Raw genomic sequence first — 114,117 nt, forward strand, 5'->3', positions numbered from 1 at the left:
ATGACGTCGCTGCTGGTGCGCCACAGGTCGCCGTAGCCGGTGGCCCAGTTCCACGGCAGTCCGCTGCCCCACTCGCAGAACGACAGCACCAGCCGGCGTCCGGTGACGGCGGTGGCGGCCTCGTTGGCGGCGGCGATCTGCTTGTACGTGGTTTCCGGGTTGAGGCCCTCCACCCGGCCGCCGCACCAGTCGATCTTGACGTAGTCGAAGCCCCAGCGCTGGAAGGTCTCCAGGTCTTGCTGGTAGTGGCCCTCCATGCCGGTGTTCGGGGCCGCGGGGCGGGTGGTGGGGTAGTAGTAGCCGCAGCCCTGCCTGCCGGCGTCCGTGTAGATGCCGGCCTTCAGCCCCTTGCTGTGGATGTAGTCGGCGATGTCCTTCATGCCGCCCGGCCACAGTTCGGCGTCGACGGCGATGGACCCGTCGGCGTTGCGGTCGCCCTGCCACCAGCCGTCGTCGAGGTTGACGTACTGGTACCCGGCCGCCGCCATGCCGGAGGAGACCAGAGCGTCCGTCTGGTCCTTGATGACATCGGAGTCGATGCTGCTGGCGAAGCTGTTCCAGGACGCCCAGCCCATCGACGGCGGGGCGACGGCGGCCTGCGTGGTGCTGACCGCCGCCGGCTCGGCGGGCAGAGGTACCGATGGATCGTGTCCGGCCAGGGCCGTCAGGCCGGACACGGCCAGCGCGAGGGCGAGGACGCGCACGGTGACGCGTCTGGCCCAGCCGGGTGCGGAGGTGTTCGGCGCGTGGGTGTCTGCCATGTCAGTAGCCGACGCGGAAGGTCGCGTCCTGGCGCTCCGTGGTGGTGGAGATGGGGTCGATGCGCAGGACGTAGTTCGCGTGGCGGATGTAGCGCGTCGGGTTGTTGTACGACCGGAAGGAGGCCCAACTCGCGTCCGCGAAGCCCGCCGTGCGGTAGAAGGTCGCGTCCGCGGCGAACGTCGAGGTGCCGTCGTTCGCGTCCAGCTGGAGCGCGTAGTTGTAGTGCCTCAGGTAGCGGGTGGGGTAGTTGACCGACCGGAAGGAGACCCCGGAGCTGTCGGCGAGCCCCGGGACCAGGGTCCACAGGGAGTCCTTGTACGGCTCGATCGGGTACTCGTCGATCCGGCCCACGTTGTTGGCGTGGCGGATGTAACGGGCCGGGAAGTTGTACGACTTGAGCCGGTTCCAGGCCGGAGCGCCCCACTTGGCGAGCAGGTTGTTGTACTCGGTCGTGGTGATCGTGGTGATGCCGCAGTGCTTGGAGTTGACCGGCTGGGTGTAGGTCTTCTGGTCCAGGGCGGTCCAGGTGCCGGAGGCGAGGCTGCTCGACTGCCAGGCGTAGAAGACGCCGTTGGGCGTGTAGGTGTCGCCCCACAGCCACCAGGTGCCGGAGGACAGGGACTTGACCACCGTGGGGGCCTCGGTGCCGCCGTGTGCGACACCGGCGCTGTACTCGGTGAAGCTGCCCGGGTTCAGGGAGGTGGACCGGGCGCTCACCAGCGTCTGGTTCTTCTTGAAGTAGAGGTAGTTGTAGCCGTCCACGCCGACCGCCATGTCGCCGTCGATGACGTCGTAGCCGGGGTCGAAGAACACCTGCGGGGCCGAGGCGGTGACGAAGTCGCTGGTGTAGTTGACCATGATGACGTTGTGGCCGCTGCTGTTCACGGAGGAGTAGATGACCGCGTACTGACCGCGGCCGGCGTCCCAGAACGCCTCGGGCGCCCAGCTGTGGGTGGCCATGTCGTGCAGCTTCAGGCGCCGGTAGCCGGTGAGGGTGCGCAGGTCGGCGGAGTCCCAGACGTGGATGTACTGGCTGTTGTAGCTCCAGTCGGTGCCCTTGAGGTCGGTGGCGAGCACCACGAACGTGCCGTCCTGCTTGCGCATCAGGAACGGGTCGCGCAGGCCCAGGGCGCCGGCGGTGGGGGTGGCCAGGGGGTTGTTCTGGTTGAGCGGCGTCCAGTTGAGCCCGTCGGGGCTGACGGCCAGGTGCAGGCCGTAGTCGGTGCCGTCGCCGAGGTTCGTCGACTCGGTGAAGTAGACCATCGCGTAGGCCGAGTCGGCGGCGTGGGCGGTGCCGGTGCCGAGGGTCAGGGCGACGGGGACGGCGGCTGTCATGCCGAGCAGTGCGCGACGGGACAGGTGGGGGTTCTTGCTCACGTGGGCTCCAGGGTGGCGTGCGGGGGCACCTGAAATGGCCGGGATTTCGAACGCGGTTCGGAAAATCGATCAGAACGTAGGGGTTGAGCATGCGCCCGTCAATCGTCCTGACGTGCCTTTGTGATTCTTGTGTGCCCCGGGGCGGGAGCGAGGCGCCCCGGGGCGGGAAGAGGATCAGCGCTGGGTGTAGAGGAAACCGACCTTGTCGACCTCGTCACCGGCCCGGCCGTGGAAGCCGGCGATCTGCCAACCGGAGGGCGCGGTGCGCGTCACGCAGTCGGAGGTGGTGGTGCCACCGGCCAGGGTGCGGCCGAGGTTGGTCGTGAACTTGGCGTAGAAGATCCGCGTGCGGTCGTCCTTCTGACCCTGGCACAGGTACGCCGTCGTCACGTACTCCCCGCTGCCGAGCGTCAGGGAGGACGCGGTGCCGCCGGTGCCGCCGTGGGTGAGTGTGGTGCCGTTCGCCAGGGTGAGGCTCACCTGGTCGACCCGGGACCCGGCACGCAGGGCGACGGTGGTGGCACGGGCCCCGGCGGGCACGCTGGCGATGTCGTTGTAGTAGTCGCCGTGCGGGCCGCCGAACTGGTCGCTGAGCTGGAACGCGGTGTTGCGCGACCAGCTGAAGCCGGCGGTGATCGGGTCGTGGTCGGAGAGCATCAGGCCGTCGGCCGTGAGGAACTTGGAGTGCTCGTTGTTGTACGACGTGGCGTTGAGCGAGACCAGCTTGCTGCCCCGGTAGAGGATCTTGTCGACGACCTCGCAGGTGTTGGGGACGGTGGTCCCGGTCTGGTCGCAGACCAGCGCGTCGCTGCCCTTGGCGGGTGCGCTGCCGCCGCGGATCAGCTGGACCCAGGTGTCGGTGAGACCGTTGGCGGCGGCGAACTCGGCGATGGTGTCACCGGAGCGGGTGTAGCGGGTGTTGGTGTCGCCCATGACCACGACCGCGTTGCCGGCGGAGTGGGTGGCGATGAAGCCGGTGAGCTGGCTGAGGTTGGAGGCGCGGGCGGCCAGGTCGTCCGCGTTGGTGCCCGCGTTGGTGTGCAGGTTGTAGAAGTCGACGTACACCCCCTCGGCGAGCCGCTCGCGCATGAAGGTGAAGCCCTTGGGGGTCAGGCAGTCGCCCGAGCCGTAGGTGCAGGTGTTCCAGCGCACCCGCTCGAAGTCGTCCTCGTCGTAGGGGATCTTCGAAAGGCTGTTGAGGCCGCTGCCGATGGCGGCGCCGCCGCTGGTGGCGGTGCGGTGGGCGTGAGCGGTGTCGGCCGCGTAGAGGGCGGCGTGGTAGTTGAAGTCCTCCTGGGCGTGGACGACGTCGTACGGCGCTATCCGCCCGCCGATCGCCGTGGTGGCCGACTCGCGGGGCGTCGGGGCGCTGGAGACGGCCTCGGGCAGGCCGGCCACGTTGTAGCTGAGGACGCTGAAGGTGCCGGAGTCGGCGGCCGCCGCGGAGGGGGCGGCCGCGGTGAGTCCGCCGAGGACGGCGGCCGCCGTCGTCAGACAGGCGAGGAGTCTGCGCATGAGGGGGTGGCTCCTGGGGAGAGAAAGCGATTGCGGTGAGGACGGGGCTGAAGTTACCCCCGGTTACCCGGGGTCTGTCGAGACTTCGGGCGTTCTTTCACAGGAGTTGCCGCCCGTACATGGGCGGTTCGGATCCCCGCCGGGGGTCATTCACCCACGGATTCACGCGATACCGTCGCCCCCTGTCCTATCGCCCCCTCCAACCATGCTTCTACGTATGGGACTTGGGGGCGGCGTCGGCATCCGTGGCCTCGAGCGCCCAGCGTTGGCCGTCGGATGCGTCGCGGTCGGCCACGACCACCTCGGAGAGCTTGCCGTTCCGGTCCGGCGCCAGAGCCAGATCCTGATGGTGGCGCAGCAGGAGCTCCCCGTGGCTCGTGAGGACGTACGTCACCTCGCCGGTGGGCGCGACGCACAGCGCGAGTCGGACGTCGCGGGTCCGAGGGTCGGCGGTCATGCAGAGGGAGGGGTCGGCGCCGCTGCGCAGCAGACCGTCGAACTCGTAGGACCACCGCTCGGACCCGGCCGACGAACACGCCGCCAGCCCGATGGCCGCGCCGACCGAGGCCCGGTTGTCGACGGCCAGGCACTCTCCGGTGGCCAGGTTGTGCAGCCTGCCCTCGGCGGACGTGCCGGAGGTGCCCGGTGAGGTGGAGGAGGCGGCGCCGGTCCGTCCGGTGGAGCCGGGGCTCGGGATGCCGTTGGCGGGAGCTCCCCAGGCCGGTGTGTCCGACGCGGGCGTGTCGTTGTCGTCGGACCAGTTCTGAGCCGCCAGCACGGCCGCGAGGAGGGCGAGCGTGGCCACGGCCGCGGCGGCGAACGCGCGGTACCTCCGCTCGGCCGTGGTGCGACGGCGTCCGACGGCGACCGGAGGTGCCTGCTCGCGCTCCGGTGCGGACTGCCACGCTCCGGGAGCGCTGCGGCCGGGACGCGTGGCAAGGTAACGCCGCCCTCCCCAGCCGAGCACGGAATCGGCCAGCAGAAGCCCCAACCGGCCTTCGAAGTATTCGAGTTGCTCGGCGGTGGATTGGCAATGCGGACACTGCGTCAGATGCTGTTGGACATCCGGGAGCAGTGTGGCGCCCCGTCGAATGGGGACGTCGATAAGGCTGCTGTAGAACCGGCACTCCTCGGACGGGGCGAATTGCGTGTGAGCGCGCACCAGACCGGTCCGGAATTGTTCACGGGCCTTGCTCAAGGCAGTTTTCGCGGCAACGGTTTCCATACCCAGCAGGCCGGCGGGTATCTCGATGGGCTCCGCCTCGACCTCCGTGTGCCACAGAAGGCATTGGGAGAAATCCGACAACGCCACGAAGGCGCGTTCGGCGAGTTTCCGGTTGGCGGGGGCTTCCGGCCTGGCGGTGTGCAGACCACGGCCGCCGGTCGGTTTGCGCAGTTCTGGCAGGGCCGCGCAGGTCTTGTCGTTCGCGGCCCAGGCGCGGACGGTCTCGCGGACCGTCACCAGCAGTTGCGGGCGCAGCGCCCCGGCGGGAGCGCCGCCCGCGAGTCGGTCCAGCAGTCGCTGGAAGGCGCTGGCGGCCACGAACTGGGCGGTGGGGGTGGCGGAGGCCAGGCACAGGAGTGCGTAGTCGCGCGCGGCGAGCCAGTGGCGGGCCAGCAACACGGCTGTCGCGTGGTGTCGTTCGTCGACGTCGCCGCCCAGTTGGGCGACGAGGTCCGGATCCGGCTCCCCGAGGGGCAGTCCGGGACGGGGCGGGTACGGCGGGCGTGGGGGGATGGAAACCTGCACGGAACCCTTTCCTTTTCGTGGCAGGACGGCATACGAAATGACGTTCCGTCGGAAAGCGCTGGGTGATTGGTTCATACCTTGAGGATGCCTTTTTGCCTGGTCAGGGCCGGGACTCTCTCAAGCGAGGCTCACCTTCGCATACACGAGTCGGGCGAGACAAGCGCTCTCTCTGACCGATTTTCAAAACCGTGCGGGCGATAGAATGTTACCGGCGGTAGTCGCACCTGTATTCGAAGGTTGGGATGTGAAACTATCGGACGCTCTGGTGAGTCTCGCGGCATTTCTCCGGCAGGACGACAAAGTCCCGTACGTCATTTGTGCCAGGTCGTGTCCCTGACCCAGGGCAGTGTGAACCGTTCCAACAACACCAAGGCAAAGTAGAGAAGGATGCTCATCAACCCGATCAGGATGATCGCGGCCCAGGCGGTGGCGGTGTCGCCCACCCCGCCGGCTTGCACGATCAGATAGCCCAGCCCCGCCTCACCGGCCTGGAACTCGCCGATGACCGCACCGATCGCGGCGAGCGGCATGGCCACCTTCAACCCGACGAAGATCTGCGGCAGCGCGGCGGGAAACCGGACCTTCCGGAATGCCTGCCAGCGAGAGGCGTCCAGCGAGCGCGCCAACTCGGCCAGGTCCGCCGGGGTCGAGGTCAGGCCGGTCGCGGTGGACAGCACGATCGGGAAGAAGCAGAGCAGGAAGACCATGGTCAGGACCGGCTTCTGCCCCCATCCGAGCGCCCCCACCAGCAGGGGCCCGAGCGCGATCTTCGGAACCGCGTTGACGGCGACCAGCAGTGGCGTGAACATGCGCTCCAGTACCCGCGAGGCGGCCAGCGACAGTCCGATCAGAACTCCGCAGGCGCTGGACAGAACGAACCCGACCACCGTCTCCACCGTGGTGTCGCCGGTGTGTTCCAGAAACCGGACCGGGGTGGCGGTGAACGCCGAGAGCACAGCTCCCGGCGGAGGCAGTACCGCCGGGTGGACTACCCCCAGCGCCGATGTGAGAAGCCACCACACGCCGAGCGCGACCAGCAGCCCGGCCATGGGCAGAAGTACGACGCCGACGCCCGTCCCGCGACGTGGACCGACTCGTGGCACGGGCTCAGGCCTTCGGCACCAGGCCGAAGTCGATGATCTGCTCAGGGGTCATCCCCTTCGGCAGCGCGTCCGCCTCCTCCAGAATCTTGATGCTCCTCGCCACCCGCCCGGAGTCCAGCGTTCCGAGCGTCGTGCCGGAACCGTCCTTCGGGGTGACGTACGCGGCCATCAACTCCAACTCGGCTGCCGCGGCGGCCGGATTCGTGGTGTCCACGTTCCGCTTCAGGATCTCGGAGGCTTCCTTCGAGTGGGCGAGGCTGTACTCCAGGCCCTTGAGCAGCGCGGCGGTGAACCGCCGCACCATCTCCGGATCCTGCTCGGCGATCTTCTTGGACGTGATCAGCACGTTTCCGTACAGGTCGGGGATCACGTCGCTGTACGGCAGCAGCACGGCCTTCTTCTTCGTCACCGCCTCGATGGTCGGCTTGCCCACCACGAACTGGCCGATACCGTCCACCGAGCCGCCGGCGAGCGTGCCCATCAGGGTCTGCGCCTCGCCGTTGACCCAGGTCACCTTGTCGGCGTCCACACCGGCCAGCCGGGCGTACGTCGGGAACAGGTTGCGTACGACAGAGCCGGGCGTGTCAGCGAGCCGTTTGCCCTCCAGGTCCTTCGGCCTGGCGATGCCGTTGCCCTCGGTGGTGGCGATCGCGGCCATGGTGCGCTGCTGGATGGCGGCCACCGCGACGAAGTCCTTCGCCTGACCGTTGCCCATGTGCAGCAGACCCCCCGTCAGGTCGATCGGGCCGAACTGCGCCTGGCCGCTCACAACGGCCGGAATCACACCGCCGGTGCCCTGCCCCGGCCTGATCCTCACGTCGAAGCCGGCCTCTTCGAAGAACCCCTTGTCCTTCGCGACCCACGCGTACGCGTCCCGGCCGAAGCTGCCGAAGGAGGTCAGGTAGGTCACCTTCTTCAGTGCCTTGCCGTCCTGACCGGCGTCCGCGTCGGAATCCGAGCCACCGCACCCCGCCATCAGCGCCAGCGCGGTGGTCAGGGCTGCCGCGGTGACCGTACGGGCGAACCGGATCATGCGCACAGTGTTGTCCTTTCCGGCCGCCGAACGCGCCGGCGGAGGGGCGTCGAGACAGACGAGACGGAACGGCGGCACGGAGCTGCCGGGGGCATGACACTTGGTGCAGGCAACAGCGTACGAGGGATGGGTAGTTGTGGGCCAGGTGTAGGTCATTGGGGCATGCATCGACCGGACGCCAGGTACCGCCGATCGGCCTGCTGCGGGTAGCCTGATCGGGCGACAGGACCCGGCCGGCACGACGATTGCCCGTGGATGGGGAGACCGCCGGATGATCAGACTCACCGGTGTGTCCCGGAGCTTCACCAGCCGGTCCGGTTCGACGGCGGCGCTTAAGGACATCGGCCTTCACATCGCCGAGAGCGAGTTCGTGGCGGTGGTGGGCCGGTCCGGGTGCGGCAAGTCCACGCTGCTCCGGCTGATCGCCGGTCTTCTGCCGGTCACCGAGGGCGAGATCACCATCGGCGGCGAGCGGGTCACCGGAGCCCGGCGGGACGTTGCCATGCTGTTCCAGCGGCCGGCCCTGCTGCCCTGGCGGTCCGTCCTCGACAACGTCCTGCTGCCCGTGGAGATCTTCGGCTGGAACAAGGCGAAGCACCGTGAACGGGCGTACCGGCTGCTGGAGACGGCCGGACTGAACGGCTTCGAGAAGCACCGGCCGCACGAACTGTCCGGCGGCATGCAGCAGCGTGTCGCGCTGTGCCGCTCGCTCATGGGCGAGCCACGGGTGCTGCTCATGGACGAGCCGTTCTCCGCACTCGACGCACTCACCCGCGCGGACCTCGCCGTGGAGCTGCAACGCATCCACCTCGAGAACTCCTCCACCGTCGTCTTCGTCACCCACTCGATAGACGAGGCCGTGCTGCTCGCCGACCGGGTGGTGGTGCTCACCCCGCGGCCGGGCCGGATCCGCAAGATCGTCGACATCGCCATACCCCGGCCGAGGACGCTGGGCCGGACCGCGCACCTGGCCGAAGTGGCCCGGTGCAGCGCCGATCTGCACGAACTGTTGATGGAACGGGACCTGTCCGGGACGGCCGAAACGGAGCGGCGATGAGCCTGCGGATCTGCGTCTTCACCGAGCCGCACCGCGGCGCCGACTACGAGGATCAGCGGCGCTTCGCACAACTCGTCGAGGCCGCCGGATTCGAGGGCTTCTTCCGGGCCGATCACTATCAGACGATGGGTGCCGATCCCGGCCTGCCCGGCCCGACCGACGCCTGGCTGACGCTCGGCGCGCTCGCCCGGGAGACCTCCCGGATCCGGCTGGGCACCCTGGTCACCTCGGCCACCTTCCGGCTGCCGGGACCGCTCGCCGTGATGGTGGCGCAGGTGGACCGGATGAGCGGGGGGCGGGTCGAACTGGGCCTCGGCGCGGGCTGGTACGAACGGGAACACACCTCGTACGGCATCCCGTTCCCGCCCGCCCCGGAGCGCTTCGATCGGCTGGAGGAGCAGCTGGCGGTGATCACCGGCCTGTGGCGGACACCGGTCGGCGAGAGCTTCAGCTATCGCGGCGACCACTACCAGCTCGTCGACGCGCCCGCTCTCCCGAAGCCCGTGCAGGTGCCGGGTCCGCCCATCATCGTGGGGGGCCGCGGCCCCAAGCGCACCCCGGAACTGGCGGCCCGGTACGCCGACGAGTTCAACATGCCCTTCAAGTCGGTGGCCGAGACGGCCCGGGCGTACCGACGGGTTGCCGAGGCGTGTGACCGGACCGGGCGGGCCGGCGCCGGCCGGCCACCACTGGCGCTCTCGGCCGGTGTCGTCGCGGCCATCGGTCGCACGGACGCGGAAGTGCGACGGAGGGCCGCCCCGCTCCACGCCAAGAGCGCGTTGCCGCCGGAGGACGCGGTGGTCGGATCCCCGGCTCAACTCGTGGAACGGCTCGGTGAGTTCGCCGCGATCGGCACGACCCGTATCCATCTGCGGCTGATCGACTTCGATGACCTCGACCACCTGGAACTCATCGCGAGTGAGGTGCTCCCGCAGCTGTAGGGCGCGAAAGCCACGGCACGCTGCCGTGCCGAGGTGGAAAGGGGTTTCACATCGTGGCGCGCAGGTGGCTGACCGTGACGAAGTGGTAGCCGCGGGCGCCGAGGGTGCGCAGGATCTCGGGGACCGCGGCCACCGACGTGGCGTGGATGTCGTGCATGAGGACGACGTCATTGCGCCGCACCTTGCCGATGACGCTCTGCGCCACCTTCGCGGCGTCGGGGTACTTCCAGTCCTCGGTGTCCAGGGTCCACAGCACGGGTGAGAGCTTGGTGGCGCCGCGGACGGTGCTGTTGACCGCGCCGTAGGGCGGCCGGAAAAGGGTGGGTTCCTTGCCGGTCGCGGTCTTGATGGCCGCGCTGGTGCGGTTCAGCTGGTAGGCGACCTGCTCGGAGGTGAGCTTGGTGAGGTCGGGATGGCTCCAGGAGTGGTTGCCCACCTCGTTGCCGGCGCGTGCCTCGGCGCGGACCAGGTCGGGGTGGGCGACGACATTCTGGCCGACCGTGAAGAAGGTGGCCCGGGCGTCGTACTGCGCCAGGTAGGTCAGCAGGGTCGCCGTCTCCGGGACGGCGGGCCCGTCGTCGAAGGTCAGGGCGACGCACTTCACCTTCTCGCAGTCGGTGTCGTCGTCGCCGGAGGCCGTGTGCGTGGGTACGGCCGGAGTGGGGGTGGCCGCCGCCCCGAGGTCGAGCGCGCCGGACGGCCGTACGGTCTGCTGCTGGGCGCGCTTGCCGAAGGCGGACAGCCAGGGGGTGACCGTCGCCCTGGGAAAGGTCACGACGTAGGTGCCGGCGGCGGGGGCGCCGACCTCGCCCCGGTCGAAGGTCACCCGCAGTCCGCCGTCGGCGGTGTAGACCATGTCGTCCAGGATGGTGGTCCGGTTCGAGGGGTCGGCGAACGCCTCGTCCACCGTGCCCGCGTCGGTGCCCTCGCGTCCCTCGAGCTGCTTCTTCAGGGCGGAGACGAAGGCGTCCCGGGACCCGTCGGCGATGAGCCCGAGCGCGGTGCGGTACGCGCCCGCCCGACCGTCGTACCAGTAGGTGCGCACACTCAGCCCGCTGCCTGCCGCAGAGTGGTCCTGGGTGGTGAGCCGGACGCCGAGGACGTCCCCGGAGGCGACCAGGAACTGGTGGCTGATGTTGAGCTCGCCGACAGCGCCGGCCCCGCCGCCGTCGTCGCACGCCGTGCGGAAGGTGGCCAGGCGTCCGTCCACGTCCTTCTTCATCGCGGCTGTCATGGCCTCGGCGCCGGGCACGTCCGGGTAGCCGGCCGCGAAGGGGCAGGACGTGTCCTCGCTGCTGTCGTTGACGATCCGCAGACCCTTGATCTTCGAGGGGTCCACCGTCCGCACCGGCGCCGTGCCGGAGGTCGATCCGGGCCGCGCTCCGGCGGGCGACGGATCCGGCGTCCCGGAGGACCCGGGCGCACAGGCAGCCGTCAGGGAGAGCGAGCCGAGCAGCAGGAGGGAGGGAAACAGGAGGTGCGTACGCATGAGACCAGAACCTGAACTAGAGGGCTTGTCGGAGTCCGATCGTCCAGGTCAGAGGCATTTTTCAGCGACCGTCACCGTCACTGTGAACAAAAGAATCCCGCTCAGCGCGCCGCCGCGCACACCTGCCGGTACGGCAGGCCGGGCACGTACGTTTCCCACTGGGCCTCGGTGAGTCCTCCGCCCACCCGGTCGCACAGGATGCGGGCGACGTCGTCCGCGCCGACCGGGTGCCGCTGGAGCAGCACATCCGGACCACCGGCGTACAGGGTCGAGCCGTCGCGGGTGAAGGCGAGGGTGTCGATCTCGTCGCCGGGCGTGGGCAGGTCGCTGCCGAGGAGCCGTTGCCCGGCGCTGTCCCACAGGCGCAGGGTGCCGTTGCGGCCGCCCACGGCGAGCGTGTCCCCGTCGGGGGAGAAGGCGAGCGCGCCCACGGCTTCGGGCTCGCCCACGGAGACGGTGTCGGAGGTGCCGGTCAGGATGCCCGTACGGGTGCGCAGGTCGCCGTCCCACAGGGTGACGTGCCCGGTGGAGTCGCCGACGGCGAGCCGGGTGCCGTCGGGACTGAAGGCCAGGGCGGTGACCTGCCGGCCGTCTGCCAGGGCGCGTCCGCGCACGTGACCGGACGGCAGCTCGGCGTACCGGTCGGCGGAGCCGGCGAGCAGCCGGCCGTCGGGCCGCAGGGCGAGCCTGTCCGCGTTGAGGGCGCTCAGGCCGGCCGTGCGGCGGTGGGCTGCGGTGTCCCAGACCTCGGTCGTGCCGTCGCCGCTGGGTGAGCGCGCGGCCAGCAGCGTCCGGCCGCCGGTGCCGAGAGCGAGAGCGGAGACGATGCGGTCCGCCGCGCCGGACGTCTGGAACGACGTACGGATCCGGTGGGCGGGGACGTCCCAGATGGTGAAGCGCTGTCGGAGGGAGCCGTGCGAGGACACGGTGTCGGCGACGGCCAGTGCCCGGCCGTCCGGACTGAAGGCCAGCGGTGGGACACCGTCGGCACCGTCGCCCGGCAGGGCACCGAGCGTGGTGCGGGCGAGGACGGCGCCCGTACGTGCAGCGCGCAGTTCGAAGCGGTAGCCGGAGCCGGAACGGGTGGCCGTGGCCAGGACGGTGCCGTCCGGGCTGAGCGCGGTCACGTCGGCCGGGGTGCTCTGCCAGTGAGCGTCCAGGCGGTCGCTCAGGTCGTATGTGCGCACTGTGGCGCCGTCGAGATGGCGCAGCGTCCGGCCCTTGCCCGGGGCCCAGGTCAGGCCGCTCACCTCGGCGCCGGCCAACGGAGTGTGGAAGACCTGCCCGCCGCCCAGGCTCAGCGACCACACGGCGATCTCCTGGTCGTCGGCCGTGGCCAGGAACCGCCCGTCCGGGGAGAGGACGGCCTGGGTGAAACCGCTGGTGCCCCCGCTCTGGAAGTCGGCGACCTGCTGTCCGCCGGAGACCTCCCAGACCGTGGCGGTGTTACCGGAGAGCACGGCCAGGCGTCGCCCGTCCCCGCTGAACCGCAGCTGACGGGAGCCGTGGTCCGCCCCCGAGCCGGTGCCGCAGAGGGTGCCGCCCGCCTTATCCCAGGACCCCGGCAGCCTCTTGCCTTGGACGGTGTCCCACACCTGGGGCGCGCCGTCGGCGGGACACAGCGCGAGGAGGCGGCCGCCCGGGCCGACCGCGGCGGCGGTGAGGGCGCGCGGGGTCCGCGTGCTGAACAGAACCTTGCCGTCCCCGCCCCGGCGCACCGTGACCGGACCGGGACTGTCCACCGGCCCGGTGCCGAAGGCGCTGCCGTCGGACGCCGCCCAGTAGGCCGCGTCACCCAGCTCGGCGACAGGTCTGTGAGCGGCGAGGTTCCACAGTTCGCCACCGTCCTGGCCGATCAGGACGACAGAGCGGGCGTCGAGGCCGGCGTCGGAGATCTCCGCGCCCGCCGGCAGTCGGTAGGTCGCGGTGACACGGTGGTCGGCCACGTCCCGGACGGTCACTTCGGAGCCGGTGACGGTGATGAGGGCGCGGCCCTCATCGGTGAGGAAGCGCCGGGAGTTCTCACCCGTCTGCGGGTCGGTGAACGCGTCCCGCTCCGGTCGGGCCTGGGCGTCGAGCAGGGCCGAGCGGGACTCGGTCAGCGGAGCGAGCCGCCAGGCCGCGACGGAGAGCAGGGCCGCGGTGCGGGGGTCGGCGGAGCGCAGACTGTCGGCCACCGTCGCCAGTCGGCGGGCGGCCGCCTTGGCCGCCTCTTCGTCACTCGCCCGGTCGCGCTGCCAGGCCAGCAGGCCCGCGGCCAGAGCCAGGACGAGGAACGCGGAGAGACCCACGGCGAGCAGACGGGTACGGCGGGCGGCTCGCGTCCCTGCCTCCCGCTCGGCATCGCGCGCGGCGCGGGAGGCGTTGAGGAATGACCGCTCCAGCTCGGCGAGGTCGTCCTGGGGCTGCCCGGCGAAGAGCTCCTCGGCCTGGGTCAGTCGCGTGCCCCGGTACAGCGCTCCCGGGTCCCGGTCCAGTTGCTGCCAGGCACGGGCCGACTCCCCGAGCAGCCGCTGTGCTCGCAGCCGCCCCCGGCCCTCCTCGATCCAGCCGGCCAGCCGGGGCCAGCCGGTGATCAGTACCTCGTGGGCCAGCTCGACCGTGTCACCGTCCAGGGTGACCAGCCGGGCGGCGACGAGGCGTTCCAGCACGTCCCGCGCGTCGGACCCCAGCTCGGCCCGGGACGCCGGGCGGCGCGTGTCGGGGGCGCCGTCGCCGGGGGTGATGAGCCGCAGCAGGATACGGCGGGCGGTACGGGCCTGCTCCGGCGCGAGGTCGCCGTAGACCTGCTCGGCGGTCGCGGCGATCGCCCCGCGCACGCCACCGGCCTCCTCGTACGCGGCCAGCGTGAGAGTACGGCCGCGGCGACGGCGCCAGGTCTCCAGCAGGGCGTGCGAGAGCATCGGCAGGGCGCCGGGCTGGTCGGAGACCTCGTCGACGACGCGGGCGGTCAGCGCGCGCTCCACGTTCAGGCCCTCGGCGATCGCGGGCTGTGTGATCACGTCCCGCAGTTCCTCGCGGCCCATCGGTCCGATCAGCAGAGTCGCTCGACCGACCGCCTCCGCGAGCTGTGGATGGGTGCCGCAGTGGCCGTAGAAGTCACCCCGCACGGCGATGGCCACGCGCAACCGGCTCGTGGGTTCGCGGGCGGCCAGCAGCAGATCCAGGAAACGGTCACGCTCCGCGCGGTCCTGGCAGAGGGTGAACAGCTCCTCGAACTGGTCGACGATCACCCAGGTGTCCAGGCCACCGTCCTCGCCTTCCCCGTTCCCGTCCCCGTCCCCGTCGGACTTCGGGACGAGCGCGCGCTCGTGGGTGCGCGCGGGCTGTTCACCAGGGGTGAGTACCCGGATCACCGCCGGGCGGTCGGCGCCCTGCGCCTGCCGCAGAGTGGGGATCAGCCCGGCCCGCAGCAGCGACGACTTGCCGCTGCCGGAGGGGCCGGACACAACCGCGAACCGGTGCGTGCGCAGCAGCTCCAGCAGCTGGCCGACCTGCTTGTCCCGGCCGAAGAAGAGAGCACTGTCACCCGGTTCGAAACGGGCCAGGCCCCGATAGGGCGCCCGCTCCTCGGCCGAGGCCGCCCGCACGTCCGCATCCGCCTCCCGCCAGCGCCGCTCCCATTCCTCGGGATCGGCGTCCAGTACCTGGACGTACGCCCGCAGCAACGCGAGCGAGGGCAACTGGTCGCCGGCCGCCGCCTGCGACAACGCGGTCGTCGAGTATCCCGCCCGCTCGGCCATCTCCCGGTACGGCGGCTTTCCCGCCTTCTCGCGCAGCAGGCGCAGTTCGTGCGCGAGCCGCTGCACGGGCCCGGCCTCGGGGTCCACCGGCTTCTCTCGTCGTCCCACCGGGCCGTACCTTTCGCCCTGCAAACACACCATTGACCGGCGCCCAACCTACGTTCGGCCGCGGAGCCGAGCCAATTCCGGCCCAGTCCGCGGACGCGGGACGGACACGGCCGTGCCTCCGGCCGATACGGGGGAGACACGGCGCCCGAGGCCTGCACGAGGGGGGGGGCGGGCGGGCCCCGCGCGGGAGCTCGGCCGTTCGGCCGGGGTGCGCGGCACTCTGTGTCGCCGAAGGTGGCCTTTCGGTCGGGTCGCGCCGTGGATCTCCTGAGCAGCGTGCGCGTCCTCGGCGTGTCTCCCGGACCGGAAGGTCGTCGGCGGGGCCCTCCTGAGGGTGTCCGGCATCGTCCTTCTGCTGTCGGCCACAGGCGTGGGCCTGCTGGTCGCCGGTCTGGACGGCACTGCGCTGTGGCCTCAGCTGGTGGTCCGGCCGATCGGTCTGGCCGCGGTCCTGCGGCCCACCGCCTGGCGGCCGAGGTGGCTCCCCACGGCACACGTGTCCGAGCAACTGGTCACCGGTTGCTGGACGTTCACGCAGGGGGACGCCCGGGAGAACCTGGAGAAGATCCCGGACACCGCGGACTCCTCCGACACAGCGCGGGCGTCCAGGCAGGCCAGGGAGTCAGACCGCGACGCTCGCGCTCCCGTCCGCAGGTCGCTGTTCCCAGAGCGTCTCGCCTTGGACCTCCATGACGACGGTTCCGGAGTCGTTGGTGAGGGTGCCCCGGCTGCGGACCACGGCTGTGCCGTCGGCGCGGGGGCGGACCTCCATGATCTCCATGGAGCCGTGCAGTACGTCCCCGGGCCTGACCGGCGCCCGCATGCGCACGGGTCCGAGTTCGCGGCCGGCGATGAGGGCGGCGCGCGACAACACCGCGTCCACCACGAGGCGTTGGAGAAGTGCGACGGTGTGGAAGCCGCTGGCGATGAGGCCCCCGAAACGGCTCGCGGCCGCGGCGTCCTCGTCCGTGTGCAGGGGGAGAGGATCGAAGCGGCGGCCGAAGTCGAGGATCTCCTCCCTGGACACCTCGGTGCTGCCCAGCTCGAACACGGTCCCGGCGTGAAGGTCCTCGGCGTAGAGCACGGCGCTCACCGCCGTTCCGGCGTCGGCGCGGACCTTGCAGGATCCTGTTGTCGGGCGGACCGGTCGATGTGCACGCCGTGTCGCATGCGGTCTCCGTTCGTGTCCTTGTCGCGGTGGCTGATGGCGGTCGGGCCCAGGCGTCAGTCGAGTTCCGTGACGAACCGCCAGAGCAGACGGCCGAAGGTCTCGACGTCCTCGTCGGGCCATCGGCCGAGCCGCTCCTCGAGGCCCTGGCGCTGGTGTTGCCTGACGCGGGTCAGGCAGGCGAGACCGGTGTCGGTGAGTTCCAGCAACTTGGTCCTGGGCCGCGACGGGTGGGCCACCCGTCGCAGCAGGCCGTCGTCCTCGAGCGCGGACAACTGACGGCTGACGGTGGACTTCTCCAGGCCGTATCGCTCCGCCAGATCGGAGGCGGTCGGCTGGGGGAAGGACCCCACGTACGACAGCATCGTGTAGGCGACGAAGGACAGTTCGTCGTACATCCTGTTCTCGCGCACCTTGGCGTTGCGGGAGAACAGGATGATCGCCTCGTGGATCACGTCGAGGGGCTCGTCCCGTGTCGGCATGGCGACATCATTGAGTTGCGCGAAGCAACTGTCAAGGTTGTGTCGTGCAACTCTCGTCCCACTGGTGGGCCGCGACCCCGAAGGGGACACCCGAAGGGGGTGTCCCGACATCCAGCGCGAGCCTGTTCGCGCAACGGATCGTCGCCCCGCATCACCGTCCATGGCACGGTCACGGTCTCCGGCGCGGGCGGCCGAACGGTGGTGATCAGGCCGACGAACGCGTCGACCTGGCAGGCCGTGAACCTGTAGTGGGCCGACCTGAAGCCGGCCCAGTAACCAGGTCATCGTCTCCCGCGGGACCTCACCCATCCGGACTTTGTCCTGAGTGTGGAAAAAGACGCGTCGAACTCCGACCTAAGTACTTCCCAGTCTGGAAAATCGTTGTTACGTTCCTCTTCAACAGCCTGACGGCGCAGTCGGTGCGGACAGGCGCCTGGATCCTCGGCCATGGGTGAGGGGAGGGGAGGGATCGTGCGACGGATGACTGCTCGACCTGAGAACGCGCATCAGGCGCGGCTGCTTCATCTGCTGCGTGACAACGGCTCCAACTCTCGTGCCCAGCTCGGTGATCTGGTGGATCTGTCCCGCTCGAAGCTGGCCGTCGAAGTGGACCGGCTGCTGGAGACGGGGCTGGTCGTCGCGGACGGGCTGGCCCCCTCGCGGGGCGGGCGGCGGTCGCACAACATCCGGCTCGCACCGACGCTGCGTTTCCTCGGTGTCGATATCGGTGCCACGTCCATCGACGTCGCTGTGACGAATGCGGAGTTGGAGGTCCTGGGGCATCTGAACCAACCGATGGACGTGCGCGAGGGCCCGGTCGCGGTCTTCGAGCAAGTCCTGTCCATGGCCGCGAAGTTGAGGGCGACGGGGCTCGCGGAGGGGTTCGACGGTGCCGGCATCGGCGTGCCGGGGCCGGTCCGGTTCCCCGAGGGTGTTCCGGTGGCTCCGCCGATCATGCCGGGCTGGGACGGGTTCCCGGTCCGGGAGGCGCTGAGCCAGGAGCTGGGCTGCCCGGTCATGGTCGACAACGACGTGAACCTGATGGCGATGGGGGAGCAGCACGCAGGCGTCGCGCGTTCCGTGGGTGACTTCCTCTGCGTCAAGATCGGTACCGGTATCGGGTGCGGCATCGTCGTCGGCGGTGAGGTCTACCGCGGGGCGACGGGCAGCGCGGGCGACATCGGGCACATCCAGGCCGTGCCCGGTGGCCGCCCCTGCGCCTGCGGCAACCAGGGCTGTCTGGAAGCTCACTTCAGCGGGGCCGCGTTGGCAGGTGACGCTGAGCAGGCCGCACGCGAGGGCCGGTCGGCGCAGCTTGCCGCCCGGCTGGAGACGGCCGGGCGTCTGACGGCCGAGGACGTGTCGGCTGCCGCGGCGGCGGGGGACGCGGTGTCCCTGGAGCTGATTCGGGAGGGCGGTAAGCGTCTGGGCCAGGTCATCGCCGGGCTTGTCAGTTTCTTCAATCCGGGGCTGGTGGTGATCGGCGGCGGTGTGACCGGGCTCGGGCACACGTTGCTGGCCAGCGTTCGGACCCAGGTGTACCGGCAGTCGTTGCCGCTCGCCACGCGCAATCTGCCGATTGTGCTGGGGGAGTTGGGGCCGGCGGCCGGAGCGATCGGCGCGGCGCGGCTCATCAGCGACCACGTCTTCTCGCCCGCCTGACCGCTGCCCGACCCGGTCGGCAACGGATCACCACTCGGCCACCGCACCCCCGTGGCCTCGCCACGACGTCACTGCAAACCCACTGGCGTCGCCCGACAACGCGCCTCGGTGACCCCGAGGCGCCATCACGACACCCGTAGCACCACGGCAAGACCACCGCTCCACCACAGTCCTGCCGTATCCAGCGCTTGAAGCGCCAGCGGCCGACCGGCTCCCAACACCCCACAGTTCTCAGGCCATTGGGCCTGCCCTGCTCAGCCCCTTCGCCCCGGCGGCACGCCGCCCCGGGCTTCCCAGAGCTGTCCACGTACCCGAACCACCCTGTCCGGCTCCGCTCGTTCACGGCCCGTACCCGCCGAGGGGATTCCTCATGGCACCACCAGCACCCCTGCTCACCATGTCCGGTATCACCAAGTCGTTCCCGGGTGTTCGCGCCCTGGACGGTGTGGATCTCGAGGTCCAGGCCGGTGAAGTCCACTGCCTGCTCGGCCAGAACGGAGCCGGCAAGTCCACTTTGATCAAAGTGCTCGCCGGAGCGCACCAGCCCGACAGCGGTGAGATCACCTGGCGGGGCGAGGCCGTGACCCTGGGGTCGCCGATCGCCGCCATGCGCCTTGGCATCGCCACCATCTACCAGGAACTCGATCTGATCGAGGGGCTGTCCGTCGCGGAGAACGTCTTCCTCGGGCACGAGCCGACCTCCGCCGGGTTCGTCGTGCGCGGCTCCGCCGCCCGTACGGCGACCGCGGAGTTGCTGGAACGCTTGGGGCACTCGGAGATCGCCCCCTCGCGACTCGTGGGTGACCTCTCCGCGGCGCAGCAGCAGATCGTCTCCATGGCCCGCGCGCTGTCCCACGAGGTCCGGTTGATCGTGATGGACGAGCCGTCGGCGGCGCTCGACCCCGAGGAGGTGGACAACCTCTTTCGGATCGTGGGTGATCTGACGGCTGAGGGGGTCGCCGTCATCTACATCTCCCACCGCCTCGAGGAGATCCGGCGCATCGGGGACCGGGTCACGGTCCTGAAGGAGGGCCGGTCGGTCGCGGGCGGGCTGCCCGCCGAGTCGACGCCGACCCAGGAGGTCGTGTCCCTGATGACCGGGCGGAATGTGGAGTACGTCTTCCCCGAGCGCCCCCACACCGGGTTCGCCGCGGGTAAGGATCCGGTGCTGACGGTCGAGGGGCTCACCCGGCGAGGGGAGTTCGCGCCAGTCGATCTGGAACTGCGGCCCGGTGAGATCGTCGGTCTGGCCGGGCTCGTCGGATCCGGGCGCAGCGAGATCCTGGAGACGATCTACGGGGCTCGCAGGCCTGACGGCGGCCGGGTCCTCGTCGAGGGCACACCTCTGCGCCCGGGAAGCGTCCGCGCCGCCGTCCGCGCCGGCATCGGCCTGGCGCCCGAGGAGCGCAAGGCGCAGGCCCTGCTGATGCTGGAGTCCGTCAGCAGCAACGTCTCGGTCTCCACCCTGTCCAGGTTCGCCCGCGCGGGCTGGATCGACCGGCGGACCGAGCGGGCCGCGACCCACCAGGCGGTTCGGGAACTGTCCCTGCGCCCGGACAATCCCGATGCCGCGATCAGGACCCTGTCCGGCGGCAACCAGCAGAAGGCGGTACTCGCACGCTGGCTGCTGCGGGGCTGCAAGGTGCTGCTGCTGGACGAGCCGACCAGGGGTGTCGACATCGGCGCCCGGGCGGAGCTCTACGCCGTGATCCGCCGGCTGGCCGACGAGGGCCTGGCCGTACTGCTCGTGTCCAGTGAGGTGCCCGAGGTCCTGGGTCTCGCCGACCGGGTGCTGGTGCTGCGTGAAGGCAGCGTCGTGCATACCGCGGACGCCCGGGAGCTCGACGAGCACCGTGTACTCGATCTTGTGATGGAAGGGAGCCCGACGCCATGACGCAACCGGCCACCGCGGCGCAGAAGCAAACACCGTCCGACGCCAAGTCCGCGGAGGATCAGGGCAGTTCACGTCGGCCCGGGCTGCGGTTCGACGTGCGTACGCTGTCCCTGCTCGGAGTCCTCGCCGTCCTCGTCGCGGTCGGCGGGATCACCGCACCGGACGAGTTCCTGGCGACGAGCAATCTGCAGCTCGTCCTCACCCAGGCATCCGTGATCGGCGTCGTCACCGTCGGCATGACCTTCGTCATCACCAGCGGCGGGATCGACCTGTCGGTCGGCGCGATGGTGGCTCTCGCCTCGGTGTGGGCGACGACCGTGGCGACCCAGGAGTTCGGGTTCGCCGGCATCCTCTTCACCGCGGTGATCGTCGGTGTGGGCTGCGGCCTCGTGAACGGTCTGCTGATCGCCTACGGCAGGATGGTGCCGTTCATCGCGACGCTGGCCATGCTCGCCTCGGCCCGTGGCCTGGCGTTGCAGATCACGGACGGCAGCACCCAGGTCGTGAGCGTGGACTCGGTGCTCGATCTCGGCGGCAGGGATTCCTACGTCCTTGGCATCCCGCCTCTGGTCCTGATCTTCGGCGCGGTCACCGTCATCGGCTGGCTGCTGCTCAACCGCACCACCTTCGGCCGCCGCACGATCGCGGTCGGCGGCAACGCGGAGGCCGCCCGCCTCGCCGGCATCGACGTCCGCCGCCAGCGTCTGTACCTGTACCTGCTCTCCGGGCTGTGCTGCGGTATCGCCGCGTTCATGCTGATCGTGCTCGCCGGTTCGGGCCAGAACACCAACGGCAACCTCTACGAGCTGGACGCCATCGCCGCGGCGATCATCGGCGGCACCCTGCTCAGCGGCGGCCGCGGCACCATCATCGGCTCCGTCCTCGGTGTCCTGATCTTCACCACGATCACCAACATCTTCGCCCTGAACAACCTCGAGACCGCTGTCCAGCAGATCGCGAAGGGCGCCATCATCGTCGCCGCCGTCCTGGTCCAGCGCCGCTCGCTGCACGGCGACACCTGACGCCGTACCGCACACCGCCGGACGGCGGCCCCTGACCCCGCCGTCCGGCAACCCCGCCTTCCCCAACCGACGTACACCGCCCAGTCGAAGGGTCGATCCGCCATGGCAAGAACCCCCGCCACCAGCCGCAGAGCGCTGCTGTTCGGCACCGCAGCCGTTTCCGCCGGCGCGTTGTTGACGGCCTGCACCAGCAATGAGCCCAAGGACCAGGAACCGGCCGCGGACAACGCCGCCCCGGTCGCCGACGACAAGCCGGGCAAGGCCGTCACCATCGGCTTCGCCGGCCCGCAGGCCGACCACGGCTGGCTCAACGCCATCAACGACAACGCCAAGTCGCGTGCGAAGAAGTACTCCGACGTCACGCTGGAGATCACCGAGGGGTCCAACGACACCGCCCAGCAGATCGGCCAGATCCAGACCCTGATCAACAAGAAGGTCGACGTGCTGGTGATCCTGCCGGCCGACGGCAAGGCACTCACCCAGGTCGGCCTGCAGGCCATGAGGGCGGGCATCCCCGTCATCAACCTGGACCGCGTCTTCGCCTCGCCGCAGGCCTACCGGTGCTGGATCGGCGGCGACAACTACGGCATGGGCCTCAACGCCGGCCACTACATCGGCGAACAGCTCAAGGACACGAAGAACGCCAGGGTCGTCGAACTCGCCGGCCTGGACAACCTGGAGCTGACCCAGCAGCGCACCAAGGGCTTCGACGACGCCCTCAAGAACTACCCCAACATCAAGAAGGTGGCCCGCCAGGCGGCCGACTTCACGGTGGAGTCCGGGCAGGCCAAGATGGCCCAACTCCTCCAGGCCCAGTCGAAGTTCGACGCGCTGTGGAACCACGACGACGACCAGGGGGTCGGCGCGCTGCGCGCCATCGAGCAGGCCGGTCGGGACGACTTCCTGATGGTCGGCGGCGCGGGTGCCAAGTCCGCGATGGACGCCATCAAGGCCGGCGACAGCGTGCTCAAGGCGACCGTCCTGTACCCGCCGACGATGGCCGCCTCCGCCATCGATCTCGCCCGGGCGCTCGGACAGGGCAAGGGCGTCGGCGGCCTCGCCGAGTTCGAGATCCCGTCCTCGCTGACCCTCTACTCGGCCGTGGTCACCAAGGACAACGTCGACCAGTACCTGCCGACCGGCTTCATCTGACCGGGCCGGGCCGTGCGCCGCGCGAACACAGTGATGAGTCAGTGACACTCCGACGAGGAGGAATCCGTATGGAACAGAGGGACAGTCGGACCGCACCGCCGGCACTCGGCGTGGGCATGGTCGGCTACGCGTTCATGGGCGCCGCGCACTCACAAGGGTGGCGCACCGTGGGGCGCGTGTTCGACCTGCCGCTGCGGCCGGTCATGGCCGCGATCGCCGGCCGCGACGCGCACGCCGTGCGGGCGGCGGCCGACAAGCACGGCTGGGCCGCGGCGGAGACCGACTGGCGTGCCCTCATCGCCCGCGATGACGTACAGCTCGTCGACATCTGCACACCGGGTGACAGCCATGCGGAGATCGCGATCGCGGCGCTGGCGGCGGGCAAGCACGTGCTGTGCGAGAAGCCGCTGGCCAATTCGGTCGCGGAGGCGGAGGCCATGGCGGCGGCCGCCGAAGAGGCCCGCGGGCGCGGGCAGTTGGCCATGGTGGGCTTCAACTACCGGCGGGTGCCCGCCCTCACCTTCGCCCGCCGGCTCATCGCCGACGGCAGGCTCGGCACGCTGCGCCACGTACGGGTCAGCTACCTCCAGGACTGGCTGGTCGACCCCGACTTCCCGCTGACCTGGCGGCTGCAGCGGGAGCACGCGGGGTCGGGGGCGCTCGGTGACCTCGGCGCGCACATCGTCGACCTCGCGCAGTACCTGGTGGGTGAGCCGCTGGTCGGCGTCTCCGCCCAGATGGAGACCTTCGTCAAGGAGCGCCCCCGCCTCGACGGCGCCTCCTCGGGCCTGTCCGCATCCGGCGGCGCCCAGCGCGCTCCGGTGACGGTCGACGACGCGGCCGTGTTCACCGGGCGGCTCGCCTCCGGGGCGCTCGCCACGTTCGAGGCGTCCCGGATGGCCTCGGGGCGCAAGAACGCCCTGCGGCTGGAGATCAACGGCGAGTCCGGTTCGCTCGCCTTCGACCTGGAGCGCCTCAACGAACTGTCCTTCCACGACCACCGGGAGCCCGCCGCCACGGCGGGGTTCCGCAGGATCGTCGTCACCGAGGCCGAGCACCCCTACCTGGAGGGCTGGTGGCCGCCGGGCCATGCGCTCGGCTACGAGCACACCTTCGTCCACCAGGCCCGGGACCTGGTCGAGGCGATCGCGTCGGGCACGGACCCGGTGCCGTCGTTCGCCGACGGGTTGCAGGTGCAGCGGGTGCTCGCCGCGGTGGAGGAGAGCGCGCAGAAGAACTCCGTCTACACCCCCGTCCAGGCCGTCGAGGCCGAAGTCCGCTAGAGAGCCGTCAGGATCCCCGCTCGGAGGCACCATGCCACGCCCGTTCACCCTGTTCACCGGTCAGTGGGCCGATCTGCCGCTGGAGGAAGTGTGCCGACTGGCCGCCGAGTTCGGCTACGACGGGCTCGAACTCGCCTGCTGGGGAGACCACTTCGAGGTCGACAAGGCGCTTGCCGATCCGTCCTACCTGGCTGGGCGGCACGCCCTGCTGGAGAAGTACGGCCTCAAGTGCTGGGCGATCTCCAACCATCTCGTCGGCCAAGCCGTGTGTGACCACCCCATCGACGAACGGCACCAGGGCATCCTGCCCGCCCGGATCTGGGGCGACGGGGAGCCTGAGGGGGTACGCCGGCGGGCCGCGGCCGAGATCAAGGACACGGTGCGGGCCGCGGCCGCCTTCGGCGTCGACACGGTCGTCGGGTTCACCGGATCGTCGATCTGGCATCTGGTGGCGATGTTCCCGCCGGTGCCGGAGCGGATGATCGAGCGCGGTTACGAGGACTTCGCCGAGCGCTGGAACCCGATCCTGGACGTGTGCGACAGCGAGGGTGTCCGCTTCGCCCATGAGGTCCATCCGAGCGAGATCGCCTACGACTACTGGACCACGCAACGGGCGTTGGAGGCGGTGGACCACCGCCCGGCCTTCGGCCTCAACTTCGACCCCAGCCACTTCGTCTGGCAGGACCTGGACCCGGTCGGCTTCCTCTACGACTTCCGGGACCGGATCTACCACGTCGACTGCAAGGAGGCTCGCAGGCGTCTGGACGGGCGCAACGGCCGGCTCGGCTCCCATCTGCCCTGGGGAGACCCGCGCCGCGGCTGGGACTTCGTCTCCGCCGGACACGGTGACGTGCCGTGGGAGGACGTGTTCCGGATGCTGCGTTCGATCGGTTACGGCGGGCCGGTCTCCGTGGAGTGGGAGGACGCAGGCATGGACCGCCTCGTCGGCGCGCCGCGTGCGCTCGCCCATCTGAAGCGGTTCGACTTCGACCCGCCTTCGGCATCCTTCGACGCCGCCTTCGCGGGCGGCGACAACTAGCCTTCTCGGCGCATATCGGTTCCGCCCACGCGTAGTTGGGGCGTCGGCGGACCGTGGCCGCCTCCCGTGACCTGGTGAGAGCCGGCCGGTCGGTGCCCGGTGGCGGGCGAGCCACTGGGCCGATCCGGGCTGCCTCGACCTCACTTTGTCCTGATCAAGGAAAAAGTTCGTCGCTTCGGTGCGCAAAGGGTTCCGGTCGAGGACGAACGGGGCTACGGTCCCTTCGTGCACAAGCGCCACACAGTGGTTCGAAACTGACGCCGCATTAGGTCGCACGGCGCACGGTTCGTGCGACCGGCTCCGGAGGACGTCCCTGCACGGCGCAGGGTGACGAATCCTCAGGTATCCCGTATCTCTCGCCCGCGGCCGAAGCCGCCCCAATGCCGGCGGTGGACGGGCAGGCCCCCCGGCCCCCGGCCCACCGTCCTCCACACCACATCGGTACCTCGACATGGCAGGGAGGCAGCCCGTGAACAACGACGGGACAGCATCGGAGCCCCAGACCGGCGGGCCGACCGCACGCACCGGCGTCTGGTTCGTCGGAGCCCGCGGATCGGTCGCCACCACCGCCGTCGCCGGATGCGCGGCGGTCGCCGCCACACTGCATCCGCCGACCGGCATGGTCACCGAGACGCCGCCGTTCGACGGCACCGGCCTGCCGCCCCTGACCTCACTCGTCTTCGGCGGCCACGACACCACCCACTGCCCGCTGCCCAAGCGGGCCGAACAGCTCACCGAGGCGGGCGTCCTCCCGCACGGCCTCGCCCCCGCCGTGCGGGCCGAACTCCAGGCCGCGGACAAGGAGATACGGCCGGGCGGCCCGCTCCCGAACGACCCGCGCGGCGACGAGGAACTCATCACGGACTTCGCCGCCGACCTCACCTCCTTCCGCGAACGCAACGCACTGACACGGGTGGTCGTCGTCAACGTCTCCTCCACGGAGCCGCTGCCCGCACCCGACGCCGTACGACTGCCGCCCAGCTCCCTCTACGCGTCCGCCGCCGTGCGGGCCGGCTGCCCCTACGTCAACTTCACACCGTCCACGGGGCTGCGCACCCCGGCCCTCACACAAGCCGCCGCGGCAGGCGGACTTCCGCACGCGGGTCGCGACGGCAAGACAGGCCAGACACTGCTGCGGGCCGTGCTCGCCCCGATGTTCGTCCAGCGCGCCCTGCCCGTGCGGGCCTGGTCCGGCACCAACCTGCTGGGCGGCGGCGACGGCGCGGCGCTCGCCGACCCGGGCGCGGCCGCGGCGAAGAACGCCGGCAAGGAACGCGTCCTCGCCGAAACCCTCGGCCACACCCCGCAGGGTGAGGTGCACATCGACGACGTGCCGGTGCTCGGCGACTGGAAGACCGCCTGGGACCACATCGCCTTCGAGGGCTTCCTCGGCTCGCGCATGATCCTCCAGACCATCTGGCAGGGCTGCGACTCGGCCCTGGCCGCACCGCTGGTGCTGGACCTGGCCCGCCTGGTCGCCCGCGCCCACGAGGCGGGCCTGTCCGGACCGCTGCCGGAACTGGGCTTCTACTTCAAGGACCCCGACGCGGGCCCGGCCGGGCTCTCCGAACAGTTCACCGCACTGCTGTCCTTCGCCGACCGCCTGCGGGAGGCCCAGTGATCCGCTCCCTTCCAGCCCACGGCGCATCGGCGCGCCGTCGTCCCCCGTGACCTTTCACGCCCAAGCGGCAGCCACGGCCGCCTCCCTCGAGCGACGACGACAGTCCGCTCGTCCTTGTCCCCACCCCCCGCACAGTGTCCGGCCGCGTCGCGGCCACCGAAGTGAAGTCCCTTCTCCTGCGGCCCGCCGGCTTCGCCCGGGACGGCGATGTCAGGCATCCGCAGCACCGCGACAACGAAAGTGAGAACCCCTGTGACCGCGTTCAACGACGAAGCCGTCACCAGCGACGCCCTGCGCCGCACCCTCGGCGTCAGCCGCCGCCGTTTCCTCACCACCTGCACGGCCGTCACCGGCGCGGCGATCGCCGCCCCGGTCTTCGGCGCCGCACCCGCCCTGGCACAGGACAGATCCGCGGCCGCCGACGCCGACCGGGGCCGTTCCGCTCTGGTCCCGCCGCACAAGCGCGGCATCATCCTCTACACCGTCCGTGACGCGGTGGGCCGCGACCCGCTGGCCTCCGATCTGCCCTCCGGTTTCCGTGAGGTGTTCAAGCAGCTGTCGCGCTTCGGCTACCGCCAGGTGGAGTTCGCCGGATACGGCCAGCACGCCAACGCGCCCGGCGGCGCCGATCTGGGCACCGTCCAGGGCGCGAAGCTGCTGCGCTCCTGGCTCGACGAGTACGGGCTGCGGGCGCAGGGCAGCCACGGCTTCATCCCGCCGTCCTGGCCTTTGACGACGGCCGACCTGGACACCTTCAAGCGCTGGCTGGAGATATCCAACATCCTCGGCATGGAGCACATGGGCACCGGCGCCGACCCCGTCAACACCCCCTACCGGGCCGACTGGGACGCCGCCGCGCAGAAGTGGAACACCCTGGGCTCCATCGCCCGCCGCGAGGGCATCAAGCTCTACACCCACAACCACGACAGCGCCTACGACTTCCTGCTCGACGGCGGCCCCCTCGACGCCCAGGGCCGGCCGACGCGCAGCTCCGGCATCCGCAAGCTGGAGTACTTCCTGAAGACGACGGACCGCAAGAGCGTCTATCTGGAGCTGGACGTCTTCTGGGCACACGTGGCCCAGTACAAGTTCCACACGTACACCGCCCACGACGGTTCGCAGCGCGAGGACGTCTTCGACCCGGCCGCACTCGTGGTCCGCAACACCCAGCGCTTCCCGCTCTTCCACGCCAAGGACGGGGTCGTCAACCTCCAGAACGGTATGGGCTACGACATGGTGCCGTTCGGCACGGGCGACATCGACTACCGGAAGTTCTTCACCCGGGTCGGGGCGAAGAACTACCACAACCCGATGGTCGAGCAGGACAACGCACCGAGCGCGACGGTTCCCGGCCAGTCCCTGGAGTTCGCCCGCATCGGCTACGGCAACCTCGCGGCCCTGCGCCCCTGCAACTGACACAGCGTCACCCGTGGCGCCCGCCCCGCGCCTTGGCGTCGGGCGGGCCCCCGGGCCTGCCCGAAACGACCCGGAACCCAAGGCGAACTTTCCTCGAAACGGTTGAAACTTTGTCCTTGACGAGTTGAAAGTGTGCGCCCTAGCGTCCAACTCACGCATTTCGCCTGGCTTTTCACCCGCCGGCCAGACCAAAGGAGTTCTGAGTGCGCAACAGACGGATCGTCACCCTCGTGGGGGCGGCTGCGCTGGCCGGAGCCGTCGGGCTCCTGCCCCTCACCCCGGCACAGGCCGCCAAACCGGACCCCGCACCGCCGGCTTCGTCGGACTTCCAGAAGGTCACCCTCAACGACCGCCCGGGCGAGCCCATGGCCCTGGCCGTCCTGCCCGACCGGCGGGTGCTGCACACCGCGCGCACCGGAGAGGTCCGCATCCACGACCCCAAGAGCGGCGTGAACTTCCTCGCCGCCGACATGAAGAAGAGCCCCGCCGGGCTCTACCAGCACGACGAGGAAGGCGTGCAGGGCATCGCCGTCGACCCCGGCTTCGCCAAGAACCACTGGGTCTACCTCTACTACTCGCCCCGCCTGGACACCCCCATGGACGACCCGGCCACCCCGGGCGTCAACGAAGGCGACGCCCCGCAGTTCGGCACGGCCCAGGAGTTCGCCAAGTACAAGGGCGTCACCCGGCTGTCACGGTTCAAGCTCGTGGGCAACAAGCTCGTCTACGCCAGCGAGCAGAAGATCCTCGACGTGCCCGCCGACCGCGGCATCTGCTGCCACGTCGGCGGCAAGATCGACTTCGACAACAAGGGCAACCTCTTCCTGTCCACCGGCGACGACTCCAACCCGTTCTCCTCCGACGGCTACGCCCCGCTCGACGACCGCGCCGACCGCAACCCCGCCTACGACGCGCGGCGCACCGCGGGCAACACCAACGACCTGCGCGGCAAGGTCCTGCGCATCAAGACCAAGCCCAACGGCGGCTACGCCATACCGAAGGGCAACCTCTTCGCGCCCGGCACCGCGAAGACCCGCCCCGAGATCTACGCCATGGGCCTGCGCAACCCGTTCCGCTTCGCAGTGGACGACAAGACCGGCGAGGTCTACGTCGGCGACTACTCGCCCGACGCCAACACCGCCAACCCGGGCCGCGGCCCCGCCGGTCAGGGACGCTGGATGGTCATCGACCGCCCCGCCAACTACGGCTGGCCGTTCTGCGTGACCCAGGACATGCCGTACCAGGACTACGACTTCGCCACCCAGACCTCCAGCGGCGCCTTCAACTGCGCCAAGCCGGTCAACGACTCGCGCCACAACACCGGCCGCAGCGAGCTGCCCCCGGTCACCGACGCGGAGATCGTCTACGGCTACGGAGCCTCCGCGGAGTTCCCCGAGCTCGGCACGGGCGGCATCGGCCCCATGGGCGGCCCGGTGTACAGCTATGACAAGCACAACAAGGCCCAGAACCGCTGGCCCCAGTACTTCGACGGCAAGCCGCTCTTCTACGAGTGGACCCGCGACCAGATGAAGGCCATCACCCTCGGCAAGAAGAACGAGGTCCTGAAGATCGAGGACGCGATCCCCTCGATCACGACGGACGGCCCGATCGACGCCGAGTTCGGCCCCGACGGCGCGCTGTACGTCCTGGAGTACGGCACCGGCTACTTCGCGGAACTGCCCGAGGCCCAGCTCTCCCGCATCGACTTCACGCGGGGCAACCGCACCCCGGAGCCCAAGGTCGCCGCGGACGTGGTCAACGGCACCAGCCCGCTGACCGTCCAGTTCTCCAGCGCCGGCACCAAGGACGCCGACGGTGACGCCCTGCGCTACGCCTGGGACTTCGACGCCAACGGCACCGTGGACTCCAGGGAGGCCAACCCGAAGCACACCTTCACCGACAACGCCGTCTACGACGCCACGCTGAAGGTCACCGACAGCACCGGGCGTTCGGCCTCCGCCTCCGTCTCCGTCGTGGTCGGCAACAAGGCGCCCACCGTCTCGCTCACCACCGACCCGGCCCCGCACGGCGGCACGCCGTTCCACTGGGGCGACACGGTCACCTGGCAGGTCACCGTCACCGACGACCAGCCGGTGGACTGCTCCAGGGTGAGCGTCTCGTTCATCCTCGGCCACGACTCGCACGGCCACCCGCTCTCCACGAGCAACGGCTGCTCCGGATCGTTCGTGACCTTCGTGGACGGCGGTCACTCCGGCTCGGACAACCTCAAGGCGGTCTTCAACGCCACGTACACGGACTCGCCCCCGGACGGCCTGCCGTCCCTCTCGGGCAGCGCCGAGGTCGCGCTGACACCGGCCGACTGATCCAACGCGACGACACCGCAGCGGGGCGCCACTATCGGCGCCCCGCTGCCGTTCAGGCAGTCCAGAGACGGGCCACACCGTCGTCGAGCCGCAGGAACTGCCGGGCACCCGGGTGGTAGTGCGTGGGGGAGAAGCCGGGAACGGTGCCCAGGAGCTTCCCCTCGGCCGGATCCCATATCGACAGATCGACGTCGCCACTGCTGAACAGGTGCGTGCCGTCGCTGAACAAGCGGCCGGTCGGGCCCTCGAACGCAAGCAGTTCCACGGCCAGCGGGTCGCGCGGTCCACTCCGAACGGCTCGACTCGTATCGAAGATCCGTGCCCCGGACGGCACGCCCTCGTAGACATCACTGATACCCACGACGGCGACCCGGGCCGAATCGATCCAGGTCATGCCTTGGTTCCAGGCGTCGCCCCGGTCGCAGACATCGAGTCGGCTCGGACCGTCCTCGGACTCCCAGAAATTGCCTTCGACCCAGGTGTCGAAATCCCACACCACAGGGATCCCGACTGGATGCCACATCCAGCCGTCGTCCAGGATCCGCTTGCCATCAGGGCTCATGTACAGCGCGCCGTGGAAGTAGTCGAGATCGTGTTCCGGCGCCGGGATCGAGCGGTCGGTCAGCAACGTCCCCGTTTGCGCGTCCGACACGTCCAGGCGGTTCCAGCCCGTGCGGTGGATCACCACACAACGCCCGCGACTCCGCGCGAACTCCAGTGAGAACGGCACGGTGTCCTCGTTGTCGCCCTGGTTGTCACCATGGTTGTCCAGTTCCAGGGTCCAGTCGCCGGTCTGGAGGTCGACCACCTCGCCATAGCGGCCGAAGTCGTTGACCACCGCGGCGAACATGCCGTCGTGGGAGGCGTGCAGGTGCCTGCGGAGCACCCAGTCGCCCCATTCCTCGCGATCTTCCTCCGGAACCTCGGTGGCCGCGAGGGTCTCGTGATCGCCGCTGGCCACATCCCACCGGCTGACCGTGCCGTCCTCGCTCAACGTCAGCCAGACGGGCCGATCGCTGCCCCGCACGGGCGCCACATCGACGACAGCCCCCAAACGCGGTGGCACCGGGATCTGCCTGACGTCGTCACTGCTACCGCTCATGGTTTCCCCCCCGCTCCCCCCAACCGGAGCGACAGCATATCCGGGCCGGACTCACCGCCGGATAAAGGGAGTTGCGGCCTTCTCGCGTATCCGATGAGCGGCACGGGCAATACCCTGAGCCCGTCCGCACGATCGGGGAGAGGCATGACAAGCAGGTTCACCGAGTTGGTCGTTGACTGCCACGATCCGGAGCGCCTCGCGGCCTTCTGGTGCGAGGTCCTGGACTTCAAGGTGATTGACCGGGGCGAGGGCAAGGTGGAGATCGGCTCCTGGGAGCCGACCGTCGAGGAGGTCCGGGCCCGCCAGATGCCGCCCACCTTGGTGTTCATCCAGGTGCCCAAGAGCAGGACCGTGAAGAACCGGCTTCACCTCGACGTCAGTCCGATCGACGGCAGCACCGAGGACGAGGTGACCCGATTGCTCGGCCTCGGCGCCACCAAGACGGATGTGGGCCAGGGCCCGGACCGGAACTGGGTGGTCATGGCCGACCCCGAGGGCAACGAGTTCTGCGTCCTGCGCACCCTGGCCCCGCAGACGTAGACCGCGAGCGGCATCCTGGGCGCCGAAGGTCTCGCACGGCAGGCACCTACTAGGTACCATCGGGTGTATGCCATCCCTGAACGTGTCGTTCACCGACGAGGAGCTCGAAGGAGTCCGCGCGGCCGCGGCCGCGGACGGCAAGAGCCTCAAGCAGTACCTGCACGACCTCGGTGTCCGTGAGATGCAGCGCAGGCAGTTCATCACGGGCGCGAGCCACTGGGCCGACCGGCTGCGCGGGGAGTTCGACGACGCCTTCCCCGACGACGTGCCGCCCGCCGAGCGCCCGGGCGGAGCCACGGCCGCCTGATGCACCTGCACATCGACGTCTCCTGGCTCCTCGACGTCCAGGAGGCCGCCCTCGGCAACGACGAGGACATGTCCGTCGCGGACTACTCCGCCCTGGTCGCCGCCGTCGCCCGGCACAAGACCAAGCTGCCCACGCTTCAGGCCGCCGACCCGGACGCCGCCTGGCGCGCCGCGGCGCTCATGCACACCATCGTCCGCCTCGAGCCCCTCCCGTACCGCAACGGCCTGTTCGCCGCGTTCGTCACCGCCCAGTACATGAGTCAGTCCGGCGAGGGCATCGACCCGCCGTACGGCGCCCTGTCCGATCTCGTGCGCAAGATCCGCGATTCCCGTCTGCGCGTTCCCGAGGTCGCGGACCAGCTGCGCTCCTGGAAGATCTGACCGGGGCGCAGGGCCGGCCGGGGGAGTGGCGACGCAGCCGGCGTGTGCGCTACGACTTCAGCTGGGCGTACATCGCCTCCAGGTCGGCGGACAGCTGGGACTTGACCCAGCGGGTGGTGTCGTCGGCCAGCACCTCGTGGGCCCCTGCCTCGATGCCGTCGAGTGCGGCTACGGCGATGTCGCGGGGGTCGGCCTTGGGCGCGTCGACGCCCGAGGTCATGTCGGTGTCGACGTAGGCCATGTGGAGCCCGGTCACCGCGATGCCGCGCGGCTGCAACTCCAGGCGCAGGGAGTTGCTCTGCGACCACAGGGCGGCCTTGGAGGCGCCGTAGGGCGTGCCGTCGGCCAACCAGGACAGGGCGGAGTGGGCGTTGAGGATGTGGCCGCCGCCGTTGCGCTCGATGATCGGCACGAAGGCCCGGGTCACCAGCAGCGGCCCGTAGAAGTTCGTCTCCAGATCCCGGCGCACGTCCTCCATCGGGGAGTCGAGGTATGAGGCGCCTACGGAGGCACCGGCGTTGTTGATCAGGATCGTGACGTCCTGGGCCTGCTCGGCGGCGGCCGCCACGGAGGCCGGGTCGGTGGCCTCGAGTGCCAGCGGAACGGCATCGGGGTGGGTCACCGAGCGCGGGTCACGGGCCGTGGCGTAGACCTTCCCGGCTCCGCGAGCGTAGAGCTCCTCGACGAGCATCTTGCCGATGCCGCGACTGCCCCCGGTGACGAAGACGCTGGCGCCCTTGATCGCTGTCATGACTGCCTCCATGAAGAAGAGAAACCGATCGGTTTCCCCTACCGTAAACCGATCGGTTTCCCAGTGCAAGCCGACTGGGTGGCGGAGGAGTATGGGAGGGGCACAGGGGGGTGCGGCGCTTCCTGTGAAGCCGCACCCACTATTCGGGGTCTGCTCGCCGTGTGGCAGCCGCGTCAGCATCTGTGCCGGGACGCCGGACCCTCCTTCGTCCTGCGGGGTCTTGGGTGTCGGCAGGCGTCAGCTGGCCAGCTGGTTCATCTTGCGGATCTGCTTGTCGAAGACCTGGGCGGGAGCGACGCGGCGCAGTATGCGTGCGCGTCCGGCCATGGGGCCGGCGGTGTAGCGCAGTTTCGGTTTGGCGTCGGTCGCCGCCGCGACGATCGCCTTGGCGACGACGCTGGGGGCGTCACCGTCCCTGACCGCGTCCGCCATCACGCGGTCGACGGCGAGGCGCTGCTTCGCGTAGGCGTGCAGCGGGATGTCGGGCTTCGCGCTGTTGGCCTCGAACCCGGTCCTGGTGTAGGCGGGCTGGACGATGAGCGCCCGGATGCCGTGGTCTCGGACCTCGTGGTCCAGGGACTCGGTGTAGCCCTCGATGGCGTGCTTGGAGGCGGCGTAGGCGGCCATGTAGGGCTGGGGCAGGAACCCGAGGACGGACGAGACGTTGATGATGCGACCGCGTCGCTGCGCGCGCATGTGCGGCAGGACCTCGTTCACCATGCGCATGACCCCGAAGACGTTGGTGTCGAAGACGGCCCGGGCTTGATCGAGGGAGGTCTCCTCGGCCGCGCCCATCGAGCCGACGCCGGCGTTGTTGACCAGGACGTCGATCCGTCCGAACCGCTCGCTCACTTCCTGGACCGCGGCGGTGACCGAGGTGTCCTCGGCCACGTCGAGGCCGACGAATGTCACGCCGTCGAGCGGGGCGACGCGTGAGGTGTCACGGCTCGTGCCCACCACGGTGAAGCCCGATGCGGCCAGCGCGAGCGCGGTTTCCTTGCCGATGCCGGAGGAGGCGCCGGTCACGAGTGCCACTGGCCGGTTCGTCGTCATGATGAATTCCTGACTGGTGCGAAACTGATCGGTTTCCCGTCACCGTAAACCGGTCGGTTTCCATGTGCAAGCCCGTCATCATCAGGCTTTCCGCCGAGGATCGGCAAGCGGGGCGCCTCAGCGCATGTCTGCCGCGTCGAGCAGGGTGGTCACGGTGGGGGCGATGAGCCCGGTCAGGTCGTCGGCCTGGATTCCCGCGCGAGCGCTGGCGCCGTCGAAGACGAGGATGAGCTGGCGGGCCAGCAGGTCGGGATCGCTCGCGCCGCCCTTTTCGGCCTCGGAACGGAAGAAGGCCGTCAGGTTCGCCTTGATCTGGTGGGCCACCTGGCTCGCGGGGTGGGCCTGGTTCTTGAGCTCGACCTGAACGGCCAGGTACCGGCAGCCCCGGAAGTCGGGCTTGCCCGCCTGCGCCTCCATCCGGCCGAAGACGTGCAGAATCCGCTCGCGGGGTGAGCGGTCGTCGTCCGCCGTCGGCAGCAGCTCGGCGACGAAGGCGGAGGCGCGCTCCTTCAGGCTCGCTGCCAGCAGTTCGTCCTTGCTCTCGAACAGCTGGTACATGGAGCGCTTCGACACTCCCGCCGCCTTGCACAGCGCCTCGACGCCGATGCCGACGCCGTCTCGGTAGGTGAGCGTGGCCGCTGCTTCCAGCAGCCGTTCTCTGGGGCTTGGCTTCACTTCGGTGGTCATGCCACGAGGTTAACTCGAATCGACGGGATTTGAGACCGATCGGTTTACTAGGGGTGTCGGTCAACGAGAGGCGGCTCGGCGACGGCCCTGGGGGAAGAGCCGTCGCCGAGCCTCGAGGATGCGCGGCCCGTGCCTACGGGGCGACGCGCATCGGTACCGTCCCGAGCAGGGGCCGCGTCCTCGGTGCGTCGCGTCGGCTACGCGGGGACGGCGGCCTTCTCGGGCTTCTTGTCGGCCGGGATGCGGTGCAGCCCCTTACGGTCGTACCACCCCAGCACGCCGAAGCCGAACAGGGCGGCCGTCACGAGGCCGGCGGCCATCATCACCCAGCCCCGCGTCAGACCCGCGTCGCCCTGGGCGTCGTAATAGAGGATCGAACGGATGCCACCGGTGATCTGCCGCAGCGGCTCGAACTCCGCGAGGAAGCGGTAGAAGCCGGGCAGCGCCTGGAGCGGAGTGGTGGCGCCTGCCGTGGGCACCGCCATCCCGATGAAGACCAGCGTGACCACCAGCATGCCCGGCGTACCGAAGACCGCCAGGAGCGTGAGCGCGCCGATCCCGGAGACCGCGATGGCGCACACCGAGTACAGCCACAGCAGCGGCAGATGGGCGGCGTCCATCCCCATGAGGCCGATCGCACCCACCATGACCAGCGTGGCCATCAGCAGGGACAGAGCGGCCATGAGGGTGCTGCTGATCGCGAGGGTCTGCACCCGGGTCGCCCGGATCAGCGGGCGGTGCAGGCGCAGCGGACCCATGTCGTTGTGGGTGTAGCCGAGGGCGTGGTCGACCTGGCCGCTGATGACATTGGCCGAGAGCATGCCGCAGACCACCAGGACGAGCGCGTAATAGAACGCCGTCAGGCCCAGGCCGCTGTGCGAGTCGAGCGGATGGCCGTCCTTGACGGTGACGGCGGCCGGGTCGGCAAGGAGGAGTTGTGCCGCCGCGGGCAGTTTCGCCTGCCCGGTCCCGCTCTGGGCGGTCAGTTCCCTGCCCACCTGGAGCGAGGCGTTCTCGGCCGCCTGCGTCGTCGCCGCCCGGGCCAGGCTCGATCCCACGCTGCCGGCGGACTGGTTGGTCAGCACTGTCAGCGTCGGACGGACGAGGGTCCCGGCGGCCCCGGCGCCGGTCAACGCGGTGGCGGAAGAGGTGAAGTCGGCCGGGACGACGAGCGCGCCGTAGAGCTTGCCCTCGCCGAGTTCGTCCTTCATCTCCTTCTCGTCCGTCACCTTCCAGTCGATCTTGTCTCCGCTCGCGGTCGACTTCTTGATCGACTCGATGATCCGGTCCCCGAGGCTGACCTGCTTGCCGCCGACGACGGCTCCCTTGTCGGCGTTGACCAGGCCGACGGGCAACTTGGTCATGTGATCGACCGGGTCGATGTTCGCACCGACGTAGAACACGGCGAACAGCAGGGCGAGTACGCCCGTGATGACGCCGTTCGCGATCCACAGAGGCTTGGCGCGCAGGACGCGGAAGGGATGAATGCCACTCATGACGTACGTGTCTCTCGGTCGGTGGACGCTGAAGGCTCGGTGGACGCGGAAGGCTTCGCCGGGGGCTGCCAGCCGCCGGTCACTTCCTTGACGGGCTTGTGGGGGAAGCGGCGCCGGGCGTACTCCTGCGCGTGAGAGCCCGGCAGGACGTACAGGGTTTCCTGCTTGTCCTGGAGCGGTCGCAGCACGGTGTCCATGAACGACTTGCGGTCGTCCAGGTAGGGGCCCAGCACGTCCTCGCCGGCGGGGCAGACGGCGAGGCAGTAGCCGGACTTGTAGCCAGGGGGTGAGGACAGGCTCTGCCACATGGATGCGCTCTCGGAGTCGGTGACCCGGGAGCGGTAGTCGGCGGCGTCCTCGCTGTCGGCCACCGTCTGCGCCCAGTCGGTGAACCCGCTCATGAACTCCCGGTAGTTGTGCGTGGTGCAGGCCAGCGCGTCGAAGGCGCCGTCCTTGGCGATGGCGCCGACCGGGCAGGCGGCGACACACAACTTGCAGTCGATGCACGGGTTGTAGTCCAGCTGCTGTCCGTACGCGCTCACCTCGGCGTCCACCAGGACGGTGGCCAGCAGGACGAAGCTGCCGAACTTCGGGTGGATGACATTGCGATGCAGGCCCATCACACCGAGCCCGGCGGCCACCGCGACCGTCTTGTGCGCCACCACCCAGATGCGCCCGGGAAAGCGGTCCATCTCCTGGGGGAAGCCGACCGAGGGATTGAGGGCCCGGTAGCCGGCGTCCTGGAGTGCCTGGGTGACACCGCGGGCGGCGTGGTTGGCCTTCTCGTCGCTCTGGTGGAACTCCTGGTTGGCCACGCTCCGGGCGGGGGAGCGGCAGTTGTCGCGGTTCATTCGGATCGCCATCGCGATCAGGGTGCGCGTGCCCGGCAGCGCGGACTCTACGTGCTCGCGTTCACCGGCCAGGTCGGGGTGGTCGAGGCTGACCGCGGCCGCGTCGTCCGCACCGGCCGCCAGACACAGCTCGCGCAGCCATTCCGCGTCGATCACCGCCGGCGGACTCACCGCGGCACCGGCCCTGCGCCGGGCCAGTACCGCCTGTACCGAAGGGTGGGCGGCCAACTTCGCCGGAAGCCGGGGAGCCGGGGCCGTCGGTTGCCCCTCGGCGTCGCGCGCGGCAGTCATCCGTACTCCTGGGGGATTGGAGGTCGAGACTCGCCCTCACAGCGAGAAACCGATCAGTTTCACCACCGTAAACTGATCGGTTTCCGCACGCAAGCCCGAGCTGTGAGCCGTCCTGGCCCGCGTCGGTCGGGGGTGCGCTACCGCCGGGCGCGTCAACGTCGGCTCGGCGTCAGGGAGTTGCCGGTCGGGGGCGATCGGAGGGGGCGGTCCGCGAGCTTGGCGTGGCCGGTCGCGCAGTGCATGTGGCGGGCGCTCGGGGTTCCGGGATCATTCCGGAGCTCGCGCGGGCGCTCTCTGCCAGTCGGTGCGCACGTCGGCGGCGCGGTGTCCGGCTCGGATGCCCGCTCCCTTGGGGGCTGCTTCAGCCGGGCGCCGGTCCCTGCGTGCCGAGGGCGTGACGCCGGGCGCGTTCTGGGGAGCCGGGGATGCGCGCGGTGTGTCCGTCTATGTGCTCGCGGGGCGAATGCCACTCGCACCGACGCCTGGGGCGCGAGAGCCCGAATCCGCGACCCCGGCAACCGGCTCCTCGCTGTCCCGCCACCCCGTCACCAACGCCCGCAGCGCCAGCTCGTAGCAGTCGGCGACCGCGAGCTCCGGCGGCTCGTTCCCGGACAGCACCAGGGACACCAGGCCGTGGGCCGTTCCCCAGACCGACAGTGCGATGGCCTCGGGGTCGGACGCGGGCCCGAACTGCCCGGTGAGCTGTCCGCGGCGTACGGCGTCGACGAGGGGGCGGTACGTCTCGACGACCTCGCGCGGTCTGTCCGCGTCGGACGGGCACTGGACGCTGCGGTCGGAGAAGAGGATCGCGTAGAGGTGCGGGTTGGCGACGGCGTACTCGCGATAGGCCAGACCGATCCGGATCACGTCACCGGCCGGGTCGTCCGATGGGCGGACGGTGGCCAGGCGCTCGACGAAGAGCCGCACGGCTTCCTGGTACAGGCTGCTGAGCAGTCCGGCCTTGCTGCCGAAGAGTGAGTAGACCGCCGTGGTCGAGGTCTTCGCGTCGGCGGCGAGCTGTCGCAGGCTCAGCGCGGCCGTGCCCCGCTCGAAGACCGTGGCGGCCGCGCGGTGCAGGAGCTTGAGCCGGAGCGCTTCGTCATGTGTCTTGGGCTTGGCCATGACGCCAGCGTATTACAACACCGTTATGAATGCTCTCCGCTGTGTGGCGTCGATGCGCCTGCCAGGCTTGAGGTGAGCAATCAAAACACTGTTATGGTTCCTTGGGCGGACATCGAAAGCGCACCTGACGTGAGGGCTGCGCACGAAGTCCCACGCGGCCTGAACTTGTGCCTGGCTGGAGAGCGGCCGGGTCTCGCGGACATCGCCCTCAACCGGACCGCCCCTGTGCTCAGCCATACGGAGGCAGCGGCCCGACCTGCTGGTCGCGGGCCGTCCCCAGCCTCGGCTGACAGCAACTTCCCACTTATCCAGGAGTCTCCATGTTTGAACGATTCGGGCGTCTGCTCCACCGCAGGCGAAAGCCCCTGCTGATGCTGACCGTGCTGTTCGCCGTCCTGTCCGGGGCCTACGGCGCCGGAGTCTTCGGCTCCCTGACGCCGCTCGGCTTCCAGGACCCCGGCTCGGACAGCGTGCGGGCGGCGCACATCGCCGAGAAGGCGTTCCCGCAGCGGACACCCGACGCGGTGATCGTCTACCAAGACAAGGACCGCACCGTCGACGACCCGTCCTTCCGGCAGGCGGTCGTGCGGCAGTTGGAGTCGCTGCCGACGTCGGAGGTGACCGGCTACCTGGACTTCTGGACCACCAAGATGCCGGCGCAGGTCAGTCACGACCGGCACGCCACCTACGTCGCCCTGAACCTCCACGGCAGCACCGAAAAGGCCAAGGAGGACGCGTACGAGGCGGTCAAGGACAAGATCCCGGCACCTGGTCTGCAGACCCTCCAGGGCGGAACGGTGCCCACCGGCCACCAGGCCGGCGAGAAGATCGAACATGACCTGAGAACCGCGGAAATCATCTCGGCCCCTGTGCTCTTCCTGCTCCTGCTGGTCGTCTTCGGCGGTCTGGCCGCGGCCTTCCTTCCGCTGATCGTCGGCGTGCTCTCCATCCTCGGTTCGATGGCCGTCCTGCGGACCATCGCCAACATCACCGACGTGTCCGTGTTCTCCATGAGCCTGGTCACGATCCTGGGTCTCGCGGTCGCCATCGACTACGGCCTGCTGATCGTGAGCCGCTACCGCGAGGAACTGGCGGCCGGCCACACCGGCGAAGAGGCGATCGGCCGCACCCTCGCCACGGCCGGGCGCACCGTGATGGTCTCCGGCACCACGGTCGCGGCGGCGCTGGCCGGCCTGACCCTCTTCCCGTCGACCTTCCTGAAGTCGATGTCGTACGGCGGTGTGGCAGCGGTCCTCCTGGCGGTGCTCTTCTCTCTGGTCGCGCTGCCCGCCCTGCTCTCCGTCATGGGACCGAAGGTCAACGCCTTCCCGCTGCGCCGCAAGAAGGCCGCGCGTCCGACGACAGCGGGTGAGGGCGCCTGGTACCGGTTCGGGCACGGCCTGATGCGGCGGCGGTGGTTCGTGGTGGCGGGCGCGGTGGGCCTGTTGCTGACACTCGCCCTGCCGTTCTCCAGGATCGAGTTCGGTTCCATCAACGCGCAGCAGCTGCCGAGCACTTCCGAGGGCCGCCAGGTCTTCGACGCCATGGAGCACGACTTCGACGGCGACGCGGTGAAGTCCATCGACTCGCTGCTCGTCCTGAAGTCCGACGGGACCTCGAAGGAACAGGGTGCGGCACTGAAGGCGTACGCCGAGCGGCTCGATGCCACCGACGGCGCCACGGGCGCCCGGATCACCGGCATGGAGGGAACCACGGCCCGGGTGTCGGTCACCTACGACGGCAATCCCGTCTCGACCCACGCGCGCGACCTGGTGAACCGGCTCAAGGACGTCCCCGAACCGCCGGGCGCCCGGGCGTACTTCGGTGGCGAGTCGGCGGTGTACGACGACACCCTGGACGCACTCGGCGAGACTCTTCCGTGGATGCTGCTCTACATCGCGGTGATGACGTACCTCCTGCTGTTCCTCGCGTTCGGCTCGGTGCTGCTGCCGCTGAAGGCGATCGCGATGAACATGTTGTCGCTGACCGCGACCTTCGGTGTCCTGGTCTGGATCTTCCAGGACGGCCATCTGCATCACCTGCTCGGCTTCGACCCGACGGGCAACATCGAGCCCAACATGCCGATCATGCTGTTCGCCCTGATCTTCGGACTCTCCATGGACTACGAGGTGTTCCTGGTGTCCCGGATGCGGGAGCAGTACGACAAGCAGGGCGACAGCACGGAGGCCGTGGCGACCGGGCTGCAGTCCATCGGCCGTCTGGTCGTGAGCGCCGCGGTGCTGATGTGCGTGCCGCTCGCGGCGATCGGGATGAGCGATGTGCTGACCATCAAGCTCTTCGGCGTCGGCATGGTGTTCGCGGTCCTGGCGGATGTGCTGGTGGTGCGGGTCCTGCTGGGAACAGCCGTCATGAGGCTGCTGGGCAGGGCGGCCTGGTGGGCTCCGGGCCCGCTCGCCCGCTTCTACGACCGGTTCGGCATCAAGGAGGGCGACCTCCCGGCAGAGGCCGACAAGCCGGTCCCCGTCGGGGTCTGAACCCGGCGAGGGGCCGAAGTGCCTTCCCTCGGAGGCACTTCGGCCCCTATTGCGTCTTCATGGCGCGAGCGCAAGTACGCGGCGGCCTCCTGCCGTGTTCTGGTCACCCCACCGGGGGTTCACTCCGTCGGCTGCTCACCCCGCCCGCACGCCCGGCGCTGGTGGCGACGGTGGTTCGCGTCCTCCTGGGCCAGCCGTCGCAGCAGCCTGACGACCGGCTCGAACAGCACGGTGAGGACCACCGCTCGCTCGGCGAGGGCGATGCGGTCCTCGATCCCGTCGAACTGCGCGAAGTCCAGGTCCGCGGTGGAGGTGGCGAGCCGTGCGTAGGGGACGAGGTCGTCGGCCGTGTAGTCGGTGCCGAGGCGGCTGAGTGCCGCGAGGCTCTCGGCGAGTGCCGGGCGGTGCGGCGACGCGTCGGAGATCTGCCAGCCCATGTTCTCGATGAGAGCCTCGACCCTCGCGGCGGCTCCGCCCGGTGCCACGTCGCCGGCGGCGCTGTCCGGACCGGCGCCGTCCTCGTCGTCCGCGCCATGCTTCCCGCTCGGGTCCTCAGTCTCCGCGGACGGAACGGGCAGCGCGTGATGGACGACGCCCAGAGTCTCGAACGCGTCCAGCGGGCGGTCGACGGCTTCGAGCACTTCACGGGTCCGGGCGACGGAGAGCCCGCCGAGCTGGATGAGGGAACGGATCAGGCGGAGCCGCTGGAGGTGCTCCTCGTCGTATTCGACCGTCGTGGGGTTCAGCGCGCGGCCCTCGGGGAGCAGCCCTTCCCGGCGGTAGTACTTGATGGTCGCCGCCGGTACCCCGGACCGTCGGCTGAGCTCTGAAATCCTCATGCGCTCCCTCACGCTCAACTGTCCCACCAGTATCGCGTTACCGGGGGTTGCCCCACCTGGCTCGATAGTGCCACTATCAGGCACTCGGTAGCGACACTATCGAGTGCCTCTCCGGTGTGCCCGCTGCTCCGTGCGCATGGACCAACATGCTCCCGCGGAAGCCGCCCGCACCCACGCGGTCGCACCCGGCCGCAGTTCCTCCCCCCTGCCCCGGGCCCGCCCAGCCAGTTCTGGGCCCGGTCGTCCCGTACGTCTCGACAACGGAGAACCCCACCATGTCCCAGCGAATCGGCAAGACCCACTGGAAGCGCTTCGTCATCGGAGCGGTGCCGACGGTGGCCGCCACGGCCGCGGTCGCCGTCTCCATGGCCCAGGGCGCGCTGGCCGCTTCGTTCAGCATCTCCGGTTCCGACTTCCAGGTCTCGGCCGGCAAGTTGAGCGGCACCGGATTCGGCAACTACGCCACAGTCGACGTCGCCAAGAACGGCAAGCACGTGCCCGTCTCCGTCTCGTCCATCAAGGACGCGACGGTCACCGACATGTGCCAGTCCGTGCCGGTGGACATTCCCGTACTGGGCACCTACACGATGACGCTCAAGGCGGGTGGGTCGGGTACGCCGGTCAAGGCCAAGGACCTGTACATCGACATGACCGACCTCCAGGCCAAGAAGGGCACCTTCACCAACGTCGACATCGGCGTCGCCACCGGCTCCATGACCAAGGGTCAGGTCAACCCGAAGGACAAGGTCGACCCCAACGGCTACGCCCAGCAGGCGGACAAGGTCGAGATCATCGACGCCCACCAGAAGGTCTGGGCCACGACCGCCGGAACGTTCGAACTGTCGGGCCTGCACATGAACATCGCGCCCGGCCGGCACGACTGCTTCTGACCTCGGCCGGCCCCGTCGTCCTCATCCCCCCACGGACCCATGACCCGCTCAAGACTTGGGAGCTGCCACATGGCGAGTGCCGGCGCACCCGCTCACCCCTACCGTGTCAGCGGCTTCACCCGCGCCCGCCAGGACTTCCGGGCCTGGCGGCGCACCCGCCCCTTCTGGGCGGGGCTGTTGGTGCTCCTTGCCGCTGCGCCCATCATCTACTTCCCCTATTTCAACCTGTCCCTGGGCGCCTTGTCCGTGGCGATGTCCACCACCGCGGGGGCCGGGTCCCTGGTCATCGGCCTGACACTGATCGTCCTGGGCGGCCTCCTCTGGTTCCAGCCGATCATCAGGTTCTTCGCCGGCTGCGTCGCGGTGTTCCTCGGCGTGCTGTCGCTTCCCATCTCCAATTTCGGCGGGTTCCTCGTCGGCACGTTGCTCGCGGCGACGGGAGGACTCCTGGCTCTGGCGTGGGGCCCGGTGGACCAGGGCCCGGAGTCCGTACCCGACGGCGCTGAGGGACCGTCAGCCGCCGTCGGCCGGGCGGGAGGAGAGGAGGAGTGAGCGACCAGTCACCCGACACTCGCGGCGAGGTCGCGGAAGCCCGCCTCGTTCGACTGCCGAGAGGCCGACACGCCGGCCCGCGTACGTCCGCACTGACGCGCCTGCGTCTGCCGGTCGGGAGGGCCCTCGCGCTGACCGCGTTGCCGACCGCCCTCATCCTGGGCAGTCAACGTCTGCCCGAGTCCGTCGACACGAGCGCCACCGCGGCGCTCTCCGTTTCCGAAGAGGGGCCGGGCGGACCGGGAAGCCGCGGTGTCGACTGTGCCCGTCCCGACGGCACATCACCTTCGGCGACGAGCGCTCCCGCAAGCCCCACCTCGTCCGCTGATCCCCGCACGTCCAGCCCTCACCCGGGCGGAGCGCACGCCAAGCCGTCGCAGCACCCGGACGCCGAGGGAGCGGGTCCGCCCCCGGCACCACCTGCCACTCCCACCCCCTCACCCAGCGCCACCTCCGCCGCAACAAGCCTTACGGACATCCTCGGTTCGCTCCTCCGCGACGACGCCGAGCAGCAAAGCCCGTCACCTGACGCGAGCCCCTCACCCCACGCAAGTCCCTCACTCCTCGCGAGCCCCTCACCAAGCCCGGTCGCATCGACGCCAGAGGCCACAGCACCGTCCGAGCCCCGGCTCCCCACTGCGCCCCCATCACCCGCCCCCGACCCCCCGACCGCCCACCCGTCGCCCCGACCGGAGCCCGCCCGGGAAACCGCTCGCACCTGCGACATCAGTGACCTGAAAGCCCCCGAGGAGCATCAGGCCGGCCGCTTCTCCGCCGAGGCATGGAACATGCGGGGGAGCCGCCTCGACCTGCATGACCTCGTCTTCCAGGGAGTGGTGACCGTGAACACGGCCGCCGGACCGAAGCGGGTACTCAAGTTCTCCGCGGCGGCTGTCACGATCCGCAACCTGAAGATGGCGGTGCCCGTCGGCCCGCAGATCCAGCACATCGACGGAGCGCCCGGTTCCACGTCCACCCTCGAGGGCGACGAGATCACCATGTACGTCGAAAGCCTGACAGGCACCGTCTCCGGCGTCGAAAACCTTCCCGCACCGCCCGTCCTCCGCGTGCATCTCACCCCGGACACCGTTCCGGAGTGGCTCTACGACACGATCGGCGAACTCGGTCTCAAGCTTCAACTCAGCCTGGACGACGCCGACATCGACCAGGCAGGACAGACGGGCGGACAACTCGCCATCCCGGGGATTCACGGGTACGGCACGCCTCGCTGAAAGCGGGCCGCAAGCGGCTACGGCTCGGCAGAGGCGCCGAAAGCACCCCGGCTTTCCACTTCCGCTTGCGTGTGGAAACCGGCCGGTTTACAGTGAGGCGATGTGAGACCGATCGGTTTCCTCTCGAGTCCGGGAGTGCACGATGGCGACAAATCGGCCGATGGCACTGGTGACGGGCGCCTCCTCCGGCATCGGCAAGGAAACCGCGCTCGCGCTGGTCGCGGCGGGTTTCGAGGTGGCCGGCACAGGCCGGGACACCTCACGCGTCACCCCGCTCCCGGGCGTGACGTTCTTCGACCTCGACGTGGTCAGTGACAAGTCGGTGACCGCCCTGGTCCAGCAGGTGATCGACCGGTTCGGGCGGATCGACGTCCTGGTCAACAACGCCGGCATCGGCTCGATCGGCGCGGCCGAGGAAACCTCCCTCGCGCAGGCCCAGGGCGTCTTCGACACCAACGTCTTCGGAGTCATGCGCATGGTGAAGGAGGTCCTGCCGCACATGCGCGCCCGGGGACGTGGGCGCATCATCAACCTCTCGTCCGTACAGGGGTTCATCCCTGCTCCCTACATGGCGGTCTACGGCGCCTCCAAGCACGCGATCGAGGGCTATTCCCAGTCGCTGGACCACGAGGTACGGCAGTACGGCGTCCGGTCGCTCCTCGTCGAACCCGCCTACACCAGGACCGGGTTCGAGGCCAACAGCGCGAAGCCCGACACGCCTCTGCAGGTCTACGCGGACCAGCGGGACGTCTTCGACCGTCTGATGACGGAGGCGATCAAGGGTGGTGACGACCCCGCCGTGGTCGCCAAGGCGATCGTCGCGGCAGCGACCGACGCGAAGCCGAAACTGCGCTACGCCGCCGGCCCCATGGCAGGACGCGCGCGCCTGCTCCGCTTCGTTCCTGCCCGGGTCCTGGACAAGCAGATCCGCACGATGAACAAGCTGACCGGCTGACTCCCACGCCACCGTCGAAGAACTGATCGACCTGTGCCACACCCTGTACATCGCGGCCTACCGAGCCATCAGCGATCAACCCTGACCACGTCCCGGTCGCCTGCTCGCGGGGCGGTCATCCGGCCGTAGCCGACCGCCCCGACCTGGCGGACCGGCCCCGCGACTGGCTCGCACCCCGCGTGTGGAATGCTCAGCGGTCACCGGCGCTGTCCACGACCAGGACGCGCGCCCGCTGGAGGGAGTGCAAGGAGCGTCATGAACACCGCAGCACGACTGCGCGGCCAGGTCACCGCCATGCGCCCACGCGACCCCAAGCCCGCCCTCAGCTCCACAGCGCGCCATGTCGCCCACCCCTGAGCGAGGCGTCGACGCCGAGACTGTCAGGCGAGAGATCCTCGACGAGGGCTCGGGGTCGGAGCCGTATGTCCTGCGCGAGGCCCGGGTCACGGGGATGCTACGGCTCGACGGAGCCGAGATCCGGCGAGCGGTGCGGTTCGAAGCCTGCCTGTTCGACGAGGCCGTCAGCCTGGAGGGCGCGACGACGCTCGCCGTGTCCCTGGTCGGCTGCACACTGCCCGGACTGAGGGCGTCGACCACCCGGTTTGGTGGGCGGCTTGACCTGCGCCGATCGGTCATCGGCGAGCGCGACGGGACCGAGAGCGCCGTGGACCTGGTGCACGCCGACATCGCGGGCGGGGTCCGGCTCGACGGTGCCCATCTGGTCGCGCCGGGGCGGGTCGCCCTGGAAGGGGGTGGGCTCATCGCCCGTGGCGGCGTCTTCTGCGAGGACGGCTTCCACGCGGAGGGCGAAGTCGGCGTCCCCGGAGCCGAGTTGCCGGGCGGGCTGTGGATGCGCGGGGCGCGGATCAGTGTCGGGGCGCCGGACGCGTTGGCCTTTCACGGAGACGCCGTGAAGACATCGAACGTGCGGCTCCAGGGCCTGCGGGCCGACGGCCGGATACGCCTGCGCGGCGCACAAGTGGATGACCTGGTCTCTCTGCGGGATGCCGAACTCACGGGGTCGGGCTCTTCGTTGATGTGCGTGGGCATGCGGACCGAGGCGCTCGACCTGCTGTTCGCCCAACCGCCCACGGGCGGCGTGAACCTGCGCAACGCACACGCGGGCCGACTCCAGGACGACCCCCGCACCTGGCCCACAACGCTCGGCCTCGACGGATTCACCTACGACTGGCTCGGCGAGACCGCGGGCACACGCCGCGAGGACGTTGCGAACCGGCTCGCGTGGCTGCGCCACCAGCCGGTCTACGCGCCGCAGCCCTACGAGCAACTCGCCTCGCACTACCGGCGCTCCGGGCACGAGGACGAGGCCCGCCGCGTCCTCCTGGTACGGGAGCGACAGCGCCGGGCGACGCTCGGCTCGGCCGGCCGGGTCTGGGGCTGGCTGCTCGACGCGACCGTGGGCTACGGGTACCGGCCATGGATCGCCGGGATCTGGCTGGCGGTGCTCACACTGCTCGGCTCGGTCGTCTTCGCCGCGCACACGCCCGTACCGAACAAGAAGGGCGAGGGCGCACCGTTCAACCCCGTCGCGTACGCCCTCGATCTGATGATGCCGTTCGGCGGGCTCGGCCAGCGCGACGGATGGCACTGGGATGAGGGGGCCGTGCAAGGGCTCGCGTACGGGCTGATCGCGGTCGGCTGGATCCTGACAACGACGGTCGTGGCGGGCGTGACGCGGACGCTGAGCCGCAACTGACCCGGCTTCGGCGCCGGTTCGCTCTTGTGGCAACTCAACCGCCGTGTGCGCCACCCTCATTGAGGACGGCACACATGGCGGCACCTCCGTGACCACCTGCGGCTCGGGGTCTACCTCCCGGCTGCGGCAAGCAGCACATCGACCAGGCGCTCGGCGGCATCGGGGCGACCGTGCGCACGGGCCCGCTCCGCCATGGCCGCGCGTTGTGCCGGGTCCGTCAATAGCGGTGCCACGGCGTCCCGTAGCCGCTGGGCGGACACGTCGTCGATCAGTGCGACGGCGGCTCCGTTGTCGGCCAAGTGGCGTGCGTTGTGGGCCTGTTCGTTGCCGGCCGAAGTGGCGAGCGGGACGAACACGGCCGGTTTACCCAGGGCGGTCAGCTCGGCGATCGTCCCCGCGCCGCTGCGGGAGATCACCACGTCCGCCAGCGCCAGGACGTCGGGCAGCTCCGCCCCCACGTACCCGGTCAGGTGATAGCGCGCCGCACCCCACGCGGGCAGATGCCCGGTCTGCCGGCGCAGCTCCTCGACGTTGTCCCGCCCGCACTGGTGGATCACGTTGGCGTGCTCCACCAGCCACGGCAGCACGTCCCGCACCAGAGAGTTGACCTGCTGGGACCCCTGCGCGCCGCCGGTCACATAGACGGTGGGCAGACGCGGGTCGAACCCCTGCAACCCCAGGGCGTCGACCGCCTTCTGGGCCTGTCCGGTGAACACCTCCGGTCGTACCGGGTTGCCTGTCACCACCGCGGCGGCGCGCACGCTCTCGGGCAGGAGCGGCAGTGTGGAGGGTGAGGACACCGCGACCCGCGTCGCCGCCGCGGCCAGGGTCCGGTTGGCCAGCCCCAGTCGCACGGTCTGCTCGTGCACGACCAGCGGGACGCGGCACAAACGGGTCGCGGCCACCCCGACCGGGACCGCCACGTAGCCGCCCGTCGCCAGCACCACATCCGGACCGAAGCGGTTGATCGCTTTGCGGGCCTGGAGCACACCGAGCGGAACGCGGCTCATGTCCGCGATGTTCGCCGGGGACACCATCTTGATCGGGTTCTTCGACCGGCGGATCTTGCCCACCGCCACCGACTCGAAGCCGATGCCCTCGGCCGCCGCAACCCGTGACTCCAGGCTGTCCGCCTCTCCCACCCACAGGACATCCAACCGGCCGCCCTGCGCCGCAAGTCGGGCCTGAAGCGTCCGCACCGCGGTAAGGGCCGGATACGTGTGACCGCCGGTCCCACCACCCGTGACGAGCAGACGGAAGGGACGGTGATCGCTGTTCATGCTGATGGCTCCAGTTGCTGCGATGCGGGCCGGGACGGAACCCCCGGACGGATCCGCGGGCTTGCCCCAGAGCCTGCCACAGCAAGGCCGCACCGGCGGCGTCGCGGGTCGTTGGTGACGGTCAGTCGTCTCCCGAAGTCCGCCACCGGGGAAGAACATCCGCGGCGATCTGGTCGTCCACCGACCGCGGTGCGGAGAAGGGACCCTGCGCACGTGGCCACGGGGCGACGACATCGGTGAACCCCAGCTCGTCGGCCCGGCCCAGGAAGTCGTCGAAGCAGTCGGCCGACTGGACACCGAGCACCGGTGCGGCATCGGTCTGCAGCATCCGCCGGAACTCCGGGTCGGCCTCGCGTCCGTGCGCCGCAAGGGCAGCCGTCATCCGGTCGCTCGCCTCCGCGACCAGACGCCACCACGCGTCGAGACCCTCCGCCGTCCCGCCGATCGTCACCCACCCCTGCCCGTACCGCGCCGCGACGGACGCCGCCCCGGGACCGTTGGCCGCCACGATGAACGGCAGCCGCGGCCGCTGCCGGCACCCGGGCACCGTACGAGCGTCGACGGCGGAGTAGTAGTCACCCTGGAAGGAGACATGGTCCTCGCACAGAAGCCGGTCGAGCAGCTCGACGAACTCGCCGAATCTGCGAACCCGGCTCTTCGGCGCCCCCGTCCCGAAAACATCGACGTCGTACCCGCTCTCCGCGCCGGCACCGACGCCGAGAGTGAGACGCCCCTCGCTGATCTCGTCGAGACCGATCAGACCGCGCGAAAAGGCCACCGGATGGCGGAAGTTCGGGCTTGCCACCAGCGTGCCGATTTCCAACCGCGACGTGACCAGTGCGGCGAGGGTCAGCGTCGGCACCGTGCCGTACCACGGGCCGTCGAGCAGTCCGTCCCAGCCGAGATGGTCGAACGTCCAGCCGTGATCGAAACCGTACTCTTCGACGCTTGCCCAGATCTTCCGGGCGGATTCCCCGGAGTACTCCGGCAGCACCGTCATCCCCACGCGCATGCGCGCCTCCTCGTCCTGTCCGCGCAGTCTGCCGCCGTCTGGCGCGAAGCCCATGCGCAAGGCATGAGGCCCCGGGCGACTTGAGCGACGAGCATTCGAGTCTTCCGCATCGGTGATCGACTCGCAGCTCGATTTCTCCGTGGACGTCGCGGACCTTCACCGATTGTCCGGGCAGTCCCCGCAGGGCTCAGATGCGTACGACGGCGAAGTCGGGCAGGTCGGGGTAGAGCTGTTGCCTTGTCTCCGTCACGCACTCCACGACGACCGGCTCGTCGCGGGCGGTGACGGCGAAGTCCGTGGCGTTCTGCTCGGTGCCGGCGACGCGCACCCCACGGCCCTCGAGGCACTCGCCGACGGCTCGTCTCAGCGACTGGTCCATGACCTTGCGGTGCTGTTCGACGTATGTGGGCTCGATCATCGACAGATGGCCGAGGTTGCAGCGTTGGACCCGGTCGTTGTACGTCGCGGGGTCTCCCGACGGTGTGATGTCGTACAGCAGACTCAGTCCGTCGATCGGGCTGGTCACCGGCGCACCGGTGCGGTAGCCGCTGTCCTCGACGCAGCCGAGGAAGCGTGTGATCGCGGTGCGGTACTCGCCCGCTGTCACCCGGTCGTCCCGTAGTGCCCACTGCTGGCCCGGAAGGGGCACGTCCTCGTTCGCCCCTTGCGCACCGCTGTCGGTGCCGGAGGCGCAGCCCGCCACCGCGGCTGCCGTCAGCAGCGCGGTGGCGAGGAAGCGGAAGCGCACCTGCTAGCTCCTGGTCACGTTGCAAGAGTCGCAGCCCCAGTGCAGCCCGTTGGCGGCTCTGGTGGTGGAGGTGTGCGAGGTGTAGGCGTTCTCGCTCGACCCGTAGGCGCGAGGTGTCCACCAGCCGGTGCCGTACTCGATGGCCGAGCTCAGCCGACCGCTGCAGTCGCCGCTCTGCCTGCGGGTCTGGGCCCAGTTGTAGCTGCCGGTGAACCCGCTGGAGACGTAGTTCGTCCCGCAGGAGCGGCTCACCGCCCGGTTGTTGCCGAGCGCCTGCGCTGACGGCGTCGCGAGAGTCGAGACCAGCACGGCGAGGACACCCGTCGCCGCCACCTTCGACAGCCGTCTGCCCGCGAGAATTCGTCCCATCACTTCTCCTCCTAGATGGAAGCCAGAGCCGGACGTGAGCCCTGCGGCGCACGTCCCGGTTGGCGCGAACTCATGTTCCCGGGCCGTGACCGCTGCTGTCATGCTCATGCGACCCTGCTGAAACATCGCAGATGAGGGACCTGAGCACTGGGGGAACACCTTGCTCCGCTTTCATTTCACACCTGAGGACCTGACCAGACTCAGGATCGCCACCGCACCGCACCCGCTGTGGGAGATCGCAGCGAGCCTGCACCGCTTCCAGACCCTCGAAGGGCGGTGGGCCTATGCGCCCTGGTACCGCACCGCGCGCTCCGCGTTGTGCAACACCGGACTCGACCGCGCGGTACGGACCGTGCTGCTGCCACTCTTCCCGCGGGCGAGCTACTTCCCGGACTTCCTCACCCCGGCAGACGGCGCCGCGGGCCTCGACGCCGGGCTCGAATCCATCCTGGCCGCACCGGACCGCCAGGTCGCCCGGGAAGTCACCGAGCTCCGCGAGATCGTCGGCGCTCCTGCCTGGACCCGCAAACTCACCGACGGCGCGATGCGAGAGCAGCTTGTCCGTGCGTTACGCGCCTACCACCACGTCGTGATCTCTCCGGTCGAGGAGCGCATCCATGAACGTCTGCACGCCGAGCGCACCCGCCAGACCCGCACGCTGTGCGGTACGGGAATCGAAGGCGTGCTGAACACCCTGGCGCCCTCGATCCGGTGGCGCCCGCCCGTCCTGGAACTCGCCAAATACCCGACCGAGTGCGACATCCACCTCAACGGCCGCGGGCTGCTCCTCATCCCCTCGTACTTCTGCTGGAACACCCCGGTCTCCCTGGCCGACCCCGACCTGCCACCCGTACTGCTCTACCCCCTCCACCACTCGCCCGCCGCCCCCCAGGGCGCCGACGGCCACCTACCGCTGCACGCCCTGCTCGGCACCACCCGCACCGGCATCCTGCGCGCCGCGGCCACCGGCGCCACCACCACCGAGGCCGCCCGGCACGCCGGTGTCACCCCCACGACCGCGAGCCACCACACGACGGTCCTGCGCGACGCCGGCCTGATCACCAGCCACCGCCACGCCAACACCATGCTGCACGCCCTGACGCCCTTGGGGGCGTCCCTGCTGCAACAGAACGAATGGCATCGCGTCCACTGACCGCGTGGGATGGCGTCCCGCCGAGGACATGGGGCGCCATCGCTGCGGTGAGTCTCGCCCGCACCGCCGGGAACCACCACGCACGGCCTGATGACAGCGGCGTCATCGCGGCCGGGCCGGCGCCGGCTGTGACGGCCCTGTGGCCGGAGGAGTGGCTTCCGTCATACTCCGGTTGCCCCCGCCCTGGTGAGGTGACCGGATGCGTACCGCACTTTCCGCCCTGCGCGGCCGTCTGGCGCCACTGCTGGTCCACCTCCTGATAGGTGTCCCCGCGGCCCTCGCCATCCTCTGCACGCGCTGGTACATCGCCTACGGCCACTGCGAGTACGACGACCTGGACCGCCCGGACCTGGACGGCTGCACCTACGACCAGATCGAGGACGGCGGCTTCGCGCTGATCGCCATGATCCTGTTCGGCACTCTGGTCCTCCTCCTGCTCCTCCTCTTCGACGTCCTCCGCCCCCTGTATCGCGGCCGCCCCCTCACACCGCGCCTGTGGACCCTGCCGGCACTCCTGATTCCGTACGTGGTGTACGTGACGAACGGGGGATGGTGAGCACTTGCCGACGCGCACTGGCACGCGCGAAGGCAACGATGCGTTCCATGACGCGATACTCACCCGCGCGGGACGCACGGTCCACGGAATCGCAGGCCACCGAGAGGAGCCGCCAACGGCGTGGCCCGCATCTGGCGTTGGCGGTTAGGCTGCGGCCGAGATGAGTAGGGAAGACAGGACCGAGACCGCCTGCCGGATCTGCGGATACGACGATGGCGACGCGGTGTTCAACGAATATGGAGTGCCGCAGTACGTCATCTGTCCTTGCTGCTACAACGAGTCCGGTATCGGCGACGACAACGTGTCACAGGTCCGTGAGCTGCGCGGATAGTGGGTTGCCAGCGGCCTCTTGTGGCACGACCCGAAGTTCCGGCCGGCCGACTGGGACCTGGTGAAGCAGCTCGGCAACATTCCGCCCGAGTGGCGTTGACCGGGAACGTCGAGTAGAGCTGTCTGGTGGGCCGCCGGCGGTAGCAGATGAGGGTTGCGGCGATGCGGGTGGCGGAAGCCGCTCAGGGGGCTCGCGGTTCGCTTCCGGGTGTCTCGCTCGTGTGTGTGGCCGGCAGACTGTCAGGCGCGGTCGTCGTGCTGATCCCCTTCGAGGCTTCGGCACTGCGAAGATCAGCCGGTGGCTCACCGCCGGTCGACAGCCACACGGAGCCCGCGGATCACATAGCCCCCTATCTCGTCCTGGAACGTGACGCGGGGCGGAGTGAGCATGCGGATGCCCTCAAGGGCGAAAAGGTGACCGAGGAAGACGTTGGCCTCCATCAACGCGATGTCGGCGCCGGGGCAGCGGTGCGGTCCGTCGCCGAAGGACAGGGCGGCCGCGTATCGGCCGGTCGTCGTCGGCCTGCCTGGCCGGACCGCTGTGGGGGTGTCGCCCACGGCCGCCGGGTCGGTGTTCGCCTCGTCCACGAAGATCTCGACGAGCGCGTCACCGGGCACGGTGACCGGCCCGTCGGTGCTCGGCAGACGCAGGGCGCCGGTGGTCCTCCGCTTGAGGCGGGCGACCGCGGGCTCCAGGCGCAGGAGTTCGTGAATCACCGCCAGGCGTTCGCTCTCGCTCCCGGTCATGTAGCGCTCGCGCAGCGCGGCATCCGTGAACAGATGCCATGCGGCGACGCTGATGAACTCCCGCGTGGTGACCATGCCGGCGGCGGCGTAGGTGAGGCACTCGCCGAGGATCTCGGCAGAGGAACAGCCCTCGGCGATCAGGTGCGAGATCAGGTTGTCCGCGGGCCGTTTGCGGTGGGCGCGGACGGCTGGGCGGACGTCGGCGAGGTAGATCCGCAGCCAGTTGCTGTTCTGGCGGAACAACCAGTAGATCCCGTGCCAACTGGTCAGCCCGGGCCTGCCGAATTCCTCGGGGAAGAAACGCTCCAGCCGACGCTGGATCCCGCGTCTGCCACGGGTCAGGCCGATCACCTCGCACGCCACATCGATCGAGACGCCGAAGGTGAGGTCCTCCAGCCACGCCTCACCCGCGCTCTGCAGGGTGTCGAGGTGCCGGCGCGCGATGCGCTCGGTCAGTTCCCGGTAGTGCTCGTCCACGCGGCGGGGTGTGAAGTAGCGGGCGGTCTGCCGGCGGTGTTCGCGGTGCTCAAGCCCGTCGCGGTACAGCACGGGCCGCCGGATCCGAGCGGGCAGCTTCTCCACGGTCTCGATCCCGAGGCCCGCCTGCACGGTGTCGGTGCTGCGCAGAACGGCACGTGCCGCGTGATAGCCGCGTACCTGCCACGTGCCGTCGTCCCCGCGGTCGATCGGGCAGACGGGCTCGGTGCGATCCCTGCGAATCTTGCGTGCGTCGTCGGCTCGGTCCATCGACTGCTGCCTCCGTCGTCGTGTCGACACCCTGGTGGGAGGAGCCCGCTGTCAGGCATGTGCGGCCAGACTTCACGATGGCCTGCCCGTGACGCCAGTGCCTCGTCCGCCAGGGACCGTGGCTCGTCCTCGACGCCCGGGCCGTGCTCCCGCCGGAAGCCCGGAGCTAAGGAGCGGTGGGCTGCTGCGGGGAGCGGAGTACGAGCAGGGTGATCTCGCTGGGGGCGAAGATGCGGAACGGCGGGCCCCAGAAGCCGGTGCCGCGGCTGGTGTAGAGGAGGGTGCGCGTGCCGTGGTGGCTGAGGCCGGCGACGACGGGCTGGTCGATACGGACCAGGTGGTGGAAGGGCCAGATCTGGCCGCCGTGGGTGTGGCCGGAGAGTTGCAGGTCGATGCCCGCGTCTGCCGCCCGGTCGACGAACTTCGGCTGGTGAGCCAGGAGCAGAACGGGGAGATCGGGATCGGCGCCGTCCAGGGCTCCGGCGAGGTGGGCGCGATGGCCGGCCAGGCCGGAGGATTCGGCGGTGACGTCGTCCACGCCGGCGACCACGAGGGTGTCGCCGCCACGTTCGAGCAGCAGATGGCGGTTGCGTAGCGGTTCCCAGCCCAGCTCGTCCATCAGGTCGACCCAGCCCTGTGCCTCGCTGTAGTACTCGTGGTTGCCGGTGACGTAGACCCGGGCCCGGGTGGCCTGCACGGTGGCGAGCGGAGCAGCCTGGGCGCGGCGGCGCTCGGCCGTGCCGTCCGCGATGTCGCCGGTGTGGCAGACGAGGTCGGCCTCCAGTGTGTTCACGACCTCGCAGACCCGTGCCGACCAGCGGGCGCGGTCGAGGGGGCCGTAGTGCGTGTCGGTGATGAGAGCGACACGGGTGCCGTCCAGCCCGGCTCCCAGGCGCGGAAGCCGCAGGTCCAGTTCACGTACGCGGGGTACGCGACGGGCCTCGGCGTACCCCCAGGCAAGGAGTACGACGGCCACAGCGAGGACGGTCCACGTCACGATGCGGGCCCGATCCTGTCCGTCCCCGACACCGGCCACGGTCAGGGCCGGCCGCAGCAGGACGCCGAGCAGAACGGACCAGGTGAACAGGACCCAGCTGCTGCCCAGCAGGGTGTCACCTATGATCGCCGCCCAGTCCTGTTGGCGCCGGCCATGGCCGCGCATCATCGCGAGAGGCATACCGATCAGGCCGATGACGAACAGGGCGGTGCCGACCAGAGTGACGGGCAGTGGCCAGTGCTGCCCGGAGTACAGCAGCACCCAGCAGGGCACAGCCCACAGCAGGACGGGTGCGACCAGGGGGATGTAGCGCATCAGCCGGTGCAGTCGGCTCGGTCGAGCCGCTTGCGCTTCATCGTCTGCCGGGCGGGTGTCGCTGGTGTTGGTCACGCTGCTCCTCCTGATGCTCCGTCCCTTGAATCATGCCTCTTGCGGTGCCGGATGGCGGACGGAGCGGTCGTCGTACCGGAGGCCAGGCCCTGGCTTTGGCGTGATCCGTCGCTCATGCCCCGATTCTGGTGTGGCCTCAATTGCGAGAGGTCCCCGCGAACTCACCGAGTCGGCGGGGCTGTTGGAAAGTTGCGCGCGCGGTTCACGCAGAGGGGCCAAACCGAGCCCATCGCGCGGGGGAAGAAGGCGCAACGCATCCCGGGATCCGCCCCGAAGCGCATCCACCTACGTGAGAGCGGCCAGCCCTACGAGATAGCCAGGACCACACCCCGCACCCCACGCGCGCCCTCACGGACCTGCCGCACGCGGTGAAGACCGGAGACCTCAGTCGCCGAGTTCCGTTCCGCACAGCGTGGGCACGACGGTCTCCGGGTCGCCGCTGAGGGCCGTGGCCGTGACCCAGCCCGTCTCGCCGCTCTGGAGGGCCAGTTGGACCCAGACCGCGCTCGTCCTGCCATGGGCGGTGACCTCTTCGCCCTGACGCGAGCAGAGCGCCGGGTAGTCACCGCCGACTGCAATCGTACTGAGCACGGTGCCGGCGGTGTTCGGCTCGGAGCGGACCGGGGCGGAGGCCTCGCCGTGGACGGTGGTGGTGCCTGTGGGTGAGGGATCCGTCGGTGACGGGGAGGGCTCCTGGTCCTCGGACGGGGACGGGCTGGTCTCCGTCGGGGAAGCCCCATCGGCGGGGGCCGCGACGTAGATCGTTGCCGCTTGCCGCCCGCTCGCGGTGACCTTGTCGCCCGGCCCGGGAGACCCGTCCCCGGCCGGAGGCAGCTGCACCGAACCGTCCGGGACAGTCGTGGGGACGACAACGCGGGTGACCGTACCCTCCGACACGTCCGCCGCCTCGGAGGCGTACTGCACCTGCAGGCAGGCGGATGACAGCTTGGCCACGGTGTCCGTCACGGAGTCCCCGGCGGACACCTCCGGCAGGACGAGAGCGACGTCACCGGAGTCCGCGCAGGAGGACGCCGACGCGCTCGGTACCGGCTCGTCCTGCGGTATGTCGGAGATCGTCAGCCTGCTGCCCGGCTCGGCATCCGTCATGTCGATCCGGAGCTCGCCGCCCCGTGCCACCGCGAGTTCCTGGCCGTCGAGCGCCGGTTCGACCCGGCGGTCCGTCCGCACCAGATAAGCGGCTTCGACAAGGCCCTGTTTCGAACTGACGTACCGGAAGATCGCGGTGAGATAGCCTTCGGGGCTGACTGCGAACTGGTGTTCAACTCCCGTGTCCACCGAGAAGACCCCGATAGGAGTGACAAAGGATCGACCTACGCTAAAGGTGATCTTCCCTGATGAATCCAGTGTGAATGTCACCGGCGAGAATGTTGGAGTGAAGGAGACCGACGCATCGGAATCCTCCTCACACCCCGCCGCTCCCAACAGGCACAGCAACATCACACCAACTATGGGCAGGCAGAGCAGCTTTGATCGCACCGCACGCATGATTCCCCCGATTCCCCCGTGCACGCATATCGGCTCACGCATCGTAGCGTCGCGAATCTAGATCCCACCATGAATGTTACTGATTCTCGACCGACCGTTTAAATCTTTCGAATTCGAGATCGAGACAACAAGAAAGGGAATCTTGATCCCTGGCTGGAGGGCGCGCGGAGCGGTTCACGCGGGGCCGAACCGAGGCCATCGCGCGGGCAGCGGACGACTCGATTCCCCAACAGCCCTACGCCGGACCCTGTCATGCTGAGCAGGTTCGAATCGATCCGCAGCACACCGTGGAGGTTCTGATGCGTGCAGGCGTCGTCATCGCCGCGCAGCCCGGTGTGGAGGATCTGGCCGTGCGGGCCGAGGAGTTGGGCTTGCACAGTTTCTGGGTCAACGACACCCCGCTGGTCCAGGGCGACGCCTTCGTCGCCTTGAGCCTGTGCGCGAAGGCAACCAGCCGCATCAGGCTCGGCATCGGCGTGACCTCACCGGCGCTGCGTTCGGCCCCGGCCGCCGCGAGCGGGCTCGCAGCCTCAACGCCCTGGCACCGGGCCGGATCATCTGCGGAGTCGGCACCGGAAACGCTGCCCGGCGCGCCCTGGGCATGCGGCCGACCACGGCGGCTCAGCTGGAGAACTTCACTGCCGCACTGCAGGACCTGTGCGCCGGACGTTCGACCGAGTACCGCGAAGGTGACCGGGTGCGCGACATCCGGTTCTTGCACGCCGGGGCGCACGTGAACGCCGCCGACCCGATCGAGTTCGTCGTGGCCGCGCTCGGGCCGCAGGCCGCCGGCCTCGCCGGCCGTCGCGGCACCGGCCTCATCTCCTTCGGACTGCTGGACCCCGCCGCTTGGCAGGCACTGCGTGATACCCGCCGCCACGCCGCCCAGGGCGCACCTCGCGGCCCCGACTACGTGGTCACCTCGCTCCACCTGCTCGACGAGAACGAGGACCCCCACGGCGACGCGGCCCGGGATGCCACGGGCCACCTCGTCCTGTCGCTGCTGGCCTACGCCGCGGACACGGCCGCCGACACACCCGCCTTCGCCGACCAACTCGGCCCCGGCGAACGCGAGGCCGTGCGGCTCCTCCTCGACCGGCGCGGCACCACCGCCCCCGCGCCGGACCGGCACACCAAGCTCTACGCCATACCTCGGACGCATCGCACCACAGGACCGGGACCTCGTCCTGCCCTCGCTCATGAACGCCCTGGCCCTGGTCGGCACCCGCGACGACCTCCTCGCCCGTATCGCCGCCCTGGAACACGCCGGAATCGACGAACTCCTCATCCAGCCCGTGATCGACCCACCCGCCGAGATGGCCCAGCTCGCGAAACTCCTCACGTCCGACGCGGCCCGAACCGAATGACGGCAATCGCCGCCGCTGTCCTCACCCGGGAGACCAGCCCTAAGCCAGCGAGATTCACCTCTGGGATCTCGCCGGCGAAACGAACGGTAAATACGCGTACAGCGAGCGTCACTTGCTCTATGAAGAGTGCCGCCCGGATCCCGCTGTGCACAGTTCCCTCAGCCCCAACCCCGGCCAGGTAGGAAAAGTATCCTCGCGCTACGACGAGATAGATGGTGATGTCGTCGCCGCTGACCCTTGGCCCGTAAATCTTCTGCATGGCCGTGCAGTGAGTCGTGGAAACTGCGACCACGTCATGCGGAGCTTCTTCTCCCCACTCGCGACACCAATTCTTGACCACTCAAATAATCTGCGGAAGATGTCCGGTTTGTAAGTCGCTGCTCGCCACGAGGGGGACCATAGCCCCATCTGTCTTCAGGTGCTCCGAGCCGGGTTCCATCACGTGGGGCCAGAGAGCCGGAGCCCGACAGTGGGGACCGGCAGGAGATCGTGGAGGTCTCGTCAAGACGCTGCCCCCGCAGTTCCAGGACCTCGAGCAGCGCAAGACCTGGGAGGCCGCCGGAGCCGTCGGCCAGACGCCCGAGAAATCCTCCGACAGCGCACCGGCCACGACACCCCAGCCAGTTCCGCATGCCCTCGGGTGTGGAGGGTGGTTCGCCGGCCACAGGCCTTCCCTCTGACCAGCGTCTTCGGTGGGCTCCCCAACAAGCGGACGCTGGTGTTCGCCCCGTCCACTGGTTCGCTCCTCGCCTACGAGGAAGAGCTGACCGGCGATCCGGGCGCCCTCAATGTGAAGACGCCGGCAGTCATCGACTATGCGACATTCTTGACGGCCGAGCGCACGCCGTAAAACGGAGTGCGGTACTCGATTTCGCGGGGCCACGGAGATCGCGCGAGTCCTCACGCGTACCGATGCGGAGCTCAGCGGCCTCTATGCCGGGGCTGTTGCCCGCCTCGTCTGAGTCACCGTGGGCCGCACTCGGTCAGCGTGGAGGCGAGGGCCTCGGTCGCGTCCACGAGTTCGTTGTCCTGCTCGGCCAGGAGACGCGGGATGATGCCGCGCTGGGCGTGCACGGCCCGGCGGGCGGCCGACTCCCACTCGACGTGGTCGCCGTGGCGGCGTCGGAGCTTGGGGAAGGCGGCGGCAGTGGTTTCCCATTGCCGGGCGCCGGCGATGTTCCGCAGCAGGCCCAGGATCTGCACGCGGCACGACGTCTGCGGGCGCTGGGCCAGGTCCCACAGGAAGGGGACCGTGATGGCCGTTGCCTGTCCGACGACGAAGCCGTGCCGGCAGATCCGGTGCCGCAATCGGTCCAGCGCGTTCTGCGAGGCGGACTTGTCGCCCGAGGCGATGGCGGCGAGCAGGTAGGGGATAGCGGCGGCGGATCCCGACGAGTCCTCGATGTCGCCCCAGGAGACGAGACCGACGTCGCGGAGTGTGGTGGTCTGCTGCGGTTGAGGCGCGGTTCTCTGACCGTTTCGGGGCTCGGTACGCGGCTTCATGCCAGGCGCGCCCCTGTGGGCAGCATGGCCCAGACGGTCTTGTACCGGGGTGTGTGGCGGGTCCAGCCCCAGTGCTGCGCGAGGGCCTCCACGATGAACAGGCCACGGCCGTGTTCGCTGAGCGCGTTCGGCGCCTGCGTCGTGTGCGGAAGTCCGTCGCCCTGGTCGGTCACGGCACACACCAGGTGGGCCGTGCGGCGCGTGAGACGCAGCCACACCTCCGACTCGGCGTCGTCGAGGGTGTCGCACCTCCGGCCATGCAGAACGGCATTGGCGGCGAGTTCGGAGACGACGGTCAGCGCGTCGTCCCGGCACTGACCCAACCCCCAGTCGCCCAGGACGCGTTCGGTGAACTCGCGGGCCTGTGCGCATCCCTCGCTGCTGCCGGGCAGGCGCAGGGTGGCGCTTCTGCCGGTGGGGCGCGAGACAGGGGCGAGGGCCGCGGCCCGCTGTGCCGGGAGCACGGCCGGGCCAGACCAGGGTGCTGGGCGCGCGGGTTGCGACACGGCATCTCCTGAGGTGGCGTCAGGACGTCAGATCGGGGCGCCAGCACGGATGTTGGCGACGGGGTTATTATCCACGTCGACAGCCAGTCCGTGCAATTTCACGAGAAATTGCACGCTTGGATCGAGCCAGTCATGCGCGAGGAGACCGCAGTGTCATCAGTTCCGAATGGGGTGCAAGCGAGTTCACTGGAGGTCCGCTGGACCAAGAGCCGCCACAGCAACGCCGAAGGCAACTGCGTCGAGGTGGCGTCCCTGACCGGGGGAGGCGTGGCGATGCGCAACTCCCGTGATCCGCACGGACCCGCGCTCATCTACACGTCCGCCGAGATCGCGGCCTTCCTGGCCGGTGTGAAGGACGGTGAGTTCGACGACCTGGTGTGACAGGTGATGCGCGCCGTCCGTACCCGGCGCGGGCCCGGACATGCGCACAGCGGCCAACCGGTGCGATAATGCAGGCTGTTGCCTTCTGCCCACCGGGAGTCAGGATGCCCTCCGAGTCGCCTCGCGTCTCCCGTCTCGAGCCGTACCTGCAGCGCACCGAGCCCGCACCGACCTTGCTGAAGATGCTGGTCGGCGTGCAGTTGGCGGGCCTGCGCGAGGATGCGGGCATGGCGCAGGAGCAGGCGGCGCGGGCCGTGGGGTTCAGCCCGGCGAAGCTGTCCCGCATCGAGGCGGGCAAGGGCCGCCGTCCACCTACCGAGGACGATGTCCGCGCGCTGCTGGACTTCTACAAGACGGAGGAGTACGAGGCGTCCGTCCTGCTGCAACTGCTGCGGCGGGCCGGTGAGCCCGGGTGGTGGCAGCGTTTCGACAAACGGTTGATGCCGGAATGGTTCGACCGGCTCGTCGGGCTGCAAGAAGCGGCCGATTTCATCCGTACGTTCGAGATTCAGTACGTTCCCGGACTGCTGCAGACGCCGGCCTACACGCGCGCCGTCGTGGAGCGCGGTCTGCCCGGAGCCCCGAGCCGCGAGGTGAACCGCCGCGTGGAGCTGCGTACGAAGCGGGCGGAACTGCTGGGGCGGCCGGACGCGCCGCAGTTGTGGGCGATCGTCGACGAGTCGGTGCTGCTGCGGGTCCTGGGCAGCCGCGAGATCATGCGCGAACAGCTGGAACACCTCATCACCATGGCCGAGCAGAGGCATGTCGTCGTGCAGGTCGTCCCCCTGGACGCGACCAACGCGTCCGCACCGGCCATCCCGGTCACGTACCTGCGCTTCGGCGGCCTCGATCTCCCGGACATCGTCTACCTGGAGCACATCAGGAGCGCCACGTTCCTGGAGGACCGTGACGAGACCGAGCAGTACCGCGTGGCGCTCGACCAGCTGGCCGACGACGCGCTCAGCCCCCGAGACTCCCTGGACCGTCTGCGCGAGACCGTCAAACAGCGCTACGGGGGCCAGTGAGCCGGTGCCGCTCCGTCACAGGATGCGACCGCACCCGCCGAACTCGACCCATTCCTGGGTCAGCTGACGCGGCGCCACCTCGGTGTCGGGCCGCCAGGTGGACACCTCCACCAGGCCGGGCTCAAGGATCTCCAGCCCCTCGAACCACTGCGCGACGTCCTTCTCCTCGCGCACCCGACCCCAGTGCCCCTGCGTGGCCTTGTCCATGAAGTCGGTGACGAACTCCCGCACCTTGGGGTCCTCGCTGACCAGTTGGCACATCACCAGGCAACTGCCGGGCACGAGCCGCTCGGTCACCCGCTTCACCACCGCGAGCGGACCTTCCGTGTCGCTGTCCGGAATGCAGTGGAACACCGAGTTGAACAGCACGCCCACCGGCTGCGAGAAGTCGATCAGCCGCTGGGTGTCGGGGTGGGAGAAGATCCCGTCGGTGTCGCGCAGGTCGGCCTGGATCACGGCCGTGCGGTCGTTCTGGTCCAGCAGGGCCCGGCCGTGCACCAGAACCATCGGATCGTTGTCCGCGTACACCACGCGTGAGGTGGGATCGATGCGCTGGGCCACCTGGTGCACGTTGTTCTGCGTGGGCAGGCCGGACCCGTGGTCCAGGAACTGCCGGATGCCGTACTCCTGCGCCAGCGTCCCCACCACCCGCTGCAGGAAGCTCCGGTTGTTCAGCGCCAGTGCCCGGGTGCTGGGCACCACCTTGTCCAGTTCCTCGCAGGCGGCACGGTCGACCGCGTAGTTGTCCTTGCCGCCCAGGTAGTAGTCGTACATGCGCGCGGCCGTCGGAACCGTGGCGTCGATCTTGGTGGACAACCGCTTCCCGGACTCCATTGTCTCCCCAGTTGTGTCCCGCACCGAGCTGACCGGTGCATCAGGCAATACATCCTAGGGACAAGGCACTTGGCGCATCCACAGTCTCTACAAAGTCCCGTCCGCCGCGGCCGGTACCGCAGCCGATCTGTCCGTCGCAGGCCGCGTCTGGGATGCTGAAGGCCAGGCTGGACAGGGGGGTGGACGGTGTTTACGGAACCTATGGCGCGAGCTGTTGTAGAACCTGCGGTACTCCAGCTGCTACGGCGGTACCCCCGTGGCAGGTCGCACGCCACGACGGTCTCGTTCGGCGGGGACGACTTCAGCATGTGCGCCCACGTTCGGGCGCAGTGGGCGGCACCCGGACAGGTGAAGATCGCACTGGCCTGTTGGGTCGTCAACATGGACACCGCGCGCTATATCGGTGGCAACCCACCTGCCGAGAAGGAGATGTTCCTGCCGCCGGAAGGCACGGCGCAGTGGGACGAGGACCTGACCAGCCGCGTGATCGGCCACCTCGCAACTCGTATGAACGCTCTTGCCGCCGCTCGGCCGACCACCGACGAGCACCTCACCATCACCGTGCCTCTCGTCCTGACGTAGTCCGTCGGCGGCGGCTGTTTCGAGCGCGCGGCACCGTGCCGTCCGCGCCGCTCGGGCTTCTTGACCGGACATCCTGCGTCAGGACGGCTGGTTGTCCCACGTGTCGTTGGTGTGCGGGGCATCCTTGGTGAAGGGACTGTCCACGAACGCGACCAGGGCCATGGTGTCGGCGTCGGGTTCCTCCTTCGCCGGCCGATGGGTGATCGTTTGGGGCAGCATCACCAGCGCCGTGGTCCCCTGTTCCTCGTGGGAGGGGCGTAGCTGAACGCGGATGCCGTGTCGGTCGGCCAGTCGGCCCACCACGAAAAGGCCCATGCGCTGGGAGAGCGCGGCGTCGACGGTGGGCGGGTCGGCGAGGATGCGGTTGATGTCCGCGAGTTCGTCGTGGGGCAGGCCTATGCCCTGGTCGTGAATCTCGAGGATGGTCCGGCCGTCGGGCAGCCGTGCGGCGGTGATGTGGACCGGGACGTGCGGGGAGGAGAAGGCCGCGGCGTTCTCCAGGAGTTCGGCGAGCAGGTGGACCAGGTCGTTGATGGCGCGGCCGTCGATCTGGGCTTCCGGGATGCCGGAGAACTGGATGCGCTCGTACTGCTCCACTTCCGAGACCGCGGCACGGACGACGTCGACGAGAGGCATGGGCTGGTCCCACTGCTGCGCGGGGCTCTCGCCGCTGAGCACCAGGAGGTTCTCGCCGTTGCGGCGCACTCGTGTGGCGAGGTGGTCGAGGCGGAAGAGGTTCTCCAGCTGGTCGGGGTCGGCTTCCCGGCCCTCCAGGTCGGAGATCATGGCGAGTTGGCGCTCGATGAGGGGCTGGCTGCGGCGCGCCAGGTTGCCGAGGATGGTGTTGATGTTGGCGCGCAGCAGGGCCTGTTGAGCGGCGAGCCGGACGGCTTCGCGGTGGACGTGGTCGAAGGCGCGGGCGACTTCGCCGATCTCGTCCGTGGTGGTGATGGGGATGGGTTCGACGTCGGAGTCGACCCGGCCCGGGATGGCGCGGGTGAGCTGGGTCAGCCGGTCCGGCAGCCGCTGTGCGGCGATGGCGTGGGCGGAGGCGCTGAGGCGGCGCATGCTGGTGCTCATCGTGCGGGCCACCCAGTTCGCGAGGAGAAAGGCGAGGAGGATGGAGGCGAGCACGAGCGCTGCGTTGACGATGGCGTCGTCGCGGGCGTCGTCGGCGATGTCATGGGCTTCGGACAGTGCGGTGCCGGTGAGGTACACCTCGACGCTGCGATAGGCGTCGAAGCTGAGGGTGGAGGCGGCGAAGAACGTCGCGGGCGTGATGCCGCGCTCGGTGAGTTGTGTGGCTGTCGCGCCGGAGGCGATGGCGCTGGTCATCGAGTCCAGACTCGGCGGGGGGACGAAGGTCCGCCCGGCTGCCTCGGCCTGCGTCCGGGCCGCTGCGATCTGCTGCCGCCCCTTCACCTCCGCGTTCGCGAGCGCCTTGCGCAACCGGGCCACGTCGTCGGTGCCGGCGAAGCCGGCGTACTCCTGCAACGCGACCTGCTCGAGGTAGACGTAGGAGCTGAACGAGGCGAGCTGGGACTGGAGTTCACCCTGGGCGAGCTTGCTGCGGTCCTCGACGAGGAGGTGCGTGCCAATGGCGCGGATCAGCGACTCGGCCGCCTGGGTGAGTGAGATGGCGTACAGGGTGCGGCCGAAGGTGGCCTGGCTGCTGATGCCGAAGCCCAGTTCGTTGGAGATCTCCATCAGCGGGTGCTGGACGGCGTGGTAGCTCTCCTCGGTCTGCACGCCGGTCACGCTGGCGGTGAAGGCGTTGGCGCGTACCGCGGCGAGGCGCTTCTCGCCTGCGCGGACGAGTTGGACCCGGCGCTCGAGGCTGGCGGTTCTCGGCATGCGGGCGACCGCCTCGTCGAACCTTTCTGCGTCCTGGTCGGTGATCTTCCGGGCCTTGGCGACGGTGTCCGAGTCGCGCTCGCCTTTCACCAACGGGATGACGGAGACGTCGCGTTCGTTGATGGCGTCGCTGGCGTAGGTGTTCGCCGCCTGGACCAGTTCCGCCACGCGGACCGCGTCCTTGGCGGTCTGCCAGGTGTCGACGGAGCGCTTGACGCGCACGCCGCCGAGGACGAGGGCGACGAGGACCGGGATCAGCAGGATGGCCTGCAGCTTTTGGGCCACACGCAAGTTGCGGGCATTGAATCTTCGGCCCGTGGCAGTGGGGGTGTGCGACACGGTCGTCCTATCGGCTCGGATCCGCCTCGTGTTCGACACTCTCCACAACGAGACGGTCACAGTGCGTTGTTCAGATCGGATCGTTCCGATGTGTAGCACTCTGCTTCCGCTGTTGAACTGGATTTCACTGAAGCGGTACGCAGTTGAGCTTTCAAATGACAGATAGGGGGCGGCTTCTGGAGTGCACCCTGCTCGGGGGCTTGGCCGGCTCGACTGCGTCAACGGTGGACCGGGCGGACGTCCGGCCGCTGTTGTCAGCGTCCTCGCGGACTGCCAGCGGCCGGACACCCCGACGGTTTGATGGTGTCCCGCCGCCGTTCGCGTCCCGATGCGGCTCGCCACCGCCTGGCGCACGAGCGCCAGGATCCGCTCCCGTGGCTGCTCTCGGCGGGCGACGCCGATCTGCAACAACGCTTCGTGGACACCGAGGCCATGACCCGCGGTGGCGCCTGGCGGGACTGCTTGAGCGATACGGATCGGAAGCCACGCGCCCTCGCAGCTTCCGTCCCGGGCGGCGCTGGCGAAGGCGACGGACTCAGTCGATGCGGCACCAGCCGGCCGCGCGACTCTGCTCGGGCCAGGAACTACCGCCGCCAGCGCACCGAGAGCCCTGTTGCCGTACCGCAGGGGGAGCGTTTCCCTTCGGCCCCAGCGGCGGGTGTGCGGGTGGGAGACCCGCCCGCGTCAGGGGGTGAAGATCTGCTCGAGGCTGTCGATGGCTCCGTCCGCGCCGAGGTGGTACTGGAAAACCAGGCCGCTGTCGGGGTGCGCTTCCAGCCAGTCCAGGAACTCCTGGACACCGATGGGCTGGTTCTCGGTGCTCGTCACGATGGGGTTGGTGACGGTGATGTACGCCGCCTGATCCAGGGGCAGATAGGTTTCCTTGCCGACTGTCTCGAACGGCGCACCGTCGGAATCCGGTGTGCCACAGCCCCAGTTGCCGTGCCGGATGATCAGGCTCAGGGACCCGCCTTCGGGCGTATAGCGGTATACGGCGATCTCGTCGGGCGAGATGGGCATCTTGTGGTCGCAGCCGTCGTCCTCGCCACCGGTCCCGGCAGCGATCGGCGAGCCCACGGCCGATGCCGTCGGTGATGCCGCGGATGCCGGGGAAGAGGGCACCTTGCCGTCGGGCGACGACGAGACCTTCCCGGCGGGCAGCGCTTCGGCGGACGGGGTCGCCTTGGCGCTGCTCTTCCCCTTGGCCGGTGAGGGAGTGGCAGCCGCCGCCGTACCCTCCGCATCCGAGGAGGTGGGGGAGCAGGCGGCGAGCGCCAGGACGCCAACTGCCCATGCGCTCAGGGCGAGCGTCCGGAACGCGGTCCGTCTGCGGCGATGCGTGATCATCATGATGTGTCCCCCATGGTGGTGGCAGCGGCTGCCTGCGGAGCCGCGTGAGCTGGAGAGACCATATTCAGCCACGCTGTGGCGCTTTCGATCACCCTGACGCGGTCCGTTGCGAACCGGTGACCAGACCCGCGCAATATGCGAGACCGACTGCTCCAGGACCTCTCCCGGGCGCCGCGGCCAAGCGAGGTGGTTGAGCTCTTGGTCGCAGGCGGGGAGCGAGACTGCGGCGGGGGAGCGATCGTGCAGGGCGAGAACCGTGTCCCGTCGGGCTCCATGACGGTCAGGGCAAGCGGCACAGACGCCGCTCTGGCCGGATCTCTGTCCGCCCGGCCGCGCCGGATCACTGCCGCTGCACCCGGGGGAGAAGCCGCCCTTCTTGATCCCCGCAGGCCCCGCGCCCTTCAGACGCATCCACCCTGGGAGCTACCATCCTCACGGCGTTGGCAACCGTCCACGCCCAGGCGTCCGTCCGGAGCGAGTATGTCGTCCCAAGGCCCCGGCAAGACAGCGATGTGGGCGAAGGTCTTCGCCGCGTTCGTCCTCGCCCTCCTGCCCTTGGTGATCTACTTCATGGCTTCCTTCCAGGGGTCGGGCGCGTTCCCCTGGTGAGTGTGGGCTTCTTATGTCCGGGCGCTGTTGCCAGAGGTGGCTCTCGCACCAGTCGGCTCTGACGAAGCGCGACACATCGGTGACGGCCAATAGGCGTCCATGCCAGACGTTTTGACGGTCTTCAAAAAGTTGGCACCTCACTCCGGCCGCGTTCTACGTTGAGGCCCTCCACCACACCCCCTGCCCCCGTCGCATGCCGTCGGAGCTGTCACACCGAGCACCATGCCGTCCTGACAGGGAAGGAACCCACTGTGCGCAAGCGCGCCATGAGCACACTGGCCGGAGCCGCCGCCTTCGCGGCCGTCATCGTCGCCGCGCCCACGGCCACCGCCGAGCCCAACCCGCCGGGTTGCCCGAAGGGGTACTTCTGCGCCTACTCGGAGCCGGACCAGCGCGGCACCCTGCTGCTGGCGACAGACGGCGACTGGAAGGGCGAGATCCACAGCGTCGGCTCCGTGTTCAACAACGGGTACGTGGCCCCAGGCTTCGACCACATCCAACTCCTCTACGGCTACACCACGTCGGTCCGCAGGATCTGCCTGCACTACAACCCCGGCCCGGGCCAGTACAAGGCGAACATCATCTACGCGACGATCGGGGAGGCCACGTGGCGGGGCGAATGCTGAGCCGCCACGACGACCACCCAAGGCCCCGCCCTGCGTGATGAGGCGGCGCGGATCGGCCGGCGGAGGACGGACAGAGAGCCGCCGTACGCCATTCATAGGCCGCAACCAAGCGTGAACACGGAATTCTCGAAAGGCGAAGCATGTCCTTGCAGAGAGTCGAAAATCGGAAGACGACGACACATCGGACTCGGCTGACCCTGCGCGCGCTGCTGGGCGTCGCCCTCGCGTTCGGCCTGGCGGCGCTGACGCCGCTCCAGGCCCAGGCGGCTTCCAAGGAGAGTGCGTCGTACGGGACATTGCCCAACGAGGGCCTGTACCCCGAGCAGACCTCCTGCTCGGGACGTTACTACCAGCCCAACGTGCCTGGCGGCGCGACGAAGACCGTGGTCTACGCCGGGCGGACCATCACCCTGAAGTACTTCTACAGCCCTGGCTGCGGCTCGTTCGCCCGTATAGAGAACGCGCCCGAGGGTTGTGCCGCGCACAGCAACCGCGACGGTTCCACGATCGTGTGGGTACTCGAGACGGTCGACCCGGGAATCGACTACGCCTATACCAAGGTGATCAACAACCTGGACGGCCGGCTGAGCAAGGCGGTGCTGTTCTGCAACGACCAGCGGCTGGCCGAGACCGCCTGGTATTAGATCGCCTGCTGCGCGCAGCCGCACCGCCGAACCGTTCAGTGCGCGCTGAATCATTGCCCGACGGCATGGACCACAACAGGTCCATGCCGTCGGCTCCGTTGTACGTCCTCGCCCTGGCCTTGGTGGCGTGATCCAGGTCTACGACAACCTCGTCGTCGGGATCGCAAGCGACGGGCCCGGTTCAGGCCCCTCGCCGCCATAGAGCCGGATCCCGCGGTCACATCCTCAAAGGCGCAACCCGCGAGGAAGCACTCCACCTCTACGGCGACGGGGTCAGCCGGCCGTGGCCCCGTTCTGGGAGGCGGTCCAGGAGGAGAGGAGGCGCAGGGCTTCTTCGGAGGGGGAGCCGGGTTCGGCGGTGTAGATGAGGAGGGTGAGGCCGGGTTCGTCGTCCGCGGCCGAGCCGTGCCAGGCCAGGGTGAGCTCGCCGACGACCGCGTGATGGAAGCGTTTGACACCGGTGCCGTGACGGCGCACGTTGTGGGAGCCCCAGCGGGTGCGGAAGGCGTCGCTGCGGGTGGACAGCTCGCCCACCAGGTCGTGAAGGTCCTTGTCGTGCGGGTTGCGGCCGGCTTCGGTGCGGAGCACGTCCACGGTCATGTCGGCGATGAGGTCCCAGTCCGGATAGAAGCGCCGGGCCGCCGGGTCGAGGAACTGGAAGCGGGCCATGTTCGGCGCCTGGCCGCCACTGTCGTAAAGGTCGGCGAAGAACGCGCGGGCCAGCGGGTTGGCGGCGAGCAGGTCCAGGCGACCGTTCGTCACGAACGCGGGCCCGGCGGTGACGGCGTCCAGGGTCCACTGCAGGCTCTTGGGCAGGGCCCGCTGTCGGCTGGAGCGTGACCGGGGGCGGGCAAGCGTGTCGGAGCCTTCCTGGGCCTGGGCCAGGTGAAGCAGGTGGGCCCGTTCGACCTCGTCCAACTGGAGTGCGCGGGCGATCGATTCGAGCACGGCGGGGGAGACACCGGTGAGGTTGCCGCGCTCCAGTTTGCCGTAGTAGTCGACGCTGACGTCGGCCAGCGTGGCGACCTCGCTGCGCCGCAGCCCGGGCACCCGGCGCCGACTGCCGGCCGGCAGCCCGGCCTGCTCCGGCGTGATCTTGGCTCTCCGCGAGGTGAGGAACTCGCGGACTTCGTCACGGTTGTCCACACCCCTGACCGTACGACGTCCGCGCGGCCGTAGGGATGTACTGCCAGTACATGGTTCAACAGCAACTGGTTGCCCGCGCGAAACGGGGGTTCCCTGAATGACGTGGGCTTTCAGCCCGCCCGGCCGTCCGACGCGGTCGGTCCCTCATACGCAAGGAGCAACACCTCATGCGCGGTGTCGTGATGCATGCCCCCGGAGACTTCCGGGTCGAGGAGCGCGAGGACCCGAAGATCCTGAAGCCCACGGACGCGGTCATCCGGGTGGCGGCGGCCTGTGTGTGCGGCTCGGATCTGTGGCCGTACCGCGGGGCCGAGCCCTTCGAGGAGCGCTCCCCGATCGGCCACGAGTACGTGGGCGTGGTGGAGGAGATCGGCAGTGAGGTGAGGACCGTCAGGCCCGGCCAGTTCGTGGTCGGCGGCTTCTCCACCTCCGACAACACCTGCGAGAACTGCCGGGCCGGCTACCAGACGTCCTGCGTCCAGCGCGAGTGGATGAACGAGATGGGCGCCCAGGCGGAGCGGCTGCGTGTCCCGCTCGCCGACGGCACCCTCGTCGCCACCCCGGGCACCCCGGACGAGGACCTGATCCCGAGCTTGCTGACCGCCTCCGACGTGCTCGGCACCGGCTGGTTCGCCGCCGTCGCCGCGCAGGCCGGACCCGGTAGGACGGTCGCTGTGGTCGGGGACGGCGCGGTCGGTCTGCTCGGCGTGCTGGCCGCCCGGCAGCTCGGCGCGGAGCGGGTCATCGCCATGAGCCGGCACGCCTCCCGGCAGCGGCTGGCCCTGGAGTTCGGCGCGACCGACATCGTCACCGAGCGCGGCGACGCAGGCGTGGCGAAGATCAAGGAACTGACCGGCGGCTACGGCGCACACTCCGTCATCGAGGCGGTCGGCACCCAGGAGTCGATGCTCCAGGCGATCCGCTCCACCCGCCCCGGCGGCCATGTGGGCTACGTCGGCGTCTCCCACGACGTCACCCTCGACGGCCAGGAGCTGTTCTTCTCCCACGCACATTTGCACGGCGGCCCGGCCCCGGTCCGTGAGTTCCTGCCGCAGCTGATCGAGCTGATCTGGACGAGGCAGATCGACCCGGGCAAGGTCTTCGACCTCACCCTGCCCCTCGACCAGGCCGCCGACGCCTACCGGGCGATGGATGAACGCCGCGCCATCAAGGTCCTGCTCAAGCCCTGATAGGCCACGCCTGACGAACGGACGGTGCGTGCATGAGTGACGAGATGAGATACGGGCACCTGGGCCGTTCCGGTCTGCTGGTCAGCCGGATCGGCCTCGGGACGATGGACTTCGGCTTCACCGTGGACGAACCGACCAGTTTCGCGGTCATGGACACGGCCGTCGAAGCGGGTGTCAACTTCTTCGACACCGCCGATGTCTACGGCGGCCCGCAGTCGCCGGACATGCGCAAGGGGTACGGCGTCTCGGAGCAGACCATCGGCCGGTGGCTCAGGCGCAGCGGGCGCCGCGACGAGATCGTCCTGGCCACGAAGGTGTACCAGCCGATGGGACTGGGGCCGAACGACCGCGGGCTGTCCGCCTATCACATCCGGCGGGCGTGTGAGGCGAGCCTGCGACGGCTCCAGACGGACCACATCGACCTCTATCAGATGCACCACATCGACCGGGCCACGCCCTGGGAGGAAATCTGGCAGGCGATGGAACAGCTCGTACGCGACGGCAAGATCAGTTACGTCGGCAGCAGCAACTTCGCCGGCTGGGACGTCGCCCTCGCCCAATCGGCCGCCACCGCACGGCACTTCATGGGCCTGACCTGCGAACAGAGCCTGTACAACCTCGCCGTGCGAGCCGTGGAACGCGAACTCGTCCCCGCGCTGCGCCACCTCGGAATCGGCCTGATCCCCTACAGTCCGTTGCACGCCGGCCTGCTCACCGGCGTCCTCGACTCCGCCGCAGAGGGACACCTCCAGGATGCTTCGATGCTGGAGCGCGTCGACGCGCATCGCCACCAACTCGAAGCGTACGAAGAGCTGTGCCGGGAGCTGGGCGCCAGGCCGGCACATGTGGCGCTGGCCTGGGTGCTGCACAACCCTGCCGTCTCCACCACGGTCACCGGAGCGGCGACGAGCGAGCAACTGCGGTCCAACCTCGGCGCGTTGTCCGTGTATTTGGACGACAACGCCCTTGAACGCCTCGACCGTATCTGGCCTGGGCCAGGGGAAGCCCCGCAGGCGTATGCCTGGTGAGACCGGCCCCGGGCCGACCGAGAATCCGGGCGGCATTGCTGCCGCATCGCCGAGCTCTTCCGGGTGGCGATCCGCCAAGGGCGCGCATCGCCGCGACCCGGGCCCCGACCACCATGCCGCCAACCGCGCCGACATCCGGGGCTTCCTCACCAGCCGACGGGCCAGGATCACCCCGGAGCAGGTTGGACTGCCCACCAGCGGACCACGCCGAGTGCCCGGCCTGCGGCGCGAGGAGGTCGCGCAGCTGGCTTCCATCAGCACGGACTACTACACCCGCGTCGAACAGGGGCGCATGCAGGCATCCGTCCCCGTCCTGGAAGCGATCGCCCGTGCCCTGCACCTGGACGAGGACGAGCGCAGGTACCTGTTCGACCTGGCCCGAGCAGTCGGCACCACCCGGCGTGCACCTCGCTGCCGCAGGGATGTCGAGGTGCCGCCCTCCGTCCAGTGGATGCTCGACTCCATGACGAGGTCGTCGGCCTTCGTACGCAACGGCCGCATGGAGGTCGTCGCTCACAACGCACTGTTCCGTGCTCTGCACGCGCCGATGTTCGACAGCGACACCATCGACCGGCGCGGACGGCCGAACATCGCCCGCTACCTCTTCCTGGATCCGGGCTCAGCCGGTCTCTTCGTCGACTGGCAGGCCGCCGCCGTGACCACCGTCGCGCTGATGCGCGCCGAAGCCGGGCGCGAACCCCGCGACCGGGCCCTGCGCGACCTCATCGGCGAACTGTCCACGCTCAGCCCCCAGTTCCGCACCCAGTGGGCCGCCCACCACGTCCGCATCCACCACCACGGCACCAAGCGGCTCCAACACCCCGACGTCGGCCGCTTGGAACTGGTGTACCGATCCATGGACCTGCCTGTGTCCGACCGTGCGGTCTACGACCTGACCGTCTACACCGCCGAGCCCGGCACCTGTTCCGAAGACCGGCTCAGGCTCCTTGCCAGTTGGGCAGCGACACGGCCGTCAGCCGTAGAGCCCACGAAGGGCACGCCATAGAGGCCCCGTGGAAGAAGGAGCGGCGCCTTCAAATTGGTTGACATGCACGGGTGGAATGTCGGACGTTTCGGCCGTGACCTATCGATGCGTCAGGGCCGGCCAGATGGCACGCAGATGACTTTCAAAGACAGGAATCCGAGGCCGGTGCGCGGGGGGAGCCCGGCGGCGCTTGCCGCGGTGGACGCGGGCTCGTGGTACGAGCTGATCAACCGGGGCAGCGGCAAGGCGCTGGACATATCTGGCGCGAGTACTGCTGAGGGAGCCGCCGTTCAGCAGTGGGCCCGCAATGGCGGTGCCCATCAGCGGTTCCAGTTCGTCGACTCGGGCGACGGCTACTACCGACTGAAGGCCCAGCACTCGGGCAAGGTCCTCGACGTCCACGGCTGGTCCGGCGCCGACCGCGCGGACATCGTGCAGTGGGGAGACACAGGCGGCTCGAACCAGCAGTTCCGGCTGCAGGACTCGGCGGACGGTTACGTCCGTCTGATCAACCGCTACAGCGGCAAGGCCGTCGAGGTCCGGAACGCTGTCACTACGGACGGCGCCAAGGTTGTGCAGTTCACCGACCGCGGCGGCGCCAATCAGCAGTGGCAGCTGGTACCCGTCAAGAGCGTGTTGGAGCAGGTGCACACCGCAGGTCGGGTCAAGGACCTGGGGAAGACGGTGCAGTTCAGCTGGCCCGGGGTGTACTTCGAGGGCCGCTTCCGCGGGGTCGGCCTCGGGGTGGTGCTCGACTGCGCGGCCGCCGACTACGACGTCCAGATCGACGGGGCCACCGTCGCCACCCTGGTCACACCCGGCGACACCACGCACTGGATCAACGGCTTGCGGGACGGCGAGCACACGGTCCGGGTCGTCAAACGCAACGACACCCCGGGGGACACCAGCACGTTCGGAGGCTTCGTCGCCGCGCCCGGGGGCGCCGTACTGAGCAAGCCGACGCCCCGGGACCGCCAGATCGAGTTCATCGGGGACTCCCTCACGGTGGGCTACGGCAATGTCTCGGGCACCCGCGATTGCGATCCGGAGCAGCTCAAGCGGAACACCAACACCGACGTGAGCCACGGCGCCCTCACTGCCCGGCAGTTGGACGCCGACTACCAGATCAACGGCTTGTCCGGCCTCGGCATGGTGCGCAACGTCGCCGGCATCTGCCCGGACCTCACGTACCGGACCTACTACGACCGTGCCCTGCTGAACGTGGACGGCGACGTCTGGCAGAACCCGGGGACGTGGCGCCCCCAGATCGTGGTGGTCAACCTCGGCTCCAACGACTTCTCCGACCTCACCCCCGGCGAACCGTGGACGCCCGACAGTCTCGCGGCCGCCTACCGCACCGCCTACGGTGAGTTCCTCCGGAAACTGCGGACGCGCTACGGCGTGGGTACCGCCCTCGTGGCCGTCGGCTTCGACAAGAACGCCGAGCATGTGCGGCAGGTGGTCGAGGCGTGCAACGACGCCGGCGACAGCGGGGTCCACTACTGGTTCCTCGATCAGTCGGGCCTGGACTTCCTCGGATGTGACGGTCACACCTCGGCCCACGACGACCGGGTGATCGCCGACCGGCTTGCCCCGTTCCTCAGCAGCCTGCCGTCGGGATGGTGAGGGACGTGACCTTCCAGTTGTGCCCGCCGCCCCTGGTATCGCATTGGTAGGAGCTAAGCGGTCGACCACAACAAGGCCACCTTCCTGCTGGGCGGCCTCACGAAGGAACCCATCTCTCAGCCTGAGCTCGGCCTGATCGTCAAGGTGATCGGCCCCGTCGTGGGCTGAGAACCCGGCCCTGGGCGTGCCCGCGCGAGCTGCTCAGGACCCCGCATCCATGAATACTTGGCTAGCCACACGATTGCTGCTACGTTATTCATGTGGCCAGCCACACGTTCTCTGGAACTGTCGTATTGCCTTGGAGGAGTGACCCCATGTCCCACAAGAACTCTCAAGTGAAGCCCCCGATCAACCAACGCGTGCTGGCCCTCGGCATCGCCCCTGCCGCGCTTTCGGCGGATGACTTTCCGCCGGGGGTGGCCACGCTCGAGGAGCTGGTCGCCATGAGGAAGCGCAACTGGGCTGCGATCCAGGCCGCCGGCGTCGACGGCGAGGAAGGCTATGTCAGCCTGGACCCCGACGAGGCTGAGGCCGAGCTGCGCCGGCTGTTCGACGGGGATGCGTTCGGCGTGGCGCTGATCGGTGGCGGCATCAAGAATGTCCCCGAGTACACCGTTCTGTTCGAGCGGATCGTCAACGTGCTCATCGACCTCCAACCCAACATCCGGTTGAGCTTCAGCTCGCATCCGACGAACGTGCCCGAGGCGCTGCAACGCTGGCTCAAGAGGTCCTGACAATCCGTGGTCGTCGGTAAGCCGCGCAGCCATCGATTGTGAGTTCCGTCGGTCCGCGGCGCCGCGAGCAGATGCCCGCCCTATTTCCACTGCCGTCCGTGGGAACGGGCGTGTAGGTAGTTGATGCATCAACGGATCTCGATGGTGCCCATCCCGCGTGCGCCACCGCATGCATGAGCTCCCACCGCAGAAATGATCAGTCCGAGCCCCGAGTAGGAGCCACACATGCTTGAAGGATTCGAAGACCGCTATGCCGACGTGAACGGCACCCGGCTCCACTACGTCATCGGCGGCGAAGGCGAGCCGCTGGTCCTCATGGACGGGTTTCCGCGCACCTGGCACGGCCTCCACAAGATCATGACCCCTTTGGCCGCACACTTCCGCGTCATCGCCGTGGACTACCGAGGTCAGGGAGACTCGGACAAGCCCGGGGGCGGCTACGACAAGAAGACCATGGCAAAGGACGTCTACGAACTGGTCCGCGTCCTGGGCTACGAGCGGGTGAACATCGCCGGTGCCGACATCGGTGCGATGGTCGCCTACAGCTTCGCCGCCAACTATCCGCAGGCCACCAAGAAGCTCGCACTCTGGGAAGGCGCACCCTTCTCGCCGATGTTCCAGAACTTCGCCAAGCCGTTCCCCGGGCCCGGTGATCTGAACCTGTGGATATACCCGTTGAGCCAGGTCGAGGGTCTGCCCGCCAAGCTCCTCGCAGGCCGGTTCCGGCACGTGATCGACTGGTCGGCCGAACACCTCGCGCTCCACCCGGAACGGATCAGCGAGGAGAGCCGGGCCATCTACGCCCAGGCGTACGACACACCCGAGGCGCTGACCGCGGGGTTCGGCGTATTCAAGACCTTCCACCAGGATGTGGCCGACAACGACTCGTATCGCCCCCTGGAGATGCCCGTGTTGGCCATTGCCAATCAGGGCGCCGACTTCATGCGGCCGATGATGGAAGACAAGGCCAACGACATCCGCTACAGCGGCATCGAGGACAGCGGCCACTTCATCGCGGAGGAACAGCCGGAAGCCCTGGTGGCCGAACTGGAAAAGTTCTTCGACTGACTCCCCGTAGAGCGAGCGCCTCGCGTTACGCAGGTCGGTACGGGCTCAAAAGGCGGAGTCCTTCGTCCGTACGGCCTACAGCGCTGCAGCGCACTCAGCTGCACGAAGGCCCGTCCCGGTCGTCGGCCAGGCTACACATCGAGGACGGCCGCAGCACCCGCGTCCGGTTCACCGTGGACTCCACAAGCCCCCACAGGCCGACAGCACTCATGTCGGCGGCCACCACTGGCCCACCCCCCATCCCCCCACCACTGACCTGATGGAAAGTGAGACCCCCATGACCACCACCCTCCCCGTCCTCGTCGTCGGCGCGACCGGCTCCCTCGGCGGCAAGGTCGTCGACGAACTGCTCAAGCGCGGCAAGAACGTCCGCGCCCTGGTCCGGCCGACCACCGACGCGAGCAGGCTCGAAAGCCGGGGTGTCGAGATCGCCCGCGGCGACATGCTGGACCTCGACTCGCTCGTCGCCGCCATGAACGGCGCCGACGCCGTGATCACCACCGCCGCCGGCTACACCCGCGGCGGCAAGAACGCGCACGACATCGACACCGTCGGCAACGCCAACCTCGCCGAGGCCGCCCACCGCGCCGGTATCCGGCGGTTCGTTCTGACCAGCATCCTCACCAGCGACCAGACGCCCCAGGTCCCGCACTTCTGGCACAAGAAGATCGCCGAGGACAAGCTCGAACAGCTCGGCGTCCCGTTCGTCGCGCTGCGTCCGGGGGCCTTCCTCGACCAGATCGGGACCATGGCGGGCAACCCCATCGACAAGGGCCGCCTGACGTGGATCGGCAAGAGCCGCGTCCCGCTGACCTTCGTCCACACCTCCGACCTCGCGGCCTATCTCGCGGCCGCCGTCGACGCCGAGGCGGACGACGGTGAGCGCATCGACATCGGCTGGGACCGTCCGATCAGCATGCGCGAGATGGCCGACCTCATGGGCGCCCGGGCCGGCAAGAAGATCAAGGTGTGGGCCGTCCCCTCCGTCGTGGCCCGGGCCGTAGGAGCCGTCGCCGGCCGCTTCATGCCTCTGGTCAAGGACATGACCGCGATGTTCGCCTGGTTCGACACGGGTCGCTACGTCGCCGACCCCCGCCGCCAGGAGAAGCTGTTCGGCCCCGTCCCCACGGCTGAGGACGCCCTCGCCCGGTACACCGACGAGCTGGGCACGACACGGCACCGATGAAGGGCCCGTGTCCCATCCCTCTCCCGCCGACGGCCTGACCGGGACGCCTTGAGCCTGTCCCTCCGGAACGAGGGGCCCTAAGCCCTGCGACGCCGACTTCACCGGGTGTCCTCCATTGACGATCAGATGTCCGCAACTGACGGAGCGATTCGCCGAATGCCGACAGAAGATCGAGAGGTGCCGCGGCGACCACCCCACCGAGGGCCGGGCCGCAACGTGGCGATGGCGACCCCGCGGGTCGTACTCGATAGGTAAGGAACTGGCATGGACAAGCGTGCAGCGTCTGCGGACGTCGGCTCCGCGACGATGCGAGCGGTCGTCGTCACTCGGCCCGGCGGCCTGGACGCCCTTCAGGTCACCACGGTGCCGATGCCCGAGCCGCAGCCCGGATGGGTGCGCATCAAGGTGAAGGCGTTCGGCGTCAACGAATCTGAGGTCACCACCCGAAAGGGTGAGTCCGACGCGGAGGTCACCTACCCGCGGATTCCCGGCATCGAGGGCGTCGGTGTGGTCGATCAGGCCGACGAGGGCAGCGGGCTGCGCCCGGGGCAGCAGGTGGCGACGATGATGGGCGGCATGGGCCGGTCCTTCGACGGCTCGTACGCGCAGTACATGACCGTCCCCGCGAGGCAGGTCATCCCGTTCGAGACGGGCCTCCCGTGGGAAGTGGTCGGCGCGCTGCCGGAGATGTTCCAGACCGCCTACGGCTCCCTCGCCGCGGGCCTCGGTCTGCAGGCGGGGCAGACGCTGCTGATCCGCGGCGGCACCTCCACGGTCGGACTGAGCGCGGCCACGATCGCGAAGGACCTCGGAGCCACCGTGCTGTCCACCACCCGCAGCCCGGATCGGGCCGGGGAACTTCGGGCCATCGGTGTCGACCACCCACTGGTCGACAACGGCACCATCGCCGACGAGGTGCGCGAGCTGATGCCGGACGGCGTCGACGCCGCACTGGAACTGGTGGGCTGCTCGGTTCTCGCCGACACCTTCCGTACCGTCCGCCGCCACGGCACCGTCTGCTTCACCGGAGCCCTGGCAGGCCAGTGGACGATCCCCGACTTCACCCCGTTCATGATCCCCAGCGGGGTGCGGCTGACCAGCTACGCGGGCGGGGCCACCGACCTGCCCCCGCAGGTGTTCCAGCAGCACCTGCAAGACATCGCCGCCGGACGGCTGGGGGCCCCGGTCGCGAAGGTCCACCACGGCCTGGAACAGGTTCGCGATGCCCAGGCCGACGTCGAGGCCGGCACGACGCCGGGCAAGCACGTGGTGCTCCTCGACGACTGAGAAACACACCCACCCGCTGAGAACCCCCCATCCGCGCCGGTCGGAGCCGGCCGACCGCGGCACGCACGAAAGGAACTGTCATGGGCGTCAACAAGGAAGAAATCAGCAAGACCATCCTGGAACTGGAGAAGGCCTTCAACGAGCGGTGGAGCGTCGGAGACAACCGCGGCTACCTCGACAACTACGCCGAGGACATCAGCTACTTCGACCCGATCGAAAAGGACCTGATCGTCGGCCGTGACGCGACCATCGCCCACATCGAGGCGATCTACTCCGACCCGCACATCGTGCGCAACGAGTACCTGAACCCCGTTGTGCACGTCAGCGACGGCGGTGACTTCGCGGTCCTGGCCTACAACCTGGACACCTACGTGCTCGACGACAACGGCAACGAGCGGCAGCTGCGCGCCTGGAACGCCACCGAGGCGTACCGGCTGACCGACGGCGAGTGGCGCATCGTGCACTCCAACTGGGCGTTCGCCCAGACCGCGACAGACGCGATCGCGTCCTGACCGGGGAAACCCCGGGCAAGCTCGTCGCGATCGCCGGCGTCTGCGGCTCGGGCAAGTCCTCGCTCGCCCTCGACGGCCCGAGGATCGCTCGGCCCGGGAAGCGCAAGCTTGTGCCGCGCCCGCCTCACATGCCGGGCCCGGCTTCGCGGGCCGCGAAGGCGGCCGGGGTGAGACCGGTGTGGCCACGGAAGAAGCGGCCGAAGTTCGCGGGATCGGTGAACCCGAGATTCTGGGCCACAGTCCGGGCGTCCCAACCGGCCCCTCCCAGCAGCCGCCGCGCTTCGAGCAGCCGCCGCTGGTCGATGACCTCACGCACCCCCTTGCCGACGGCATCCCGGGCCGCGCGGCTGAGGGTACGAACCGAACATCCGAGCAACTCGGCATAGTCCGCAGCCCGGTGAAGCTCCCGGAAGTGCAGCTCCAGGGCGTCCACGAACCGTGCGTAGGTGTCCCGGCGGCCCGTGCCGTCCTCAGTCGCGCCGGTCGTGGTGACATCCGGGGAGTTGGCAAGGCGCAGCAGCAGCGATTCGAGCAGGCTGCGCCGCAGGGCGTGGTGGACATCGAGCCGGCGCCGCCCCAACGCACGGTGTTCGTCCAGGAGTTGGAGCGCCGTCTGCCGCAGCCAGTCCGCGTCGTCGGGGTGCGGGCTCAGTACGGCAGGGGCCTCGTGCGCGGTGAGCGGGGCCAGCAGACGGGCGGCGTCGGACGTCAGCACGTCCGGCTCGAACAGGATGAACAAGCCGCGTACGGCACCTGGTGGATGCCAGCACTGCGCGTGCCCGGGACGGACCCACAGCCACTGGCCGCCGGCGACGGTCCGCGTGACGTGGTCGACGTCGTGGAGCAGCTCGCCCTCGGTGACGAGGATCAGGTAGTGGAAGGTGGCACGGCCCGGACGGGGCGGGTTCCACGGCCAGTCGTCGTGCTCGGCGAAGAAGTCCTCGACGGTGCTCACCTCAAGGCCGTACGGAGTGCCGACCGGGGGCTGGAAGCCGTACAGCGGAACCGATGCCTCACCGGCCTGCCCGCTGCGTCCGACGCGGGCAGGCTGCCTGGAGTGTCGCTTGCTGACCATCACGTGTCCGCAGTTTACCCGCCGTTTCGCCCGCGTCGCCGGAATGGTTGGAGGGTGCCGTCCGCGCCGATGGCGGACGCCTTTGCCCGCCACCACCCGAGAAGGGAAACGCTCATGAACGGAACGACCCTGCAGACGTTCGCCGCCGAGTGCGCGGAGGGACTTCCCCGGACCAAGCTGGAACATCCCTTCGGCCCGGACTGGGAGGTCTTCAAGGTAGGAGGCAAGGTGTTCATGCTGATGACCGAGGTGCCCGGGCGCCCCGTCGTGATCCTCAAGGCGGACCCCGGCGAAGCCCACGCCCTGCGGGAGCAGTACAGCCAGATCACCCCCGGCTACCACATGAACAAGAAGCACTGGATCACGCTGGAGGGCGGTGCAGGCGTCGACCAGAGGCTCGTCAGGGAGCTCGTCACCGACTCCTACCTGCTCGTCGTCGCCCACCTGCCCAAAGCCGAGCGGCCCGTCGACCCGCACACCTACGGCACCAGCACACGGGCGGCCCGGTGAGCGCGGCCGGTGACCGCCTCCAGGACACCGCCCGACAGGCGGCCCTCGCCCTGCGCGACGTCAGCCACGGCCGCCCCTTCACCCCGGGACTCGACGTCTACAAGGTCGCGGGCAAGGTGTTCCTGATCGTCACCGACGACCCGGACGAACAGATCATCACGGTCAAGTGCGAGCCCGAGCACGCGCGGGCACTGGAGCGCGGCTACGCCTCGATCACCCCGGGCCGCTATCTCGACAAGAGGCACTGGGTCACGCTGGGGCCCGGGCGGGGCGTCACGAAGCAGCTGATCAGTGACGCGGTCGAGCACGCCTACGACCTGGTCGTCGACGGTTTGCCACACAGCGAGCGCCCGCATGGGCCGGCTTCTGACAAGGCCGCGACTGACAGCGAGTGAGGTCGGCTGTGCGACCAGAGTCCTGACCGAGGTTCCGATTGCGGGGGAGGCGCCAGCGCCTTCAGAAGTGGTCGGGGTGTCGCGCGCGGCGCGCCCGAGATGCCCGCGGCTGAGCCGCGGAAGTTCCGCCGATGGCCTCAAGGCAGTCCACCGCGGGGGAACGCCATGAGAGGCCGCGCGCCATCGCCGTCCCGAGCTCCGGTCGCGTCAACACGTCAGGCCGCGTCGCCCCGCCATGTACGGACCGTGCCCGCCGACATGCGCAGACGCCTGTGGCCTTCGACGATGGACGGAACATCAAGGCGCAGGGACCCACACGTCGGCACGCCGTGCACCCACGCCGTTCACCGGCCGAGACCGGTGCTCCGCCAAAGTCGCCCCCTCTCCCTCAGATCCTTCTCTGATCGCCGGGCATGACCACTTGCCATCGGCCGACGACCACTCTATGGTCGTACGAACGTAAGACATACGATCGTAATGCAAAGCAGGGGAGACAGTGATGGCGACAACTCGGCCGGTGGCGCTCGTGACAGGTGCCTCATCGGGGATCGGCAAGGAAACGGCCCGCGCCTTCGCCGCGGCGGGCTTCGAGGTGATCGGAACAACTCGCAACGCCGCGCGAGTCACCGCGCCCGCCGGGGTGGCCTACCTCGACCTGAACGTGACCAGCGACGAATCGGTCGCCTCCGTGGTCAAGCAGGTGATCGACCGGTTCGGGCGCATCGACGTCCTGGTCAACAACGCCGGCGTCGGCGCCAACGGTGCCGCCGAGGAGTTCTCGGTCGCCCGGACGCAGGAGGTCTTCGACGTCAACGTCTACGGCATCATGCGGATGACCAAGGCGGTCCTGCCGCACATGCGCGCTCAACGCCGCGGACGCGTCATCAACGTCTCCTCGCTCAGCGGGTTCGTCCCCAGCCCGTTCATGGCCATCTACACCTCGACCAAGCACGCGGTCGAGGGCTACTCCGGTTCGCTGGACCACGAGGTCCGCGAGCACGGCGTGCGGATCCTGCTCGTCGAGCCCGGCCCGATCAACACCCCGTTCGGGGACCACAGCGTGCAGGGCGACACCCCGATGCCGCTCTACGCGTCGGGACGGCGCACCTTCGACGAGGTGCTGGCGAAGAACACCAGCGGCGGCGACGATCCCGCCACCGTGGCCAAGGTGATCGTCGCGGCGGCCACCGACCGGAGCCCGAAGCTGCGGCGCACCGCCGGCTCTACGGCCGCGAGCATCAGCGTGTTCCACCGCGTCCTTCCGGCCCGGGTCTTCGACCGCATCGTCCGCAGGTTCAACCGGATGCCGAACTGACCCTCGCCCTTCGCCTGCCCGAACCCGTCCGAAGGCGACGGCGCGTCTTCCACGAGGTGAGCGCGGAGGCGTTGAAGACCGACAAGGGACCCGCCCTCGTCGCCAAAGCGATTGCCACCGCGGCCACCGACAGGAAGCCCCAACGGCACCCGCAAGGCGGTCCTGACCAGCGCGGTGGGCCTCGCCCTCCACGTCCGCGATCCGCGGTGACCGGCTTACATCACCGACGGTGGGGAGGAATGTAAAAGTGCGGTACGCGAAACAACACAAGCAGGAGACGCGGCAGCGGATCATCGCGACGGCGGGCCGTCGGCTCAAACGGGACGGCATCGACGGCTCCGGGGTCGCCACCCTCATGAAGGACGCGGGCCTGACCGGCGGCACCTTCTACGCCTACTTCGATTCCAAGGACCACCTCGTCGCCACCGCGGTCGCCGACCAGATGCGCGCCCAGCACGCGAACATCGTCGCCCAGGCCGCCCCCGGCCGCGCCGGACTCGAACAGATCATCCGCTGGTACTTCTCACCCCAGCAGCGCGACACCATCGAGGACGGCTGCCCCAACGCCGCACTCCTCGACGAGATCGCCCGCTCCACCGACCCCACCCGACAGGCCTACACCCACGGCGCCCTCGTCCTCATCGACGGCTTCGCCGCCCGCCTGGCCCCCCACGACCCACCCTCGGCACGCCTGACGGCACTCAGCCTCCTCGGCATGATGGCCGGAACCCTCCAACTCTCCCGCGCCCTGACCGACCGCCAACTCGCCGACCAACTCCTCGAACAAGGCATCCGCAACGCCCTCGCACTGATAGACGCCGAACGGCACAACTGATCGCTTGAGTCGGTGACCTGTGTTTCATGCGGGGATGCTGAAGACGACGCTCCCAGCCCAGGGGGACTCCGGTGAAGACATCCCGATCCGGGCGCCATCATGCTCCGAGATGCAGCGAGGCCTCTGCGTGCCGCGCTGCGCATGAGCACCCGAGCCTGCGCCGGACACCTGGGCGTCGCCCTGCGCAAAGTTGCCAAGCGGGAGAGCCTGGGCGCCGAAACGCCACCCCGGACCGATACCCAGACGGTCCCCGTCACCGCGCGGCCGTGGTCCGCGTGAGCCGCCCGTTCAGGTCCCTCGGGGACAACAGGCGACCAGGCCGGTGGACGAGACGTTCGGGCGCGTGGCGCCTGAGCCCGTACGACGGCACCGGCCGGTCCCCTGTCCCGTAGCGCGCGCTGTCGTTGTGGTCAGCGCCAGCCCAGTGCGGGAGCGACGTGCGTGAGGATGCTCTCGATCACGTGGGCGTTGTAGGCGACTCCGAGCTGGTTGGGCACGGTGAGGAGCAGCGTGTCGGCGGCGGCGACCGCTTCGTCCTCGGCGAGCTGCTTGACCAGCGCGTCGGGCTCGGCGGCGTAGGAGCGGCCGAAGATGGCCCGGGTGTTGGCGTCGATGTAGCCGATCTGGTCCTTCGAGTTGGACTCGCGGCCGAAGTAGGCGCGGTCGCGGTCGTCGACGAGGGCGAAGATGCTGCGGCTGACCGAGACCCGCGGCCGGCGGCTGTGGCCCGCCTTTTGCCAGGCGTCGTGGTAGGCCTCGATCTGCTTGCGCTGCTGGACGTGCAGGGGTTCGCCGCTCTCGTCGTCCTTGAGGGTGGAGCTCTGCAGGTTCATCCCGAGTGTGGCCGCCCACGCCGCGGTGGCGTTCGAGCTCGATCCCCACCAGATACGGTCCCTGAGGCCCTCGGAGTGCGGCTCGACACGCAGCAGCCCCGGCGGGTTGGAGAACATCGGATTGGGGTTCGGCTCCGCGAACCCCTCGCCCTTGAGCACGTCGAGGAGGCGCTCGGTGTGGGCGCGTGCCATGTCGCCGTCGGTCATCCCCTCGGACGGCACATGCCCGAAGTGGCGCCAGCCGTCGATGACCTGCTCCGGGGATCCCCGGCTGAGGCCGAGCTGGAGTCGGCCACCGGAGATGAGATCCGCGGCGCCCGCGTCCTCGGCCATGTACAGCGGGTTCTCGTAGCGCATGTCGATCACGCCGGTGCCGATCTCGATCCGGCTGGTACGCGCGCCGATGGCAGCGAGCAGCGGGAAAGGCGAGGCGTACTGCCGCGCGAAGTGATGGACCCGGAAGTACGCGCCGTCGGCGCCCAGCTCCTCCGCGGCGACTGCGAGGTCGATCGCCTGGAGGAGCGCATCCGCCGCGGAGCGCGTCTGTGAGTGCGGCGATGGCGTCCAGTGGCCGAAGGACAGGAACCCGATCTTTTTCATACCGCTTTCAACAATCAAGGTCGGCGTTCATTCCCGGCATCCACCACGGTGGGGGGCGTTCCCACGGTTCGATGTCCGGTTCCCCTGGTGGCAGCTCGCCGGTGCAGTACCGGTGGAGCCAGGCTGCGGCCCGGCGCTCCGCGTACTTCTCGTTGACCGGTTCGCCCCGCTCATTCCGTTCGAGGACGTTGGCGAAGATGGCGACGCAGATCTCCATCTGGGAGGGCGACTCGCGCAGCTCCTCCCGGTAGTCGATCCCTTCCAGCATCGGCTGGCCCACCGACCCGGCATTTCGACTCATCGATAGCCTGCGTCACCATGATGCGCGTTTGGATCCTGCCGATGCTGCTTGTGCTCTGCGGCTCAGCCGTCGCGATTGACCTGATCTCCGAGGGGAGCCCTGGCACAGCCTCAGCCCTCCTCTTGGCGTTCCTCGCGCTCGCCGGTGTCAGCTCGCCCCTGATCTTCCCGAGGTCGATCAGTGCGCGGGAGGCACAACGTCGCAGCGAGGTCGACGGCCGGCCGGTCGTCTTCTGGCGGCCGGGCTGCACGTACTGCATGCGACTGCGTATCCGGCTGGGCCGCAGCGCCCGCCAGTTGCACTGGGTCAACATCTGGCGCGACGCGGCGGGAGCCGCGGCGGTGAGGGCAGCCAACAACGGCAACGAGACAGTACCGACCGTCGTCGTCGCGGGCCGGCCACACACCAACCCCGATCCCGCATGGGTACGCGAACAGCTCGCCTCGTCCGCGTGATCAGAAAGGCACTTCTCATGAGCGGCTGCCGACCGGTGCCCACAGCCCCGCGCGGCGTATTCTGCGCTCGTGGAGCTGCGCTTCGAGATACGTCGGTCCAACTCGCCGTGGGTCGACAGCGTATGGACGTGCACCAGCGAGCAGGTCACGGCGATGACATCCGTTGCGGGGGTGCGCTGGGGACTGGTGTTCTGGGAGCAGGACGGCCGGCCCTACGCGGCCGTCACCGGCCCCGAGACCCGGACCAGCACGGCACCCGTCCCGGAAGGCGCTGCCTTCACCGGCATCGACTTCGCCGTGGGCACCTCGCTGCGGGTCCTGCCCACGCCGGAGCTGGTGGACGGCGGCGTCGAACTCCCCGACACCACACACCGGACGTTCCGGCTGGACGGCGCGCGCTGGGAGACCCCGGGCGCCGATGACGCCGAGGCCTTGGTGGAGCGACTGGTCAAGTCCGGGATCGTAGTGCGTGATCCGCTCGTCGCCGATGTCCTGCGGGGCCACGAGCCGGCCGTGTCGGGACGGACCGTCGAACGCCGGTTCCGAGCAGCCACCGGCCTGACGCGGGGCGCCGTCCGGCAGATCGAGCGGGCCCGTACGGCGGCGGAGCTGCTGGCGTCCGGCGATACGGCCGCCGACGTCGTCGCCAAGCTCGAATACTTCGACGAACCGCACCTCGCCCGGGCGCTGCGCACCTACGTGGGACGCACCGTGGGACAACTGCGGGACGGCATCGGCGGGGCGATCGCGCTCGACCTGGATCAGCGCTTGACGTCGTAGATCAGCTTCATGATCCCGTTGGAGTAGCTCGCCGACTCCCGCAGCGACAGCATCTGCTTGTCACGGTCGGCCCGGTGGAACAGGCTCTTGCCGGCACCGAGCAGGACAGGGAAGACGAGCAGGTTGTACTGGTCGATCAGGCCCGCCTCCGACAGTCGGCGCGCCAGTTCCGCGCTTCCGTGGATGTAGATGGAGCCGCCCTCGCTCTCCTTGAGCTTCGCGATGTCCTCCGTCGTGCGCAGGATCGTCGTCGGCCCCCACCCATCGACGAGGGCGTCGTCCGACAGCGTGCTCGACACCACGTACTTGGGCAGCTCCTTGTAGGAGGCGTGGTCCTCCGAGGCGGGCCAGACCGACGCGAAGGCCTCATAGCTGCGGCGGCCGAACATCAGCGCCGTCGTGTCGGAAAGCTCCTCGCCCTTCAGCGACCAGGCCTCCGGGACGAACTCCAGGTCCTGCACCACCCAGCCACCACTGCGGTGCCCTTCCTGGGGCCCGCCGGGCGAGTCCAGAACGCCGTCGAGCGACATGAATCCGGTGTAGACCAAGGTACGCATCTGCTGTCTCCTCATCACGGGCCGAGCTTCTGGGATGAGGTTAGATCGCGGCCGGGACAGGAGTCTTGGACGGAAACGACATCGCGTGGGTGACGGCTCCGGGACGTCATGTGTGACCTGTGGTGGTGCAGCCGCTTCGGCGCTACGCGATGACCGTCGGGGCGGCAGCAGGGGCGCGGCCGACTTGGCGCACCGTCCGTCCTCCGGCCGCTGGTACCTTGCCCAGCAGGCGGCATGCCCTGGGTTGGACGCGCCTCTGACGCTGTGGCAGAGGGGCGTTGTTGCTGGGCGTGTGGTCAGTCGGTGGGCTGTGGTGACGGGGTGCGCGGGCGGTGGACCCGGATGTCCACGGGACGTCCGTCGGGGTCCCGGGCCGTCATCGTCCACTGGGTGGGCAGTGTCTCGATCGGACCGACCGGCCACCCGGCAGCCAGGATGTGCGCGTGGACCTCACACAGGCGCGCGTGGGATCCCACGCGCAGCCCCCATCCTGCCTTCTGGAGGGGGTCGAGGCCGGTCGCGGGGGCGGTGGCGGTCTCGACGATCATGAGATGGTCGTCTCCGCCCACATCGAGAACCGCGATACGTGGATCAGAAGACGTTGCGGCGCGTTCGAAGGCGAGCGCTGCGCCGAGCAGCTGCGTGTAGTACGCCACGAGCCGGTCGAGGTCGGTGGTGGACAGTGTCAGGTGGTTGATTCCGAAGAGTCCGGGCATGGTTGGCCCACTGTACGGGGGCTGTGAGGGGGAGTGGACTGGCGAAAGGGCTGCCGTGCACACATCCTGACGCAGCATCAGGTCACCAGAGAGGCTGGTTCGTTCCGAACCGGCGAGTTCTTCGCTCTGCCCCAGCTCATGAACATCCTCGCGGCGAAGACGTCGGGGCAGCGCGACATGCAAGGTACCGACCGAAAATCTCCTGGCTATCGGGAGTGAAGGTCCACTGCTGCAGAGCCCGCCGCAGCTCGGACTCGGTCAGCCACCCATGCCAGGCCACTTCTGCCGGATCGGGGGCGCCGACCTCCGGAAGCGTGGCATCGCACACCCCGAGCCAGTGAGGACTGAGTCCACCCCGGTTGAGGAACTTGAACCGAAGGCACACTGTCGCCCGCACCCCAGCTCCTCACCGACCTCGCGGGCAGCGGCCTGCTCATAGGACTCGCCGACTCCCGCAGCGCCCCCGACACCGAGCTCGTAGTGCCCTGGGAAACGGGACAGCTGCTCGGCGCGCCGATGGACGAGAAAGCGACCTCGCCCATCGCGGCACACCACGACGCCGACCCGATGCAGCCAGCCCTCCCGGACGGCCTCCGTCCGGCTGATCACTCCCAGCACTCGGTCCTGAGCATCGACACGTTCCACGAGTTCATCCACGACGCACACAGTCCCAGACGCCACTGACACCCGACCGAAATGCCCAGAGGGGCAGGCCATCGGTCCCGGCGGGGGCACTCCACTACTCCGGCAGAAAGCTCACGTTGTGCTGGTCCTGGGCAGGGCCGGCAGCTGGGCGTGCCCCCGCCGGCAAGCCCCGCGGTCGAGGGGCTGCCTCCCGCAACGAAGGCGACTACCTGCCCGACCGCACCTCGCAGTGGGTCGAGGAACGGCGCCGGGCACTGTCGCGCCAAGCCGCCGACGCCCTCTCGTCGGCGGCCGACCTCGCTCTGCAACTGCACCAGTACGGCGACGCCGTCCGCCTGTGCGAAGAGGCAACCGCAATGGACCCGTTCCGCGAGGTGGCCTGGCGCGTATGGATGCGTGCGGCGAACGCGCTGGGCGACGACGACGGAGTCCTCACCGCGTTCCAGGGCTGCGAGACAGCACTGGCCCAGATCGACGCGACCCCCTCTCCCAGCACCCGCAAGCTGCTCAAGCGGCTGCAACGGTAGAGAGCGAGGGCGTTGCGTCCTGTCTGTCGGAGTCAGGCCGGATACGGCAGCTCAGCCTCCGGTGTTCCGGCGGGCCAGGTGTGCACGGTGGCGTTCGGGCCACCGATCCGCAGCTGCCACGCGTGCGGGCTGTCGGTGCTCACGTGCAGGCGGTCGCCCAGGCGGCGCAGGTGGAAGCGCGCCGTCTCACCGGGGCCGTCGGGGCTGGGGATCACCACGGTCTGCTCGGCGCCGTCGGCGAAGGCATGCACCCGCAGCTCGACGCCGTCCGCCCAGGCGGAGACCGGGTGCTGGTCGTCGGCGCCCAGCGCGATGACCGAGTCCGGGCGGGCCAGCAGCGGCAGGGTGTGGAAGTCGTGCTGCTCACGGGCCCAGCGGGGGCCGGTGACCTGAGCGCCCGTCAGCACATTGGTCCAGGTGCCTTCCGGCACGTAGTACTCGACGGTGCCGTCGTCGGTGAAGACCGGGGCGACGAGCAGATCGTCGCCGAGCATGTACTGCCGGTCGACGGAGGCGGCGGCCGGGTCGTCGGGGAACTCCAGCACCATGGCGCGCATGACCGGGACACCGGTGGTGTGCGCCTGCTGCGCGGCGCGCTGGAGGTACGGGGCCAGGCGGTGCTTGAGCAGGGTGAACTCGCGGGTGACGTCGACGGCCTCCTCGCCGTAGTCCCACGGCACGCGGTACGACTTGCTGCCGTGCAGGCGGCTGTGCGAGGAGAGCAGCCCGAACTGCACCCAGCGCTTGAACACGGCCGGAGTCGGGGTGCCCTCGAAGCCGCCGATGTCATGGCTCCAGAAACCGAAGCCGGACAGACCGAGAGAAAGTCCGCCGCGCAGCGACTCGGCCATGGCTCTGAAGTGGGACTCGCAGTCGCCGCCCCAGTGGACCGGGTACTGCTGGCCGCCCGCCGTGGCGGAGCGGGCGAACAGCAGCGCCTCGCCCTCGCCCCGCTCGGCGCGCAGCAGTTCGAAGACGGCCGCGTTGAAGAGGTGGGTGTAGTAGTTGTGCATCCGCTCGGGGTCGGAGCCGTCGTGCCAGACGACGTCGGTGGGGATGCGCTCGCCGAAGTCGGTCTTGAAGCAGTCCACGCCCTGGTCGAGCAGCGTCTTCAGTTTGCCGGTGTACCAGTCGCGCGCGGCCGGGTTGGTGAAGTCCACCAGCGCCATGCCGGGCTGCCACAGATCCCACTGCCACACGCTGCCGTCCGGGCGCCGCACGAGGTAGCCCTCGCGCATGCCCTCCTCGAACAGTGCCGACTTCTGCGCGATGTACGGATTGATCCAGACGGAGACCCGCAGCCCCTGCTGCCGGAGCCTGCTCAGCATGCCGGCCGGGTCGGGGAAGGTGTCGGAGTCCCAGGCGAAGTCGCACCACTGGTAGCCGCGCATCCAGAAGCAGTCGAAGTGGAAGACGCTCAGCGGGATGCCGCGCTCGGCCATGCCGTCGATGAAACGGCCCACCGTGGCCTCGTCGTAGTCGGTCGTGAACGACGTGGTCAGCCACAGGCCCAGGGCCCAGGCGGGGGGCAGCGCCGGGCGGCCGGTGAGCGCGGTGTAGCGCTCCAGGATCTGCTTCGGCGTCGGGCCGTAGACGATGAAGTACTCCAGCGACTGGTCCTCGACGCTGAACTGGACCTGTCCGACGCTCTCCGAGCCGACCTCGTAACTGACCTTGCCGGGGTGGTTCACGAAGACGCCGTACCCACGGTTGGTCAGGTGGAAGGGGATGTTCTTGTACGCCTGTTCGCTGCTGGTGCCGCCGTCGGCCTGCCAGATGTCCACCGTCTGCCCGTTCTTGACGAACGGGGTGAATCGCTCACCCAGCCCGTAGACCAGTTCCCCCACGTCCAGGGCGAGTTGGCCGACCATGTGGTGATGGCCCTCGGCGTCGGTGACGAAACCGGTGCCGCGCTCACCGGCGGACGTCAGGACGCGTCCGTCGGCGGTGAACTCCAGCTGCCACGGCTGCTCCGTGTCCACCCGCAGCGTCAGTTCACCGGATGTCAGCTCCAGTACCGCGCCGTCCTGGTGCACCTTGCCGGCCTCCGCATCGGCACCGGACAGTGTGAACTCCGGTCCCCGGCGCACCGATCCGGCGTGGTGGGTGGTCCGTACGCCGATGATTCCCTCGGCTGGGGACCAGCACTCCACGGTCAGCAGCGGGCTGTTGAGGGTCTGCCCGCGCCGGCTCACGTGCTTGACGGGTGCGTACAGGGTCAGTCGGTGGTCGTCGGCGCGGACGTCGGCGACCTCGGCCGCATAGCGGGCGGTGCAGCCCGGACGCATCAGCCAGTAACCGTCCGTGAACTTCATCGGGCAGCTTCCTCCGTCCGCGCGCGGTGCGCGCTGATCAGGCCCCGGTACCAGTGGTAGCTGTCCTTCGGGGTGCGGTCCTGGGTGTCGTAGTCGATGTGGACCAGTCCGAAGCGCTGGTCGTAGCCGCGCGCCCACTCGAAGTTGTCGAGCAGCGACCAGGCGTAGTACCCGCGTACGTCGACGCCGGCGGCGATGGCGTCGGCCACGGCGGCGAGGTGGTCGGTCAGGTAGCGGATGCGGTCGGGGTCGTGGACATGGCCGTCGGGGGAGACCGTGTCGGCCTCCGCGGAGCCGTTCTCGGTGATCCAGATCGGCGGCAGGTGTGGGTAGCGGGCGTCGAGGTCGCGGAGCAGTTCCGTGAACGCGGACGGCACGACCGGCCAGCCCATGGTGGTGTGCCGGGTGCCGTACGGATCCAGTTCGGCCACGCCCACGTCCACGGCGGTGCGCTGCTGGGGGTCGGCCACCTGATGGGGCGCGTCCGTCACGGTGAGGGGCCGGTAGAAGTTGATGCCCAGGAAGTCCAGCGGGGCGCCGATCAGGTCCAGGTCGCCGGGCAGCCGCCAGGGGCCGTCGGCGAGCCCGGCCCAGGTCTCGTCCTCATGGAGGGGGTAGCGGCCGGCGAGGAGCGGTTCCGTCCAGATGTCGTTGTGCAGGGTTTCGGCGCGGCGCAGGGCGGCGCGGTCCTCGGGCCGGTCGGAGGCGGCATGGATACGGTCGAGGTTGAGGGTGATGCCGATCTCCCGGGCGCCCGCGGCGCGCAGCGCGGGTACGGCGAGGCCGTGGGCGACCAGCAGGTGGTGAGCGGCGGCCAGCGCGCCGCGGCCCTCTCGGGCGCCGGGTGCGTGCCGTCCCTCGGCGTAGCCGACGAAGGCGGAGCAGTAGGGCTCGTTGAGGGTGATCCAGCGCTCCACCCGGTCCCCGTAGCGCTCGGCGGCGAGGGCCGCGTACTGCGCGAAGGCCTCGGCGGTCTCCCTGATGCGCCAGCCACCGCGGTCTTCCAGTGCCTGGGGCAGGTCCCAGTGATAGAGCGTGACGGCGGGTGCGACACCGGCGGCCAAGAGCTCGTCGATCAACCGGTCGTAGAAATCCAGGCCCTTGGCGTTGACGGGCCCGGTGCCCTCGGGCACCAGGCGGGGCCAGGCGATCGAGAACCGGTAGCCGTCGACGCCCAGCTCGCGCAGCAGGCCGATGTCCTCGCGGTAGCGGTGGTAGTGGTCGCAGGCGGTGTCGCCGGTGGCGCCGCGCAGGGTGCGGTCGGGGGTGTGGCTGAAGGTGTCCCAGATGGAAGGGCCGCGGCCGTCCTGGTCGTGGGCCCCCTCGATCTGGTAGGCGGCGGTCGCGGCTCCGAAACGGAAGCCCGCGGGGAGGAAAGCACCCACGAAGGGACACCCCACAAGAAGGAGAAGGATCAGTTGGTGAAGCGCTTCGACGCTGTCACCCTCAACGATGACATGCCAATGCCCTGCCAAGGAAGAGGGATTCCTCGACGACGTCCTCTTGTTTCGTCAGAAATTCCTCACTAGCTTTCATCATCAATTGAAGCGCTTCGACTGCACTGCGTCCTCGTCCCGGCCGCCGGGATCCCCACGTCCCCCAGGGGCTTCGCATGACTGCTGACCTGCCCGCGCGCGTCCTCTTCGGCGCCGCCTACTACCACGAGTACCAGCCCTACGAGCGGCTCAAGGCCGACCTCGATCTCATGGCGGAGGCGAAGTTCACCGTCATCCGCGTCGGTGAGTCGGTGTGGTCCACCTGGGAACCGGAGAACGGCCGGTTCGAACTGGACTGGCTGCGGCCCGTCCTCGACGGCGCCCACGAGCGCGGCATCTCCGTCGTCCTCGGCACTCCGACGTACGCGGTGCCGCCCTGGCTCGCCCGCCAGTACCCGGAGATCGCCGCTGAGGACGCCGCCGGGCGCCGCGCCGCGTGGGGCGGCCGCCAGGAGGTGGACTACACCCACCCCGCGTTCCGCTTCCACGCGGAGCGGGTGATCCGCCGGATCGTCGCCCGGTACGCCTCGCACCCCGCCGTCATCGGCTTCCAGGTGGACAACGAGCCCGGCACGCGGATCGCGCACAACCACGGCGTCTTCCAGCGGTTCGTGGACGATCTGCGGCAGCGCTACGGCGATGTGGAGAACCTCAACCGCGAGTGGGGGCTGACCTACTGGTCGCACCGGCTGAGCACCTGGGCGGACCTGTGGAAGCCTGAGGGCAATGCCCAGCCCCAGTACGACCTGGCCTGGCAGGCGTTCGAGGCACGGCAGACCACCGAGTTCATCACGTGGCAGGCCGACATCGTGCGCGAGTACGCGCGGCCCGGCCAGTTCGTCACCACGTGCCTCGCCTACGGCTCTCCCGGCCTGGAGGACGACGAGCTCACCGACAGCCTGGACGTCACCGCGGGCAATCCGTACTACGACATGCAGGACAGCCTCACCATGCCGGAGCCGCCGCGCGAGAAGCTGCCGGGGCAGTGGATGGCGTACGGGGCGTGGGCGCTGCACCACAGCGCCGACCGGATCTACTCCTCGCGCCAGGAGCCGTTCCTGATCACGGAGACCAACGCCCAGGCCATCGGCGGCACTTCGGACAACCGTCCCGCCTTCGACGGGCAGTGGCGGCAGGCCGCGTGGGCGCTGGTCGCGCGCGGAGCCCGCATGATCGAGTACTGGCACTGGCACACGCTGCACTTCGGCACGGAGACGTACTGGGGCGGAATCCTTCCGCACAGCGGACGGCCGGGGCGCGTCTACCGGGAACTCGCCCGGCTGGGCGCCGAGTTCGAGCGTGCCGGAGACCTGGTCGCCGGGCTCACACCGGACGCGGACATCGCGATGGTGTACTCGGCGCCGAGCAAGTGGCTGATGCGCACGTATCCGCCGCTGGCGGACCCGGACGGCGGTCCGGACGCGCACGCGTACGAGGGGATCTTCGAACCGTTCTACCGGGGTGCGTTCGAGGCGGGACGGCAGGTACGCATCCTGCACACCCGCCAGTTGCACGACCCGAGCGGCGAACGCCCCGGCGTCACACCGGAGTTGGCGGCCCACCGGCACCCCGTGCTCATCGCACCGGGGCTGTACGTGGCCGACGACGGGACGCTCGACTGGCTCGGCGCCTACGCGGAGGCGGGCGGCCACCTCGTCCTCGGTCCCCGCACCGGCTACGGCGACCATGAGGCACGGGCCCGCCACGAGGTGACACCGGCGCGACTGGTGCGGGCCGCGGGCGTCCGGTACGACGAGTTCAGCAACCTGCACGCCGACCTGGCGCTGCGCACCGCACCGGACAGCCCGCTCCAGCTGCCGGACGACGCGGTGGCCACCCGTTGGGTGGAGGGCCTGGCCGTCGAGGACGCCGACGTGCTGGCCGAGTACGACCACCCGCACTTCGGGCGCTGGCCCGCCGTCACCACCCGCCGCCACGGCGCGGGCCGCGTCACGTGCGTGGGCACCGTGCCCGGCCGCAGTCTGGCCCGCGCACTCGCCGTGTGGCTCGCGCCCTCCTCGCGCAGCGGCTGGCAGGACCTGCCGGACTCGGTCACCGTCGCCACCGGCACCCCGCCCGATGGCTGGCGCGTCCATGTCGTCCACAACTGGAACTGGCAGCCGGCCACCGCCCAGGCCCCGGTGGACCTGACCGACGCCCTGGACGGCAGCGTGCTCCCGGCCGGTACACCCGTGCGGCTCGGTGCCTGGGATGTCCGCGTCCTCGCCGCCGCACCGGGGTCTGCCGCGCAGGACCGGTGACACCGGCCCAGCGAGCGAATGAACCGAACTACGGGAGGCCGGCCAGCACGCGGTCCGGCGTCAGGGGCAGTTCGCGGTACCGGACACCGGTGGCGTGGTGGACCGCGTTGCCGATGGCCGCGGCCGTGCCCACGATCCCGATCTCGCCGATGCCCTTGCTGCCCATCGGGTTGAGATGGGGGTCGTCCTCGTCGATCCAGTGGGCCTCGACGGCGGGCACGTCGGCGTGGGCGGGTACGTGGTAGGCGGCCAGGTCCGCCTCGGTGAAATCACCGAACGCGGCGTCCATGGTGCTGCCCTCGGTCAGGGCCATGCCCAGGCCCATCGTCATTCCCCCGATGAACTGAGAGCGGGCGGTACGGGCGTTGAGTATCCGCCCCGCCGCGTACACGCCCAACAGGCGGCGGACCCGGACCTCTCCGGTGACCGTGTCGACGCCGACCTCGGCGAAGTGGGCGCCGAAGGCGTGCCGGGAGTAGTCGCTGTCGGCGTCCGCGCTGCCTTGCGTGTCGGCGCTCGCGGTGAGACCCGGCTCGGGCAGGGGCCCCGTGTGTTCCGCGAGAGTCGCGCGCAGCCGTGTGCACGCCTGGTGGACCGCCCATCCCCAGGAGGCGGTGCCCGAGGAACCGCCGGCCAGTGAAGCTGACGGCAGGTCACTGTTCCCGATCTCGGTACGGACCGCCTCCAGTGGAACGCCGAGGGCGTCGGCGGCGACCTGCGCGAGGACCGTGCGGGCACCGGTGCCGATGTCGGTCGCGTTGACCCGTACGACGAAGCTGCCGTCCGGCCGCGCCTGAGCGGTCGCGGTGGAGGGCTGGATCAGCACGGGATACATCGCGGCCGCCACCCCCGATCCCAGCAGCAGGGGGCCCGCGGAACGGGTGCCCGGCCGCGGATCCCGGTGCGACCAGTCGAAGCGCCGGGCGCCCTCACGCAGACACTCGACGAGATGCCGGCTGCTGAACGGTTTGTCGCTGTCCGGTTCGGTGTCCGGCTCGTTCGCGATGCGCAGTTCGACGGGGTCCATCCCGAGTTCCACGGCGAGTTCGTCCATGGCCGACTCCAGGGCGTACATGCCCGGTGCCTCGCCGGGCGCGCGCATCCAGGACGGGCTGGGAACGTCCAGCGGTACGACACGGTGGCCGGTCCGGCTGTTCGGCGCGGCGTACATGATGCGGGCGGGCACGGCTGCCTGTTCGACGAACTCCTTGATGCGGGATGTGTGGGTGGTGACCTCGTGCCGGAGCGAGGTGAGGGAGCCCTGTTCGGTGGCGCCGAGGCGGAGGCGGTGCAGGGTGGGCGCGCGATGGCCGACGAGGGCGGGCAGGAGGCGGCGGGGCAGGGCGACGGTGACAGGGCGACCGGTCTGCCGCGCCGCCATCGCGGCGAGCACCACGTGGGGGCGCGGGGTCCCCTTGGACCCGAAGCCGCCGCCGACGTGCTCGGACATGACGGTGACCCGGTCCTCGGGAAGCCGGAACAGCGCGGCGAGTGTGGCTCGTACGACCGTGGCGCCTTGGCTCGAGTCGTGTACGACGAGCCGGCCGTCGTCCCAGCGGGCGGTGGCCGCGTGCGGTTCCATGGGATGGTTGTGCAGGGGCGGCACCCGGTAGCCGGCGTCGACGCGGACCGCGGCGGACGCGAACGCGCCCTCGGGATCGCCCTGTTCCCGCTGGGCCGGGTAGCCGCCGTTGGCCTCGTCGGGGACGTACGCCCCCGGATGGTCCTCGGTGAGCGTTACGTCATGATCCCCCGCGGCGTACTCGACACGCACCGCCGCGGCACCCGACCGGGCCGCTTCCAGCGTCTCGGCGACGACCAGGGCGACCGGCCAACCGCGGTGCGGTACCCGGGAGTTCTGCAGTACGGCGAGGGTGGGGTCGTCGGGGTCGGTGAGCCGGGGAGCGTTCTCGTGGGTGAGCACGGTCAGGACCCCGGGGAGCCGCAGGGCCGCGCCGGCGTCGATCGCGCGGACCGAACCACTCGCGACGGCGGCGGCCACGGGCCACGCGTGGACCCGGCCGGAGACGGTGTGTTCGGCGGCGTATCGGGCCACGCCGGTGACCTTGTCACGGCCCTCCCGCCGCTCGGCGGGCGCGCCCAGCGCGGTGTCGGTGTCGGCCATGGAGTCCTCCTGGGGCTGCCAGTGGCGAGTCGGCTGTCAGGTGTCGGTCGGCGGCGCCAGCCTGGTCAGGACGTCGAGGGCGAGATTGCGGGCCAGACGCACTTTGTAGGCGTTGTCGCGCAGGGGCTGGGCGGCGGAGAGTTCGAGGTCCACGGCACGCTCGAAGGCGGCCGTCGTGGGCGCGGCGCCCAGCAGGGCCTCCTCCGCGCGCCGGGCGCGCCAGGGCCGGTGGGCCAGCGCGCCGAAAGCGATCCCGGCGTGCTGGACGACGCCGTCGCCGGTGTGCAGGACCACGGCGACGGAGGCGAGGGCGAAGGCGTACGAGGCACGGTCGCGGGCCTTGCGGTACAGGGACGGCAGCCCGGCCGCGGCGGCCGGCAGGACGACCGCGGTGATGAGTTCGCCGGGGCGGATCTCGGTGTCACGCTCGGGGTGGTCGCCGGGCAGCCGATGGAACTCGGCGGCGGGGACGGAGCGTTCGCCGTCGGTCCCGTACAACTCGACGCGGGCGTCGAGGGCGGACAGGGCTACGGCCATGTCGGAGGGATGCGTGGCGACGCACTGCGGGGAATGGCCGAGCACCGCGTGGTCGCGATGGACGCCGTCCCGGGCGCCGCAGCCGCTGCCGGGCTCGCGCTTGTTGCAGGGTTTGGCGGTGTCCTGGAAATAGGGGCAGCGGGTGCGCTGGAGAAGGTTGCCGCCCGTGGTGGCGATGTTGCGCAGCTGCCCGGAGGCGCCTGCGAGCAGCGCCTGTGAGAGCACCGGGTAGCGGTCACGGACCAGAGGGTGGGCCGCGAGGTCGCTGTTGCGGACGGTGGCCCCGATCCGCAGCTCGCCGTCGGGCAGCGCCTCCACCGAGTCCAGGGGCAGCCGGCTGACGTCGACGAGTGTGGTCGGCTCTTCCACGCCGAGCTTCATCAGATCGACGAGATTGGTGCCGCCGCCGAGATACCGCGCGCCGGGATGCGAGGCGTACGCGTCGGCCGCCTCCTCGGCGCTGCCCGCGCGGATGTATCCGAAGGGCTTCACGAGATCACGTCCTGGACGGCTTCGACGATGTGCGGGTAGGCGCCACAACGGCAGAGGTTGCCGCTGAGCCGCTCACGGATCTCGTCCGCGCCCAGCGGCACGGGCTGCCCGGAGGGGACGGCGGGGTCGGTGACGTGGGAGGGATGGCCGGCCGCCGCCTCGGCGACCGCGCCCAGGGCGCTGCAGATCTGTCCCGGGGTGCAGTAGCCGCACTGAAAGGCGTCGCGGTCCAGGAAGGCGCGCTGGAGCGGATGGAGGTCCTCGCCGTCGCCCGAGAGTCCTTCGACGGTCGTGATGTCGCCGCCGTCCAGGGCGACGGCGGGCAGCAGGCAGCTGTTGGCCCGGCGGCCGTCGACCAGGACCGTGCAGGCGCCGCACTGGCCGTGGTCACAGCCCTTTTTGGCGCCGATGAGGTCGAGGTCCTCACGCAGCACGTCCAGCAGGACGGAACGGTGATCGACGGTGAGCGTGTGCGGCTTGCCATTCACCCGCAGCGTGACGTCCGAGTGGTGGCTGCCGGATGAGGCGGAGGTAGCGCGCGCGGCGTCGGAATCCATAGAGACCTCCCGTACGTAAGACCGTGGGGACACGGCGTTCGGAAAAGGGGGCACGAGAGCTACGGCAAGGTGTCGTCCTCGTCCGGAACACGGTGGACGGCGGCCTCTTCCGCGGAGGCCGCGCCGCCGTCGATGCCGATGTCGTCGGCGATCATGTCCTTCTCGGCGTCCTCGCGCGCGCCTTCGTCCTCAGCCGCGAGGAGGCCCGTCCGGTCCGCACCCGCCTTCGCGTCCAGCGGATCCTCCTGCCCGCCCGGGAGGTCCCCTACGAGATCGTCCGCGCCGGGCTCCTCGAGCGCCGGATCCGTACGTTCCTCGGCCAGCCTCTGGTCCAGACTCTCGCCCTCGTGCTGCTCACGACCGGTGGTGCCCTGATGATCCACGGCGAGCGGACGCTCGGGGGGTGACCAGCCCTCGTCGTAGGGGTCGCTGCCCCGGTCACTGAGCGTGTCCTCCGGATCCAGGACGCCCTCGTCCTCACGGTCGTCGGTGCCCTGGGGCTGGTAGACCTCGTCACCCATGACGTCGTCGTTCTGGCTTCCCATGGCGCACATACCTTCCGGATGGATCCAGGCTCTCGGCTCCGCGTATCCAGGCTGACCCCATCCACACCTTCCGGCACACCGGGGAGGTGTCCGGGGACTGGCAAGCGCCGGCCTGGCCGCCCGGGGGAGCGGGCGGCCAGGCCGGAAAAGGGGGCCGGTCAGGAGACCGTGCCGGTGACCGAGCTTCCGGACCTGGTGACGTGGTAGGTGACCTTGACACCGCTGTAGAAGTGGAAGACCAGCGTCGCCGGGTCCCCGTCACGGAGCGTCTTGAGGAACTCGGGGGTCAGGATGATCGTCCCGTTCGCGTAGTCGGGCGAGAACGCCTTGTTGAACTCCTGGTACGGAGTCCAGTCGGTCGGGCCCGCGTTCCCGCCGTCCGCGTACGTCGCGTGCATCGTCGCCAGGTCGTTGCCCCGGTACTGGGCGGGAACCGTGAACGATTCGGTGGTCCCGGTGGCGTCCGACAGCACCGGAACGTCGTTGGTGACGACGTCGATGCTCCAGGGCACCCCACGGGTGAACCGGGCCTGGAGCGTCGAGTTGACCCCGTATGCGCGGTCGCCGACCAGGCGGGTCAGCGCCTTGGCGGTGAAGGTCAGCGTGGTGCCGGAGACGGTGTAGTCCCGTCCCGGGAGCAGCCGGGTCTCGCCCTGCCATACCCCACGGAAGGAGGTGCCGTTGAGGTTGAGGGTGAGCGACTGGGCGGTGACCCGACCGGACTTCGGCACGAAGACCTTGTCGAAGGAGGCCGTGCCCGAGCGGGTGGTCCAGCTCGACTTGATCGCGGCGAACAGGGCCGGGTCACGCCACTGGAGGGTGTCGCGGTTCAGGTACGAGAACGGGTCCCACAGCGCGGTGGTGATGCCGTACCTGCGCGCCCCGTAGCCCACGTGCTCGTAGTACTTCAGCGCCTCGCCGCGCTCGACGCGGGAGGGGTGGAAGTGATTGGGGTACTCGAGCAGACCGTACTCGCCGATGTAGAGCGGGACGCCCTTGGCGACGAAGGTGCGGTGCATGGCGGCGAAGGAGTCCTCCAGGTACTTCTGCGCGACGTCGTCGTAGTGGGTGCCGCCCGCGACGTTCACGCTGAACGGGTACCAGCTGTAGAAGTGCACCTGCGCCACGAGCTGACGGTCGTTCAGCGAGGAGATCGTCTTGAACAGGTCGTCCATGACGGCCTGTTCGCTACTGCCGAACTGCGTGGTCAGCGACAACATACGGTTGGCGTTCGCGCCACCCGAGGAGCGGACGATCGAGTGGAAGGAGAGCTGGAGTTCGCTCAGGAACTCGGTCTTCTGCGCGGGCGTGGCGTTGTCGAACTGCGGCTCGTTGATGCCCTCGAACAGCAGGGAGCGCGGCTCGTTGCGGAACGCCGCGGCGATCTGCTTCCAGGTGGAGTTGAAGCGGGCGACCACGTTGTCGTGGTCCGTGGACATCTTCGAGACCCACATCCACGAGTCGTGGTGGACGTTGAGCACGACGTACAGGCCGCTGTCCTGCGCCCAGTCTGCGAGCTGCTTGACGCGGGCCATGTACGTGGCGTCGATGGTGTACGGCGCGGTGGCGGACTGGTGATCGCTCCAGGTCACCGGGATGCGGACGCTGCGGAACCCATCCTTGGCGATCTTCTCGAACGTCGCTTTGCTGGTCTGCCCATTGCCCCAGGAATCCTCATTGGGTATGGCGTCCAGCGTGTTGCCCAGGTTCCAACTGGGCTGCATCTTCGCGACGGCGTCCATGGCGGAAGCCGGAACTCTGATCGCCGACGGCGACGCCTTGTCCGGGCCGTCGGGCGCGGCCAGCGCGGTGCCACCGGTCAGCCCCAACATGACGACCAGACTCAGCAGCAGAGCGGCCAGGCGGCCCGGGCCACGGCCGCGGCGGTGTGCGGGTTGCCGTATCGGCTTCACGCGTCGTTCCTTTCGGTCGGTGTCTGTGCGGTCGGTTCAGCCCTTGAGGGGTTCGTAGTCGAACCAGTCGAAGTGGACCGTGTCCTGCGCGGCGTACATGCCGATGACCCGTCCGGTGAAGCCACCGGCGACCTCGGTCGACAGGTAGCGGCCGTCGAGGGCCGCGAGTTCGGTGAACGTGCCGTCGGGCTGCTCGACACCGAGGGAGACGACGTCGGGTCCGGTGCACGGCCCGTGCGGAGGCGGCGGGGCCGTGACGCTGACGCCGAGGACCACCGGCCCGGCGGGCACGGAGTGCGTGGCCACGACTGTCCGCAACGAGCCGACGCGCGCGGTCACTTGGACCTGCGTGCCGGACACCTCGATCGCGTAGTGGTGCCGCTCGTCGAGCCGGACGGCGAGCCCGCCGCTGCCCTCCGCGGCATCGACCAGCGCGCGTGCCCGGCAGGTCGCATGCTGCTGGCGCCTGCCGGTGAACACCACGTCGGGTTCGTCGAGGGAACCGCCCCGTGCCCGGAGCGTCAGCCAACCGGGGCGCTCCTTGGTGGTGCAGAGGTCGGCGGGCCGGTCGCGCACGGAGATCCAGGACGGTCGCAGCCCGTCGAGCTCGAAGTCGTCCCGCTGCTCCTCGACAGGGCCGGGATGAAGCGGCCACGGAAGCTCGGGCAGATCCAGGGCGACCTCGCCGACGACCGGCCAGTCGTCCACCCAGGTCACGGGGGCCAGGAAGGTCTCCCGCCCGAGCACATGCCAGCCCGGCGTGCCGCCGCCCGGGCGGACGCCGAGCAGCACCATCCACCAGGAGCCGTCGGGGCCCTGGACCAGGTCGGCGTGCCCGGTGTTCTGGACGGGGTGGTCGGTGCCGCGGTGGGTGAGGATCGGGTTGTCCGGGCACGGCTCGAACGGGCCGGCGGGTGTACGGCCGCGGGCGATCGAGACGCCGTGGCAGCGCTCGGTGCCGCCCTCGGCGATGAGCAGGTACCAGTACTCGCCGATCCGGTACAGGTGCGGGGCCTCCGGTGCCTTGGTGCCGGGTTTGCCGGACCAGAGGCTGTGCGGTGTGCCGTACGTCTGCCCGGTGGACGGGTCGATACGGACCTGTGAGACTCCGGCGACCGTGCACCAGCAGGTGCCGTCCTCGTCCCAGACCAGGTCGGGATCGATGCCGGGAACACCGGGCGCCCAGATGGGGTCCGACCACGGTCCGGCGGGGTCGGTGGCCGTGACGATCAGATTGCCGCCGCCCTCGCTGCAGTTGGTGACCATCAGCCAGAAGCGGCCGTCGTGGTGGCGCAGAGTGGGGGCGTAGATCCCGCCCGAGGACGAAGCGTCCGCCAGCGGCAGCTGCTCCGGCCGGTCCAGGGCGTGGCCGATCGGCGTCCAGTGCACCAGGTCACGGCTGTGGAAGAGGGGTACGCCGGGGAAGTACTCGAAGCTGGAGCAGGCGAGGTAGTAGTCGTCGCCGACGCGGCAGACGCTGGGGTCGGGGTGGAAGCCGGGGATCACGGGGTTCGTGGGGCGTTCGTACGGCTGGTGCAGAGGGGGCACCCGAGGTCCTCTCGTCGGTTCGGTTCGTGTCGCGGGCGGTGGGTCAGGGAGCGCCGGGGCCTGCGGCGGCGTCCCGCAGGCGGGGCCTCGGCACTGTGAGTCGTCATGAGGTTCCTCGGGTGCGGGAAGTCGAGCCGTGCTCTGTCGAGCCGTCAGGGCCAGTGACAGCGGTACTCGTTCGTCCTCGGGCCGTTCGCCTGCTCGACCGCGACGCGCCGCGGGCCCGCTGACAGACGGCGGCGGCCTTCCTACGGCACTGTCGAAGCGCTTCACTTCCAGCGCAAGGTAACGGACGAGTTTCGTATGAATCAAGGGGTCTTACCGCGAGAGGCTTTGCCCCGCAGGGCCGTGGACGGCTTCTGAGAGAGGACGCATCGTCGAAGCGCTTCGAATGCAGGCTCCAGAGTCAGCCCGTCGGGTCCTTGATCGACAGCTTGTGACGGTCCGGCAGTAGGCGAATTACGCTGCCACCTGGGTCGTACTGCTCTTCCGTGTGGCCTACCAGTACGTGGCCGGTCCCGTGACGACCCAGCCCGCGTCGGTGGGCCTGACCCAGAAGCCCAACGCATGTCGGCGGCGAACGACCCCTTCGGTGTCGGCCTTGGCAGGGCGCTCCGTCCAGATTTTCAGCGCGAGATCATACGAGTTCGGTGACGCCACTGAGCAGTTTCACCCTGGACATCGTCGACGGGCAGTCCCCACTGAGTTTTCCAACCTCCCGCGTCAGGTTGCCGGTTGGCGTCATCGCCAAGGGACCCGAGCCCGGTGAGAGCTCGGGTCCCGGGAGTGCGGGTCATCCGGCGGTGAGAGTGGTCCATTTCTGGTTGGAGCCGCCGTGGCAGTCCCACAGGTGGAGCTGTGTGCCGTCGGTCGTGGAGGAGCCCGGAATGTCGAGGCAGCGGCCGGAGGCGGGGTTGCGGTAGCCGCCGTTGTAGGGCTGCCAGACCTGCTGGGCGCCGCCGTGGCAGGCCCAGAGCTGCACCTTGGTCCCGTTGGCGGTACCCCCGCCGGCGGCGTCGAGGCACTTGCCCATGGAGCGCAGGGTGCCGTCGGTGTAGGCGGACCAGAGCTGGTTGGCACCGCTCCCGCAGCTCCAGATCTGAACGGCGGTCCCGTCGGCGGTGCCGGCGCCGTTGACGTCCAGGCACTTGCCGCCCAAGTCGGACTGCACGCGCGCGGGGGCGGGGGCGGGGTTCTTCAGCCATCCGGCGTTGTCCGCGGACTGGACGCCCCGCTGGAAGGCGTCGGCCATCTTCTGGTAGCCCGAGTCGTTGGGATGCAGGGCGTCGGCCAGGTCGGCCGTGGTCAGGCTCCTCATGTCCACGTATGCGACGCGCCTGCCCGCGGCCTGGGCCTCGCTCACGATCTGAGGGATGGCCTGGTTGTACGCGGCGCGGTACTGCTCCTCCGAGCCGCTGGTGGACACGACGAGAGAGGCCACGAGGACGGTCGCGTCGGGGACGTCGGCGGTGATCTGGTTGACCAGCGACTTCAGCCGGGCGGTGGCGGTGGAGACCTGGTAGCTCTCGTTGAGGTCGTTGGTGCCGATCATCAGCGTCACGACGTTGGGCCGGTAGCGGGTCAGCGAGGCGTCGGCGAGCGCGGCGATCTGATGGATCTTGTATCCGGAGTGTCCTTCATTGTCGGGGTCGGACATCGAACCGGCCCGCCCCGTGCCCACGAAGTCCAGCGGATGACCGTCTGCCGCGAGCTTGTTCCATAACGGAGCCCGGTAGCCGTTGCCCGTACTGCTTCCCACACCCCAGGTTATGGAGTCGCCCAACGGCATGACCCGCAAAGGCGTGGTCGAGGCGGCGGTAGCAGGCGTCACACCAGCCGTCATCATGCCGAGCGCGGCAGCGACAAGTGCGATCAGGGGGAGAAGCCAAGGTCTTCTCATGCGGGCCGTCCTCTTCTGCGAGTGATTGCTCGATCAACGGGGCTGAACGCGGTTCCGTCGGAACTCCGGCCGTAGCGCTTTCCCGTGGCCGGATGCGTGGTGCTCGTAGGCGGGCGGTGGCCTTCACCAGCCTGTCGGCAGACCGCCGAGGAACGAGGTGAGCCGGTCGGCGATGAGCCGGTCGTCGCGAGCCGAGTAGTGCCAGTCGCAGCCGAGGAAGTCCAGGCCCGAGTCGTCGAGCAACCAGGAGCGGACCCGGCTGTCGCCGGCGTCGTTGCGCGCCTTGACCACCTGCTGGACATGGGCGGCGTACTGGCCGGCGCCCACCGCCACGATGGTCGTGCCGGGCCCGTAGCGCGTGCGCAGCTTCTGGATGAAGTGGCCGTATGCACTGCGGTAGTCGGCGGCGAGGCTCTCCGGTGTCCACGGTTCACCGGGGTTGAGGGCGGTCGAGAAGTCGTTGGTGCCGAGGTTGATCACCACGACCTGGGGGCGCCAGGTGCCCGGGTTCTGCCAGACGTCGCCCGATACGTTGAGCAGGGCACGGTCGTAGAAGGTGCGGTACGTGACGTCCGACCGGCCTCCGTTGTAGTTGCGCACCATGCCGAGGCCCGAGTAGCCGTTGAGCTGGTAGTCGGCGTTCAGTCGCCGGGCGGTGAGGGCGCCGTAGCTCACATCGGAGTTGGTGTTCCGCTTGAGCTGGTCCGAGGTGCAGGTGCGCGAGGTCGAGAGGTTGCCGTAGCCCACCGTGAGGGAGTCGCCGATGAACTCGATCTGGCGGCTGCGGGCGGCCGGTTTGCTCAGTACGGCACCTCCGGGCGCGGCGACGAAGCCTCCGAAGGCGCTGGTGTCCCAAGGGGTGTCGTTGCGCTTCACGAGCCGGACGGTGTGTGTCCTGTTCGACAGGCCGTTGACCCAGTGCGTGGTGTTGCCGGGCGTGACGAGCGTGGCGACGGTGGCTCCGTCGATCTGGACGTCGTAGTCGGCGGCCGAGTCGTTGAGCACGATGCCGACGCCGGTGCCGCGGACGCGGCCCTCGAAGTACACGCCGGGCCAGCTGTACTGCACGGTGCTTCCGGAGTCCTTGACCCGCCCCGCGGTGTGCACTCGTGCCAGCACCCCTGTCGCGCGGGTCAGTTGCCCCTGTTGGTCGGCTCCGTCCCTGTCGACGGAGTGCCCGACCTTGACGCCGTCCACGCTTGCCGCCCGTGCCGTCCCTGTGGCGCCGAGTCCCGTCACCAGCGTCGCCAGCAAGGCAGTCACCGCGGCCAGCGCCCCCGCACGTCTCCCGCGTCCCCACGACGACGCGTTGGATGTCGTATACATGTCACCTCTTCGCTCGTCACGCTTTCGTTGAATGTGCACGGTCTACCCCCGGCACGCCCCGCTGCGGCAGGCACAATCACGTTGAGATTTCCGGCCATTGGTCGACATCGCTGTCGCAGGTCCTCCGCGAGAGGGTGCGTTGCCAGCGGTCGCGGCCGGTACACGCGAGGCGGCGACGAGGCGCATCCGGACACGCCGTGGCACCCTTCCGTGCGCGTGACTCCGCCCCGCGTCACGGTCCGTGGGGCGGGCCTCCATGAAGAACGGCTGCTCTCGGCAAGGATGTGCGTCGCCGTCCCGTCAGCGGCAGCGAGCTCGGTCGGTCACAGCGCGGTGAAGGTCCACAGCAGGTTGGTGCTGGTGTCGTAGGTCCACTGCTTGGTGACGGAGCCGGAGCTGACGTTGCCGCCTCCGTCGAGGACCAGTCCGGTGGTGCGGTTGGCGATGGAGTACCGGCCGCCACCGCGGTGGGTGATCGTCCACTGCTGGTTGGTGCCACCGTTCCAGGGGGCCTGCCGGGCGGGCGAGCCGTCGGCGGTGGCTCCCCAGCCGTCGGCGACCATGCCGTTGGTGCGGTTGACCAGCTTGTAGTAGCCGCCGGCGACCGCCACCGCCTGCCACTGCAGGTTGGTGCTGCCGCCCGAGGTCCACTGCTTGAGGTTGGAGCCGGAGGCCACGTCGCCACCGCTGTCCAGGGCGAGTCCGTTGGTGGCGTTGGTGATCCGGAAGTACGTCGCAGGATTGAACTGGACTTTGAGCGAGGTGATCAGGTCGTTGTTGCCGGTGGCCCGGAGGTCGGGGTTGTCGGCGGTGAAGGTCCAGGCGGTGCCGGTGTAGGTGTCTCCGGAGTAGCCGATCACCTGGTAGCCGGGGGCCGGCCGGAGGGAGGAGAGGGTGCGCGGGCCCGGCCCGGCTGCGGTCAGGTGGGCCGCGGTGTAGTCGCCGAGGGCGAGAGCGGCGGCACTGCCGGTGTAGTTGACGTCCGTGAAGGCGGTGGCGCCGACGAGCGGCCGCAGGGCCGGGATCGTGCCGGAGAAGGTCAGCTTCAGGACGAAGGCACCTGCGCTGTACGGCGCCGAGGACGGCAGGGTGACGGTGAGGCCGGAGGCGCTCTGCGTCGGTGCAGGCAGATCGATGTAGGTGCCCGAGGTGGGGCCGAGGAGTTTCACCGACGTCAGCGACGAGAGATCGATCCGGCCCGAGGCGAGGGTCTTGATCGTCAGCGAGCTGCCGGGCCAGCCCAGGACGGTCGCGTACAGGATGTCGTCGGTCTTGGTGCGCGTGAAGCGGATGTCCTGCGGTGTGCCGGCGGTCGGACTGGTGAAGGAGCCGCCGCCCATCTTCGTCGGGCCCTCGCCGTACGCCGTCCAGGCCCGGGTCGCGTACACCGACTCGCCGAAGCGCCTCAGGTGGTCACCGATACCGAGGAGGATGTCCTTCTGGGCCTGGGGGATGGTGCCGTCGGCCATCGGCGCGATGTTGAGCAGCACGTTGCCGTTCTTGCTGACCCGGTCGAGGAACGAGTGCAGCATCTGCTGGACGCTGTAGTAGCCGATGCCCTGTGTGTAGCACCAACTGCTGCTGGAGATGCTGTCGTCGGTCAGCCAGTACGGGGTAGTGAGGTCGGCCGGGCCGCCGCGTTCGTAGTCGAAGACCGCGCCCTTGGGATGCATGCCGTCCTTATAGGTGGCGACGACTTCACGGCCCCAGCTGTCGGCCTGGTTGTAGTAGTACGCCAGGAAGTTCAGGCGTTGTCGCTCGTCGACGGCGTCCAGGTTGAAGTCCTGCCACAGGATGTCGGGCTGAGCGCGGTCGACGACCTCTTTGAGCTTGTCGTACCAGAGCTGGTTCTCCGCGGTCGAACCCAGCTGCCCGTAGAGCTTCTTGAGGCTGGCGTCCGCCTGGGCGGGGGCGTGTTCGTAGAAGCCGGTGAAGTTGTACGCGTGGTGCATGGCCACCAGCAGCTTGAGACCCTTGGCGCGGATGGCCGTGGAGAACAGGCGCAGCAGGTCGAGGCCCGGGCCCTTGTTCACCGAGTTCCACTCGTTGACCTGGCTGTCCCACATGGAGAAGCCGTCGTGGTGTTCGGCGACCGGGCCTGCGAACCTGGCGCCGGCGTCGACGAACAGCTGAACCCACTCCTCGGGGTCGAACTTCCCGCCGGCCGATTTCAGCTTCGGTGCGAACTTCACGGTGTTGCCCGCGAGGTCCTTCGCCCCGTCGATGAAGTAGTGGTACGGCCACGCCGACGGCTGGCCGTAGGTCGCGATGTGGTGCCGGTTCGCGTTGCTGCCGGCCTGGTACATGTTGCGCGGGTACCACTCGTTGTCGTAGGCGGGAACGCTGAAGGCGCCCCAGTGGAAGTAGATCCCGAACTTGGCGTCCTGGAACCACTCCGGAGCCGGCGGGTGCTGGTCGACCGAGTCCCAGTCCGGCGTGTACGCGCGGGGAGCCGCCTGGGCGGCACCGGCACCGACCATGCCTGCGGCGACGGCCGCCGTGGCCACACAGGTCGCGGAGGCCAGGAGCTGGCGTCTGTTGATCGAGCTCGGCATGGACACATCCCTGATACGGAGGGGGGCAGGGGGAATGCAGGGCCACGCATGAAGGTGGGCCATGCCGTCATGGGATGTCAACCAGCGTGCAGGGATGAAAGTGCCCCTGAAGCCAGGGTAGTTGTCGGATTTGCTCCTATATTGCGCGAGTTGCGGCCGCGCAAACATGGCATGTTTTAGCGGTGGGTCGGCCCGTTGAGGCTGACGAGGTCGCGGACACACTCGCGCTCTCGCTGCGGTCTGTGCGGTGCACGGCACCCCCTCCCGCCGTGATCGCCTTCCGGCACACGTATCGCTCTATCATGAACGTTACTGTCGGCATTGGGCCGCCGTGGTCACTGGGACGATCGCCGGGCTCGGGTGCTGATCAGGGTGAACGTGCTCATGGGGCACGGTGGGGGAGGGATGAGCGGTGTCTCTGACGGACAAGGCCATTGAGGAGATCCGTGAGCTGATCCAGACCGGTGCCCTGCCTCCGGGGTCGAAGCTGCCGCCGGAGCCGGACCTGGCCGCTCAGCTGGGACTGTCCCGCAATCTCGCCCGCGAGGCGGTCAAGGCGCTCGCCGTCGCCCGGGTCCTGGAGGTCCGGCGCGGTGACGGCACGTATGTGACCAGCCTTCAGCCGAGTCTGCTGCTGGAGGGGCTCGGCGGCGCGGTGGAACTGCTCCAGGGCGACTCGGTCGCCCTGCAGGACCTCATGGAGGTACGGCGGCTCCTCGAACCCATGGCCACGGCACTTGCCGCCACCCGCATTTCCGACGCCCAACTGGCCGAGGTGCAGCGGCACTTGGACGCCATGCGCGAGGCCCGCGACGACGTCGAACAGCTCAACGCCCACGACGCCGCCTTCCATCGCGCCGTCGTATCGGCCACGGGCAACGAGACCCTCCTCACCCTCCTGGAAGGGATCTCCGGTCGCACCCTGCGCGCCCGCATCTGGCGCGGTCTGGTCGACGACAAGGCCGCGGGCCGTACTCTCGCCGAGCACGAGGCGATCTTCCACGCCCTGTCCGCCCGTGACTCCGCCCTCAGTCAGGCCGCCGCGCTCCTGCACGTGAGCAACACCGAGCAGTGGCTGCGGGCGCACCTGCGCTCCGGCGAGCACCTTCCCTTCGGGGCGCCGGCGGGGGCGTGACGCTGAGCGTTTCGCGCCAAAGTCCTGCACAGCGAAGGAACTTGAGGCTGCCCGGTACTGCGCATGTTCCGTCTCGCGAATTATGTGCGAGGTATTGACGCTGATCATCGGAACCCTATGATCCTGATCGACACGTCGACCCTTGTTCGTAATGTCGAACGTTTGGGGCCGCTCGCACCGACATCAACGGGACAGCCCCAGACGGGGTGAACCGGAGCCGCTTGCTCAAGGATGACGAGGTCCTTATGCGCAGACGTAGTTTCAGCCGCAGACATCCGTCCGCGGCGCTCGCCGCCGCGGTTGCGGCCCTGGCCGCCTTGGCAGCCCTGCTCGTCGCCGGCCCGGCTCAGGCGGCCACCACCAGCGACGTGCGCGGTGTTGCTTCCGGCCGCTGCCTCGATGTGGCGGGCGTCAGCCAGGCCGACGGCGCGAACGTGCATATCTGGGACTGCCACGGCGGAACCAACCAGCAGTGGACGTCGACGGACAGCAGTCAGCTGACCGTGTACGGCAACAAGTGCCTGGATGTCCCGGGCGGCGCCGCGTCCGGGACCCCGGTGCGGATCTACACCTGCAACGGCGGTGCGAACCAGCAGTGGCGGGTGAACTCCGACGGCACGATCGTCGGCGTGCAGTCCGGGCTGTGCCTGGACGTATCGGGCGGCGGTACGGCCAACGGCACGGCGGTGCAGCTCTGGTCCTGCCACGGCGGCACCAACCAGAAGTGGACCGGCCTGTCCGGGACGGGCGGCACATGTGCTCTTCCGTCGACCTACCGGTGGACCTCGACGGGGCCGCTGGCGCAGCCGGCGAACGGGCAGGTCGCGCTGAAGGACTTCACCACCGTGACGTACAACGGCAAGCACCTGGTCTACGGGACCACCTCCAACGGATCGTCGTGGGGCTCGATGGGGTTCAGCCCCTTCACGAACTGGTCGGACATGGCGACGGCCACCCAGACCGGAATGAACCAGCTCACGGTGGCGCCCAAACTGTTCTACCTCTCGACCAAGAACATCTGGGTGCTGGCCTCCAACGGGTGGGGCACCAACTGGCCCTTCGCCTACCGCACGTCCAGCGACCCCACCAACCCCAACGGCTGGTCCGCCCCGCAGCCGCTGTTCACCGGCAGCCTCCCCGAAGGCTCGGGAGGCACCCCGATCGACCCGACCATGATCGCCGACGACCAGAACATGTACCTGTTCTTCGCCGATGACAACGGCAAGATCTACAGGTCGACCATGCCGCTCGGGAACTTCCCGGCCAGCTTCGGCTCGTCATACACGACGGTCATGAGCGACACGGTGAAGAACCTGTTCGAGGCGCCGGAGGTCTACAAGGTCCAGGGCCAGAACCAGTACCTCATGATCGTCGAGGCTCGGGGTGCCAATGAGGATCGCTTCTTCCGCTCGTTCACAGCCTCCAGCCTGAACGGTTCGTGGACGCCGCAGGCCGCCACCGAAAGCAACCCCTTCGCGGGCAAGGCCAACAGCGGTGCCACCTGGACCAACGGCATCAGCCACGGTGACCTGGTCCGCAACAACCCCGACCAGACCATGACCATCGACCCCTGCAACCTGCAGTTCCTCTACCAGGGCTACGCCACCAGCACACCGCCGAACACCGGCTACCTGCAACTGCCGTACCGGCCGGGCCTGCTCACTCTGCAGCGCTGACCCGCCTGATCCACGGTGAGAACCCCAGCCGCGCGTCGGCTGGGGTTCCGCTCGTTCGTGGACTCGCGTCAGGGCTGGGCGACAGGCAGGCCGCGTATCCGCGCTCGCCCAGCAGTCTGCCGAGTTCCTCGGCGTCCAGAGAGCTCGTAGCGACCGTCCCGCGGCGTGCGCTGCTCGCGGATCCCGGCTACCAGGCGTTCGCGATCCTGCGCACCGCGTTCACGGTGGCGCCGATCCTGTTCGGGCTGGACAAGTTCGCACCCTGGATCAACGACCTCGTTCCCGGCAGCGCCCAGGCGGCCTGTAGGCCGTGGGCGCGATCGAGATCGTGGCGGGCGTCATCGTCAACCTCCTGACCATCCCCGACTACTACGACATCGCACTACGCGACTTCGGCCTCCTCGTCGCCGCCGTCGCACCGCGCAGCCCGAGCCGCCCACGCATCGGCCGTATTGCCGGTTCCCGCGCGGGTTTCACGCCGACGGCTCGGTCGAACGGCTGATGTCCGCGACAGGAGCTCCAGCGAAGAATGCGGATGACGGCCGGTGACATCCCGCACGGCACTCGCGGTGCCGATCCCGCCGAGACCACGCCTCCACCCCTTCCCTCACCCCGCCCGCCCGCGTGTCGCCGTCGAGTTGCCCATCGCCGAACGGAGACGCCCCCATGACAGTCGCTGTCGACACGCCCACCGACGCCCGCAGTGGCGCAAGTGTGCGGCGACCGAGAGACCACCGGGGGCCGGCCGCCTGGCTGCACCGTCATCGCGTGCCGCTGCTCGCCACGGCGACCATGCTCCCGCTGTATGTCGTGTGGGCGTTCTTCCGCGCCAACGGCGGCGGAGACCTCGCGGCCCAGGACACCTGGGCGCGCTTCGCCGCCGAGCACGGCGACTCGGCGTACGGACTGTTCTGGTTCGGCGGGTTGCACACCGCGAACTACAGTCTGCTCTCGCCGTATCTGATGGGCTTCTTCGGCGTGCGGACGATCGCCGTGGCCTCCGGGCTGGCCGCCGGATGGCTGGCCGCGGTGCTGTTCGTGCGCTCCGGGATACGACGTCCGCTGGCACCGGCGCTGCTGGCCGCGTTCGGGCTGTGGGTGGACATCGCGGCGGGCCGGGTGACGTTCGCCCTGGGGGTCGCCTTCGCGGTCGCCGCGTGTGTGCTGCTGGTCGGCGAACGGCGTCTGGCGCTGGCCGCCGGGTACGCCATGCTGGCGACCATGGCCAGCCCGGTGGCAGGGCTGTTCCTGGTCGTGGCCGGTGCGGCCTACGGCCTTGTCCGCGACTGGGGGCGGGCCGCCGTGCTCACGATCCCGCCGTTCGTGGTCGTCGGGGCGACCACCTTGCTGTTTCCGTTCGACGGCGAGCAGCCGATGGCCTCGGGACGGATCTGGTGGCCCGCGCTGCTGGGGCTCGCTGTGGCGATATGCGCACCGCGTGGCTGGCGGGTCGTCCGCTGCGGCGGAGCCGTGTACGCGGCGGGCGTCGGCCTCACCTATGTCACCCCTTCCCCCATCGGCTCGAACGTCGAGCGTCTGGCGCTGCTGTTCGCTCCCGCCGTACTGCTGGCCGGCCTGCTCGGCGTGGAGCGGCCTGCCCGCTATCGACGGGGGGCTCTCGCCCTGGCGTTGGTCGGTTCCTTGTTCTGGCTGGGATCGGGCACGCCGGTCTCCTTCCTGCAGGGCCCAGGCGCGGTCCCCGCGTGGGCCGCCGACACCCACGGGCTCGTCCGCACGCTCGACCGGCTGGACGCGAACCGCTCACGGGTCGAGGTCGTCCCGGCCGAGGACCACCGCGAGGCGGCCGTGCTCTCCTCGCACGTCAACATGGCCCGCGGCTGGAACACGCAGCTGGACATGGAACGCGGTCGCCTCTTCTACGACGGCACCCTCACCGCCACGACCTACCGCGCCTGGCTGAACCGGTGGGCCGTCGGCTACGTGGCCGTCTCCGACGCCGAGCCCGACCGCTACGGGGCGGCGGAGGCTCGCCTGGTGCGCGCGGGACCGGCCTGGCTGGAGCCGGTGTGGAGCGACGAGCACTGGCGTTTGTACCGGGTACGGGACGCGGTCCCGCTCGTGACCGGGCCCGCGGAGGTTGTCAGCGCGTCGGAGGCGTACACCGTCGTCCACCTGCCGACGCCGGGTTCGGTGACCGTACGGATCGCCTACTCGCCATGGCTCCACGCCGACAACGGCGGATGCCTGCGGCAACAGGGCGAGTTCACTCGCCTCACCGTCCACGAACCCGGCTTCTACCAGATCTCCTCCGAATACGCGGCCGCGTCCGACATCGCGACGCCGTCCTCACAGAGGCCACGATGCTGAGGGCGGCGCTGCGGGAAGACCAGTCGTCCTGAGCGTCGGGCCGGGCCGAGACCGAGGCTTCCTTCGTCGCGCTGTGCACCAATATCTGTGCCGGTGAGGGCAGAGTTCTTACGGGCCGTGCAGTGAGAGTTATTGCAGCTGCGGCCGGAGCGGAATTGCTGGACGTACGCAGGCCGTTGCGGCGTGCTATTGTCGATCTCAGTTGTTGCAGTTGTGGTTCCCAGAACTCCAAGTGCGCCCCTCGGTTCGTACCGAGCGGGAGCACTTTTGTATTTCCGGTCATTCACCGGACGGGGTAATCATCGCGGCGACACGGTGTCCGCGCAGTGCGGATTCCGATGTACTGCCCCAAAGGAGATATGACATGGCTACTGGTACCGTGAAGTGGTTCAACGCGGAAAAGGGTTTCGGCTTCATCGAGCAGGACGGTGGCGGCGCTGACGTGT

General features: G+C 69.4%; 99 protein-coding genes and 3 pseudogenes (2 of these 102 running past the window's edge). 53 read left to right on the forward strand and 49 right to left on the reverse strand.

Features of this window, described 5'->3' with window-relative positions; genetic code table 11:
* From OG381_RS43865 to OG381_RS43890, 6 genes are all read right to left on the reverse strand, one after another.
* Window positions 1–761: the beginning of an RICIN domain-containing protein gene (locus OG381_RS43865; protein ID WP_327721575.1), read on the reverse strand. 1,255 nt of this gene lie to the left of the window's left edge; only the first 761 of its 2,016 coding nucleotides appear in the window; it begins with the start codon at window positions 759–761; the stop codon falls past the left edge of the window.
* A gap of 1 nt (window position 762) precedes the next feature.
* Window positions 763–2,097, reverse strand: a complete 1,335-nt coding sequence (locus OG381_RS43870; protein WP_327722712.1) for a glycoside hydrolase family 43 protein — start codon at window positions 2,095–2,097, stop codon at window positions 763–765.
* 216 nt (window positions 2,098–2,313) lie between these two features.
* Window positions 2,314–3,654, reverse strand: a complete 1,341-nt coding sequence (locus OG381_RS43875) for a jacalin-like lectin (protein ID WP_327721576.1) — start codon at window positions 3,652–3,654, stop codon at window positions 2,314–2,316.
* A gap of 211 nt (window positions 3,655–3,865) precedes the next feature.
* Window positions 3,866–5,404, reverse strand: coding sequence for an RICIN domain-containing protein (locus tag OG381_RS43880; RefSeq protein ID WP_327721577.1), 1,539 nt, complete (start codon window positions 5,402–5,404; stop codon window positions 3,866–3,868).
* A 311-nt stretch (window positions 5,405–5,715) separates the two neighbouring features.
* Window positions 5,716–6,453 carry an ABC transporter permease gene (locus OG381_RS43885; protein ID WP_327721578.1) on the reverse strand — a complete coding sequence of 246 codons (738 nt, stop codon included), beginning with the start codon at window positions 6,451–6,453 and terminating at the stop codon, window positions 5,716–5,718.
* A gap of 58 nt (window positions 6,454–6,511) precedes the next feature.
* Window positions 6,512–7,540 carry an ABC transporter substrate-binding protein gene (locus tag OG381_RS43890; protein WP_327721579.1) on the reverse strand — a complete coding sequence of 343 codons (1,029 nt, stop codon included), beginning with the start codon at window positions 7,538–7,540 and terminating at the stop codon, window positions 6,512–6,514.
* Between the two features lie 271 nt (window positions 7,541–7,811).
* On the opposite strand from OG381_RS43890, the gene OG381_RS43895 reads away from it, so the two are divergent.
* Window positions 7,812–8,597, forward strand: coding sequence for an ABC transporter ATP-binding protein (locus OG381_RS43895; RefSeq protein ID WP_327721580.1), 786 nt, complete (start codon window positions 7,812–7,814; stop codon window positions 8,595–8,597).
* A complete protein-coding gene (locus OG381_RS43900; RefSeq protein ID WP_327721581.1) occupies window positions 8,594–9,538 on the forward strand; it encodes an LLM class F420-dependent oxidoreductase in 945 nt (314 codons plus the stop codon). The genes OG381_RS43895 and OG381_RS43900 overlap by 4 nt, the downstream gene beginning before the upstream one ends.
* Window positions 9,539–9,584: 46 nt before the next feature.
* Here the strand turns inward: OG381_RS43900 and OG381_RS43905 are convergent, their stop codons facing one another.
* The 4 genes from OG381_RS43905 to OG381_RS43920 form a co-directional block, all read right to left on the reverse strand.
* Entirely contained in the window at window positions 9,585–11,027 is a 1,443-nt protein-coding gene (locus tag OG381_RS43905) for a polysaccharide deacetylase family protein (RefSeq protein WP_327721582.1), read from the reverse strand.
* A gap of 101 nt (window positions 11,028–11,128) precedes the next feature.
* Window positions 11,129–14,878 carry an nSTAND1 domain-containing NTPase gene (locus OG381_RS43910; protein ID WP_327721583.1) on the reverse strand — a complete coding sequence of 1,250 codons (3,750 nt, stop codon included), beginning with the start codon at window positions 14,876–14,878 and terminating at the stop codon, window positions 11,129–11,131.
* 622 nt (window positions 14,879–15,500) lie between these two features.
* Window positions 15,501–15,971 (reverse strand): MaoC/PaaZ C-terminal domain-containing protein, encoded by a 471-nt coding sequence (locus OG381_RS43915; protein ID WP_327721584.1) that lies wholly within the window; start codon window positions 15,969–15,971, stop codon window positions 15,501–15,503.
* Between the two features lie 131 nt (window positions 15,972–16,102).
* The gene (locus OG381_RS43920; RefSeq protein ID WP_327721585.1) at window positions 16,103–16,528 is read right to left on the reverse strand and encodes a MarR family winged helix-turn-helix transcriptional regulator; all 426 of its coding nucleotides are present in this window, start codon (window positions 16,526–16,528) and stop codon (window positions 16,103–16,105) included.
* Between the two features lie 480 nt (window positions 16,529–17,008).
* Here OG381_RS43920 and OG381_RS43925 point away from each other — a divergent pair, with 480 nt between their 5' ends.
* From OG381_RS43925 to OG381_RS43970, 9 genes are all read left to right on the forward strand, one after another.
* Window positions 17,009–18,190 (forward strand): ROK family transcriptional regulator, encoded by a 1,182-nt coding sequence (locus tag OG381_RS43925; RefSeq protein ID WP_327721586.1) that lies wholly within the window; start codon window positions 17,009–17,011, stop codon window positions 18,188–18,190.
* 370 nt (window positions 18,191–18,560) lie between these two features.
* Window positions 18,561–20,084, forward strand: a complete 1,524-nt coding sequence (locus OG381_RS43930; RefSeq protein WP_327721587.1) for a sugar ABC transporter ATP-binding protein — start codon at window positions 18,561–18,563, stop codon at window positions 20,082–20,084.
* The gene (locus tag OG381_RS43935) at window positions 20,081–21,106 is read left to right on the forward strand and encodes an ABC transporter permease (protein ID WP_327721588.1); all 1,026 of its coding nucleotides are present in this window, start codon (window positions 20,081–20,083) and stop codon (window positions 21,104–21,106) included. The genes OG381_RS43930 and OG381_RS43935 overlap by 4 nt, the downstream gene beginning before the upstream one ends.
* A 102-nt stretch (window positions 21,107–21,208) precedes the next feature.
* Window positions 21,209–22,258, forward strand: a complete 1,050-nt coding sequence (locus OG381_RS43940) for a substrate-binding domain-containing protein (RefSeq protein ID WP_327721589.1) — start codon at window positions 21,209–21,211, stop codon at window positions 22,256–22,258.
* 68 nt (window positions 22,259–22,326) lie between these two features.
* On the forward strand, window positions 22,327–23,541 hold the full coding sequence (locus OG381_RS43945; protein ID WP_327721590.1) for a Gfo/Idh/MocA family protein: 1,215 nt from the start codon (window positions 22,327–22,329) through the stop codon (window positions 23,539–23,541).
* A 31-nt stretch (window positions 23,542–23,572) separates the two neighbouring features.
* Window positions 23,573–24,580: a sugar phosphate isomerase/epimerase family protein gene (locus OG381_RS43950; protein ID WP_327721591.1), complete on the forward strand. Its 1,008-nt coding sequence runs from the start codon at window positions 23,573–23,575 to the stop codon at window positions 24,578–24,580.
* 451 nt (window positions 24,581–25,031) lie between these two features.
* A complete protein-coding gene (locus tag OG381_RS43955) occupies window positions 25,032–26,201 on the forward strand; it encodes an inositol-3-phosphate synthase (RefSeq protein WP_443061988.1) in 1,170 nt (389 codons plus the stop codon).
* Between the two features lie 252 nt (window positions 26,202–26,453).
* Window positions 26,454–27,617, forward strand: coding sequence for a sugar phosphate isomerase/epimerase family protein (locus tag OG381_RS43965; protein ID WP_327721593.1), 1,164 nt, complete (start codon window positions 26,454–26,456; stop codon window positions 27,615–27,617).
* Between the two features lie 203 nt (window positions 27,618–27,820).
* On the forward strand, window positions 27,821–29,941 hold the full coding sequence (locus OG381_RS43970) for a PQQ-dependent sugar dehydrogenase (RefSeq protein WP_327721594.1): 2,121 nt from the start codon (window positions 27,821–27,823) through the stop codon (window positions 29,939–29,941).
* Between the two features lie 52 nt (window positions 29,942–29,993).
* Here the strand turns inward: OG381_RS43970 and OG381_RS43975 are convergent, their stop codons facing one another.
* Window positions 29,994–31,043 (reverse strand): hypothetical protein, encoded by a 1,050-nt coding sequence (locus OG381_RS43975; RefSeq protein ID WP_327721595.1) that lies wholly within the window; start codon window positions 31,041–31,043, stop codon window positions 29,994–29,996.
* A 144-nt stretch (window positions 31,044–31,187) separates the two neighbouring features.
* On the opposite strand from OG381_RS43975, the gene OG381_RS43980 reads away from it, so the two are divergent.
* The 3 genes from OG381_RS43980 to OG381_RS43990 all read left to right on the forward strand — a co-directional run bounded on the left by OG381_RS43980 (window position 31,188) and on the right by OG381_RS43990 (window position 32,270).
* Window positions 31,188–31,583: a VOC family protein gene (locus tag OG381_RS43980; protein WP_327721596.1), complete on the forward strand. Its 396-nt coding sequence runs from the start codon at window positions 31,188–31,190 to the stop codon at window positions 31,581–31,583.
* A 67-nt stretch (window positions 31,584–31,650) separates the two neighbouring features.
* Complete coding sequence (locus OG381_RS43985) at window positions 31,651–31,890, forward strand: hypothetical protein (RefSeq protein ID WP_307021980.1); 240 nt, start codon at window positions 31,651–31,653, stop codon at window positions 31,888–31,890.
* Window positions 31,890–32,270, forward strand: a complete 381-nt coding sequence (locus tag OG381_RS43990; RefSeq protein WP_327721597.1) for a toxin Doc — start codon at window positions 31,890–31,892, stop codon at window positions 32,268–32,270. Before OG381_RS43985 ends, OG381_RS43990 begins: the two co-directional genes overlap by 1 nt.
* A 49-nt stretch (window positions 32,271–32,319) precedes the next feature.
* Here the strand turns inward: OG381_RS43990 and OG381_RS43995 are convergent, their stop codons facing one another.
* The 6 genes from OG381_RS43995 to OG381_RS44020 form a co-directional block, all read right to left on the reverse strand.
* Window positions 32,320–33,021 (reverse strand): SDR family oxidoreductase, encoded by a 702-nt coding sequence (locus OG381_RS43995; RefSeq protein WP_327721598.1) that lies wholly within the window; start codon window positions 33,019–33,021, stop codon window positions 32,320–32,322.
* Between the two features lie 237 nt (window positions 33,022–33,258).
* Window positions 33,259–34,074 carry an oxidoreductase gene (locus OG381_RS44000; protein ID WP_327721599.1) on the reverse strand — a complete coding sequence of 272 codons (816 nt, stop codon included), beginning with the start codon at window positions 34,072–34,074 and terminating at the stop codon, window positions 33,259–33,261.
* Between the two features lie 117 nt (window positions 34,075–34,191).
* Window positions 34,192–34,761 carry a TetR/AcrR family transcriptional regulator gene (locus OG381_RS44005; RefSeq protein ID WP_327721600.1) on the reverse strand — a complete coding sequence of 190 codons (570 nt, stop codon included), beginning with the start codon at window positions 34,759–34,761 and terminating at the stop codon, window positions 34,192–34,194.
* A gap of 197 nt (window positions 34,762–34,958) precedes the next feature.
* Window positions 34,959–36,257: a DUF3533 domain-containing protein gene (locus OG381_RS44010; protein ID WP_327721601.1), complete on the reverse strand. Its 1,299-nt coding sequence runs from the start codon at window positions 36,255–36,257 to the stop codon at window positions 34,959–34,961.
* Window positions 36,254–37,399, reverse strand: a complete 1,146-nt coding sequence (locus OG381_RS44015) for a 4Fe-4S binding protein (protein WP_327721602.1) — start codon at window positions 37,397–37,399, stop codon at window positions 36,254–36,256. The genes OG381_RS44010 and OG381_RS44015 overlap by 4 nt, the downstream gene beginning before the upstream one ends.
* Window positions 37,400–37,843: 444 nt before the next feature.
* Entirely contained in the window at window positions 37,844–38,521 is a 678-nt protein-coding gene (locus OG381_RS44020; RefSeq protein WP_327721603.1) for a TetR/AcrR family transcriptional regulator, read from the reverse strand.
* 320 nt (window positions 38,522–38,841) lie between these two features.
* On the opposite strand from OG381_RS44020, the gene OG381_RS44025 reads away from it, so the two are divergent.
* Window positions 38,842–41,016, forward strand: coding sequence for an MMPL family transporter (locus OG381_RS44025; protein ID WP_327721604.1), 2,175 nt, complete (start codon window positions 38,842–38,844; stop codon window positions 41,014–41,016).
* Window positions 41,017–41,135: 119 nt separating this feature from the next.
* Here the strand turns inward: OG381_RS44025 and OG381_RS44030 are convergent, their stop codons facing one another.
* Window positions 41,136–41,855: a MerR family transcriptional regulator gene (locus tag OG381_RS44030; RefSeq protein ID WP_327721605.1), complete on the reverse strand. Its 720-nt coding sequence runs from the start codon at window positions 41,853–41,855 to the stop codon at window positions 41,136–41,138.
* A 275-nt stretch (window positions 41,856–42,130) separates the two neighbouring features.
* Here OG381_RS44030 and OG381_RS44035 point away from each other — a divergent pair, with 275 nt between their 5' ends.
* The 5 genes from OG381_RS44035 (at window position 42,131) to OG381_RS44055 (ending at window position 47,201) form a co-directional block, all read left to right on the forward strand.
* Window positions 42,131–42,745, forward strand: a complete 615-nt coding sequence (locus tag OG381_RS44035; protein ID WP_327721606.1) for a DUF6230 family protein — start codon at window positions 42,131–42,133, stop codon at window positions 42,743–42,745.
* Between the two features lie 69 nt (window positions 42,746–42,814).
* Window positions 42,815–43,297, forward strand: a complete 483-nt coding sequence (locus OG381_RS44040) for a DUF6114 domain-containing protein (protein ID WP_327721607.1) — start codon at window positions 42,815–42,817, stop codon at window positions 43,295–43,297.
* A gap of 788 nt (window positions 43,298–44,085) precedes the next feature.
* The gene (locus OG381_RS44045) at window positions 44,086–44,529 is read left to right on the forward strand and encodes a hypothetical protein (RefSeq protein WP_327721608.1); all 444 of its coding nucleotides are present in this window, start codon (window positions 44,086–44,088) and stop codon (window positions 44,527–44,529) included.
* Window positions 44,530–44,689: 160 nt separating this feature from the next.
* Window positions 44,690–45,484, forward strand: coding sequence for an oxidoreductase (locus OG381_RS44050; protein WP_327721609.1), 795 nt, complete (start codon window positions 44,690–44,692; stop codon window positions 45,482–45,484).
* Window positions 45,485–45,824: 340 nt separating this feature from the next.
* A complete protein-coding gene (locus OG381_RS44055; protein ID WP_327721610.1) occupies window positions 45,825–47,201 on the forward strand; it encodes an oxidoreductase in 1,377 nt (458 codons plus the stop codon).
* 110 nt (window positions 47,202–47,311) lie between these two features.
* Here the strand turns inward: OG381_RS44055 and OG381_RS44060 are convergent, their stop codons facing one another.
* From OG381_RS44060 to OG381_RS44075, 4 genes are all read right to left on the reverse strand, one after another.
* Complete coding sequence (locus tag OG381_RS44060; protein ID WP_327721611.1) at window positions 47,312–48,481, reverse strand: UDP-N-acetylglucosamine--N-acetylmuramyl-(pentapeptide) pyrophosphoryl-undecaprenol N-acetylglucosamine transferase; 1,170 nt, start codon at window positions 48,479–48,481, stop codon at window positions 47,312–47,314.
* Window positions 48,482–48,602: 121 nt separating this feature from the next.
* Complete coding sequence (locus OG381_RS44065) at window positions 48,603–49,547, reverse strand: LLM class flavin-dependent oxidoreductase (RefSeq protein ID WP_327721612.1); 945 nt, start codon at window positions 49,545–49,547, stop codon at window positions 48,603–48,605.
* A gap of 133 nt (window positions 49,548–49,680) precedes the next feature.
* On the reverse strand, window positions 49,681–50,241 hold the full coding sequence (locus OG381_RS44070) for a hypothetical protein (RefSeq protein WP_327721613.1): 561 nt from the start codon (window positions 50,239–50,241) through the stop codon (window positions 49,681–49,683).
* 3 nt (window positions 50,242–50,244) lie between these two features.
* On the reverse strand, window positions 50,245–50,610 hold the full coding sequence (locus OG381_RS44075) for a hypothetical protein (protein ID WP_327721614.1): 366 nt from the start codon (window positions 50,608–50,610) through the stop codon (window positions 50,245–50,247).
* A 160-nt stretch (window positions 50,611–50,770) separates the two neighbouring features.
* Here OG381_RS44075 and OG381_RS44080 point away from each other — a divergent pair, with 160 nt between their 5' ends.
* The 3 genes from OG381_RS44080 to OG381_RS49730 all read left to right on the forward strand — a co-directional run bounded on the left by OG381_RS44080 (window position 50,771) and on the right by OG381_RS49730 (window position 52,650).
* A complete protein-coding gene (locus OG381_RS44080; protein ID WP_327721615.1) occupies window positions 50,771–51,763 on the forward strand; it encodes an ArsR/SmtB family transcription factor in 993 nt (330 codons plus the stop codon).
* A 199-nt stretch (window positions 51,764–51,962) separates the two neighbouring features.
* Complete coding sequence (locus tag OG381_RS44085) at window positions 51,963–52,319, forward strand: hypothetical protein (RefSeq protein ID WP_327721616.1); 357 nt, start codon at window positions 51,963–51,965, stop codon at window positions 52,317–52,319.
* Between the two features lie 160 nt (window positions 52,320–52,479).
* Window positions 52,480–52,650, forward strand: coding sequence for a hypothetical protein (locus OG381_RS49730; protein ID WP_443061989.1), 171 nt, complete (start codon window positions 52,480–52,482; stop codon window positions 52,648–52,650).
* Window positions 52,651–52,952: 302 nt separating this feature from the next.
* On the opposite strand, the gene OG381_RS44095 is transcribed toward OG381_RS49730, so the two are convergent.
* The 3 genes from OG381_RS44095 to OG381_RS44105 form a co-directional block, all read right to left on the reverse strand.
* Entirely contained in the window at window positions 52,953–54,143 is a 1,191-nt protein-coding gene (locus tag OG381_RS44095) for a cytochrome P450 (RefSeq protein WP_327721617.1), read from the reverse strand.
* Between the two features lie 166 nt (window positions 54,144–54,309).
* On the reverse strand, window positions 54,310–55,530 hold the full coding sequence (locus tag OG381_RS44100; protein ID WP_327721618.1) for a metallophosphoesterase: 1,221 nt from the start codon (window positions 55,528–55,530) through the stop codon (window positions 54,310–54,312).
* A gap of 384 nt (window positions 55,531–55,914) precedes the next feature.
* Window positions 55,915–56,826: an SH3 domain-containing protein gene (locus OG381_RS44105; protein ID WP_327721619.1), complete on the reverse strand. Its 912-nt coding sequence runs from the start codon at window positions 56,824–56,826 to the stop codon at window positions 55,915–55,917.
* A gap of 509 nt (window positions 56,827–57,335) precedes the next feature.
* Here OG381_RS44105 and OG381_RS44110 point away from each other — a divergent pair.
* Window positions 57,336–58,403: pseudogene (locus tag OG381_RS44110) on the forward strand (LLM class flavin-dependent oxidoreductase).
* Here the strand turns inward: OG381_RS44110 and OG381_RS44115 are convergent.
* Window positions 58,375–58,662: a hypothetical protein gene (locus OG381_RS44115; protein WP_327721620.1), complete on the reverse strand. Its 288-nt coding sequence runs from the start codon at window positions 58,660–58,662 to the stop codon at window positions 58,375–58,377. The pseudogene OG381_RS44110 and the gene OG381_RS44115 sit on opposite strands and share 29 nt — an antisense overlap.
* Window positions 58,663–59,052: 390 nt before the next feature.
* Between OG381_RS44115 and OG381_RS44120 the strand changes: the two genes are divergently transcribed.
* The gene (locus tag OG381_RS44120; RefSeq protein WP_327721621.1) at window positions 59,053–59,253 is read left to right on the forward strand and encodes a hypothetical protein; all 201 of its coding nucleotides are present in this window, start codon (window positions 59,053–59,055) and stop codon (window positions 59,251–59,253) included.
* Window positions 59,254–59,366: 113 nt separating this feature from the next.
* Here OG381_RS44120 and OG381_RS44125 read toward each other — a convergent pair whose 3' ends face one another.
* Both OG381_RS44125 and OG381_RS44130 read right to left on the reverse strand, forming a co-directional pair.
* Window positions 59,367–59,906: a hypothetical protein gene (locus tag OG381_RS44125; RefSeq protein WP_327721622.1), complete on the reverse strand. Its 540-nt coding sequence runs from the start codon at window positions 59,904–59,906 to the stop codon at window positions 59,367–59,369.
* On the reverse strand, window positions 59,903–60,370 hold the full coding sequence (locus OG381_RS44130) for an ATP-binding protein (RefSeq protein ID WP_327721623.1): 468 nt from the start codon (window positions 60,368–60,370) through the stop codon (window positions 59,903–59,905). The genes OG381_RS44125 and OG381_RS44130 overlap by 4 nt, the downstream gene beginning before the upstream one ends.
* A gap of 192 nt (window positions 60,371–60,562) precedes the next feature.
* Here OG381_RS44130 and OG381_RS44135 point away from each other — a divergent pair, with 192 nt between their 5' ends.
* Both OG381_RS44135 and OG381_RS44140 read left to right on the forward strand, forming a co-directional pair.
* A complete protein-coding gene (locus OG381_RS44135; RefSeq protein WP_327721624.1) occupies window positions 60,563–60,793 on the forward strand; it encodes a DUF397 domain-containing protein in 231 nt (76 codons plus the stop codon).
* A gap of 104 nt (window positions 60,794–60,897) precedes the next feature.
* Window positions 60,898–61,818 (forward strand): helix-turn-helix domain-containing protein, encoded by a 921-nt coding sequence (locus OG381_RS44140; protein WP_327721625.1) that lies wholly within the window; start codon window positions 60,898–60,900, stop codon window positions 61,816–61,818.
* A 15-nt stretch (window positions 61,819–61,833) separates the two neighbouring features.
* Here OG381_RS44140 and OG381_RS44145 read toward each other — a convergent pair whose 3' ends face one another.
* Window positions 61,834–62,652, reverse strand: coding sequence for an SAM-dependent methyltransferase (locus OG381_RS44145; protein WP_327721626.1), 819 nt, complete (start codon window positions 62,650–62,652; stop codon window positions 61,834–61,836).
* 306 nt (window positions 62,653–62,958) lie between these two features.
* Here OG381_RS44145 and OG381_RS44150 point away from each other — a divergent pair, with 306 nt between their 5' ends.
* Window positions 62,959–63,234 carry a hypothetical protein gene (locus OG381_RS44150; protein WP_327721627.1) on the forward strand — a complete coding sequence of 92 codons (276 nt, stop codon included), beginning with the start codon at window positions 62,959–62,961 and terminating at the stop codon, window positions 63,232–63,234.
* Between the two features lie 78 nt (window positions 63,235–63,312).
* Here OG381_RS44150 and OG381_RS44155 read toward each other — a convergent pair whose 3' ends face one another.
* Window positions 63,313–65,373 carry a sensor histidine kinase gene (locus OG381_RS44155; protein ID WP_327722713.1) on the reverse strand — a complete coding sequence of 687 codons (2,061 nt, stop codon included), beginning with the start codon at window positions 65,371–65,373 and terminating at the stop codon, window positions 63,313–63,315.
* A 738-nt stretch (window positions 65,374–66,111) separates the two neighbouring features.
* Window positions 66,112–66,777, reverse strand: coding sequence for a hypothetical protein (locus OG381_RS44160; RefSeq protein ID WP_327721628.1), 666 nt, complete (start codon window positions 66,775–66,777; stop codon window positions 66,112–66,114).
* Between the two features lie 480 nt (window positions 66,778–67,257).
* On the opposite strand from OG381_RS44160, the gene OG381_RS44165 reads away from it, so the two are divergent.
* From OG381_RS44165 to OG381_RS44175, 3 genes are all read left to right on the forward strand, one after another.
* A complete protein-coding gene (locus tag OG381_RS44165; protein WP_327721629.1) occupies window positions 67,258–67,386 on the forward strand; it encodes a hypothetical protein in 129 nt (42 codons plus the stop codon).
* A gap of 251 nt (window positions 67,387–67,637) precedes the next feature.
* On the forward strand, window positions 67,638–68,012 hold the full coding sequence (locus tag OG381_RS44170) for a peptidase inhibitor family I36 protein (protein WP_327721630.1): 375 nt from the start codon (window positions 67,638–67,640) through the stop codon (window positions 68,010–68,012).
* 140 nt (window positions 68,013–68,152) lie between these two features.
* Window positions 68,153–68,656, forward strand: a complete 504-nt coding sequence (locus OG381_RS44175; RefSeq protein WP_327721631.1) for a hypothetical protein — start codon at window positions 68,153–68,155, stop codon at window positions 68,654–68,656.
* Window positions 68,657–68,929: 273 nt separating this feature from the next.
* Here OG381_RS44175 and OG381_RS44180 read toward each other — a convergent pair whose 3' ends face one another.
* Complete coding sequence (locus OG381_RS44180; RefSeq protein ID WP_327721632.1) at window positions 68,930–69,802, reverse strand: helix-turn-helix transcriptional regulator; 873 nt, start codon at window positions 69,800–69,802, stop codon at window positions 68,930–68,932.
* A 167-nt stretch (window positions 69,803–69,969) separates the two neighbouring features.
* Here OG381_RS44180 and OG381_RS44185 point away from each other — a divergent pair, with 167 nt between their 5' ends.
* The 9 genes from OG381_RS44185 (at window position 69,970) to OG381_RS44225 (ending at window position 79,418) form a co-directional block, all read left to right on the forward strand.
* Window positions 69,970–70,992 (forward strand): zinc-dependent alcohol dehydrogenase family protein, encoded by a 1,023-nt coding sequence (locus tag OG381_RS44185; RefSeq protein ID WP_327721633.1) that lies wholly within the window; start codon window positions 69,970–69,972, stop codon window positions 70,990–70,992.
* 32 nt (window positions 70,993–71,024) lie between these two features.
* Window positions 71,025–72,020 (forward strand): aldo/keto reductase, encoded by a 996-nt coding sequence (locus OG381_RS44190; protein ID WP_327721634.1) that lies wholly within the window; start codon window positions 71,025–71,027, stop codon window positions 72,018–72,020.
* The gene (locus OG381_RS44195; protein WP_327721635.1) at window positions 72,010–73,026 is read left to right on the forward strand and encodes a helix-turn-helix domain-containing protein; all 1,017 of its coding nucleotides are present in this window, start codon (window positions 72,010–72,012) and stop codon (window positions 73,024–73,026) included. The genes OG381_RS44190 and OG381_RS44195 overlap by 11 nt, the downstream gene beginning before the upstream one ends.
* Window positions 73,027–73,170: 144 nt before the next feature.
* The gene (locus OG381_RS44200) at window positions 73,171–74,631 is read left to right on the forward strand and encodes an RICIN domain-containing protein (protein WP_327721636.1); all 1,461 of its coding nucleotides are present in this window, start codon (window positions 73,171–73,173) and stop codon (window positions 74,629–74,631) included.
* Between the two features lie 314 nt (window positions 74,632–74,945).
* Complete coding sequence (locus OG381_RS44205) at window positions 74,946–75,365, forward strand: hypothetical protein (protein ID WP_327721637.1); 420 nt, start codon at window positions 74,946–74,948, stop codon at window positions 75,363–75,365.
* Between the two features lie 225 nt (window positions 75,366–75,590).
* A complete protein-coding gene (locus OG381_RS44210) occupies window positions 75,591–76,433 on the forward strand; it encodes an alpha/beta fold hydrolase (protein WP_327721638.1) in 843 nt (280 codons plus the stop codon).
* Window positions 76,434–76,710: 277 nt separating this feature from the next.
* Window positions 76,711–77,619, forward strand: a complete 909-nt coding sequence (locus OG381_RS44215; protein WP_327721639.1) for an SDR family oxidoreductase — start codon at window positions 76,711–76,713, stop codon at window positions 77,617–77,619.
* Between the two features lie 306 nt (window positions 77,620–77,925).
* Window positions 77,926–78,906, forward strand: coding sequence for an alcohol dehydrogenase catalytic domain-containing protein (locus tag OG381_RS44220; protein ID WP_327722714.1), 981 nt, complete (start codon window positions 77,926–77,928; stop codon window positions 78,904–78,906).
* 80 nt (window positions 78,907–78,986) lie between these two features.
* A complete protein-coding gene (locus tag OG381_RS44225) occupies window positions 78,987–79,418 on the forward strand; it encodes a YybH family protein (protein ID WP_327721640.1) in 432 nt (143 codons plus the stop codon).
* 124 nt (window positions 79,419–79,542) lie between these two features.
* On the opposite strand, the gene OG381_RS44230 is transcribed toward OG381_RS44225, so the two are convergent.
* On the reverse strand, window positions 79,543–80,496 hold the full coding sequence (locus OG381_RS44230; RefSeq protein ID WP_443061990.1) for a helix-turn-helix domain-containing protein: 954 nt from the start codon (window positions 80,494–80,496) through the stop codon (window positions 79,543–79,545).
* A gap of 111 nt (window positions 80,497–80,607) precedes the next feature.
* Here OG381_RS44230 and OG381_RS44235 point away from each other — a divergent pair, with 111 nt between their 5' ends.
* The 4 genes from OG381_RS44235 to OG381_RS44250 all read left to right on the forward strand — a co-directional run bounded on the left by OG381_RS44235 (window position 80,608) and on the right by OG381_RS44250 (window position 83,548).
* Window positions 80,608–81,003 carry an MmcQ/YjbR family DNA-binding protein gene (locus OG381_RS44235; RefSeq protein WP_327721642.1) on the forward strand — a complete coding sequence of 132 codons (396 nt, stop codon included), beginning with the start codon at window positions 80,608–80,610 and terminating at the stop codon, window positions 81,001–81,003.
* The gene (locus OG381_RS44240; RefSeq protein WP_327721643.1) at window positions 81,000–81,398 is read left to right on the forward strand and encodes an MmcQ/YjbR family DNA-binding protein; all 399 of its coding nucleotides are present in this window, start codon (window positions 81,000–81,002) and stop codon (window positions 81,396–81,398) included. The genes OG381_RS44235 and OG381_RS44240 overlap by 4 nt, the downstream gene beginning before the upstream one ends.
* 499 nt (window positions 81,399–81,897) lie before the next feature.
* Window positions 81,898–82,713 carry an oxidoreductase gene (locus OG381_RS44245; protein ID WP_327721644.1) on the forward strand — a complete coding sequence of 272 codons (816 nt, stop codon included), beginning with the start codon at window positions 81,898–81,900 and terminating at the stop codon, window positions 82,711–82,713.
* 247 nt (window positions 82,714–82,960) lie between these two features.
* Window positions 82,961–83,548: a TetR/AcrR family transcriptional regulator gene (locus OG381_RS44250; RefSeq protein ID WP_327721645.1), complete on the forward strand. Its 588-nt coding sequence runs from the start codon at window positions 82,961–82,963 to the stop codon at window positions 83,546–83,548.
* Between the two features lie 410 nt (window positions 83,549–83,958).
* On the opposite strand, the gene OG381_RS44255 is transcribed toward OG381_RS44250, so the two are convergent.
* Both OG381_RS44255 and OG381_RS44260 read right to left on the reverse strand, forming a co-directional pair.
* Window positions 83,959–84,981, reverse strand: a complete 1,023-nt coding sequence (locus OG381_RS44255; protein ID WP_327721646.1) for an LLM class flavin-dependent oxidoreductase — start codon at window positions 84,979–84,981, stop codon at window positions 83,959–83,961.
* A 7-nt stretch (window positions 84,982–84,988) separates the two neighbouring features.
* Window positions 84,989–85,282 (reverse strand): DUF7677 family protein, encoded by a 294-nt coding sequence (locus tag OG381_RS44260; protein WP_327721647.1) that lies wholly within the window; start codon window positions 85,280–85,282, stop codon window positions 84,989–84,991.
* Between the two features lie 17 nt (window positions 85,283–85,299).
* On the opposite strand from OG381_RS44260, the gene OG381_RS44265 reads away from it, so the two are divergent.
* Both OG381_RS44265 and OG381_RS44270 read left to right on the forward strand, forming a co-directional pair.
* Entirely contained in the window at window positions 85,300–85,737 is a 438-nt protein-coding gene (locus tag OG381_RS44265) for a glutaredoxin domain-containing protein (RefSeq protein ID WP_327721648.1), read from the forward strand.
* Between the two features lie 69 nt (window positions 85,738–85,806).
* On the forward strand, window positions 85,807–86,517 hold the full coding sequence (locus OG381_RS44270) for a helix-turn-helix domain-containing protein (protein WP_327721649.1): 711 nt from the start codon (window positions 85,807–85,809) through the stop codon (window positions 86,515–86,517).
* Here the strand turns inward: OG381_RS44270 and OG381_RS44275 are convergent.
* The 3 genes and pseudogenes from OG381_RS44275 to OG381_RS44285 all read right to left on the reverse strand — a co-directional run bounded on the left by OG381_RS44275 (window position 86,499) and on the right by OG381_RS44285 (window position 88,507).
* The gene (locus tag OG381_RS44275; RefSeq protein ID WP_327721650.1) at window positions 86,499–87,074 is read right to left on the reverse strand and encodes a dihydrofolate reductase family protein; all 576 of its coding nucleotides are present in this window, start codon (window positions 87,072–87,074) and stop codon (window positions 86,499–86,501) included. The genes OG381_RS44270 and OG381_RS44275 overlap by 19 nt on opposite strands.
* Window positions 87,075–87,370: 296 nt before the next feature.
* Window positions 87,371–87,790 (reverse strand): VOC family protein, encoded by a 420-nt coding sequence (locus tag OG381_RS44280; RefSeq protein WP_327721651.1) that lies wholly within the window; start codon window positions 87,788–87,790, stop codon window positions 87,371–87,373.
* A gap of 136 nt (window positions 87,791–87,926) precedes the next feature.
* Window positions 87,927–88,507 (reverse strand): annotated as a pseudogene (locus OG381_RS44285) (NUDIX domain-containing protein).
* A 44-nt stretch (window positions 88,508–88,551) separates the two neighbouring features.
* Between OG381_RS44285 and OG381_RS44290 the strand changes: the two are divergent.
* A complete protein-coding gene (locus OG381_RS44290) occupies window positions 88,552–88,962 on the forward strand; it encodes a bacterial transcriptional activator domain-containing protein (protein ID WP_327721652.1) in 411 nt (136 codons plus the stop codon).
* A 32-nt stretch (window positions 88,963–88,994) separates the two neighbouring features.
* Here OG381_RS44290 and yicI read toward each other — a convergent pair whose 3' ends face one another.
* Entirely contained in the window at window positions 88,995–91,277 is a 2,283-nt protein-coding gene (gene yicI / locus OG381_RS44295; RefSeq protein WP_327721653.1) for an alpha-xylosidase, read from the reverse strand.
* Entirely contained in the window at window positions 91,274–92,662 is a 1,389-nt protein-coding gene (locus OG381_RS44300; protein WP_327721654.1) for a GH1 family beta-glucosidase, read from the reverse strand. The genes yicI and OG381_RS44300 overlap by 4 nt, the downstream gene beginning before the upstream one ends.
* 227 nt (window positions 92,663–92,889) lie before the next feature.
* Here OG381_RS44300 and OG381_RS44305 point away from each other — a divergent pair, with 227 nt between their 5' ends.
* Window positions 92,890–95,034 (forward strand): beta-galactosidase, encoded by a 2,145-nt coding sequence (locus tag OG381_RS44305; protein WP_327721655.1) that lies wholly within the window; start codon window positions 92,890–92,892, stop codon window positions 95,032–95,034.
* A gap of 28 nt (window positions 95,035–95,062) precedes the next feature.
* Here the strand turns inward: OG381_RS44305 and OG381_RS44310 are convergent, their stop codons facing one another.
* The 9 genes from OG381_RS44310 to OG381_RS44350 form a co-directional block, all read right to left on the reverse strand.
* Window positions 95,063–97,159 (reverse strand): xanthine dehydrogenase family protein molybdopterin-binding subunit, encoded by a 2,097-nt coding sequence (locus tag OG381_RS44310; protein ID WP_327721656.1) that lies wholly within the window; start codon window positions 97,157–97,159, stop codon window positions 95,063–95,065.
* Window positions 97,160–97,195: 36 nt separating this feature from the next.
* Window positions 97,196–98,188 (reverse strand): FAD binding domain-containing protein, encoded by a 993-nt coding sequence (locus OG381_RS44315; protein WP_327721657.1) that lies wholly within the window; start codon window positions 98,186–98,188, stop codon window positions 97,196–97,198.
* Window positions 98,185–98,745 carry a (2Fe-2S)-binding protein gene (locus OG381_RS44320; protein ID WP_327721658.1) on the reverse strand — a complete coding sequence of 187 codons (561 nt, stop codon included), beginning with the start codon at window positions 98,743–98,745 and terminating at the stop codon, window positions 98,185–98,187. Before OG381_RS44320 ends, OG381_RS44315 begins: the two co-directional genes overlap by 4 nt.
* 59 nt (window positions 98,746–98,804) lie before the next feature.
* The gene (locus OG381_RS44325; RefSeq protein ID WP_327721659.1) at window positions 98,805–99,290 is read right to left on the reverse strand and encodes a DUF5709 domain-containing protein; all 486 of its coding nucleotides are present in this window, start codon (window positions 99,288–99,290) and stop codon (window positions 98,805–98,807) included.
* 158 nt (window positions 99,291–99,448) lie between these two features.
* Window positions 99,449–101,203: a cellulase family glycosylhydrolase gene (locus tag OG381_RS44330; RefSeq protein ID WP_327721660.1), complete on the reverse strand. Its 1,755-nt coding sequence runs from the start codon at window positions 101,201–101,203 to the stop codon at window positions 99,449–99,451.
* Between the two features lie 36 nt (window positions 101,204–101,239).
* A complete protein-coding gene (locus OG381_RS44335; RefSeq protein WP_327721661.1) occupies window positions 101,240–102,751 on the reverse strand; it encodes a glycoside hydrolase family 43 protein in 1,512 nt (503 codons plus the stop codon).
* 793 nt (window positions 102,752–103,544) lie between these two features.
* Window positions 103,545–104,651: a ricin-type beta-trefoil lectin domain protein gene (locus OG381_RS44340; RefSeq protein ID WP_327721662.1), complete on the reverse strand. Its 1,107-nt coding sequence runs from the start codon at window positions 104,649–104,651 to the stop codon at window positions 103,545–103,547.
* 123 nt (window positions 104,652–104,774) lie between these two features.
* Entirely contained in the window at window positions 104,775–105,977 is a 1,203-nt protein-coding gene (locus tag OG381_RS44345; protein WP_327721663.1) for an SGNH/GDSL hydrolase family protein, read from the reverse strand.
* A gap of 323 nt (window positions 105,978–106,300) precedes the next feature.
* Window positions 106,301–108,532, reverse strand: a complete 2,232-nt coding sequence (locus tag OG381_RS44350) for an alpha-L-fucosidase (RefSeq protein WP_327721664.1) — start codon at window positions 108,530–108,532, stop codon at window positions 106,301–106,303.
* Window positions 108,533–108,944: 412 nt separating this feature from the next.
* Between OG381_RS44350 and OG381_RS44355 the strand changes: the two genes are divergently transcribed.
* From OG381_RS44355 to OG381_RS44375, 5 genes and pseudogenes are all read left to right on the forward strand, one after another.
* Window positions 108,945–109,667, forward strand: coding sequence for a FadR/GntR family transcriptional regulator (locus tag OG381_RS44355; RefSeq protein ID WP_327721665.1), 723 nt, complete (start codon window positions 108,945–108,947; stop codon window positions 109,665–109,667).
* A gap of 245 nt (window positions 109,668–109,912) precedes the next feature.
* On the forward strand, window positions 109,913–111,343 hold the full coding sequence (locus OG381_RS44360; RefSeq protein ID WP_327721666.1) for a non-reducing end alpha-L-arabinofuranosidase family hydrolase: 1,431 nt from the start codon (window positions 109,913–109,915) through the stop codon (window positions 111,341–111,343).
* Between the two features lie 116 nt (window positions 111,344–111,459).
* Window positions 111,460–111,845, forward strand: a pseudogene (locus OG381_RS44365) (hypothetical protein).
* Between the two features lie 164 nt (window positions 111,846–112,009).
* Window positions 112,010–113,671, forward strand: coding sequence for a glycosyltransferase family 87 protein (locus OG381_RS44370; protein ID WP_327721667.1), 1,662 nt, complete (start codon window positions 112,010–112,012; stop codon window positions 113,669–113,671).
* A 364-nt stretch (window positions 113,672–114,035) separates the two neighbouring features.
* A protein-coding gene (locus OG381_RS44375; RefSeq protein ID WP_034275260.1) for a cold-shock protein crosses the window boundary here: on the forward strand, window positions 114,036–114,117 show its 5' end (the start). Its footprint extends 122 nt past the window's final position; only the first 82 of its 204 coding nucleotides appear in the window; it begins with the start codon at window positions 114,036–114,038; its stop codon lies off the right edge, out of view.

This window comes from Streptomyces sp. NBC_00490 (genome assembly GCF_036013645.1).
GTDB lineage: Bacteria > Actinomycetota > Actinomycetes > Streptomycetales > Streptomycetaceae > Streptomyces > Streptomyces canus_F.

Bases quoted from the DNA above. Each gene is read 5' to 3' on its own strand.
- OG381_RS44015 (WP_327721602.1), bottom strand. From the start codon at position 37,399: ATGACTGCCGCGCGCGACGCCGAGGGGCAACCGACGGCCCCGGCTCCC.
- OG381_RS44050 (WP_327721609.1), top strand. From the start codon at position 44,690: ATGGCACTGGTGACGGGCGCCTCCTCCGGCATCGGCAAGGAAACCGCG.
- OG381_RS44325 (WP_327721659.1), bottom strand. From the start codon at position 99,290: ATGGGAAGCCAGAACGACGACGTCATGGGTGACGAGGTCTACCAGCCC.
- yicI (WP_327721653.1), bottom strand. From the start codon at position 91,277: ATGAAGTTCACGGACGGTTACTGGCTGATGCGTCCGGGCTGCACCGCC.
- OG381_RS44175 (WP_327721631.1), top strand. From the start codon at position 68,153: ATGTCCTTGCAGAGAGTCGAAAATCGGAAGACGACGACACATCGGACT.
- OG381_RS44305 (WP_327721655.1), top strand. From the start codon at position 92,890: ATGACTGCTGACCTGCCCGCGCGCGTCCTCTTCGGCGCCGCCTACTAC.
- OG381_RS44060 (WP_327721611.1), bottom strand. From the start codon at position 48,481: ATGAACAGCGATCACCGTCCCTTCCGTCTGCTCGTCACGGGTGGTGGG.
- OG381_RS43875 (WP_327721576.1), bottom strand. From the start codon at position 3,654: ATGCGCAGACTCCTCGCCTGTCTGACGACGGCGGCCGCCGTCCTCGGC.
- OG381_RS43905 (WP_327721582.1), bottom strand. From the start codon at position 11,027: ATGCGTACGCACCTCCTGTTTCCCTCCCTCCTGCTGCTCGGCTCGCTC.
- OG381_RS43935 (WP_327721588.1), top strand. From the start codon at position 20,081: ATGACGCAACCGGCCACCGCGGCGCAGAAGCAAACACCGTCCGACGCC.
- OG381_RS44220 (WP_327722714.1), top strand. From the start codon at position 77,926: ATGCGAGCGGTCGTCGTCACTCGGCCCGGCGGCCTGGACGCCCTTCAG.
- OG381_RS44360 (WP_327721666.1), top strand. From the start codon at position 109,913: ATGCGCAGACGTAGTTTCAGCCGCAGACATCCGTCCGCGGCGCTCGCC.
- OG381_RS44065 (WP_327721612.1), bottom strand. From the start codon at position 49,547: ATGGGCTTCGCGCCAGACGGCGGCAGACTGCGCGGACAGGACGAGGAG.
- OG381_RS44190 (WP_327721634.1), top strand. From the start codon at position 71,025: ATGAGTGACGAGATGAGATACGGGCACCTGGGCCGTTCCGGTCTGCTG.
- OG381_RS44020 (WP_327721603.1), bottom strand. From the start codon at position 38,521: ATGGCCAAGCCCAAGACACATGACGAAGCGCTCCGGCTCAAGCTCCTG.
- OG381_RS44225 (WP_327721640.1), top strand. From the start codon at position 78,987: ATGGGCGTCAACAAGGAAGAAATCAGCAAGACCATCCTGGAACTGGAG.
- OG381_RS44000 (WP_327721599.1), bottom strand. From the start codon at position 34,074: ATGACGACGAACCGGCCAGTGGCACTCGTGACCGGCGCCTCCTCCGGC.
- OG381_RS44320 (WP_327721658.1), bottom strand. From the start codon at position 98,745: ATGGATTCCGACGCCGCGCGCGCTACCTCCGCCTCATCCGGCAGCCAC.
- OG381_RS43995 (WP_327721598.1), bottom strand. From the start codon at position 33,021: ATGACAGCGATCAAGGGCGCCAGCGTCTTCGTCACCGGGGGCAGTCGC.
- OG381_RS44210 (WP_327721638.1), top strand. From the start codon at position 75,591: ATGCTTGAAGGATTCGAAGACCGCTATGCCGACGTGAACGGCACCCGG.
- OG381_RS44095 (WP_327721617.1), bottom strand. From the start codon at position 54,143: ATGGACCGAGCCGACGACGCACGCAAGATTCGCAGGGATCGCACCGAG.
- OG381_RS44045 (WP_327721608.1), top strand. From the start codon at position 44,086: ATGCGGGGGAGCCGCCTCGACCTGCATGACCTCGTCTTCCAGGGAGTG.
- OG381_RS44205 (WP_327721637.1), top strand. From the start codon at position 74,946: ATGTCCCACAAGAACTCTCAAGTGAAGCCCCCGATCAACCAACGCGTG.
- OG381_RS49730 (WP_443061989.1), top strand. From the start codon at position 52,480: ATGAGTAGGGAAGACAGGACCGAGACCGCCTGCCGGATCTGCGGATAC.
- OG381_RS44025 (WP_327721604.1), top strand. From the start codon at position 38,842: ATGTTTGAACGATTCGGGCGTCTGCTCCACCGCAGGCGAAAGCCCCTG.
- OG381_RS43975 (WP_327721595.1), bottom strand. From the start codon at position 31,043: ATGAGCGGTAGCAGTGACGACGTCAGGCAGATCCCGGTGCCACCGCGT.
- OG381_RS44280 (WP_327721651.1), bottom strand. From the start codon at position 87,790: ATGCCCGGACTCTTCGGAATCAACCACCTGACACTGTCCACCACCGAC.
- OG381_RS43985 (WP_307021980.1), top strand. From the start codon at position 31,651: ATGCCATCCCTGAACGTGTCGTTCACCGACGAGGAGCTCGAAGGAGTC.
- OG381_RS44245 (WP_327721644.1), top strand. From the start codon at position 81,898: ATGGCGACAACTCGGCCGGTGGCGCTCGTGACAGGTGCCTCATCGGGG.
- OG381_RS44310 (WP_327721656.1), bottom strand. From the start codon at position 97,159: ATGGCCGACACCGACACCGCGCTGGGCGCGCCCGCCGAGCGGCGGGAG.
- OG381_RS44265 (WP_327721648.1), top strand. From the start codon at position 85,300: ATGATGCGCGTTTGGATCCTGCCGATGCTGCTTGTGCTCTGCGGCTCA.
- OG381_RS44275 (WP_327721650.1), bottom strand. From the start codon at position 87,074: ATGCGTACCTTGGTCTACACCGGATTCATGTCGCTCGACGGCGTTCTG.
- OG381_RS44115 (WP_327721620.1), bottom strand. From the start codon at position 58,662: ATGCAGAAGATTTACGGGCCAAGGGTCAGCGGCGACGACATCACCATC.
- OG381_RS44010 (WP_327721601.1), bottom strand. From the start codon at position 36,257: ATGAGTGGCATTCATCCCTTCCGCGTCCTGCGCGCCAAGCCTCTGTGG.
- OG381_RS44345 (WP_327721663.1), bottom strand. From the start codon at position 105,977: ATGTATACGACATCCAACGCGTCGTCGTGGGGACGCGGGAGACGTGCG.
- OG381_RS44235 (WP_327721642.1), top strand. From the start codon at position 80,608: ATGAACGGAACGACCCTGCAGACGTTCGCCGCCGAGTGCGCGGAGGGA.
- OG381_RS44195 (WP_327721635.1), top strand. From the start codon at position 72,010: ATGCCTGGTGAGACCGGCCCCGGGCCGACCGAGAATCCGGGCGGCATT.
- OG381_RS44340 (WP_327721662.1), bottom strand. From the start codon at position 104,651: ATGAGAAGACCTTGGCTTCTCCCCCTGATCGCACTTGTCGCTGCCGCG.
- OG381_RS43890 (WP_327721579.1), bottom strand. From the start codon at position 7,540: ATGATCCGGTTCGCCCGTACGGTCACCGCGGCAGCCCTGACCACCGCG.
- OG381_RS43920 (WP_327721585.1), bottom strand. From the start codon at position 16,528: ATGCCGACACGGGACGAGCCCCTCGACGTGATCCACGAGGCGATCATC.
- OG381_RS43955 (WP_443061988.1), top strand. From the start codon at position 25,032: ATGGCAGGGAGGCAGCCCGTGAACAACGACGGGACAGCATCGGAGCCC.
- OG381_RS43900 (WP_327721581.1), top strand. From the start codon at position 8,594: ATGAGCCTGCGGATCTGCGTCTTCACCGAGCCGCACCGCGGCGCCGAC.
- OG381_RS44140 (WP_327721625.1), top strand. From the start codon at position 60,898: ATGCCCTCCGAGTCGCCTCGCGTCTCCCGTCTCGAGCCGTACCTGCAG.
- OG381_RS44040 (WP_327721607.1), top strand. From the start codon at position 42,815: ATGGCGAGTGCCGGCGCACCCGCTCACCCCTACCGTGTCAGCGGCTTC.
- OG381_RS44150 (WP_327721627.1), top strand. From the start codon at position 62,959: ATGTGCGCCCACGTTCGGGCGCAGTGGGCGGCACCCGGACAGGTGAAG.
- OG381_RS44370 (WP_327721667.1), top strand. From the start codon at position 112,010: ATGACAGTCGCTGTCGACACGCCCACCGACGCCCGCAGTGGCGCAAGT.
- OG381_RS44215 (WP_327721639.1), top strand. From the start codon at position 76,711: ATGACCACCACCCTCCCCGTCCTCGTCGTCGGCGCGACCGGCTCCCTC.
- OG381_RS43990 (WP_327721597.1), top strand. From the start codon at position 31,890: ATGCACCTGCACATCGACGTCTCCTGGCTCCTCGACGTCCAGGAGGCC.
- OG381_RS43925 (WP_327721586.1), top strand. From the start codon at position 17,009: ATGACTGCTCGACCTGAGAACGCGCATCAGGCGCGGCTGCTTCATCTG.
- OG381_RS44030 (WP_327721605.1), bottom strand. From the start codon at position 41,855: ATGAGGATTTCAGAGCTCAGCCGACGGTCCGGGGTACCGGCGGCGACC.
- OG381_RS43940 (WP_327721589.1), top strand. From the start codon at position 21,209: ATGGCAAGAACCCCCGCCACCAGCCGCAGAGCGCTGCTGTTCGGCACC.
- OG381_RS44160 (WP_327721628.1), bottom strand. From the start codon at position 66,777: ATGATGATCACGCATCGCCGCAGACGGACCGCGTTCCGGACGCTCGCC.
- OG381_RS44125 (WP_327721622.1), bottom strand. From the start codon at position 59,906: ATGAAGCCGCGTACCGAGCCCCGAAACGGTCAGAGAACCGCGCCTCAA.
- OG381_RS43945 (WP_327721590.1), top strand. From the start codon at position 22,327: ATGGAACAGAGGGACAGTCGGACCGCACCGCCGGCACTCGGCGTGGGC.
- OG381_RS44085 (WP_327721616.1), top strand. From the start codon at position 51,963: ATGCGTACCGCACTTTCCGCCCTGCGCGGCCGTCTGGCGCCACTGCTG.
- OG381_RS44185 (WP_327721633.1), top strand. From the start codon at position 69,970: ATGCGCGGTGTCGTGATGCATGCCCCCGGAGACTTCCGGGTCGAGGAG.
- OG381_RS44055 (WP_327721610.1), top strand. From the start codon at position 45,825: ATGTCGCCCACCCCTGAGCGAGGCGTCGACGCCGAGACTGTCAGGCGA.
- OG381_RS43885 (WP_327721578.1), bottom strand. From the start codon at position 6,453: ATGGCCGGGCTGCTGGTCGCGCTCGGCGTGTGGTGGCTTCTCACATCG.
- OG381_RS43950 (WP_327721591.1), top strand. From the start codon at position 23,573: ATGCCACGCCCGTTCACCCTGTTCACCGGTCAGTGGGCCGATCTGCCG.
- OG381_RS43870 (WP_327722712.1), bottom strand. From the start codon at position 2,097: ATGACAGCCGCCGTCCCCGTCGCCCTGACCCTCGGCACCGGCACCGCC.
- OG381_RS43930 (WP_327721587.1), top strand. From the start codon at position 18,561: ATGGCACCACCAGCACCCCTGCTCACCATGTCCGGTATCACCAAGTCG.
- OG381_RS43895 (WP_327721580.1), top strand. From the start codon at position 7,812: ATGATCAGACTCACCGGTGTGTCCCGGAGCTTCACCAGCCGGTCCGGT.
- OG381_RS44005 (WP_327721600.1), bottom strand. From the start codon at position 34,761: ATGACCACCGAAGTGAAGCCAAGCCCCAGAGAACGGCTGCTGGAAGCA.
- OG381_RS44035 (WP_327721606.1), top strand. From the start codon at position 42,131: ATGTCCCAGCGAATCGGCAAGACCCACTGGAAGCGCTTCGTCATCGGA.
- OG381_RS44075 (WP_327721614.1), bottom strand. From the start codon at position 50,610: ATGGGACGAATTCTCGCGGGCAGACGGCTGTCGAAGGTGGCGGCGACG.
- OG381_RS44165 (WP_327721629.1), top strand. From the start codon at position 67,258: ATGTCGTCCCAAGGCCCCGGCAAGACAGCGATGTGGGCGAAGGTCTTC.
- OG381_RS44260 (WP_327721647.1), bottom strand. From the start codon at position 85,282: ATGAGTCGAAATGCCGGGTCGGTGGGCCAGCCGATGCTGGAAGGGATC.
- OG381_RS43980 (WP_327721596.1), top strand. From the start codon at position 31,188: ATGACAAGCAGGTTCACCGAGTTGGTCGTTGACTGCCACGATCCGGAG.
- OG381_RS44350 (WP_327721664.1), bottom strand. From the start codon at position 108,532: ATGCCGAGCTCGATCAACAGACGCCAGCTCCTGGCCTCCGCGACCTGT.
- OG381_RS44255 (WP_327721646.1), bottom strand. From the start codon at position 84,981: ATGAAAAAGATCGGGTTCCTGTCCTTCGGCCACTGGACGCCATCGCCG.
- OG381_RS44145 (WP_327721626.1), bottom strand. From the start codon at position 62,652: ATGGAGTCCGGGAAGCGGTTGTCCACCAAGATCGACGCCACGGTTCCG.